The following is a 114,006-nucleotide window of genomic DNA, read 5'->3' on the forward strand; positions in this document are numbered from 1 at the left end:
CGGCGGCGCTGGTGCATGACACCCTGGGCTTCGCCGAGCCCGTTCGCACCGTGCCATGGCTGACACCTGAAAGCGACGTGCGGCAGGTGATCGGCGAGGTCGAACGCCTGGGCCTGGAGCATGTGTTGCTGGTCAGCCACCAGCCACTGGTGGGCTCGCTGGTCGGCATGCTCGAGCATGGCCATGTTCAGCAACCGGCGCCCATGAGCACTGCCAGTCTGGCGGAGCTGGAAGGCGACTGGCCCCTGGCTGGGCTGATGACGTTGCGCGTGCTTAGTTCGCCAGAGTGATCGGGAGCAACTGGCATTTTTGCCAGTTGCCAGCCATTTGGATCAAACGGATGCTTGGCGCCAATTTGATCAGTAGATGACAGGGCAGGGAGCGTTGAATGAGCGGGTTGATGCACGAGCTGTTGCGCTCTCTGGATCTGCAGCCCACTATCGAAGCCGTACAGCGTGACAACCGTCTCGATTTCGCCCGGTACGCCCTGTTGCGCGAGGCCGCCGACGCCAAGTTCCATCACCTGATGGGCAGAGTGCGTAACACAGTCGAGCAGCGCCCCATGGACAACCTGCTGGTCGAGCAGGACCTGCACGAACTGCAGCAGTCCTGCGTACGCATGTCCCACCTGCTGCAGACCAGCTGCCTGGCCCTGCGCCGGCTGCAACTCGATGTCCGGGACCAACGCCTGGCCCGTGAGGCACTGGAAGGGCAGATTGCCTACATGCAAGCCTGCCTGCGCCGCTCGCTGGCCAGTTTCGACCAGTCGGCATGACCTGATTGCCCTTGGCGATGACATTTACAGACGTTGCCGAGTGCCGGCGCGATGCCGACAATGAGCCATCATCCCCGTCCGGACCAGGCGCCATGTCGCAGCAGATCTTCTTCGCTCATGCCAACGGTTTTCCCTCGGCCACCTACGGCAAACTGTTCGCCGCCTTGGCGCCGGATTATCAGGTCAGTCATCTGGCCCAGCACGCCCATGACCCGCGCTTTCCGGTGGACGACAACTGGCAGCAGCTGGTCGACGAACTGCTGCATCACCTGGTGCAGCAGGCGGCGGCGCCGGTGTGGGGCGTCGGCCATTCGCTGGGCGGCGTGCTGCACCTGCACGCCGCCTTGCGCCGGCCCGAGTTGTACCGCGGCGTGGTGATGCTCGACTCACCGGTATTGACCCGCGCAGACCAGTGGCTGCTGCGCACCGCCAAGCGCTTTGGCTTCATCGACCGTATCACACCGGCCGGCCGTACCCTGGGGCGGCGTGAAGCCTTTGCCGACCGTGACAGCGCGCGCGCCTACTTTGCCAGCAAGTCGCTGTTCCGCCACTTTGACCCGGATTGCCTGGAAGCCTACCTCGAACATGGTCTGCAAGCGGATGTAGGAGGCTTGCGCCTGCGCTTCGACCCGGCCACGGAGATCAGCATCTACCGCAATATCCCGCACGCCAGCCCGGCGCCTGCACGCCAGTTGCAGGTGCCCTTGGCGATGGTACGTGGCGAGCGCAGCAACGTCATCCGCCGCCACCACGCACTGGCGGTGCGCGGCATGCCGCGGGGCGAATACCATAGTGTGCCGGGCGGGCACATGTTCCCGCTGGAACGGCCGACCGACACGGCCAGCCTGATCAAGGGCCTGTTCGATCGCTGGAGCCAGGCATGAGCACGCAGGTCGAGGAAGTGCGCCTGAGCCTGGGCCACATCGAGCTGGCCGCGCACCTGTTCGGCCCGGAGGATGGCCTGCCGGTGATCGCCCAGCACGGCTGGCTGGACAACGCCAACAGCTTCTCCCGCCTGGCCCCGCAGTTGAAGGGCCTGCGCATCGTCGCCCTCGATCTGGCCGGGCACGGATACTCCGAGCATCGCCCATTGGGCGCGGGTTATGCCTTGGCCGATTACGCCCACGATGTGCTGCGGGTGGCCGAGCAACTGGGCTGGCAGCGTTTTGCCCTGCTCGGGCATTCGTTGGGCGCGATCATTTCGGTGCAACTGGCCGGCGCCTTGCCAGACCGGGTCAGCCACCTTGCCCTGATCGATGGTGTCATCCCCCCGACCGGCGCCGAGCAGGATGCCGGTGAGCGCCTGGGCATGGCCCTGCAGGCCCAATTGCGCCTCGATGGCAAGCGCAAGTCCGTTTACCCGACCCTGGAAGAGGGCGTGCAGGCGCGCATGAAGGGCATGGTCGCGGTCAGCCGCGAAGCCGCCGAGCGCCTGGCCCAGCGCGGCCTGATGCCGGTGCCCGGTGGTTACAGCTGGCGCAGCGACAGCCGTCTGACCCTTCCATCGCCGGTACGCCTGAGCCAGGGCCAGGCCATGGCCTACGTGCGGCGAGTGAGCTGCCCTGCCAGCCTGGTGGTGGCGGCCGACGGCATGCTGGTGCGCCACACCGAACTGCTGGAGCAGCTACCCTTTGAGCAGACCGTGCTGCCCGGTGGGCATCACCTGCACCTGAACGACGAAGAGGGCGCGGCCCTTGTCGCAGACTGTTTCAATCGCTTCTTTGGCTTTGCTTGACTTGCACCGGACAAGTGTCGAGGCTTGGCGGGTTGAACAGGGAGACAACCATGCAACTGCCAGACATCCTGGAGCTTCAACCCGGCGCGCCGCGCCGCTTGGGTCGCCGATGAGCGCCCCCGTTTCCATGCGTACTGCCATCGCCACCTGCCTCGCACTGGCCAGCCCCTTGCTGTGGGCCGGCAGCCTGCCCGTGCCTGTGGACGCCAAGGTGGTCGACCAGCGCCCGGCCGTGGAGCAGGAACGTGTCTACCCCATGGGCCCGCTGCGCAAGATCAGTGGCCGCCTGCGTGTCGAAGACAAGATCGAAAGCCGTGGCCAGGTCAGTTCGGTCACCTACGAGCTGCCGGTCGAGCGCAGCGCCCGCGAAGCCTTCACCAGCGCCCGCGAGGCGCTGCAGCATGACGGTGGCTATCCGTTGTTCTGGTGCCAGGGCCGCGATTGCGGCGAAGGCAGCCTGTGGGCCAACGACGTGTTTGCCAATGCCCGGCTGAACGGCGGTGACGAGCAGCAGGCGTTCATCCTGCTGCGCCGCTCGGCCGAGGAGGCCGACACCCTGGTTGCACTGTACAGCGTCACCCGTGGCAACCGTCGCGCCTATCTGCATGTGGAAGAGTTCGTCGCCAGCAGCCCGCTGGGTGAGATACTGCCCACCGCCGCCACGGTGCTGCGCGAAATGCGTGACACCGGCAAGCTCGACTACCCTGACCTGGCTGCGCCGCAGGACAGCTGGGTGACCTTGCTGGCGCGCAGCCTGAACCTCGACAGCACCATGCGCGCGAGCCTGAGTGGCGTCCAGGCCGAGGCCTGGCGCGAGCAACTGGTGAAGGCAGGTGTGCGTGATGGCCGCCTCGAAGTCGGCAATGCACCCACCGATGGCCTGCACCTGGAACTGATTCGTTGAGTGAGCGCCGCCATGGCCAATAATGACCGCCTGCTGATCCAGATTCTGCTGCTGGCGCTGCTGGGTGCCGCCCTGTGGGTCATGGCACCGTTCATCTCCGCGCTGCTGTGGGGGGCTATCCTGGCGTTCGCCAGCTGGCCGCTGATGCGCCTGCTGACGCGTGTGCTGGGGGGGCGTGAAACCCTGGCCGCCAGCCTGCTGACCACGGCCTGGATCCTGATCGTTGCCTTGCCGCTGGTGTGGCTGGGCTTCAACCTGGCCGACCACATCCGCGACGCCACCGCCTTTGTGCGTGACGTGCAGGTCGATGGCCTGCCCGATGCACCTGACTGGCTGGGCGGCATTCCCTTCGTGGGCGAGCGCCTGGTCAGTTGGTGGCAATCCCTCGATCAGCAAGGCGCGGCTTTGCTGCAGTCGATAAAGCCGTACCTGGGGCAGGTCGGCAATTGGCTGCTGGCGCGCAGTGCGCAGATCGGCAGCGGAGTGCTGGAGCTGACCCTGAGCCTGGTGTTCGTGTTCTTCTTCTACCGTGACGGGCCGCGGTTGTCGGCTTTCGTGCTGCGGCTGCTGCACCGGTTGGTGGGCGAGCGGGCCGATTACTACCTGGAGCTGGTGGCCGGGACCGTCCAGCGGGTAGTAAACGGTGTGATTGGCACGGCGGCAGCCCAGGCGCTGCTGGCACTGATTGGTTTCCTGATTGCCGGAGTGCCTGGGGCAATCGTGCTGGGCCTGGTGACCTTCATGCTCAGCCTGATCCCGATGGGGCCGCCATTGGCCTGGATCCCGGCGACGGGCTGGCTGGTGTGGAAGGGCGAATACGGCATGGCGGTATTCCTCGGTATCTGGGGCACCTTCGTCATCAGCGGCGTGGACAACGTGCTCAAACCGTACCTGATCAGCCGCGGCGGCAACCTGCCGCTGGTCATCGTGCTGCTGGGTGTGTTTGGTGGTTTGCTTGCCTTTGGCTTTATCGGCCTGTTCATCGGGCCGACCTTGTTGGCAGTCGGTTACAGCCTGCTGCTGGACTGGAGCCGTAACTCGGCGCAAACCCCACAGTAAGGCTGTTTTTACGCATTCTTTATAGCCAGTCCCACCCTCTGGTCTCGTCCCTTTACGCCCATCCCTCAGACAATTCCCCCAAAGCGGCCCTGGCCGCACCACGGGGGAGTTCCACTCATGTACATGCTCGACGGGTTGTCACTGCTGTTGGCAGTGGCCTTGGCGGTTTACCTGCTGGTAGCGCTGCTGCGCGCCGATCGCAGCTAGGGAGCGGCCATGCACAGTTACGATTACCTTTTGCTGCTGGCCTTCTTCGCCATTGTGCTGCTGCCAGCACCCTGGCTTGGGCGCTTTTATTACAAGGTCATGGAAGGGCAGCGCACCTGGCTGACGCCCGTGCTTGGCCCGGTTGAGCAGGGCTGCTACCGCCTGGCTGGCGTGCGCGCCGACCAGGAGCAGAACTGGAAGCAGTACATGCTGGCCCTGCTGGCCTTCAACCTGGCCGGCTTCCTGCTGCTGTTCAGCGTGCTCCTGCTGCAAGGCTACCTTCCACTCAACCCGCAGCACCTGCCTGGCCAAGAGTGGTCGCTGGCCTTCAACACAGCGGTGAGCTTCGTCACCAACACCAACTGGCAGGCCTACAGCGGTGAAGCGTCGGTCAGCTACCTGAGCCAGATGCTCGGACTGACCGTGCAGAACTTCGTCAGCGCTGCCACTGGCCTGGCCGTGCTGGTTGCGCTGTGCCGCGGCATCGCCCGCCGTTCTACCACCAGCTTGGGCAACTTCTGGGTCGACATGACCCGCGCTACCCTCTACGGCCTGCTGCCGCTGTGCTTGCTGCTGGCGCTGCTGCTGGTATGGCAGGGCGTGCCGCAGACCTTCGCCGACTACGCCCATGCCGTGACCCTGCAAGGCGCCGACCAGACCATCCCACTGGGCCCGGCCGCGAGCCAGATCGCCATCAAGCAGCTGGGCACCAACGGTGGCGGCTTCTTCGGCGTCAACTCGGCTCACCCGTTCGAAAACCCCACGGCCTGGAGCAACCTGTTCGAGGTGGCCTCGATCATCCTGATCCCGGTGGCGCTGGTGTTCACCTTCGGGCACTACGTCAAGGACCTGCGCCAGAGCCGCGCCATCATCGCCTGTATGCTCGCGCTGTTCCTGCTGGGTGGCGGTACGGCGCTGTGGTCGGAATACCAGCCGAATACGGCGCTGGAAAGCGCCCAGGTGCAGCAGAGCGCGCCGATGGAAGGCAAGGAGAGCCGCTTCGGCACCACCGGCTCGGTGCTGTGGACCGTGACCACCACAGCGGCCTCCAATGGCTCGGTCAATGCCATGCACGACAGCCTCAACCCGCTGACCGGCATGGTCGCGATGGTCAACATGATGGTGGGTGAAGTGATCTTCGGCGGCGTCGGCGCCGGGCTCTACGGCATGCTGCTGTTCGTGCTGATCGCCGTGTTCCTGGCCGGATTGATGATTGGCCGCACGCCAGAATACCTGGGCAAGAAGCTGCAAGCGCGGGAGGTGCAGCTGCTGGTGGCGACCTTGCTGGTGATGCCGGTGGGCGTGCTGGTGCTTGGCGCCATCGCCGCCAGCCTGCCAGGCCCGGCAGGTGCAGTGAGCAACCCGGGCGCCCACGGCTTCAGTCAGTTGCTGTACGCCTACACCTCAGGCACCGCCAACAATGGCTCGGCGTTCGCCGGGTTTGGCGCCAACACGGTGTATCACAACGTGATGATCGGCCTGGCCATGCTGATCGGCCGCTTCGGCTACATCCTGCCGATCCTGGCCCTGGCCGGCAGCCTGGCGGCGAAGAAGAGCGTGCCCCAGGGCAGCAACAGCTTCCCCACCCATGGCCCGCTGTTCGCTTGCCTGTTGCTGGTGACAATCCTGCTGGTCGGTGGCCTGACCTTCCTGCCGACCCTGGCCCTCGGGCCAATCGCCGAACAACTGAGCCTGGGTTTCTGAGGAATCATCCATGAACATGCCCATTCCTGAAGTGAAAGCCTCACACAGTGCCAAGGACCAGACCCGCTTTGCGGCCCTGTGGCGGCCGGCGCTGGTGCAGGCCTTCGTCAAGCTCGATCCGCGCCAGCTAAAACGGGCGCCGGTGATGCTGGTGGTCGCCCTGACGGCCATCCTCACCACCGCGCTGTGCTTCGCGCCTGGCAATGGCGTCAGCACCGGTGTTGCCGTGCAGATTGCCCTGTGGCTGTGGTTCACCGTGCTGTTCGCCAACTTTGCCGAGGCCCTCGCCGAGGGCCGTGGCAAGGCTCGCGCCGATAGCCTCAAGGCCGGTAGCCAGGGGCTGACGGCACAGCGCCGCAAACGCGATGGGAGTTTCGAGAGCGTCGCGGCCACGGCGCTGCGCAAAGACGATGTGGTGCGTGTGGTGGCTGGCGAGATGATCCCCGGCGACGGTGAGGTGCTCGAAGGTATCGCGGCGGTCAACGAAGCGGCCATCACCGGCGAGTCCGCGCCGGTCATCCGTGAATCCGGCGGTGACCGCTCAGCCGTTACCGGCAACACCCGGCTGGTCTCCGACTGGCTGCTGATCCGCATCACCAGCAACCCCGGCGAGTCGACCCTGGACCGCATGATCGCCCTGGTCGAAGGCGCCAAGCGGCAGAAGACCCCCAACGAAATCGCCCTCGACATCCTGCTGATCGGTCTGACCCTGATCTTCCTGATCGTGGTGGTGACCCTGCAACCATTCGCCCATTTCGCCGGCGGCAGCCTGCCGCTGATCTTCCTCGCCGCGCTGCTGGTGACGCTGATCCCCACCACCATTGGCGGCCTGCTCTCGGCCATCGGCATCGCCGGCATGGACCGCCTGGTGCGCCTGAACGTGATCGCCCGCTCCGGCCGCGCAGTGGAGGCGGCCGGCGACGTGCATACGTTGATGCTCGACAAGACCGGCACCATCACCTTCGGCAACCGCCGCTGCAGCGCCCTGCACGCGGCCCAGGGCGTGACCGCCAAGGAGCTGGGGGAGGGTGCCTTGCTCGCTTCGCTGGCCGACGACACTGCCGAGGGCAAGTCGATCGTCGAGTACCTGCGCCAGTTGCACGACTTCATCGAACCGTCAGCTGGGCAGTACCAGGCCATCGCCTTCAGCGCCGAGACGCGCCTGTCGGGCATCGACTTCCAGCAGCACCGCTATCGCAAGGGCGCCGTCGATGCCGTGCTGGCCTTCGTCGGTATGCAGCGCCTGGACCTGCCCACCGCATTGGCCCGTGAAGTTGAGAGGATCGCACAGAGCGGCGGCACCCCGTTGCTGGTGTGCCTGGATAAACGCCTGCTCGGCGTGATCCACCTCAAGGACGTGGTCAAGCCGGGCATCCGCGAGCGTTTTGCCGAGCTGCGCAAGCTGGGCATCCGCACTGTGATGGTGACCGGTGACAACCCGCTGACCGCCGCAGCCATCGCGGCCGAGGCCGGCGTGGACGATGTGCTCGCCGAAGCCACGCCGGAGAAGAAACTGGCACGCATCCGCCAGGAGCAGAACGACGGCCGCCTGGTGGCGATGTGCGGCGACGGCGCCAACGACGCCCCGGCGCTGGCCCAGGCAGACGTCGGCATGGCCATGAACGATGGAACCCAAGCGGCGCGCGAGGCGGCCAACATGGTCGACCTGGACAGCGACCCGACCAAGCTGCTGGACGTGGTGCAGGTGGGCAAGGAGCTGCTGGTGACCCGCGGAGCGCTGACTACCTTCTCCATCGCCAATGACGTGGCCAAGTACTTCGCCATCCTGCCGGCGCTGTTCGCTGCCATCTACCCGCAACTCGGCGTGCTCAACCTGATGCACCTGGCCAGCCCGCAGAGCGCGATCCTCTCGGCCATCGTGTTCAACGCGTTGATCATCATCGTGCTGATCCCGCTGGCACTGCGCGGTGTGCGTGTGCAGGCGGCGAGCGCGGCGCACCTGCTGCGGCGCAACCTGCTGATCTACGGGCTGGGCGGCATCATCGTGCCGTTTGCCGGGATCAAGCTGATCGACCTGCTGCTCAATGCCTTGCACCTGGTCTGAGGAGGCCACCATGAACAGTTACGTACGCCCGGCGATGAGCCTGATCCTGCTGATGACGGTCGTCACTGGCGCGCTGTACCCGCTGGCGGTGACCGGGGTTGCCCAGCTGGCATTCCCCGAGCAGGCCAATGGCAGCCTGGTGCGCGATGAGCGCGGGCAGGTGCGGGGTTCGGCCTTGATCGCCCAGGATTTCCAGGGCGATGGCTGGTTCCATTCACGGCCTTCGGCGGGTGCTTTTGCCACCGTGGCCAGCAGCGCCAGCAACCTGGCACCGAGCAATCCGGCTCTGGCCGAACGGGTCAAGGGCGATGCTGCAGCGCTATACCAGGCACAGTTGGGGCCGGTGCCGCAGGCCTTGCTGACCACCTCCGGCAGCGGCCTCGACCCGCACTTGCCACCGCAAGCGGTGGCCTACCAGATTCCTCGGGTAGCGGCGGCGCGGCAGATACCGGTGGAGCGCTTGCAAGCCTTGCTGGAAGAGGCCACCCTCCACCCATTGATCGGGCCACCGGTGGTCAATGTGCTGGCCTTGAACCAGGCGCTTGATCGCCTCTAATGGGCTAGGTTGCGGGCCTCATCGCGAGCTTTGCTCGCTCCTACGGGGGAATGCGTTCGCCCGTAGGAGCGAGCAAAGCTCGCGATGAGGTCCGAGACGTAAGTGCAGAACAAAGGATGAAACATGAGTGACTCCACCCGCGCAGACGCGCTGTTGGCCACCCTCCCACGCAGCGGTCGCGGTCGGCTCAAGGTCTTCCTCGGTGCCGCCCCAGGCGTGGGCAAGACCTTTGCCATGCTCCAGGCCGCCCACGCCCAGCAACGCCAAGGCGTGCAAGTGCTGGCCGGGGTAGTCGAAACCCATGGCCGCAGCGAAACCGAAGCGCTGCTTGGCGGCCTGCTCCAGCAGCCCTTGCTGCGCAGCGAATACCGCGGTGTCACCCTCGAGGAAATGGACCTCGACGGCCTGCTCAAGGCCGCGCCGACCTTGGTCCTGGTCGACGAACTGGCCCACACCAACGCCCCCGGCAGCCGTCACGCCAAGCGCTGGCAGGACGTGCAAGAGCTGCTCGCCGCCGGCATCGACGTGTACACCACGGTCAACGTCCAGCACCTGGAAAGCCTCAACGACAAGGTCCGTGGCATTACCGGCGTGCATGTGCGCGAAACGCTGCCGGACTGGGTGCTGCAGGAAGCCTTCGAGCTGGTGTTGATCGACCTGCCGCCGCGCGAACTGCTCGAACGCCTGCGCGAAGGCAAGGTGTATGTGCCGGAACAGGCGCGGGCCGCCATCGATGCGTACTTCTCGCAAACCAACCTTACCGCCCTGCGCGAGCTGGCCATGCAGACCGCCGCCGCCCAGGTCGATGCCGACCTGGCCCACGGTTACCGTTTGCGTGGCGAAGCGGCGCCTACCTTGCGTGGGCGCCTGTTGGTGGGCGTCGATGGCGATGAGCAGGCCGAGCGCCTGGTGCGCCACGCCAGCCGTGTTGCCCAGCGCCGTCATCTGCCGTGGAGCCTGGTGCACGTCGACAACGGCCGCTTGCGTGACGAAGCCGCCCGCCAGCGCCTGCAGGCGGCTCAGCAACTGGCCGAGCGCCTGGGGGGCGAGGTGGTGTTGCTGCGTGCCGGCGAGGTGGCGCGGACCTTGATCCAGCACGCCGCCGAGCGTCGCGCCAGCCTGGTGCTGGTCGGGCAATCCCGTGACCGGCTGCGCCGTCGCCTGTTCGGCGCCGGCGTCGCCACCCGGCTGCTGCGCGAAAGCCATGGCCTGGAGATCAATGTGCTCGACCGCGACAGCCAGGCACGGCCGGCGCGTGCGGCGGTCAGCCGGGTGTGGGTCTGGCGTCATTACTTGCTGGCGCTGGTGGCCACGGTGCTGGCCGCCGGCCTGGCCTGGGGCGTGTCGAGCGTGTTGGCGCTGCCCAACATCTCGCTGGTGTTCCTCGCCGCCGTGCTGCTGGTGGCCGTGCGCAGCAGCCTGGGCCCGGCGCTGGCCTGTGCGGCGCTGTCGTTCCTGACCTACGACTTCCTGTTCATTCCGCCGAACTTCTCGTTCAGCATCCAGCGCGAGGAAGACGTGCTGACGCTGGTGTTCTTCCTGCTCATGGCGGCCCTCACCGGCAACCTCGCGGCCCGCCAGCGCAGCCAGTTGCAGGCCCTGCGCGAAACCCAGGCGCAGACCAACCAGCTGCTCGACCTGTCGCGTCGCCTGACCGTGGCCACTGACCGCCAGGCTGTGTTCAACGCCGCCGGTCGCCACCTCAATGGCTGGAAAGACGTGCAGGTGTGCCTGCTGGAGCGCAACAGCGAAGGGCTGCTGCACCTGGCGAGCGGTGAAACCCAGGTCTTGAGCGATAACGAACGTGCCGCCGCCGAGTGGGCCTGGCAGCATGGCCAGGCTGCAGGCCACGGCAGTGATACCTTGCCCAACGGGCGCTGGTGGTGGTGGCCGCTGGCAGTTGACGATCAGCCCCTGGCCCTGCTCGGGGTGCGCCCACGCTCTGGCGAGCCGTTGACTGCCCAGCGTCGGCGCTTGCTGATGGCCCTTGGCCAACCCCTGGCACAGGCCCTGGCTCGTGCCAGGCTGGCCGAACAGCTCGAAGCCGCCCGCCTGCACGGCGAAACCGAGCAGCTGCGCAGTGCCTTGCTCGCCTCCGTGTCCCACGACCTGCGCACCCCACTGACAGCCATGCGCGGCAGTATCGACAGCCTGCTGGCGCTTGGCGAGGCGATCCCCGTTGAAGATCGCCGCGAGCTGCTCGAAGGCACGCGCAACGAAGCCGAACGCCTGGACCGCTACATCCAGAACCTGCTCGACATGACCCGCCTCGGCCACGGCGGCCTCAAGCTTGCCCGCGACTGGGTGGCCCCGGCTGATATTGTCGGCAGTGCCCTCAACCGGCTGCGCGCGGTGCTGGCGCCGTTGCACGTACACACCGAGGTGCCCGGCGAGCTGCCGTTGCTGTTCGTGCACGCCGCGCTGATCGAGCAGGCGCTGATCAATGTGCTGGAAAACGCCGCACGCTTCTCGCCCGCGCAAGGTCGCCTGGACCTGCAGGTTTCGGTGCACGACGAGCAGCTGCACTTCGCCGTCAGCGACCAGGGCCCCGGTATCCCGGTGGCCGAACGCGAGAAGATCTTCGACATGTTCTACACCGCTGCCCGTGGCGACCGTGGTGGGCAGGGCACCGGCCTGGGCCTGGCGATCTGCCAGGGCATGATCGGTGCCCACGGCGGGCAGATCCTGGTAGGCGAAGGCATCGATGGCCACGGCACCTGCATCACTCTATGCTTGCCGCTGCCCCAGCAACCCGAAGCCGAAAGCGAAACACCATGAGCCAGTCCGCCACCCTGTTGGTCATCGACGACGAACCACAGATCCGCAAGTTCCTGCGCATCAGCCTCAGCTCCCAGGGCTACAAGGTGATCGAAGCCGCCACCGGCAGCGAAGGCTTGGCCCAGGCCGCGCTGGCCAAGCCCGACCTGGTGGTGCTCGACCTCGGCCTGCCCGACATGGACGGCCAGCAGGTGCTGCGCGAGTTGCGCGAGTGGAGCGCGGTGCCGGTGCTGGTGTTGTCGGTGCGGGCCAGCGAGGTGCAGAAGGTCGATGCGCTGGATGGCGGCGCCAATGACTATGTGACCAAGCCTTTCGGCATCCAGGAGTTTCTGGCCCGGGTGCGTGCGCTGCTACGTCAGGTGCCGCAGTCGGGCGGCAGCGAAGTGACGGCGAGCTTCGGGCCGCTGGTGGTGGATTTCGCCTTCCGCAAAGTGACCCTGGAGGGTGTGGAGATCGCGCTGACGCGCAAGGAGTACGCACTGCTGGCGCAGCTGGCGGGGCATCCAGGGCGGGTGATTACCCAGCAGCAATTGCTCAAGGACATCTGGGGACCGACCCATGTCGACGACACCCACTACCTGAGGATCGTGGTGGGGCATTTGCGGCAGAAGCTTGGCGATGACCCGACGGCGCCACGCTTCATCATTACCGAGGCCGGGGTGGGCTACCGCCTGGTGGCCCCGCTTTCATGAATGAAGCAGCACCCTGTAGGAGCGGGCTTGTCCCGCGAACACCGGCGGAGCCGGTGCCATCCCGTGATATGCATGGCACCGGCTCCGCCGGTGTTCGCGGGGCAAGCCCGCTCCTACAGGAGATATGCGTGATATCAAGCCCTGGGGGGTTCTTTCTCGAACAGCTGGCGCATGACTTCCAGATAGCGCCTGGCACCCAGCCCCAACGGCCGCGGCTTCAGCCAGATGATGTCCACCCACAGCCGCAACCGGCTGGCCATGTTGTCAAACCGCACCTCGGCCAGTGCCCCCGAAGCGATCAACGGCTCCACCAGCGGCTGCGGCAAGTAGGCCCAGCCCAGGCCGGACTGCACCAGGTCGAGCGTCGCCAGATAGCTGTCGGTCAACCATATCCGCCGCGACAGCACCATGCGCGGGTCCGAGCCGGTGGCCTTGCCCGAAGCCACGATGATCTGCCGCTGTTCGGCAAACGCTTCTTCAGGCAGCGGCGTGCCACTGTTGCTGCCTGCAGGATGACGCGGTGAAGCGACAGCCACCAGCAACTGGCTGCCCGCTTCGAGAAAGGACTCGCGCTCATCGATCCCCGGGCGTTCGAACACCAGCGCCAGTTGCACGCTGCCCTCATGCAGCAAGCGCACCGCCTCGGTCTGGGTCGCCGAGCGCACTTCGATCTCCAGGCTGGGGAACTCCTTCGCCAGGGTTTCCAGCGGCTGGCTCCAGCGGCCGGTCTGCAGCTCCGGGGCCATGGCGATGGTCAGGCGTTTTTCCAGCCCCTGATGCAGTTGCAGGGCCTGGGCGTCGAGCAGGTTGAGCTGGCAGATCACCTGCCTGGCTTGCGGCTCCAGCGCCAGGGCGGCGCTGGTGGGCAAGGCTTTACGTGTAGCGCGGTCGAACAGAGCCAGGTCCAGCTCTGCCTCCAGTTGTGCGATGGCCATGCTCACGGCCGACGGCACCCGCCCCAGCTTGCGCGCGGCGGCAGAGAATGAGCCCGCTTCCAGCACTGCGAGGAAAATTGCCAGGGAGTCGCTGCTGAAGGCCATGTCCGCAAACCTGAGAAGGAGGCCGGAAAGTATGAACACTCGCCGGCCCGCTTGACAGCCCCCTTACAGGCCTTCGCCAAGCACCCGGTCAATGCTGTCGACGAAGTAGTCGACGCTCGCCCGGGTGGTGCACATCGGCGGCTTGATCTTGAGGATGTTCAGGTAGTCGCCGGTCGGCTGCATGAAGATCCCCAGTTCGCGCAGGCGGTCGCACAGCAGCATGGTTTCCTCGGTCGCCGGCTCCAGGGTTTCACGGTTGCGCACCAGCTCCAGCCCCAGGTAGAAGCCCGAACCATGCGCCGCGCCAGCCAGCGGGTGCTTGTCGACCAGCGCCTGCAGGCGCGCCTTGAAATAGCGCCCGGTGTCGCGGGCGTTGTCCCACAGGCCTTCCTCCTGCATCACGTCCAGTACCGCCATGCCGATGCGGCAGCTCACCGGGCTGCCGCCGGCCGAGGAAAAGAAGTAACCCTCGGCCTCCAGTGCCTCGGCGATCTCGCGGCGGGTGATCACCACACCCAGCGGCTGGCCGTTGCCCATGCCCTTGGCCATGGTGATGATGTCGGGCACCACGCCCTGTTCCTCGAAGCCCCAGAAGTACTCGCCCAGGCGGCCATAACCGACCTGCACTTCGTCGGCGATGCACACGCCACCGCGGGCGCGGACCTTGGCATAGGCTTGGCGCAGGTAACCGGCCGGCAGCGAAATGCCCCCGGCATTGCCGTACACCGGTTCGCAGATGATGCCGGCCAGCTGGCGGCCACGGGCATCGAGGTCGGCCAGCTTGGCGTCGACATCGCGCAGGTAGTCGGTCGCCGTGTCGGCACCGCGGAAGCGGCCGCGGAAGGTGTTCGGTGCCTCCACCGGGTGCACCCAGTCGGGGCGGGTTTCCAGGGCCTGGGGGTTGTCGGCGATGGAGGTGGAAATGGCATCGGTGGCCACCGACCAGCCGTGGTAGGCCTCCAGCACGCTGAGCAGGTCGCGGCCGCCGCTGTAGGCCCAGGCCAGGCGGATCGCCAGGTCGTTGGCCTCGGTGCCGCTGTTGACCATGAACACCCGGTCGAAGCCCTCGGGTGCGAGGTCGAGCAGGCGCTCGGAGAACTCGGTGATGGCGGCGTAATGGAAGCGCGAGTTGGTGTTGAGCAGCGACCACTGGCGTGCCGACTCGGCGACCATGCGTGGGTGGCCATGGCCGAGCACGGCGACGTTGTTGAGCATGTCCAGGTACGAGCGACCTTGCAGGTCGATCAGGTAATTGCGCCAGCCGCGTTCGATCTGCGGCGGCTGCGTGTAGTAGTGCTTCTGCGAGCGGGCGAAGCTGGCATCGCGACGGGCCAGCAGGGCCTGTGGGTCGGGCAATGGTTCGGCGTCGCAATCGAAGCCCAGCAGCGCGCTAGGCGACGGGCACAGGGCCAGCCAGGCGTCAGCTTGCGACGGAGTAGCGAAGAACGGCGGCTGGATGTGGGTGTCAAGGCACAGCTGGACACTGAGAAAGCCGCAACTGCTGCCCAGCGATTGCCCTTTCGTCACGGTCTGGCCATCCGCCGGGGCCTCTTCCAGGCCTTGTAACCACAAGGCCCATTGTGGCGTGCGCAGGCAGCCGCGACCGTCGCCGTGACGTTGCCAGATGCCTGCTTCCGGCGCCTGAACCGGGCTGCCATTGGACACATGCAGTTCCACGCCCAGCGCGCAGGTGGCAGGCTCTTCGGGGCGATCGACACGGGTTTGTGACAGGCGATACTGGCCGTGCAGGCTGCAGGCCGGTGCAGGTTGCGAGCTCAGCAGCTGCTGGTCGAAGCCCGCCTGTTCCCAGTTGCCGGCTTCGCAGTGCGCGCTGAGCACGCCCAGGTCGATTCGCCTGACCGCTTGCCCGGCCAACTCGGGGAGCAGCGGCGCACAGCCCGTCAGGTCGGCGGCATCGGCCTGCAGACCGGCCGCCTGGAGAATGGCCGCCTCCATCAAGGCGAATGGCACGGCGGTGGCGGTATCGAAGATTTCCCACTCATGGGCGACGTTGTCGCGGATGTACTGGTTGTCCGGGTCCACGGCCAGTTGCTGCGCGCTGCTCAGCACCAGCACCGCTGCACGGTTGAGTACCAACGGCCACAAGGCACGCAGTTCAGCCTCGGTCAGTGGGTTGAGGGCCTGGTAGGCGCTGACCGCCGGCAGGATACGCAGCGGGTCGCCTTCGGCATGGTGCAGCAAGGCTGCGCAGGTCACTGACAGGTCGGCGATGCGCCAGGTGCGCGACAGGTCGCCGAAGTCGATCACGCCCTGCAGTTGCCACTGGCGCTGCTCGTCGCGGGCCCACACGGTGTTGTCGTCGGTGATATCCAGGTGCACGGCCTGGGTCGGCAGCCGCTGCGCCAAGGGTGCCAGGCGCTTGCTGGCCAGGCGCGTGGCCTGCTCGATACGGGTGCGTTGGCTGGCATCCTGCAGCACTGGCAGCAGGTGTTCGATCAGCGCCTGGGCATGTTGCGGGTCCCATTGCAGGGTGCGCTCCAGGCCAGGGTGGTCGAAACCGACCAAGGCCTGGTCGAGCCGTGCGCACAGCCTGCCCAGTTCAGCCATCAGGCGTGGCGGCATGTGCTTGAGGCGGGTCAGTGGCTGGCCGTCGATGTAGTCGAGCAGGCGCACCCGCAGGGGTTGCCCGTCGATGTCCATTGCCAGCAAGGTTTCGCCATCCTGCGCAGCTTGCACGGCGGGTACTGGCAAGCCCCGCTCGCGCAGGTAGGTCAGGGCGGCATGCTGCGCCTGCAGATCGACCTCGGCATAGCTGCCATGGCAGGCCTTGAGCACGAAGCGCCCTTGCGCTGTGTCCACGCGGAAGTTCAGGTCCTGCTGGCTGCCCAGAGCTGTCAGGTCGCCATCCAGGCCGTAGTGCGCTTGCAGCAGTGTATGCGCCTGGGCTTCGCTGAGAGTGGGGCTGGGCAGGCCAGAACGCTGGATCAGCGTGTCGAGGGCAGGGGAGGCGGGTTTTTGTTGTGGGCTGGGCATGGGCTCTACCGTTGCTGCTGGGGTTGACGGTGGAGAATCTATTCCCGATCTGGCTGATGATGAAAGACGATCGTGATCAGAATTTCTGATGACTGAAACCGTCTGAGTTCCGGTGTTCGCTTGCCGGTGAGTGGGCCTGCCAAGGGATTGCAGTAGGGCTGACAGGTGCATGCCTTGGTTTTTGCAGAGTAGCTGAGATCGAGCGCCGTCCGCGAGGCGCTCGATCTAATAGAGCTTCATGCATTCTGCAGGCAGGCCCCCGTATCACTCCCCCAAAAATGCCGCTTGCAACAATTGTTTCGTATAAACGTGTTGCGGCGCATGGAAGATCTCCCGCGCATCGCCTTGCTCCACCACATGCCCATGCTTGATCACCATCAACTGGTGGCTTAGCGCCTTCACCACCGCCAGGTCATGGCTGATGAACAGGTATGTCAGGTTGTACTTGGCCTGCAGATTGCGCAGCAATTCCACCACCTGACGCTGCACCGTGCGGTCCAGCGCTGAGGTCGGCTCATCCAGCAGGATCAGCGCCGGCTTCAACACCAACGCGCGGGCAATGGCGATCCGCTGGCGCTGACCACCGGAAAACTCATGGGGGTAGCGATGGCGAGTGCGCGGGTCCAGCCCCACTTCCTCCAGCGCCGCAACGATTGCGGCTTCCTGTTCCTCCGGCGTGCCGATCTTGTGAATCCGCAGCCCTTCGCCGACGATATCCGCCACACACATGCGCGGGCTCAGGCTGCCAAAGGGGTCCTGGAACACCACCTGCATTTCCCGCCGCAGCGGCCGCACTGCCTTCTGGTTCATCCCTTCGAGCTGTTGGCCATGAAAGCGGATACCGCCTTGGCTGGAGATCAACCGCAGAATCGCCAGCCCCAGAGTCGACTTGCCTGACCCGGATTCGCCAACAATCCCCAGCGTCTGCCCCTGGGGCAGGCTGAAGTTGATCCCGTCCACCGCCTTCACGTGGTCAACCGTCTTGCGCAGCAGCCCCTTCTTGATCGGGAACCAGACTTTCAGGTCATTCACCTCCAGCAGCGGCGCCCCTACCGGGTTATGCGCCGGCAACCCGCTGGGCTCGGCATTGATCAGCATCTGCGTGTAGTGATGCTGCGGGGCACTGAACAGCGTGGCGCACTCGGCCTGTTCGACGATCTGCCCGTGTTGCATCACGCACACGCGGTGGGCGATGCGCCGTACCAGGTTGAGGTCGTGGCTGATCAGCAGCAAGGCCATCCCTAACTTTGCCTGCAGCTTTTTCAACAGGTCGAGGATCTTCAACTGCACAGTCACATCCAGCGCCGTGGTCGGCTCGTCGGCAATCAGCAGCTCCGGCTCGTTGGCCAGGGCCATGGCGATCATTACCCGCTGACGCTGGCCGCCGGACAGTTCGTGAGGCAGGGCCTTCAGGCGCTTGCGCGGTTCAGGGATGCCGACCATTTCCAACAGCTCAAGCGTGCGCGCTGTGGCTTCCTTGCCGGTCAGGCCCTTGTGCAGCAGGAGGATTTCGTTGATCTGCTTCTCGATGCAGTGCAGTGGGTTCAGCGAGGTCATCGGTTCCTGGAAGATCATCGCGATGCGATTGCCGCGAATACGTTGCAGGGTCTTCTCGTTCTGCTGCAGCAGGTCCTTGCCTTCATAGCGGATGCTGCCCCTGGGGTGGCGGGCCAGGGGGTAGGGCAGCAGGCGCAGGATCGAGTGCGCGGTGACGGATTTGCCCGAGCCGCTTTCGCCGACCAGGGCCAGGGTCTCGCCCTTGCGGATGTCGAAGCTGATGCCGTCGACCACCCGGTTGACCTGCTCGCCGGTGACAAACTCCACCGCCAGGTCGCGCACTTCGATCAGGTTCTGTTCGCTCATTTCACTTCCTCGGGTCGAAGGCATCGCGGGCGGATTCGCCGATGAACACCAGCAGGCTCAGCATGATCGCCAGCACGGCGAAGGCGCTGATGCCCAGCCACGGGGCTTGCAGGTTGGACTTGCCTTGCGCCACCAACTCGCCCAGCGACGGTGCGCCGGGGGGCAGGCCGAAGCCGAGGAAGTCCAGCGCGGTAAGGGTGCCGATGGCACCGGTGAGGATGAACGGCATGAAGGTCATGGTCGAGATCATGGCATTGGGCAGGATGTGCCGGTACATGATCGCGCCGTTGCGCATGCCCAGGGCTCGGGCCGCGCGCACGTATTCAAGGTTGCGCCCGCGCAGGAACTCCGCGCGTACCACGTCCACCAGGCTCATCCACGAGAACAGCAGCATGATACCCAGCAGCCACCAGAAGTTGGGCTGCACGAAGCTGGCGAGGATGATCAGCAGGTACAGCACCGGCAGGCCGGACCAGATTTCCAGGAAGCGCTGCCCGGCCAGGTCCACCCAGCCGCCGTAGAAACCCTGCAGGGCGCCAGCAATGACGCCGACGATGGAACTGAGCACGGTCAGGGTGAGTGCGAACAGCACCGACACGCGGAAGCCGTAGATCACTCGCGCCAGCACGTCGCGGCCCTGGTCGTCGGTACCCAGCCAGTTGTCCGCCGAGGGCGGCGCCGGAGCCGGTACGCGCAGGTCGTAATTGATGCTCTGGTAGCTGAACGGGATCGGCGCCCAGACCACGAAGCTGTCTTTCTTCTCCAGCAGGTCGCGGATGTACGGGCTCTTGTAGTTGGCTTCCAGCGGGAATTCACCGCCGAAGGTGGTTTCCGGGTAGCGCTTGAATGCCGGGAAGTACCACGAGCCGTCGTAGCGCACGGCAATCGGTTTGTCGTTGGCGATCAGCTCGGCGCCCAGGCTCAGGCCGAACAGGATCAGGAACAGCCACAGTGACCACCAGCCTCGGCGGTTGGCCTTGAAACGCTCGAAGCGCCGGCGGTTGAGGGGGGACAGGGCCATGTCAGTGCTCCCGGCTGGCAAAGTCGATGCGTGGATCGACCAGGGTGTAGGTCAGGTCGCCGATCAGCTTCACCACCAGCCCGAGCAGGGTGAAGATGAACAGGGTGCCGAAGACCACCGGGTAGTCGCGGTTGATGGCCGCTTCGAAACTCATCAGGCCCAGGCCATCGAGGCTGAAGATCACCTCGATCAGCAGGGAGCCGGTGAAGAAGATGCCGATGAACGCCGACGGGAAGCCGGCGATCACCAGCAGCATGGCATTGCGGAACACATGCCCATACAGCACGCGCGGCCGGCTCAGGCCCTTGGCCTTGGCGGTAACCACGTACTGCTTGTTGATCTCGTCGAGGAAGCTGTTCTTGGTCAGCAGGGTCATGGTGGCGAAGTTGCCGATCACCAGGGCGGTGATCGGCAGCACCAGGTGCCAGAAGTAATCGAGCACCTTGCCCGTGGTGGACAGCTCCTCGAAGTTGTTCGAGGTCAGGCCGCGCAGCGGGAACCAGTCGAAGTAACTGCCACCGGCGAACAGCACGATCAGCAGGATGGCGAACAGGAACGCCGGGATGGCGTAGCCGACGATGATCGCCGAGCTGGTCCAGACGTCGAAGTGGCTGCCGTGGCGCACGGCCTTGGCGATGCCCAGCGGGATCGACACCAGGTACATGATCAGCGTGCTCCACAGCCCCAGCGAGATCGACACCGGCATCTTCTCGGCGATCAGGTCGATGACCTTGGCGTCACGGAAGAAGCTGTTGCCGAAGTCCAGGGTGGCGTAGTTCTTGACCATGATCCACAGGCGTTCGGGCGCTGACTTGTCGAAGCCGTACATATGCTCGATCTCGGCGATCAGCGCCGGGTCCAGGCCCTGGGCGCCGCGGTAGTTGGAACCGGCCACCGAAACTTCGGCGCCGCCGCCAGCGATGCGGCTGGTGGCGCCCTCGAAGCCTTCGAGCTTGGCGATCATCTGCTCCACCGGGCCGCCGGGGGCGGCCTGGACGATGATGAAGTTGATGATCAGGATGCCGAACAGGGTCGGGATGATCAGCAGCAGGCGGCGCAGGATATAGGCCAGCATGTCAGTTGGCCTCGTCCGCAGGGGCTTCGGTGACCGCTGGTGTCACGTCTGGTTTGACCCACCAGGTGTCGATGCCGACGTCATACTTGGGCGATACCTTGGGGTGGCCGATGTGGTTCCAGTAGGCCACCCGATTGGTCTTGATATGCCAGTTGGGCACCACGTAGTAACCCCATTGCAGCACGCGGTCGAGGGCGCGGCAGTGGTCGATCAGGCTCTGGCGCGAGTCGGCATTGATCAGTTCCTCCACCAGTTGATCGATGGCCGGGTCGCGCAGGCCGATGAAGTTGCGGCTGCCGGGGTTGTCGGCGGCAGAGCTGGACCAGAACTCGCGCTGTTCGTTGCCGGGCGAATTGGATTGCGCAAAGCCGCCAACGATCATGTCGAAGTCACGCGAGCGCAGGCGGTTGATGTATTGCGAGACGTCCACGCGGCGGATCTCGAAGCCTATCCCTAAGTCGGCGAGGTTGCGCTTGAACGGCAGCAGCACGCGTTCGAACTGGGTCTGTGCCAGCAGGAACTCGATGCTGACCGGTTTGCCATCCTTGTCGACCATCTTGTCGTCGACGATCTTCCAGCCGGCTTCCTGAAGGAGCTTGTAGGCCTGGCGCTGTTGCTCGCGGATCATCCCGCTGCCGTCGCTGGTCGGGTTGGCGAAGGCCTCGGTGAACACCTGCTCGGGGACCTTGCCGCGCAGCGGTTCGAGGATTTTCAGCTCGGCCGGCGAGGGCAGGCCACTGGCGGCCATTTCGGAGTTCTCGAAGTAACTGTCGGTGCGAATGTAGGCGCCGTTGAACAGCTGCTTGTTGGTCCATTCGAAGTCGAACAACAGGCTGAGTGCCTTGCGTACACGCACGTCCTGGAACACCGGCTTGCGCAGGTTGAAGACGAAGCCTTGCATGCCCACCGGGTTGCCGTTGGGTATTTCTTCCTTTATCAGGCGGCCATCGCGTACGGCGGGAACGTCGTACGCGGTCGCCCAGTTCTTCGCGCTCATCTCCAGTTCGTAGTCGAAGGCCCCGGCCTTGAGTGCCTCCAGCGCCACGTTGTTGTCACGGTAGACATCGAAGGTCATGGCGTCGAAGTTGTAGAACCCGCGGTTGATCGGCAGGTCCTTGGCCCAGTAATCCTTGACCCGCTCGTAGCGGATCGAGCGCCCGGCCTTGACCTCGGCGACCTTGTACGGGCCGCTGCCAAGCGGCGGTTCGAGGTTGCCACGGGTGAATTCGCGGGCTTCGTACCAATGCTTGGGCAGCACCGGCAGCTGGCCGAGAATCAGCGGCAGCTCGCGGTTATTGTTGTGCTTGAACTTGAACAGCACCTTAAGTGGGTCTTCTGCGACCACTTCAGCCACATCCCCGTAGTACTGGCGGTACAGCGGGGCGCCGTCCTTGATCAGGGTGTTGAAGGTGAATACCACGTCTTCGGCACGCATCGGGTGGCCATCGTGGAAGCGTGCCTCGGGGCGCAGGTAGAAGCGCACCCAGCTGTTGTCCGGGGCCTTCTCGATCTTGCCGGCGACCAGGCCGTATTCGGTGAACGGCTCATCCTGGCTCTGACGCATCAGGGTGTCGTAGATGATGCTGACGTTGTCAGCCGAGATGCCTTTGTTGATGAACGGGTTGAGGCTGTCGAAGCCACCGAAGCTGGACTGACGGAAGGTGCCGCCCTTGGGCGCGTCGGGGTTGACGTAGTCGAAGTGCTTGAAGTCGGCCGGGTATTTCGGCGGCTCGTCGTACAAAGTCAGCGCGTGTTGCGGCGCAGCCAGCGCGGGCAGGCTCAGGCAGGCGAACAGCAGGCTGCAGGCCAGGCGTAGCGTCGGCTTCATTGGGCTTTCTCCGAAGGCTTTATCCACCAGGTATTCAGCCCGAGGGTGTAGGGCGGCGTGGTGATGAAGGCGAACCGGTTGCGGTAGGCCAGGCGGTGATTGTCGAGGTACCAGTTGGGGATCATGTAGTACTGCCATGAGAGCACGCGGTCCAGGGCGCGGGCGGCGGCGACCTGATCGTCGCGGGTGCGTGCGGCCAGCAAAGTGTTGAGCAGGTGGTCGACCACCGGGTCCTTGACCCCTGCATAGTTCTTGCTGCCTTTGGTCGAGGCCTGGCTGGAATGAAAGTACAGCCACTGTTCGAGGCCCGGGCTCAAGGTCTGGTTCAAGGTCATCAGGATCATGTCGAAGTCGAACTGGTCCAGGCGTTGTTTGTACTGGGCACGGTCCACCGTGCGCAAGCGCGCATCGATACCGATGCTGGCCAGGTTTTCGACATAAGGTTGCAGGATGCGTTCGAGGCTTGGGTTCACCAGCAGCAGCTCCATGCTGAACGGTTGGCCCTTGGCGTTGACCAGGCGCTGGCCGTCGAGCTTCCAGCCAGCCTGATTGAGCAGGCCCAGCGCTTGGCGCAGGGTCTGGCGGCCAATGCCGCGCCCGTCGGTGTGGCTGACCTGGTAGGGCTGGGTGAACAGCTTGTCGGGCAGCTGGTCACGGAACGGTGCCAGCAGCAGCCATTCCTTACCGGTGGGCACGCCGCTGGCGGCGAGCTCGCTGTTGGGGTAGTAGCTGGTGGCACGGCGGTACGCGCTGCTGAACAGCGCCCGGTTGGTCCACTCGAAATCGAGCATCAGGCCCAGCGCCTGGCGCACCCTGGGGTCGCTGAAGGTGGCCCGGCGGCTGTTCATGAACAGGCCCTGGGTCTGGGTGGGGATGCGGTGCGGGATCTGCGCCTTGATCACCTCGCCACGGCGCACGGCCGGGAAGTTGTAGCCATTGGCCCAGTTTTTCGCCTGGTGCTCGATATAGATGTCGAACTCACCGGCCTTGAACGCTTCGAAGGCCACGGTGGCATCGCGGTAGAACTCGTACTCGACGCGGTTGAAATTGTACTTGCCGCGGTTCACCGCCAGGTCCTTGCCCCAGTAGTTCTTCACCCGCTCGAACACCAGGCGTCGGCCAGGTTCCACCTGGGTGATGCGATACGGCCCGCTGCCCAGCGGTGGTTCGAAGGTGGTGGCCTCGAAGTCACGCTTTTGCCAGTAGTGCTTGGGCAATACCGGCATTTCGCCCAGGCGCAGGATCAGCAGTGGGTTGCCGGCGCGCTTGAAGACGAAACGGACGCGCAGCGGGCCGAGGATGTCGACGCGCTGCACCTCCTGCAGATTGGTGCGGTAGATCGGGTGCCCTTGCTTGAGCAGGGTACGGTACGAGAATGCCACGTCGGCGGCGGTGATCGGCGCGCCGTCATGCCAGCGGGCTTCCGGGCGCAGGTTGAACACCACCCAGCTGCGGTCTTCGCTGTACTCCACCGAACGGGCGATCAGGCCATAGCTGGAGGTGGGCTCGTCACCGGACGGGTCGTACTGGCCGGTGCCGACCATCAGCGTTTCGTTCAGCTCGCTGATGCCATACTGCAGGAAGTTCGGCGTGGTGACCGGGCTGGTGCCCTTGAAGGTGTAGGGGTTGAGCGTGTCGAAGGTGCCGAATGCCATGGCCCGCAAGGTACCGCCCTTGGGCGCTTGCGGGTTGACCCAGTCGAAGTGGGTGAATGTGGCTGGGTACTTGAGCGTGCCGAACTGCGCGTATCCGTGGCTTTCGCTCACCATCGCGACGGCGGGGAAGCTCAAGGCCAGGCTGAATGACAGCAGGAGGGGACGTATCAAGTCGGCATCCGATCCAGAGGCGTTGGGCTTTGGTCGGGGTACAGTAACAGCTTGGCGGGGTTGGAAAAAGAGCGCTGCTGAGGCGCTCTGTTTCGAGGTGGGTCTCAGCCGCTGTAGCGTGCGACGCCGATTACATTGCCATTATCAGCGGCGGTGAATTTGACCCTGTATTCGGCGCCGTTCTGATCGAATAGTTTCCAATATGTGTCGCGTGAGGCGCGTGTTGGGGCTTTACGATTACGTCGGCTGATACGCAGTACATTCATTTGCCCAGGAATATCGTTGAACGTCACGGACTGCCCGAACCATTCATGGGTTACTGCCGGCCCGACCGGTAAAGCGTAGTGCAGGTAGCTGTGATTCTCGGGTTCGATATCGTCCAGAACGACACCGCGGGAGTATCGGTTGTGGTAGAAAAACGAATCAGTGACTGGCCCCGTGTAGAGGCCACCATTGGATTCCAGGTGTTCGGTCGACTGTTCGATCCGGAATGCGGGATCATTAAACTTCAGTGCGTACAGATCAAGATCGATCGAAGGGTTGACTCCCACTCTTCCCTGGCTGGCATAGTCTATGCGGTCAAACGTGAAAGCTTGAAAGATGTTTTTGTCGAACAGTTCACGCGGCGTGCTCATCAGGTGATCCTCGCTTGTGATGTGAGGTTGCATGATCACCGCGCGTCACCAAGTCGTGAGGTACATAGATATGACAGCGGGCCCGATTACAGTCTTGGCGACAGATGAGCCTGCGTCTTGGAAGAGGCAACAGGGTGACTTAGCGAGATAGATAAACCGTCAGGGTTTGGCCCGGTTTCAGCGCATGACCGCTGCGTGGGTTCCAGCGTTTGAGGTGCTTCATCTCGACATTGAAACGTTTGGCAACCAGGTACAGCGAATCACCCTTGCGTACCTTGTACTGGGTGGAGCGCTGCCCCGAGGCAGCCACGCGGTTGCCTGCGGCGCTCGGCGCGTTGCCGCCGCGCAGGGCCAGGACCTGACCGGCTTTCAGGCGGTTGCCCGGCAGTTTGTTCCAGCGCTGGATGTCCTTGACCGCAACGCGGTTGGCCTTGGCGATGCTGCTCAGGCTGTCGCCTCGCTTGACCCGGTAGCTGCGCGCGGCAGGCGCCGTGGCTTCGGCCACGGCGGCAGCGAACACGGCCTTGTTCGGCTGCAGGCTGACCAGCTGCTCGGGCTTGAGGTTGGACAGGCTGTCGCTGAGCAGTTGAGCCTTGGCGGTCGGCACCAGCAGCTGCTTGGGGCCATCCACGGTCATGCGTTTCTTGAAGGCCGGGTTGAGCTGGATCAGTTCGTCTTCGTCGATGTTGGCGAAGGCGGCGACCCGCGACAGGTCGAGGCGATCATTGATGGCCACCGCTTCGAAGTAGGGTTCGTTGGCGATGGGGGTAAGGTTCACACCATAGGCTTCAGGCGTGGAGACCACCTGCGACAGTGCCAGCAGCTTGGGTACGTAGTCACGGGTTTCCTGTGGCAGTGGCAGGTTCCAGTAATCGGTGGGCAGGCCGAGCTTTTCGTTGCGCTCGATGGCACGGCTGACGGTGCCTTCCCCTGCATTGTAGGCCGCCAGGGCCAGCAGCCAGTCGCCGTTGAACATGTCGTGCAGGCGGGTCAGGTAGTCCAGTGCGGCGTTGGTCGACGCAGTGATGTCACGACGGCCATCGTAGAAGTTGGTCTGGCGCAGGTTGAAATGGCGACCGGTGGCCGGCATGAACTGCCACATGCCCGCCGCGCTGGCGCGCGAGTAGGCCATTGGGTTGTAGGCGCTCTCGATTGCCGGCAGTAGCGCGAGCTCCAGCGGCATGTCGCGTTCTTCGAGGCGCTCGACAATGTAGTGCAGGTAGAGGCTGCCGCGCTCGCCGGCGCTCTCGAGGAACGTCGGGTTGCTGGCGAACCACAGGCGCTGCTGCTCGATGCGCGGGTTGACGTCGATGTTGTCCTGCAGGGCAAAGCCCTGGCGCATGCGCTCCCACACGTCCTGCGGCGGTTCGGCCGGTTTGACCGCCAGCGGCGAGGGCTTGTGCTTGATCCGTGCCTGGTAGGTGTGCGCGCGAACGCTGTCGGCTTCGTCGAGCTGACGGGTGCTCTGGCAGCCCACCAGGGTGGCGGCCAGCGCCAGCGCACTGATTTGGGCCAGGCGCGTCAGGGCGACTGAATGAGCGTTTCTGCGGCTACGGGAAGACATCGGCTGAGACAGGTTTCCGGGCGAAAAATTTCGGCGATTCTAGAAACCGCACCCTCCTGGGTCAACCGTTGTGAACCCTCTGCGATATATCTTGAGGTTATCAGAAGGTGTCCTTCCAAGACCTCAAAGCAGCAAAAACAGTGACCTGCGAGTCGTTTGAATGTCCCTTCCATTCGTCTGCTTTTTGTTTAACTAATGTTTCAGCGGTACGCAGGAAGGGGTTGGTCAGGCGCTCGAGACCGATCGTTGATGGCAAGGTGATGCGATTTTCGGCGCGCAACCGGGTAACGTTTTCGAACCGCTGCAGAACGTGCGGGTTGGTGGGCTCCACGGCCTTGGCAAAGCGCAGGTTGCTCAAGGTGTATTCGTGGGTGCAATAGACTTCGGTCTGCTCCGGCAGCGCCGCCAGCCGGGCGAGGGCGGGCTGCATCTGTTCCGGCGTGCCTTCGAACATGCGACCGCAGCCGGCGGCGAACAAGGTGTCGCCACAGAACAGCAGCGGTGTTGTCGGCTGGTCGCTGAAGTAGGCGATATGTCCCAGGGTGTGTCCCGGTACGGCCAGTACCTGGAAGACCACGCCCAGCACGTTGACCTGGTCGCCCTCGTCCAGCGCCAGGTCGCGGCCCGGAATCTGTTCTTGGGCCGGGCCGCAGACGCTGGCACCGGTCTGCTGCTTGAGGCGTTCGACACCGCCGACATGGTCATGGTGGTGGTGGGTCACCATGATGGTGTCCAGCACCCAGCCGGGGTGGGCGGCCAGCCAGGCCTCCACCGGGCCGGCTTCACCGGGGTCGACCACCGCGCAACGGCGTTTGGCAGTATCCTGTAACAACCAGATGTAGTTGTCGGAGAAAGCGGGTAGAGCGTCGATCTGTATCATGGTGCGGATCCGTATCGCCTGGCGTGGCACATGAGGGCATCTTAGCCGCGATGGCGCGGTGCGAGAACCTTCGAGGGAGAGCGCAATGACCGACCAAGCCTTTGCTCAGGCCGACCCGGAGTGGGTCGAGCTGATCAGACTGGCCCGTGAGTGGTTCAACGGCCCACTCGGCCAACTGATGTTGAAGGAAGAGGAAAAACTGCTGGAAGAGGAGCTCGGGCGCTTCTTCGGTGGCTACCTCGTGCACTATGGCCCCTGTGCCGAGGCGCCGCCCAGCGCGCCTCAGGTGCAGCGCAACGTGCGCCTTGGCGCACCGCTGCCGGGGGTGGAGATCGTCTGCGAGGAACAGGCCTGGCCCTTGAGCGAGCACGCCGCCGACGTGGTGGTGCTGCAGCATGGCCTGGACTTCAGCCTGTCGCCCCATGGCCTGCTGCGCGAGGCAGCCAGCGCGGTGCGCCCTGGCGGGCACCTGCTGATCGTCGGCATCAACCCCTGGAGCGGCTGGGGCGTGCGCCATTTCTTCAGCCATGGTGCCCTGCGCAAGGCGCGCTGCATCTCGCCGTCACGGGTCGGTGACTGGCTCAATCTGCTGGGCTTCGCGCTGGAGAAACGCCGCTTCGGGTGCTATCGTCCGCCGCTCACTTCGCCGGCCTGGCAGCAACGCCTGGCAGGCTGGGAACGGATGGCGGGGGGCTGGCAGTGTGCTGGCGGCGGGGTCTACCTGCTGGTGGCGCGCAAGATGGTGGTCGGCCTGCGGCCGTTGCGCCAGGTGCGCCGCGAGCCGATGGGCAAGCTGCTGCCGCTGCCGCTGGCCAAGGTCAACCGTACCACCGCCAACCCGGATACCGAAAAGCACTGAACATGAGTGGTACATGAGCGATAGCGTCGAGATGTATACCGATGGCGCCTGCAAGGGCAACCCCGGCCCAGGCGGCTGGGGCGTCCTGCTGGTCTTCAAGGGCGTCGAGAAGGAACTGTGGGGCGGCGAGCGCGAAACCACCAACAACCGCATGGAACTGATGGCCGCGATTCAAGGGCTGATGGCGCTCAAGCGTGAATGCGACGTGGTGCTGACCACCGACTCGCAGTACGTGATGAAGGGCATCAACGAGTGGATGACCAACTGGAAGAAGCGTGGCTGGAAGACTGCGGCCAAGGAGCCAGTGAAGAACGCTGACCTGTGGCAACTGCTCGACGAGCAGGTCAATCGCCACAAGGTCACCTGGAAGTGGGTGCGGGGGCACATCGGCCACCCCGGCAACGAACGCGCCGACCAGCTGGCCAACCGCGGCGTCGAGGAAGTGCGCGCCAAGCGTTGAGCTGCGGTACAATCGCCGCCTTTGTAACTGATGCAAGTTGGAGCGCCCCGCGTGGAGCAGCAGCAAGATAAACGCCTGGTCATTCTCGATACCGAAACCACCGGTATGCCGGTCAGCGAAGGCCACCGGATCATCGAGATCGGCTGTGTCGAGGTCATGGGCCGGCGCCTGACCGGGCGGCACTTCCACGTCTACCTGCAGCCCGACCGCGAAAGTGACGAGGGCGCCATCAACGTGCACGGCATTACTGATGCGTTCCTGGTCGGCAAGCCGCGCTTCGCCGATGTGGCCGAAGAGTTCTTCGAATTCATCCAGGGCGCCACCCTGGTCATCCACAACGCGGCGTTCGACGTCGGCTTCATCAACAACGAATTCGCCTTGCTGGGGCAGGACGACCGCGCCGACATCGCCAACCACTGCACCATCCTCGATACCCTGCTGCTGGCCCGTGCCCGTCACCCGGGGCAGCGCAACAGCCTCGATGCGCTGTGCAAACGCTACGACATCGACAACTCTGGCCGTGAACTGCACGGCGCGTTGCTCGACTCCGAATTGCTGGCGGACGTCTACCTGGCGATGACCGGTGGCCAGACCAGCCTGTCGCTGGCTGGGCACGGGGCCGACGCTGATGGTGACGGGCAGGGCGCTGGTGGTAGCGAAATCCGCCGCATCGTCGGGCGTGCGCCTGGGCGAGTGATCATGGCGTCTGCCGAAGAGCTGGAGGCGCATGCCGAGCGGCTGGCGGCGGTGGCCAAGTCGGCGGGTGGGCCATCAATGTGGCAAGCCCTGACCGAGACGCCTGCTGGCTGATCGATGAGCCTGTTACGGCCCTTTCGCGGGGCAAGCCCGCTCCTAGAGAAATGTCATCTCTCTCAGGTTCACTGATAATTCTGTAGGAGCGGGCTTGCCCCGCGAAGAGGCCGGTACAGGCAGCACAAGGCCAACTACCCTTAACAGGACAACAAGTCCTGCGAGGGTAGTAGCCGGATGTACAAGGACCTCAAGTTCCCCATCCTCATCGTCCACCGTGCGATCAAGGCCGACAGCGTTGCCGGCGAGCGCATCCGCGGCATTGCCGAGGAGTTGAGCCAGGACGGCTTCGCCATCATCAAGGCTGCCGATCACACCGAGGCGCGCCTGGTCGCCACCACCCACCACGGCCTGGCCTGCATGCTGATCGCCGCCGAAGGCGTCGGTGACAACATTCACTTGCTGCAGAATATGGCCGAGCTGATCCGCCTGGCCCGCCTGCGTGCACCGGACCTGCCGATCTTCGCCCTGGGCGAACAGGTCACCCTGGAAAACGCCCCTGCCGAGGCCATGAGCGAGCTCAACCAGCTGCGTGGCATCCTCTACCTGTTCGAAGACACCGTGCCATTCCTCGCCCGCCAGGTGGCGCGCGCCGCGCACAACTACCTCGACGGGTTGCTGCCGCCGTTCTTCAAGGCCCTGGTGCAGCACACCGCCCAGTCCAACTACTCATGGCACACACCCGGACACGGCGGCGGCGTGGCCTACCGCAAGAGCCCGGTGGGCCAGGCATTCCACCAGTTCTTTGGCGAAAACACCCTGCGTTCGGACTTGTCGGTCTCAGTGCCGGAGCTGGGCTCGCTGCTCGATCACACCGGCCCCCTGGCCCAGGCCGAGGCCCGTGCAGCGCGCAACTTCGGCGCTGATCACACCTTTTTCGTGATCAATGGCACCTCCACTGCCAACAAGATCGTCTGGCATGCCATGGTGGGTCGCGATGACCTGGTACTGGTTGACCGCAACTGCCACAAGTCGGTGGTCCACGCCATCATCATGACCGGCGCGATCCCCATCTACCTGTGCCCGGAGCGCAACGAGCTAGGCATCATCGGGCCGATTCCGCTCAGCGAGTTCAGCCCTGAGTCGATCCAAACCAAGATCCGGGCCAACCCGTTGGCCGCAGGGCGGGAGCCGCGCATCAAGCTGGCGGTGGTGACCAATTCAACCTACGACGGGCTGTGTTACAACGCCGGGCTGATCAAGCACGCGCTGGGTGCCAGCGTCGAGGTGCTGCACTTCGACGAGGCCTGGTTCGCCTATGCGGCGTTCCACGAATTCTTCGAGGGCCGCTACGCCATGGGCACCGCGTGCAGCGAGAGCAGCCCGCTGGTGTTCAGTACCCATTCCACTCACAAGCTGCTGGCCGCCTTCAGCCAGGCTTCGATGATCCACGTGCAGAACGGCGCCCAGCGCCAGCTGGATCGCGACCGCTTCAACGAAGCGTTCATGATGCATATTTCCACCTCGCCGCAATACAGCATCCTCGCCTCGCTGGATGTGGCTTCGGCCATGATGGAAGGCCCGGCCGGACGCTCGCTGCTGCAAGAGATGTTCGACGAAGCCCTGAGTTTCCGCCGCGCCCTGGCCAACCTGCGTGAGCACATCGCCGCCGAGGACTGGTGGTTCAGCATCTGGCAGCCGCCAGCGGCGGAGGGCATCCATCGCCTGGCGGCGCAGGACTGGTTGCTACAGCCGGGGGCCGAATGGCATGGCTTTGGCGAAGTGGCGGACGACTACGTCCTGCTCGACCCGCTGAAGGTGACCTTGGTGATGCCTGGGCTCAGCGCCGATGGCGTACTGGGTGAACACGGCATACCGGCGGCGGTGGTCAGCAAGTTTCTCTGGGAGCGCGGGCTGGTGGTGGAGAAGACCGGGCTATACAGCTTCCTGGTGCTGTTCTCGATGGGCATCACCAAGGGTAAGTGGAGCACGCTGCTCACCGAGCTGCTGGAGTTCAAGCGCCATTACGATGGCAACACGGCGCTCAGTGCCTGCCTGCCGAGCGTCGTCGCAGTCGATGCCGCGCGTTACCAAGGCCTGGGCCTGCGCGACCTGTGCGATCAGTTGCATGACTGTTACCGTGCCAATGCCACGGCCAAGCAGCTCAAGCGCTTGTTCACACGACTACCGGAAGTGGCCGTGAGCCCAGCGCGGGCCTATGACCAGATGGTGCGCGCAGAAGTGGAAGCTGTGCCGATCGAAGCATTGCTGGGAAGGATTGCTGCGGTGATGCTGGTGCCGTACCCGCCGGGTATTCCGCTGATTATGCCGGGCGAGCGGTTCACCGAAGCGACCCGCTCTATCCTCGATTACCTGGCGTTCGCGCGGGCCTTCAACCTTGGCTTCCCGGGCTTCGTCGCCGATGTGCATGGCCTGCAGAATGAAAGCGGCCAATATACAGTCGACTGCATCAAGGAATGCGAATGATCTCGACGCCGGACTGCGCCAGTTCGAAGCGGTTTTCGCCCAGGTGGTTGACGCGGTCGCCGATGGCCAGGCGGTAGGTGGTGATCGGGGCACCCAGTGCGCTGCCGTCCGCCTGCAGGGTGGACTCCTGGAATTCGTGGACGGGGTAGATACGGCCTTCGGCGTCACGGGCGTGGAATTGGCCGACCATTACTGCTGCCATTTGGGGAGAAACCTCTGAATTACGTAGGAAATGTCTGCAGACATAGACCGTAAAAGATACCTGGAAGTTTTCGTGTGGTGGAAAAAAATCCAGACCGCCGAGGAACGGTCATCTATAACTACTGACGTCCCTTTTCCCAGCAAAGGATGGATCACGCCATGAGCCAAGTGTATTCGGTAGCGGTTGTCGTCGGCAGCTTGCGCAAGGACTCCTACAACCGCAAGGTGGCCCGCGCACTTTCGGAGCTGGCGCCGTCCAGCCTTGCCCTGAAGATCGTCGAGATCGGTGACCTGCCGCTGTACAACGAGGATGTCGAGGCCGAGGGCGTGCCAGAGGCGTGGAGGCGCTTTCGTGATGAGATCCGCCGCAGCGACGCGGTGCTGTTCGTCACCCCGGAGTACAACCGTTCGGTACCGGGCGGCCTGAAGAACGCCATCGACGTGGGTTCGCGGCCCTACGGGCAGAGTGCCTGGAGTGGCAAGCCGGCGGCGGTGGCGAGCGTGTCCCCGGGCGCCATTGGCGGCTTTGGTGCCAATCATGCGTTGCGCCAGTCGCTGGTGTTCCTCGACATGCCCTGCATGCAGATGCCCGAAGCGTATATCGGTGGGGCGGCCAGTCTGTTCGATGAAGGTGGCAAGCTCAGTGACAAGACCCGGCCGTTCCTGCAGGGGTTCATCGACAAGTTTGCTTCCTGGGTGAAATTGAACAGGGCGGTCTGAGCCATCGTTGTTTCTTGAGCTGACGCATTCGCGGGTAAACCCGCGAATGCCCACGCACCGATCTATCAGAAGGACTGCGGCATCTCGCCCTTGGCCAGGCGGCGATTGATATCGGCAATTACCTCTGGCAAGTCGTTGATGGTGTCGATCAGGTAGTGCGGTCGCGAGCCAGCAAACAGTTGGTGAATGCGCTTGCGCTCGCTTTCCAGTTTCTCCGCACTCAGCGCCTGGTAACCTTCCCAGGTCAGCCCCAGGGCATTGCCCGAGCACACCAGGGCCACGGTCCACATCCCGGCGCGGCGGCCTTCGAGGATGCCCGGAACGGTGTCGTCGACCTTTACGCACGCCGCCACATCATCGATCCCAAGGGCAATCACGTTGGCCAGGGCCTGGGCTGGCCATGGGCGGCCATTCGGGGTTTCGTCGGTGGCCACCACGTGGTCGGCGACGTAGCCGTTTTGTGCTGCCAGCTCCACCACCTTGTCCATCACCACCTTCGGGTAGCCCGAGCACGAGCCGATTTTCAGGCCGTCCTGGCGCAAGCCGGTGAGGGTGTCCAGGGCGCCGGGGATCAGTGCCGAGTGCACGGCGATCTTCTCGATCTGCAGTGGCATGAAGCGATTGTAGATGGCGGTGACGTCATCGTCGCTCGGGGTGCGGCCGAACACCTTGCGGTAGCGCTCGGCGATCTCCGGCACGTCGCACAGGGTTCGGATGTGGTCCCATTTGCCCATGCCCATCGGGCCGCGGGCTTCTTCGATGGACACCTGTACGTCGAACTCGGCGAAGGCTTCGACGAAGATCTGGGTCGGGGCGAAGGAGCCGAAATCGACCACGGTGCCAGCCCAATCGAGGATGGCGGCTTGCAGCTGGGTAGGATTGCTGTAGTTCATGTGCGCTGATTCCTGAAATCGGGTGGGCAAAGGGTTAGATGTCCAGCACTTCCATTTCCCGCAGCACGTCGGCCACGGCATTGACGGCGGCCTGCATGCCATCGGCTCCGACCACGCCGATGCAGCCGACGCGGAAGGTCTCGACCTGGGTCAGCTTGCCCGGGTAAAGGATGAAGCCCTTGGCCTTGACCCGCTCGTAGAAGTCCTTGAACTGGTAGCGGGCATCGTTCGGCGCGTGGAAGGTGACGATGATCGGTGCCTGAATCTCGGCCGGCAGGAAGCTGCGCAGGCCAATGGCGGCCATGCCGTCGAGCAGGGTCTTGCAGTTGTTGGCGTAACGCTGATGGCGTGCTGGCAGGCCGCCTTCCTCGTTGTACTGTTGCAGGGCTTCGTGCAGGGCCGCGACCACGTGGGTCGGTGGGGTAAAGCGCCATTGGCCGGTCTTGGCCATGTAGGCGTGCTGATCGTGCAGGTCCATGGCCAGCGAGTGGGCATTGCCTTCAGCCGCGGCCAGGGCGGTTTTCTCGGCGAAGACGAAGCCCATGCCTGGCACGCCTTCCAGGCATTTGCCGGAAGCGGCGATCAGCGCCTCGAAGGGGATTTGGCGGGCATCGATCGGCAGCGCACCGAACGAGCTCATGGCGTCGATGATCAGGCGCTTGCCGTGGCGTTTGATCACCTGGGCGATCTCCGGCAGCGGGTTGAGGATGCCGGTGCTGGTTTCGCAGTGGATCAGCGCCACGTGGGTGATGGCCGGGTCGGCGGCGAGCAGGCGGTCGACGTCGGCGGCGGTGGTCGGCTGGTCTTCGGCGGTTTCAAAGGTGCTGTAGGTGCGGCCCAGCACTTTGCAGATCTTCGCCAGGCGCTGGCCGTAGGCACCGTTGATCAGGACCAGGACCTTGCCGTCACGTGGCACCAGGGTGCCGATGGCCGCTTCCACGGCGAAGGTGCCGCTGCCTTGCAGGGGCACGCAGTGGTGGCTGGCGATGCCGTCGATGATCGCCAGCAGTTGTTCGCAGACGCTGGCGGTCAGTTGGTTGAAATCGCGGTCCCAGGAGCCCCAGTCCACGAGCATGGCTTGGCGGGTGCGGATTGATGTGGTCAGGGGACCGGGGGTCAGCAGAATCGGGGCGTTGCTCATTCCGTTTTTTCCTCACAAGCAGTGGGCTGAAACTACGGGGTCTAGGTTGCAATTCCCGCTCTCATCAATCAAATTGTTTGTTGTTATCCGAGCTATAAGTCAGGCCGATAGATATGAATCTGTTCCAGCTGCGCGCCTTCGATGCCGTCGCCCGTGAAGGCAGCTTTACCCGCGCCGCCGCGCGCCTGTTCATCAGCCAGCCGGCGGTGACCGGGCACGTCAAGGCACTCGAGGAGCACTACCAGATCACCCTGCTGCGGCGTACTGCGCGGCGGGTCGAGCTGACCGAGGAGGGCACCCGCCTGGCAGCCATCACCCGGGCCATGTTCGGCTTGGCCGAAGAGGCCCAGGCCATGCTTGAAGCCAACCGGCAGCTGCTGACGGGGCGCCTGGAGGTGGCGGCCGATGGCCCGCACCGGGTCATGCCGATGCTGGCGCTGCTGCGTGAGCGCTACCCGGGCATTACCGTCAACCTGCGCCTGGGCAATGCCCAGGAGACCTTGGCGGCATTGCTCAGCGAGCATGCCGACGTCGCGGTGCTGACCGAGATCGAGCCACGCAAGGGCTTGTACCTGCAGAACCTCTGCGAATCGCGCCTGTGCGCCTTGCTGCCGGCCGGCCACGCCTGGGCACAGGTGGACAGCGACCTGCCGTTGGCAGAACTGCACCAGCAGATCATGGTGCTGCGTGAGCCCAGTTCAACGACGCGTCGCACCTTCGACAAGGCCTGCAACGCTGCCGGCGTGCAGCCGCGGGTGCAGCTGGAGCTGGATAGCCGCGAGGCGGTGACCGAGGCGGTGGCGTCGGAGTTGGGCATCGGTGTGGTGTCATCGACCGAGGTGGCCAATGATCCGCGGGTGGTGGCGCGGCCTCTGAACGGCCAGGGCCTGCTCAACCAGCACATGGTTGGCTGCCTGGAGCGGCGCCGCGAACTGCGCCTGATCCAGGCGTTCCTGGGCCTGGCGGCCAACCTTTGAGCCAGCCTAAGATGCCTGCATCAGCAAATGGAATGCCTATGAGCGAAAAAGACACCATTTCCATGCAGCTGGTACGTGAGGCACTGCTGCAGACCTGCCCCGCCGGCGAGCCAGACACCGGCTTGCTGGCGCGGGCAGGCATCGCTGTCGAACACCTGCATCTGCCCGAGGCGCGGGTCAGTGCCGATTCCTATGCCCGGCTCTGGCGCTTGCTTGCGCGGCGCTGCAACGATGAGTTCTTCGCCATGGACCCGCGCGGTCTGCGCAGCGGCAGCCTGGCGTTCATGTGCCGTGCTGGCATGGGGCAGCCGACCTTGGGCGCCGGCCTGGAAACCGTGCTGGCGTTTCTTTCGCTGATGCTCGAAGACTTGCAGCCAAGCCTGGTACGCCAAGCGAGCCTGGCCGAAATCGTCATCAACGAGCCACGCGACCGGCCGCGTCGCGCATTTACCTATTTCACCTTCTGGATGATCGTGCATGGCGTGGCCTGCTGGCTTGCCGGGCGGCGCATCCCGATCCTGGCCATCGATCTACGCTGTGGCGAGCCACCGTTCTGCGACGACTACCGGGTGATGTTTTCGCAGAACCTGCAATTTGAGCGCCCGCGAACGCGCATGATCATCGCCGCCGACTGCCTCGAGCTGCCGCTGCGACGCAGCGAGGAGGAACTGCAGCGCTTTCTGGCGGAGGCGCCGGGCAACATCCTGGTCAAGTACCGAGACCCGGCCAGCCTCGGGCGGCGTATTCGCACCGACCTGCTGCGCCAGGACCCCAGCCACTGGCCCGATGGCGACAGCCTGGCGCGGCAGTTGTGCCTGTCGCCCTCCACCCTGCGCCGGCGTCTGGCTGAAGAGGGGCAGAATTACCAAGGGTTGAAGGACAGTGTGCGGCGTGAGCTGGCGATCGCCTGGCTGAGCCAGCATGACGCGGCGCTGGGCGATATCGCTGTGCGCCTGGGCTTTGCCGACAGTAGTTCGTTCTACAAGGCGTTCCGTAAATGGTTCGGTTGCAATCCAGGGCACTATCGCGCGCTGATCCAGTCACGTGGTCCGGGGGGATGATGGGCGATTAATTCCGTGTTCCTGGCGCCAGCGTATGGAAGCAGGCTGGCAGGTCGAACAACCCTGAGGATTCGACCATGGCCAAAACGAAGGTGCACTCGAAGCTGCAGCACCTCGCGCAGGATTTTATCGCTGAGCAATTGCCCGGCTGGCTGAAGAACGCCACTCAAGCACAGCTCGGATCATTGCGCGCCTGCATGAGTGCGCATTTGAAAAGTCAGAAACACATGGCTGCGGCTTCGCAGCAACTGCTGCCGCTTGACCGGTTTGCTGCGCAAAAGCTTGAGCTGGCCATCAGGCAACAGCTGGCGCTGGACATTGACCTGTTCAAGGTCAACTGGCATGAACAGCGCCGACGCTTCTCGGTTGCGCCGGGCCGCCTGCCTGAGGACGACGACTACTTTGTGACGATGCCTGCCTTGCAGAAGCTGTTGCAGAACTTCCATGAGGGTGAAACGTTCTACGCGCAGACAGCGCTGACCGATGCAACGGCAGCGCCCGGTGAGCCGGAGCGGGTGGTCTCGCGGCGTATCGACGATATCGTCAGGCTTTGTCGCAGCGTTGATGTTGGCAAGTCCTATCAGGAGCACCTGAAGCAGGTCTTGACGAGCGCTTTAGAGCGTCAGTTGGCTACGGACAAACGCCAGGAACTGGCTGTGGCAGTCGAAATCGCCGCCATCAAAGGGCAGTTGACGTATAGCGACCAGAACATGTTGCGCCAGGTCGCTCAGGGACGACCTGCACAGCTGCCTTTGGGCTTCGAATTGTCCATGGGCGACCTGCAGTTGCTGGGACAACGCGTGGACGGGGCAGTGGCGTTCGAATTGGTGGGGACACCAGCAGGTCTGCCAGGGCTGGTCTTCAACCCCAGGAAACTGCTGGGGGTACTGCTGTATTTGCCAGACGACGCAGAGCGGCCATTGCGCCGTTTCGATGACTGGGCCACGGCGAACCTTGCCTTGGTCGCGGCGATGCGCGATGACCGGTTTCGTAAGGCCATTGCCCGTCGTATCGCGCTGGCCGGGCAGCCCGAGTTCTTGATAACCCTGGGCAAGCGTCTGCGGGATCCCAAGCCGGATCTGGAGCCCAGGCGAGTAGCCGAGAACGGTGAGGGTTTTGCAGCGCTGGCGGCAGGGCATGTACAACGCATCAAGGACGACGCTGCATTGCTGGCCGTACCGACGGCGCAGGCCGATGCCAGCGCCGCTGCCGAGCGTTTGCGCCAGCTGAAGGCGGTTGGACTGGTGCTGGTGAATCTGGCGGGTTTGTTCGTTCCGGGTGTCGCTGTACTGCTGTTGGCTGACCTGGCCCGCCAGGTATTGAGCCAAGTGTACGAAGGCGTCAGCGACTGGGCGCAGGATCACCAGCACGAAGCACTGGAGCACCTGCTTCAGGTTGCCTCGACAGTGGCGGCAGGGGCAGCCATTGCAGGTGGTACGCAGGCGTTGCGCAGCGCCTTCGTCGACCGGCTGGAGCCAGTAGTGACCGAGGCAGGCGGGAAACGCCTGTGGCAGCACGATCTGCAGCCCTACGAGGAGCGGGCGTCATTGCCCCCTTTGAAGGAGTTGGACAACGGCCTGCTCAGTGACGGCAAAGCCCATTGGTGGCGCTGTAACGGTGTGCTTTACCGGGTAAGGCGCAATGGCGCAGGTACCTGGCGATTGTTGCATCGTGAAGGGGCGGGCGTGTTTGGCCCTGTCTTGGAAAATAATGGAGAGCGCGCCTGGCGGATGGTCTACGAGCGGCCATTGGAGTGGCAGGGGACGAGCCTGCTGCTCAAGCGCCTGTGGCCGGATGCAACCAAATTGAGCACTGAACGGATCAGCCAGATCTTGGCCGTCGCGGATGTCGATGAAGCTCATCTGCGTGGTCTGTTGGTTGAGCGACGGCCTCTGCCGGTCAGGCTCCGCGATACCCTGGAGCGCTTTGCCGTCGACGCAAGAATCCATGATTTTTTCGCTCAAATCGGGGCAGGAGGCAACGATACCGAGGCCTTGCAATGGTGTATCGACAGGCTGGGTTTGCAAGACCAAAGCCTGGCAGGGCAGATTGAGTCGATCCAGGCATCCAGCGAAGCGCTACGCAGTCCAATGCTGGAACATTTCGCCAAGGCTTACCTGGCCGATGAGCCGCTGCTAGCCACATTGAAAGCGGCCTTCCCAGGGCTTGCGGATGCCTACGCCCTGGATTTGCTGAAGAACGCCAGTGTCGAGGTACGGCAACGACTGACCAGCGAATCCCGTGTGCCGCTGGCGCTGGCGGAACAGGTGCGCGGTATGCTCCAGGAGGCTCGCTTGACCCGGGCGCGCGAAGCACTCTACCTGCGCAGCAGTTACCATGCCGATGTCGTCACCCTGGTGTTCTCCTTGCTGCGGCGCCAGAGCCTGCTGCCCGGAGAGATCAACCTGGTGTTGCGCGAGCGCTCCAGTGGCGGGGCGGTACTGGAGCGGCTGTTCCCTGAAATGGGCGGTGCGCAGCCGCTGACGGTCATGGTCAGGGCCAATGGCGCATTTGCGCTCTTCGACGAGGCGGGACGTGCCAGCGAGATCGAAGTCGCAGAGCCACAGGGATTGTTCGAGGTGCTGGCTGCCTGTCTGCCACCCGCATTCATGCAGCGTCGAGGGTGGGCCGGCGAGGACGCTGCAGAGCGCATCCGTTCAGCCATGCAGCGTGCGTTGCCAGGGGATCGACGGGCGTTGATCAGACTGCTTGGCTGGCTCGAAGCCAGGCCTGTTGGATCTTCCCTGCACCGATTGCGCGATGGCCGCTTGGGTTATCTGCTCAGCGGCCGGGGCGCCCCGGCGGGGACTGAGGGGCGGATTCTGCGGCAACGGATTCGTGGTCTGTACCCGTCGTTCGATGAGGCAGCAGTCGATCGATACCTGCAATTGCTGCTCAATCAGTCAGGGTCGGCCTATGCCATCCTGCTGCGCCAGGAGCAGGAATATCGAGCGCTTGAAGAAAGCCTGCAGCACTGGCGAAACGCAGTCAGCGCTCCTGAACGGGGACGCAGAGGCGCAGTTGCAGATATATTCCTGCGGGCGTGGCGGCTGGAGGGTGAAGAGGCTTTCTACCGCAACGGCCAACCTGCTGGCTTACGGATCAGCGTGCTGGGCATACCGGCACGTAGCCTGCCGCCGATTCCTGTCGGTACGGACTTCGGCCACATCACCGACATGGCCCTCGTGGGGATGCGGCTGGAGGCTCTGCCAGCCGGGTTCCTGAGGCACTTTCCTGAACTGCGACGACTGGATCTGAGCGACAATGCCTTGAGTACGATCCCGGATGATCTTCATTGGTTGACTGCGCTGCGTCATCTGCGCCTGGCCCGCAATCAGATTCGCATGAGCGAGGGACAGGTGAATGCGCTGGCCGCTCTGGGCCGCCTGCGCACGCTGAACCTCAACGAGAATAGACTGGGCTCGATCAGCCTGCGCTTCAACCAGTTATCCCGCTTACGGGAACTCCATTTGTATCGAGCTGGATTGCTGGCAGTGCCGAGCGGCCTTGAGTGGTGTGGTCTGCTGGAGTATGCCGACTTGAGCCACAACCAGATTTCCAGCTTGCCTGAGGTACTGCTCGATGCTCCGTTGGCCCTGCGGCAAGTGGTCCGTGTGGCGCATAACCCGCTGTCGGTGGCGGACCTTGAGCGGTTGTATGCACCCATTCCGGCACCTGCGAATCTGCCCCCGCTCGAGGACAACTTGCAGGTGCAAGCGATCCTCGATGCCAGGAACGCCTGGCTCGACACACTGGCCGCACCCGAGCAAGTGTCCAGGGCTGAGCAGTGGGACGCCTTGCAGGGGGAAGCAGGCAGCACTCAATTCTTCGAGTTGTTGACAGAGTTGACTGACACGTCTGACTTCCGTCTGGCACGCGACGACCTTTCGCAAAGGGCCTGGACCATGATCCAGCTCGCACATGACGATTCGCGCATAAGAACGGAGTTGTTCGAACGAGCGGCTGACCCTCGTACCTGCGTCGACAGTGTGGCGCACTGCTTCAGCCAGCTGGAAGTGCGCATGCGGGTGCTACAGGTGACGTTCGGGCAGGAGCCACTGGCTTCGAGGGATGCCCGCTTGCTATTGGCTCAACGCATGTTCCGTCTTGACCAGGTGGAGATGTTCGCCCGCAGCGATTTTCAGGGCCGGCTTGCCAAGGGGCGTCGTGTGGATGAGGTCGAGGTCAGCCTGGCTTACAGGGCGGGCCTGGCGGAGCGCCTCAATCTTCTGGGACAGCCGCGGACCATGGAGTACCAACGGCTTGCCGAGGTGACGCAGGTTCATCTTGATCGGGCATACCGAGCAGTTCTGGCTGCCGAAACGGGCAGTGAGCGGATTCGCTACATCAGCCAACGCGACTTCTGGACACCCTACCTCCGCGACAGATATCCCGAGGCTTTTGCGCAGATCGCCGAACGTTTCGACACAAAGATGGATGCGCTGGACGATGAGAAAGAAGCGCTTGGCAGTAGTGCATATGTGCAGCGTTGCGAAAAGCTTCGGGATGATCGAGAGCAAGCTTTGGATGCACTTGCCTTGAAGCTCACCCAGGATGAATTGAACATGACCTCGTCAGGCAGTTCCCGCACGTCGGGTGGCAACGAACCGCTTCCTCCTGCATCCTGATCTGAGTATTGGACAACATGATTGGCATTCATCCGAATGCCAAAGAGCCAATCATGTCGAACCCAGTAACCAAAATCGATCAATTCATCGAGGCCAAATTGCCTGACTGGCTCAAGCGAGCATCAAGAGGGCAAATCAAGGCCCTGCGGACCAGCCTTGACGCACATCACGCCAGCCAGGCGCGGTTGCGTGGCCTCACGCTCGAGCTACTACCAATTCCTCAGTTCGCCGAGCAGCACCTGGTGGCGCTGCTCGATAAGCCTTTGCCCGACGGCCAGCCTTTCGGTCAACTTGAGTGGCTCCTGGTGGCGCCACGCTTCGGCAGGTTGCCAGGCTCCTTGCAGCAGACTTACGAATACAGCCAGAAACGTGAGAACGGGTTGTTACGGCTCATGCGCAATTTTGCCGCAGGTACCACTTACTACGATGGTACCGGGCTGGTGTCGCCGGGGCGCGATCAACCTTTGAATGGACCACTTGACGCATTCATCAAGGAATGCCGCGAGCTGGATATCGGCACGCGTTATCAAGAGAAACTGGAGCAGATCTTTAATCCCAGAACGCAGGCAATACTGGTCGAGGATAAACGTGCAGGGCTCAAGCTTGCGATCGAGTTGGCTGCGTTGAAGGGGCAGATCAGTGCCGATGTGCAAATTGCCTTGCGTGAGATCGCAGATGATGGGCAGGCGCATCGGCAGGAGGGGCTGACAGCTGATCCCTGTCTCCTGGCGGCACTGGGGCAGCCGGTGGCCGATGGCTTGTTGATTCCATTGCGCGACAGCGCGAAGGCTGACAGGGGCATCGTGCTCTACCTTCCCAGTGACCCGCAGCAGGCGCTGCGACATTTCGACAATCGTGTGTCCCTTGAAAGTGCCTTGGCGAACCTGCTGCAAAAGGCCGATTACCGTCAGTACTTCACGCAGTTGGTCAGCCTCGAGCACCGTGCAGATTTTGTCACGCTGCTGGACACTCGCCTCAAGGACGCCCAGCCTGACTTGGAGGTCGAGGGTCGCAAACAGCCCGATAACATCTTCTCGCAACTGGCTGCCCTGCAAATTCAGCGGGTCAAGGATGACGCGCGAGTGTTGCTGGTAACCAGCGCCGATGCCGATAGCGCGGCAGTACGAGCCAGGCATGCGAAATGGGAAGCGGCAGGCCTGGACCTGGTGAACTTGGCAGGGTTCTTCATTCCGGTGGTGGGCGGGCTTTTGCTGGGTCAGTTGGTTGCTCAGACGTGCTTGGAAGTATTCGAGGGGGTGAGAGACTGGTCGAGGGGCCGTCAGCATGAAGCGCTGGGGCATCTGCTCGGGGTTGCCGAGACCTTGGCGGCCACTGCAGCCACTGTGGTGGGTGTCAGTTACGTGCGTAGCGCCTTTGTCGCTAGTCTGGAACCTGTAAGCCTGGGGAAGGGGGGCGGGCGGCTGTGGTGTTTTGATGCCGAGAATTATCGGTCATCCCCAAGCGATATCGATTTGCTCGAAGACGGGCGTTATGGCGCCGGTGGACGTGGTTGGATTCAGGTCGATGGACGTTATCAGGAAGTGCATCAGCCTGTTCCTGACGGCCCCTATCGATTACGTCATGTTGCAGGCGATGGCAGTTACGGACCCGTAGTGCTCTACAACGGCGAGCGCGGATGGCGCCTGTTACGCGAGCACCCGCTGGCATGGGAGGAGCCTGTGCGCATGCTCGATGCGCTTTGGCCGCAGCATCCGCCAATTGACCAATTACAGTCAGAGCACATCCTGCAGGTGGCAGGCGTCGATGAGGACGAATTACGCGGTGTTCTGGTGGAAAACCGGCCAGCCCCGGTTAATCTCAGGTACGCCCTACGTGCTTTCCAGGCACATGCGCGCATTGAAACATTCTTCAAGCGAATTCGCCTGAAGGCGCTGATGCCAGCCGACAGTGAACTTCTGGCCTGGAGTGAGGGCCGCGCGGGGGGCGGTAGCGGGTTGGAGCAAGTATTGGCCCATGAAGTTGAATTGCGCCCGCAGTTGTTCGCTCACTTGACGCAACAACCATTTGCACAAGACCCACTCAGCGTGTTGGTCGCTCGGGACTTTCCGGGTCTGCCTTCGTCGTACATGAGCGAAGTGCTACGCCAGGCTACTGACCTTGAGCGTGACATGGCAAAGGTCGAGGGCCGCTTGCCAATTTCGTGTGCTGACAATGCCCATTCGCTGCTGCGCCTGGCACGGCTGAACCGGGCGCTGGCAGGCCTCTACCTGAGTACGGGCTACTGCGATGATACGGGGGAGCTGGTGCTTGCCTTACTGGATGGCCTGGAGCTTGAAGGCGTCAGCATCGACTTGCGCGAAGGGACGGTGGATGGACGCTCGATCAAGCGTGTAGGCAATGGCGGGCAAGGTGAGCAGGACAGGCTGCTGGTGCGCAGTAACGGCCGCTTTCAAATTTACAACGGGCTGGGCGAGGAGCAAGTGTTCAAGCCAGCTGACCCTGGCTGCATCTTCGAGGCAATCTATGCAGCGCTTTCACCCGAGCAGCAGGCCGCCAACGTCTCAACTGGCCAGTTGCGCGAGCAGCTGCTGGCACTTTTACCCGCTTCGCACTGGGGCATCAGCCGCATGCTGCGCAGGCCGGAGCAACGCCCCTGGTTCAACCCGGGTCGTCGCCTGGATGATGGGCGGGTAGGGTACCCGCTCAGTGGCCATCCTTCCGCTGGCCCCAGGAGTGAGCAGGCGATCATTCGCGATCAGCTGCGCGCCCTTTATCCCGGCCTGAATGAGCAAGCGATCGAGGATGAACTGGCACGCCTGCAGCAAGGCGAGCGACCGGTACTCGAGCGTCTGGTGGAGTTGCAGGACGATCATGATCAGCTCGTGCAACACCTTAACCGCTGGGTGAGCGCCGAGCTGCAGGAAGGTCGTCAGAACGCGCGCCGGTTGACAGCGGACAGTATCCTGCGGGCATGGCGGCTGCAGGGTGAAATCGTTCCGGCAAGTGCGGGGCAAGCACAGGGGCAACGCTTGTCGCTCAGGGGTAGTCATCTGCGGACGCTTCCGCAGCTACCGCCGCAGATCGACTTTCATCGCATCACCATGCTGAGCGTGAGCGATACGCAGGTCAGCGATGTTCCGGTTGACTTCCTGCGTCCGTTCACCGCCGTGACCGACTTGAACCTCAGCAGCAACCATTTGCTGCTCATGCCAACGGGCATCGCTCATCTCCCGCAAATCCGGGTGCTGCGCCTGGCACACAATCAGATCCGGCTTAACGCACAGGCAGTCGAGATACTTCACGGCCTGCCCAACCTGGTTCATCTTGACCTGAGTCACAACCGGCTGGAAGGGCTGGACCTGCGACTCCACCACCTTTCCCAGCTGACTACGCTCAACCTTCGCCATTGCCGGCTGGGGGGATGGCCTGAGCGCCTGGAGCTTTGCGGTCTGCTCGAACGTGCCGATCTACGTGACAACAGTATCCGCACAGTGCCGCAGGAGATCCAGCAAATGCCCTACGCATTCCGGCGCGTAATGCTGGTGCAAGGCAATCCGTTGTCGGCCATGCAACTGCGTCAGTTGTATGCGCTTGAGGTCGTTGAAGAGCATGGGCACTTGCCTGAGGCTTCCGGGCCGGTAGATCTGGCCCGGGCCCGCACGCTCTGGGTGGCGCATGTGGATGCAGCCGTTCAGGCAGGGCGCGAGGCGTTGTGGCAGCGGCTGCTGGATCAACCCGGGAGTTCGGGACTGTTCAGGCTTCTGGCCCGCCTGGAGTTTACTGCGGACTACGAGCAGGCGGGGGAAGGGCGAACTGCGCTGGCCGAAGGTGTGTGGACGTTGCTGGAGGCGCTCGATGAAGATCCGGTGCTCTGTCAGCGGGTCCTGGTGCGCGCCAGCCTGCCGTCGTCTTGCCTGGATGCCGTCGCCAGCCGCTTCAGCGCACTTCAGGTCCTGGTAAGGCAGGCCCAAGCCGAAACCGAAGCCCTCAACCCTGAAAACAGGAGCGTGCTGTTGGAACTCGGCCGCCAGCTTTTCCGCCTGGAGCAGCTCGAAGGGGTCGCCTATCGGGATGGTCGGCAGCGCCAGGTCGCCGGTGAGCATTTCGATCAGTTCGCACTGGGATTGGCCTACAGGGTGCAGCTTCGTAGTCGCTTGAATTTGCCCTTCCAGCCTCATGCCATGCGCTATCCCGACACCGCCGAGCTGACTGCGACGCAGGCTGAGGCGGCTTTGCGGCGGGTCGAGCAAGCGCAAACGCTGGAAACCCTCACCGATAACCTGAGCCAGCGAGAGTTCTGGCGCCGCTACTTGCGTCAACAACACGTCCTGATGTTCGAAGCGATCAGTACGGACTACAACCAGCGCTCGATCCAGTTGCAGACCGAGCGGCCCGGCTTGTCTGCAGAACAATACGATGAGCGGCTCAGCCAGCTGCGACGCCAGGAGGTCGACGATGTCGAGCGCCTGGTCAGCAGCCTCACCGAGTCCTACTTGCGCGCTGGCGAACGCGCAGAAGGTTGAACAGAGGCTGCCAAACCGGTCATCCAGATTGACAGCTTTGGCCATTGCCGCGTTTGGCAGGCAGCGCGAACATCGTCGGACCGATGGTTCAACTCCAAAAACAAGAAACCAGGAGTCCGACGATGCGCGATTACGCCGAGGCAGCTCGTGCGTTCGACCATGCCCAAGCCGCTGCAGCGGCGTTGCATGGCGACCTCACTGCCCTCAATGCCTGTGTCGAATGCTGTGACCGCCATGCTGGCGACGGCAAGCTGGCGCTGATCTACGAGGACCGCGATGGCAATGGCGTGCGGTACAGCTTCGATCACCTTCAGGCTCAAGCCGCCCGTTTTGCCAATGTCCTCAAGGCACAGGGCGTAGAGCCCGGAACCCGGGTTGCCGGGCTGATGCCGCGTACGCCCGAGCTGCTGATCACTATCCTTGCCACCTGGCGCCTCGGGGCGGTGTACCAGCCACTGTTTACCGCGTTCGGCCCCAAGGCGATCGAGCATCGACTGGAACAGTCGCACGCCCGTGTCGTGGTCACCGATAGCCACAACCGCGTCAAGTTGGATGATGTGCACGCTTGCCCGGCGATCATCACGGTCAATTCCCGCGACGGCGAACTGGACTTCCAGCAATGCCTGGACAGTGCAGCGGACGTCTGCGAGCCGGTGATGCGGGCGGGCAACGACCCGTTCCTGCTCATGTTCACCTCGGGTACCACTGGCCCGGCCAAACCGCTCGAAGTGCCGCTGCGCGCCATCGTCGCCTTCCAGGGCTACATGCGCGACGCCATCGACCTGCGTCCCGAAGACAACTTCTGGAATCTGGCCGACCCAGGCTGGGCCTATGGCTTGTATTACGCCGTCACTGGCCCGCTGTCGCTTGGCCATGCCACCACCTTCTACGATGGACCGTTCAGTGTCGACAGCTGCGCCCGGGTGATCGCCAAGCTGGGCATCACCAACCTGGCCGGTTCGCCCACGGCGTATCGGTTGCTCATTGCTGCCGGCAATGACTTTTCGGCCCCGATCAAGGGCCGCCTGCGGGTGGTCAGCAGTGCTGGCGAGCCACTGAACCCGGAAGTGATCCGCTGGTTCGCCGACGAGCTGGGCGTGACCATCCACGACCACTATGGCCAGACCGAACTGGGCATGGTCTTGTGCAACCACCATGGCCTGGCGCATCCGGTGCATCTGGGTTCGGCTGGCTTCGCCATCCCGGGCCACCGCATCGTGGTGTTGGACGAGCAGGGCAACGAACTGCCGGCCGGTCAGCCAGGCATTCTTGCCGTGGACCGCGAGCAGTCACCGCTGTGCTGGTTCGCTGGCTACCATGGCCTGTCAACCAAGGCCTTTGTCGGCAACTACTACCTCAGCGGCGATACCGTCGAGCTTAACCAGGATGGCAGCATCAGCTTTGTCGGTCGCAGTGACGACGTCATCACCACCTCCGGCTACCGGGTCGGCCCGTTTGACGTGGAAAGCGCGCTGATCGAGCACCCTGCGGTGATCGAAGCGGCGGTGATCGGCAAGCCGGACCCCGAGCGTACCGAGCTGATCAAGGCTTTCGTGGTGCTGGCCAGCGGTTATCAAGGCACTAACGAGCTGGAGGAAACCCTACGCCAGCACGTGCGTCAGCGGCTTTACGCTCACGCTTACCCCAGGGAAATCGAATTTGTCAGCGAGTTGCCCAAGACCCCAAGCGGCAAGCTGCAACGTTTCATCCTGCGTAACCAGGAAGTCGCCAAACAACAAGCGCAACAGGCCACCCCTGCCAGCGCCTGAAAAGGAAACAGATCATGCAGATAGCCAACAGACACTTCATCGTCAGCGGCGCCGCGTCCGGGCTGGGCGCGGCTACCGCGCAAATGCTGGCAGAGGCCGGCGCCAAGGTCATGCTGGTCGACCTCAATGCCCAGGCAGTCGAGGCCAAGGCCCGCGAGCTGGGTGACAAGGCCCGCTTCGCGGTGGCCGACATCAGCGACGAGCATGCTGCGCAGGCGGCGGTCGAGGCGGCGGTAAGCGCCTTCGGCAGCCTCCACGGGCTGATCAACTGCGCTGGTATCGTTGGTGCCGAAAAGGTGTTGGGCAAGCAAGGCCCACACGGTCTGGCCAGCTTCGCCAAGGTCATCAACGTCAATCTGATTGGCAGCTTTAACCTGCTGCGCCTGGCGGCAGCGGCCATGGCCGAAGGCCAGGCGGACGAAAACGGCGAGCGCGGGGTGATCATCAACACCGCCTCCATCGCCGCCTATGATGGCCAGATCGGCCAGGCCGCCTATGCGGCCTCCAAGGGCGCTATCGCCAGCCTCACCCTGCCGACCGCCCGCGAACTGGCGCGCTTCGGTATCCGCGTGATGACCATCGCCCCGGGCATCTTCGAAACCCCGATGATGGCCGGCATGAGCGATGAAGTACGTGCCTCGCTGGCGGCTGGCGTGCCGTTCCCGCCGCGCTTGGGCCGTCCTCAGGAATACGCCGCGCTGGCCCGCCACATCATCGAGAACAGCATGCTCAACGGCGAGGTGATCCGCCTCGACGGCGCACTGCGCATGGCTGCCAAGTAAGGAGAATGCACATGACACTCGCCACTGACCCGATCGTTATCGTCAGCGCCGTGCGCACGCCCATGGGCGGCCTGCAGGGCGACCTCAAGAGCCTGACCGCGCCGCAACTGGGCAGCGCAGCCATCCGCGGTGCCGTGGAGCGCGCCGGCATCGACGCCACCAGCGTCGAGCAAGTGCTGTTCGGCTGCGTGCTGCCCGCCGGCCAGGGCCAGGCCCCCGCACGACAGGCTGCGCTCGGTGCCGGGCTGGGCAAGCACACCACCTGCACCACCCTGAACAAGATGTGTGGCTCGGGCATGCAGGCGGCGATCATGGCCCATGACCTGCTGCTGGCCGGTACCGCCGATGTGGTGGTGGCCGGCGGCATGGAGAGCATGACCAACGCGCCATACCTGCTGGACAAGGCCCGCGGTGGCTACCGCATGGGCCACGGCAGGATCATCGACCACATGTTCATGGACGGCCTGGAAGATGCCTATGACAAGGGTCGCCTGATGGGCACCTTTGCCGAAGACTGCGCCCAGGCCAATGCCTTCAGCCGCGAAGCCCAGGACCAGTTCGCCATCGCCTCGCTGACCCGCGCCCAGGACGCTATCAAGAATGGCCGCTTTGCCGCCGAGATCGTGCCGGTAGAGGTCACCGAGGGCAAGGAGACGCGCGTCGTCAAGGACGATGAGCAACCGCCCAAGGCGCGCCTGGACAAGATCCCGCAGCTCAAGCCGGCGTTCCGCGAAGGGGGCACGGTAACTGCCGCCAACTCCAGTTCGATCTCCGACGGTGCTGCAGCGCTGGTGCTGATGCGCCGCTCCGAAGCCGACAAGCGTGGCCTCAAGCCGCTGGCGGTGATCCACGGCCATGCCGCCTTCGCCGACACCCCGGCACTGTTCCCGACCGCGCCGATCGGTGCCATCGACAAGCTGATGAAGCGAACCGGCTGGAATCTGGGCGACGTCGACCTGTTCGAGATCAACGAAGCGTTTGCCGTGGTCACCCTGGCGGCCATGAAACACCTCGACCTGCCGCACGACAAGGTCAATATCCACGGTGGCGCCTGCGCCTTGGGCCACCCGATCGGCGCCTCGGGCGCACGTATCCTGGTGACCCTGCTGTCGGCCCTGCGCCAGAACAACCTGCGTCGCGGCGTGGCCGCCATCTGCATCGGCGGTGGCGAGGCCACGGCCATTGCAGTCGAATGCCTGTATTGAGGTGAGCCATGCTGGTTACTGACGAGCAACAACAGATTGCCGATGCGGTGCGCGCCTTTGCCCAGGAGCGCCTCAGACCCTTCGCCGAACAATGGGACAAGGCGCACCAGTTCCCCAAGGAGGCCATCGAGGAAATGGCCGAGCTTGGCCTGTTCGGCATGCTGGTGCCGGAGCAGTGGGGCGGCAGTGACACTGGGTACGTGGCCTACGCCATGGCGCTGGAGGAGATCGCTGCCGGTGACGGTGCCTGTTCGACCATAATGAGCGTGCACAACTCGGTGGGTTGCGTACCGATTCTGCGGTTCGGCAACGAGCAGCAGAAGGCGCAGTTCCTGACCCCGTTGGCCATGGGCGAGATGCTGGGTGCCTTCGCCCTGACCGAGCCGCAGGCCGGTTCCGACGCCAGCAGCCTGAAGGCCCGTGCACGGCTGGAGGGTGACCACTACGTGCTCAACGGCAGCAAGCAGTTCATCACGTCCGGGCAGAATGCCGGCGTGGTGATCGTTTTTGCCGTGACCGATCCGGATGCCGGCAAGCGTGGCATCAGCGCTTTCATCGTGCCCACCGACTCCCCAGGCTACCAGGTGGCGAGGGTCGAGGACAAACTGGGTCAGCATGCTTCAGATACCTGCCAGATTGTCTTCGACAATGTGCGCGTGCCGGTGGCCAACCGCCTGGGCGCGGAAGGCGAGGGCTACAAGATCGCCCTGGCCAACCTCGAAGGCGGTCGCATTGGCATTGCCTCGCAGGCGGTGGGCATGGCCCGCGCGGCCTTCGAAGTGGCCCGCGACTATGCCAAGGAGCGGCAGAGCTTCGGCAAACCGCTGATCGAACACCAGGCCGTGGCCTTTCGCCTGGCCGACATGGCTACGAAGATTGCCGTGGCCCGGCAGATGGTGCTGCACGCGGCCGCGCTGCGCGACGCCGGGCGCCCGGCGCTGGTGGAAGCGTCGATGGCCAAGCTGTTTGCCTCGGAAATGGCCGAAAAGGTCTGTTCGGATGCCTTGCAGACCTTGGGCGGTTATGGCTATCTGAGCGACTTCCCGCTGGAGCGGATCTACCGCGACGTTCGGGTCTGCCAGATCTACGAAGGCACCAGCGACATTCAGCGCATGGTCATTGCGCGCAATCTTTGAAGGAGCAGACTGCATGGCATTCGAAACCATCCTGTTGGATATCCACGGCAAGGTCGGCCTGATCACCCTCAATCGCCCCCAGGCGCTGAACGCGCTGAATGCGCAGATCGTCGGCGAGATCAACCAGGCTCTGGACCAGCTCGAGCGTGACCCGAACATCGGCTGCGTGGTGCTCACCGGCTCTGCCAAGGCGTTTGCCGCCGGTGCCGACATCAAGGAGATGGCCGAGCTGCAATACCCGCAGATCTACGTTGAAGACTTGTTCAGCGATTCCGACCGCATCGCCAACCGACGCAAACCGATCATCGCCGCAGTCTCCGGTTTCGCCTTGGGCGGTGGCTGCGAGCTAGCGATGATGTGCGACTTCATTCTTGCTGCCGACAATGCCAAGTTCGGCCAGCCGGAAATCAACCTCGGCGTGCTGCCGGGCATGGGCGGTACCCAGCGCCTGACCCGTGCGGTTGGCAAGGCCAAGGCCATGGAACTGTGCCTGACCGGCCGCCTGATGGGCGCCGAGGAAGCCGAGCGTGCTGGCCTGGTGGCGCGTATCGTGCCGCAGGCAGAGCTGCTGGAAGAAGCGCTGAAGGTTGCCACCACCATTGCCAGCAAGTCGATCCCGGTCAGCATGATGGTCAAGGAAAGCGTCAACCGTGCGTTCGAGGTAACCCTCAGCGAAGGTGTACGCTTCGAGCGCCGAGTGTTCCACGCCGCGTTCGCCACCGAGGATCAGAAAGAAGGCATGGCGGCTTTCATTGCCAAGCGCGAAGCACAATTCAAGGATCGTTGAAGCGAGCAAGGTACTGTTAAGGCAGTACCATACTCAGTGTTTTGCCTGGGTGGATGAAGCGGGCAGGTCGACGCCACGGTATACCTTGGTATACCGTGGCGCTTTCTTTGCGGAGCCGGCAAGGGTGCCAGCGGGCGGATTCCAGCCCCTTTCGGGCAATTTCTCCCATGATTGCTGTTGCTCAAGGCGACGTGGCGCCTTAGACTGCCGCCCCCTGTAAAAGAGTGCCGGTTGGCGCTTGAAGAATTCCGCTGCCGATGCCAAGGCGTCGGCGGCACCTGAATCGCCCAAATGCACATTTTTTCATAGAGAAATCGATGACCAAGGAACAGTTGCTGGCCATGTCGGCCGATGACTACATGAACGCTGACCAGCTGGCTTTCTTTGCTGGCCTGCTGCAGGCGATGAAAGTCGAAACCCATGAACGCATCGAGCTGAGCCGCGCCACCATCGAAGGCCTGGACACCCCGTCGGATCCTGCCGACGTGGCGTCGGTCGAGGAAGAGCGCAGCTGGCTGGTGAATGCCATCGACCGCGACCAGCGCTTGCTGCCGCAGCTGGAAATGGCCCTGGACCGTATCTCCGACGAGAGCTTCGGTTGGTGCGACGACAGTGGTGAGCCAATCGGCCTGAAGCGTCTGCTGATCAGCCCGACCACGAAGTACTGCATCGAAGCCCAGGAGCGTCACGAGCAGCTCGACCGCCACCAGCGTCAAGTTTGACCGGACGCAGTGCGCCAAGCCCCATGGAGCGATCCCTGGGGCTTTTTGCGTTTCCTGTGGGAAAGGCCTCGCGCTATTTGTTGCTCAAGGCGTAAGACTGCTGTACCAGGATGAGCTGTTACACGGCAGTCGCTGGGCGTATCATGACCTTATCGTTAGGGTGCTATCTAAAGTGCCGGAGGGAATGATGAACAGCCGGGTCGATGTAGCGGTAATGATCGGTTCAGGTGTGCCAGCGAGCTTGCAGGCACTGGGCAAGCGGGTCTGTATGGGTGGTCCTGGTCAATGGCGAGCGCCGTGGTACCGCGTTCGCCACCCGTGGCGAGGCCAAGGAATGTCAGGCGGCCTGGTTGCAGCTTATGCAAGATGGCCACGCCGCCTGAACGGTTTCAGGCTTCCAGGCTGCGGGCCAATGCGCAGGCGTCGCGGTGTAAACGGCGAAAGCCCTTGACTCTACCCGTCGTGCTTTCGGTAACGTGGAAGAACTCGATGCCTGCGGGTATCACGACGTAGCGTGGCTTGTCGTTGGCGCATGCGAGGTAAGAAATGTTCTTTACCTCTCGACGGATTTCAGTGTTTTCGTGCATATTCATTCCCCGGTAATGCGTTGATGGATGCCTGAGCCCGTTCTGCCGAGGGGCCTCTAGTTATCTATCGCATCTTTTCTGGCGGGTTTGTTGTCAGACATTACGCTTCCCTGACAGGGAATATGCCGAAAGCCTGTGCTGAGGCTATATCTGGCAAGCCAGAGTAAAGTTTCTTGCGTGCTGCATCGCCAGCGGGCACAGATTTTTCGTGTATCACTTTATTATTCTTTTCGCCTATCGAAATGAAATGGCCGTGCCTCACCGACTTCGAGTGAGAGCGGATGTCACCGGTTTGAGGATTACTTCATTGGCAGTCAGTACACTGGATACCCACGCCTTGTTTGCCCTGGGCGATTTGCGCGGCAAGTTGGCCAAGCTGTTTCAAAGTCGTTTCATCTATGTCACCGAGCAGAGCACCGAAGGCCTGTACATGGCCGAGATCGACACCGAAAGCGCCTTGGTGGTCGATGACAAACAGCGCCTGGAACTGAAGGTCGGCGATCATTTCCGCGCCGCCGTCTTGCCCAGCCGTGAAGGCGGCAAACTGGAAATGCGCTTTCGCGAGATCAAGCTGAACGTCTACGGTGTGGGCGACTACGCATTTGTCTCGGTGCCGGAAGGCGAGGGCATCGTGTTCCGCGAAGGGCAGGGCGTGATGTTAGTGTTCGCTGCGCAGCAGCAGGTTCAGGAAGGCCTGGGTAAGTTGCTCAAGGCGGTGACCGGCAAGGTCGCCAAGTGGCGCAAGGGTGAGCTGACCACCTTCAAGGCCAGTGAATGAGCGAAGTTGACGAAGCGCCTGGCACGCGTGCCGCGTTTCATCGGCAGCACCAGGCGCAAGCCATGGCCGAGGCCCAGCGCCTGCTGGCGCAACGTGAGGCGATGGGCCCGGGCTGGTTGAGTTGGGTAGCGGCCCAGCTCTATCAGTTGAGCCCTCCACCTTATGCCGCCATGGTGCGGCGTGAGCTGCAGCGCCTTGCCCAGGGCTGAGCCCAGCCGTTTCAGTTGCCGTGATCGCGGCCGCTGCTCACTTCCTCAGGTACGTCTTCTTTCGCCATGCGCTTGCGGAACAGCGCGGCCCTGGCCAGCAGCAAGGTGGTGACCGGCACCGTGATCGACAGCAGGATCGGAATCAGCCAGGCGTGCAGCACCGGGCCATCCTTGAGCCAGGAGAAGTAGATGATCGACGCCAGCGCTACGCACCAGGCGCCGATGGTCGATGCCAATGCCGGTGGGTGCATGCGTTGGAAGTAGTCTTTCAGCCGCAGCAGGCCAATGGCGCCGATCAGCGCGAAGAGGCTACCGATCAGCAGCAGGGCGGCAGTGACCAGCTCCAGCCAGAACGGCAGTTCAAGGGATTCGGTCATTCGATCACCTCACCACGCAACAGGAATTTGGCCAGGGCGAACGAGCCGACAAAGCCGAACAGGGCAATCAGCAATGCCCCCTCGAAGTAAGTGTCACTGGCATAGCGGATCCCCAGTACCAGCATCGTCAGCATGCCCAGGATGTACAGGTAGTCCAGCGCCAGCACTCGGTCCTGAGCGGAGGGGCCGCGAAACAGCCGGATCAATGCCAGGCCCATGGCCAGGGCGAAGATGAACAGGCTGGCGAGGACTGCATTGGCGAGCAGACCTGTCATTCGAAGATCTCCATCAACGGGCGTTCGTAGGTGAGCTTGAAGTGCTCGATAAAGGCCGCTTCGTCATCCAGATCGAATACATGCAGCAGCAGTACGCTGCGGTCCAGGGCCAGTTCCGACCATACGGTGCCGGGCACCACTGTGGTGATCATCGATAGTGCCGCGAGGCCGTGGGCGTCGCGCAGGTCCAGCGGGATGTGCACGAAGGCCGAACGTGGCGGACGTTGCCCGGCGCACAGCACGCCAATGGCTACCGACAGATTGGAACGGATGACATCGATGCCGACCCGGCCAATCAGCCTTGCCACCACCCAAGGTTTGCGCACATGCGCGTATTGTGGGCGCAACGGTGCCATCAGCAGTGGGGCCAGCACGCCAAGTGCTGCGCCCAGCAACAGGTTGCCGGGGCTGACCGACAGGTTCAACAGCAGCCAGAGCACGAACAGTGCAGCGGACAGCAGCGGCGCGGGTAACAGTCGGCTCATGGCTGCACCTGTACGTCGAGAGTGGTCGGGCCGGGGGCAGGGCGGGCGGCCATCACCGCTTCGATGTAGGCGTCCGGAGCCTGCAGGCTGGCCGCCGTGTCCTGGGTGTAGCGCAGCAGCGGTTCAGCCCTGAAACTGAGAATGATGCACAGGCCGAGCAGGATCACGATCGGCAGGCATTCGTAGCGACGCAGCACGGGTGAGGGACGTTCCTCGGGCTTCCAGAAACGCTGGATGCCGACCCGGCCAAAGGCGATCAGCGAGGCCATGCCCGAGAGAATGAGCAAGGCCACCAGCACCCAGCCCGCCGTCGACAGGGGTTGATCGGCTGGCATGCCCAGGCCCTGCGGATTGAACAGTGCGTTGATCAGGTTGACCTTGCTGACGAACCCGGATAGCGGTGGCATGCCGATGATCAGCAGGGCGCAGGCGATGAAGCTCAAACCGAGGAACGCCATGGTCCAGGGAATGATCTGGCCGATGACAGCCTTCTGATCGTCGTCGAGGTTGATGCCCTTGGGTGGGTGCAGGGACTCGAGCGGTGAAGGCATGGCGTCTTCTTCTTCATCCAGCGGCGCTTCGTTGGCCGAGCGCGAGCGCTCGACCAGTTCGGCGAGCAGGAACAGCGCGCACAGCGCAAGGGTCGAGTTGACCAGGTAGAACAGCGCTGCGCCAGTGAGTGCCGACTGGGCGAAACCGACCGCGCCAAGCAGGGTGCCAGCAGAAACCAGGATGCTCAGCGCTGCCATCCGCTCCAGGCGCTGTGCGGCCAGTATCGACACCGCCGCCACTGCCAGGGTGACCAAGCCGCCGTAAACCAGCCATTGACCGCCAAAATGCGCGGAAGCACCGGCTTGTCCGGAGAACAGCAAGGTCCACAGGCGCAGTACGGCATACAGGCCGACCTTGGTCATGATGGCGAACAGCGCGGCGACGGGTGCACTGGCCGAGGCGTAGGCGGGCACCAGCCAGAAATTCAGCGGCCAGATGCCGGCCTTGGCCAGGAACGCGATGGCCAGGATCGCCGCGCCCGCATGCAGCAGGCCACGATCGGCTTCTGGCACCAGTGGGACCTTCAGGGCCAGGTCGGCCATGTTGAGGGTGCCGGTCACGCCATACAGCATCGCCGCGCCAACCAGGAACAGCGATGAGGCGAACAGGTTGATCGCGATGTAATGCAGCCCTGCACGCACCCGCGCACGGCCCGAGCCATGCAGCAGCAAGCCGTAGGAGGCGGCCAGCAACACCTCGAAGAACACGAACAGGTTGAACAGGTCAGCGGTGAGGAAGGCGCCATACAGGCCCATCAGCTGGATCTGGAACAACGCATGGAAGCTGGCGCCGGCACCATCCCAGCGAGCGCGGGCGAACAGCAGGGCGCTGATGCCGATCACGCCGGTCAGGGTCAGCAGCAGGGCTGAAAGGTGATCCACCACCAGCACGATGCCAAAGGGCGCGGGCCAGTTGCCGGGCAGGTAGACGCCGATCGATTCCGCCTGCCCCTGGGTGCGCACCCACAGCAGCAAACAGACCGCGATGGCAAGCCCGGTGAAGGTGGACAGCAGGTTCAGGCGTGCCTTGATCTGGCGATGCTTCTCGCCCAGCAGCAGCATCACCGCCGCCGTTAGCAGCGGCAGCAGGATTGGGGTGACGATCAGTTGACTCATGCCACTCATTCGTCACGCTCCCGGCCGTCCACGTGGTCGGTGCCGGTCAGGCCGCGCGATGCCAGCAATACCACCAGGAACAGCGCTGTCATGGCAAAGCTGATGACAATGGCGGTGAGCACCAGCGCCTGTGGCAGCGGGTCGGTGTAGTGCAGCAGGTCCTGGGTCACGCCGTCCTTGATGATCGGCTCCTTGCCGATAAACAGGCTGCCCATGCTGAAGATGAACAGGTTGACCCCATACGACAGCAGGCACAGGCCCATGATCACCTGGTAGGTGCGCGGGCGCAGGATCAACCACACCCCGGAGGCGGCCAGCACACCGATGGCGACTGCAATGACTTCTTCCATCAGGCGGCTCCTGCTTGGCTGGATTTCGACGGGCTACCCGGGCGGTAGGCACGCACCGACTGGTGCGCCAGGGCGGTGAGGATCAGCAGGGTCGAGCCGACCACCACGGTATACACGCCGATGTCGAAGAACAGCGCGCTGGCCACGTGCACGTCGCCAAGCACCGGCAGGTGCAGGTGGGCGGTATGGGTGGTGAGGAAAGGGTAGCCGAGCAGCATGGCGCCGACCCCGGTCAAGGTCGCGCAAAGCAGCCCTGTGCCCATCCAGCGAAGCGGGCGCAGGCTCATCTGTGCTTCAACCCACTGGGTGCCGGCCACCATGTACTGAAGGATGAACGCCACCGACATCACCAGGCCGGCAACGAAACCGCCGCCCGGTTGGTTGTGGCCACGCATGAACAGGTACATCGACACCAGCAGGGCGATTGGCAGCAGCAGCCGAACCAGTACCGCTGGCACCATCATGAAGCCAAGTGCGGTGTCGGTGGCATGCCGTGGGTTGATCAGGTCGGTGACCACATCGGGGGCCAGCTGGCGCTGCTGGGCCGGCAACTGCATGCTCTCTTTCGGTGGGCGGAAGCGCCGCAGCAGGGCGAACACGGTGAGCGCTACGGCCACCAGCACGGTGATCTCGCCGAGGGTATCGAAGCCACGGAAGTCCACCAGCATCACGTTGACCACGTTGGTGCCGCCGCCTTGCGGCAGGGCACGGCTGAGGTAGAAGGACGAGATGTCGTTGGGCGTTGGCCGGGTCAGCATGGCGTACGACAGCGCCGCCATGCCACCGCCGACCAGCACCGCCAGCAGCAGGTCGCGCAGGCGTCGGGCGCGGGCGCGGTCCAGGCTGCCGGGCAGCGGCGAGACGCCTTCGATACGCCGTGGCAGCCAGCGCAAGCCGAGTAGGATCAGTACCGTGGTGACCACCTCGACCACCAGCTGGGTAAGGGCCAGGTCCGGGGCAGAGAACCAGACGAAGGTGATGCAGGTCATCAGGCCGCAAACGCCGACCATGATCAACGCCGCCAGGCGGTGGTACTTGGCCTGGTAGGCGGCGCCGATGGCGCAGGCGATGGCGATCAGCCACAGCGCGACGAACACGCCAGAGCCCGGAATCTTCGGCCGGTCGCCCCAGCTCAGGCCGCTGTACAGCATCGGCGTGAGGCCGGCGAGGAAGGCTGCCAGCACCAGCATGAACAATTGCGATTGCAGGCGGCGGCTGGTCATCAACCGCTCCATGCGTCGCGCCAGCAGCATCAGCCTGACCTGACCGTGTTCGAACAGGCGCTTGCCATTGAAGCGTTCGATCAGCGGCGGATACGTGAAGCGACCAAGGCGCAACTGGTTGCGCAGCAGCAGGTAGAGGACGATACCGCCGCTCATGGCCACCAGGCTCATGATCAGCGGGGCGTTCCACCCGTGCCAGATGGCCAGGCTGTATTCTGGCAGCGTGCCACCCACCACCGGCAGTGCGGCGGCGGCCAGCAGCGGGCCGACCGACTGGGCCGGGAAGATACCCACTACCAGGCAGGTGAGCACCAGCAGTTCGACCGGTGCACGCATCCAGCGCGGTGGCTCGTGCGGTTTGTGCGGCAGGTCCTTTGCAGTCGGCCCGAAGAACACGTCGACGGTGAAGCGCAGGGCATAGGCGACGCTGAAGGTACCGGCAAGGGTGGCGATCACCGGCAGGGTCGCTTCGACCCAGGCAGTGGAGTTGATGAACACGGTTTCGGCAAAGAACATTTCCTTGGAGAGGAAACCGTTCATCAACGGCACGCCGGCCATCGAGGCGCTGGCCACCATTGCCAGGGTCGCGGTGTAGGGCACCAGGCGGATCAGGCCGCTCAGGCGGCGGATGTCACGGGTGCCGCTTTCATGGTCGATGATGCCGGCGGCCATGAACAGCGAGGCCTTGAAGGTGGCGTGGTTGAGGATGTGGAACACCGCGGCGACTGCGGCCAGCGGGCTGTTGAGGCCCAGCAGCAGGGTGATCAGGCCCAGGTGGCTGATGGTCGAATAGGCCAGCAGCCCCTTGAGGTCGTTCTGGAACATCGCGGCAAAGGCGCCCAGCAAAAGGGTTATGGCACCCGCGCCGCCAACGATCCAGAACCATTCTTCACTGCCTGACAGCACTGGCCAGAGACGCGCCAGCAGGAACACCCCGGCCTTGACCATGGTTGCTGAGTGCAGATAAGCGGAAACTGGAGTGGGTGCTGCCATGGCATGGGGCAGCCAGAACTGGAAGGGGAATTGCGCACTCTTGCTCAGTGCGCCGATCAGGATAAGCGGCAGCAGCACCGGGTACAGTGCGTGCTGGCGGATGGTTTCGCCGGCAGCCAGGACCTTGTCCAGGTCGTAGCTGCCGACCACATGGCCGAGCAGCAGGGCCCCGACCAGCAGGCATAGGCCGCCAGCCCCCGTGACCATCAAGGCCATGTAGGCGCCGCGGCGGGCGTCGGCGCGGTGATGCCAGTAACCGATCAGCAGGAAGGAGAACAGGCTGGTCAGTTCCCAGAAGAACACCAACTGAATCAGGTTGCCGGAGATCACCAGGCCGAGCATGGCGCCCATGAATGCCAGGAAGAAGGAAAAGAAGCGCGGCACCGGGTCTTGCGGCGACATGTAGTAGCGGGCATACAGCGACACCAGAGTGCCGATGCCCAGTACCAGCAATGAGAACAGCCAGGCGAAACCGTCCATGCGCAGGACCAGGTTCATGCCCAGGCTGGGCAGCCACAGCAGTTCTTCGCGGATTACGCCGCCATCGGCAATTTGAGGGTACAGCAGTGCTACCTGGACGGTGCCGGCCAGGGCTACGAGCCCGGCAAGGATGGACTCGGCGTTACGTGCGTTGTGCGGCAGCGCAGCTGCCAGGCAACTGCCCACGAACGGCAGAAGCAGTAGCACTATCAATGACATAGGTTCTATTCTGGAAAGGTTTGCAAGGATCATACGTGCCGGACCGTTGATCACCAACACGCAAGCTGTCGCAGAATCCTACAAAAGCGCTGTGACAAGCTGTTTTTTTATAACAGTTTTTTACAGAGCATAGACGCTGCCGGGCACTTCACAGCCCGGCTTCGGTTTCGCGGGGGGCTGGCGCTTCGAGGGTGTCGCTGGTTTCGCGGTTGCGGCGGATCTTCAGCTCGCTGACCACCACGGCGACGACGATCAGCAACCCGCCGATCAACGCGATGCCTGGCAGGCGCTCGCCGGCAATGCGCCCGACGATGCCGGCCCATACCGGCTCGCCCGCGTAGATCAGCGTGGCACGGGTGGGCGAAACCGACTTCTGTGCCCAGTTCATCGCCACCTGGATCACCGCGCTCATGGCGCCCAGCCCCAGCGCGCTGAGCAACAGCAACCAGGAAAAGTCAGGGAGACGCTCCTGGGTCGGCACGATCATCAGGAACGCCAGCAGCGAAGCGGTCGCCAACTGCACCACGGTGACCCGGCGCACATCGACCTGGCCGGCGAAGCGGCTGATCAGGATGATCTCGGCGGCGATGGCTACCGCGCTCACCAAGGTCACCACTTCACCCTCGCTGAAATGCAGCGCGCCGCCTTCGGGGCCGGCCAGCAGCATCAGGCCGACGAACGCCAGGCAGATGCCGATGCTCGGCATCAGCCCTGGGCGGCGGCCCAGCACCAGCCATTGCAGCAGTGGCACGAACGGGACATAGAGCGCGGTGATGAATGCCGACTGGCTGCTGCTGATGGTCTGCAGGCCCATGGTCTGCAGGCCGTAGCCCAGCATGATGGACACGCCGATCAGCACGCCGGCCTTCAGTTCGGTGAAGGTCAGCCCGGACAACGCGCGCGCCGAGGCCAGGCTGACGAACAGCGCCGCTGCGGCGAAGCGCAGGCCGACGAAGAACATCGGGCCGCTCACGGTCATGACGTTGTGCACCAGCAGGAAGGTTCCGCCCCACAGCATGGTGATGAACACCAGCACCATTTCCGCCTTGCTCAGGCGAAAAGATACCGCGGTCTGTGGGCTGCTGGTCGGTTGGCTCATGGTCTTGCGCACTCGGAGGGGGCGGCGCACAATCGCCGCAAAGTGGGCAGTATACTGCGCAATCCGTAGAAGTGAGCAATATAGTGCACAAAGATCCCGCGCACCGTGCATCGGTGCTGCAGCATGTCAGCCTCAATGTCCGCAGCCTGCGCAACGCGGCCGGGATGAGCCAGAGCGCCCTGGCCGAACGCTCCGGGGTCAGCCGTCGGATGTTGGTGGCGATCGAGGCGGGCGAGAAGAATGTCAGCCTGACCACCCTCGATCTGATTGCCGAAGCCCTCGGGGTGGTGTTCAGCACCCTTATCCAGGCCCCGGACCAGCGCGACCCCAGTCGTATCGACGAGCTTGCCTGGACCGGCGAGCACCCGCAAAGCAAGGCCGTGCTGTTGGCCAGCAGCACGGCCCGGCGCGAAGTGGAAATCTGGGAGTGGACCCTCGCGCCTGGCGAGTGCTACACCAGCGAAGCCGATGCCGAGGGCTGGAGTGAGCAGATCTACGTGGCCCAAGGCCAATTGACGCTGATCATCGAAGGCGCCGAGCACTGCCTGCAGGTCGGGCAGTTCCATGTGTTCCCCAGCAACTGCCGCTATGCCTACCGCAATGATGGAGCAGTGCCCGTGCGCTTCGTGCGTAATGTGGTGATCTGACCGGCTGCGGATCAGCCCTTGAGCAGCTCGTCGGTCTTCACCACCTTGGCATAGGCAAACGCCAGCGCGGCCATGGCCGAGTTGTGCACATGGGCGGCCGGTACCTGCTTGCCATCGAACTCCAGCGGCAAGGTGGCGCAGGCATCGTGTGCCACGGTGACGTCAAAGCCGAAGTCGGCGGCCGCGCGGGAGGCGGCGTCGATGCACATGTGGCTCATGCTGCCGACGATGGTCACGGCCTTGACTTGATGCTGGTCCAACGTCTGCTTCAGGTCAGTGCCGAGAAACGCGTTTACCTTGTGCTTGAGTACCACGGGTTCGCCTGCTGTTGGCGCAACCTTCGAATGAATGGCCGAGCCTTGTGTGCCCGGGGCGAAGAATGGCGCATCGGCGCTGTCGAACTCATGCCGCACGTGAACCACCAGGTCGCCTTTCTCACGTGCCGCGGCGAGCAGGCGTGCGGCGTTGTCAGCCGCCTTGTCGGCACCGTCGAGGGTCCATTTGCCGCCGGGGAAGTAGTCGTTCTGAATATCGATAATGATCAGGGCCTGCTTGCTCATGCTGCCTCCTGTGGCAGTAGTCGTTGGATGACGATAGTTATAGGCTGTGGGCATCGACTTGAGGATTGGCGCGATCGACACAATGACGGCAAAAACTGACAGCCACGGCAGCCTGGAAATCGGCCTGCTGCACTACCCGGGCGCGCAACGCGCGGCGTTGCATGGTCTGAGCGACCTGTTCAGCGTGGCCAATCGCGTGGCCGCCGAGCTGGGCGCTGCCGGGCTGCCGCAGATCAGGGTGAGCCACTGGCAGGTCGATGAGGCGGGTCAGTTGCAGTTCATTGAGGATAGCCTTGGCCCTCCGAGCCAGCCGTTGCGTGTGTTGATCATTCCACCGAGCCTGGAGTCGACCCCGCCGCCAGACTTGCTAGAGCGGCACAAGCTGCCCTTATGCCAGCAGCATGGCCAGGGCACGGTGCTGGCGTCGGTGTGCATCGGCGTATTCTTTATCGCCGCCAGTGGCCTGCTGGATGGCCGGGCAGCCAGCACTCATTGGAATTACGCGCAGAGCCTTGCCGAGCGTTACCCCATGGTCCATGTGGAGGCCAACCAGCCGCTGCTGGATGACGGTGACATCATGACATCCGCCGGGTTAATGGCCTGGACCGAACTGGGGCTGCGCCTGTTGGAGCGCTATCTCGGCGGCTCGGTGGCCTGGGAGACGGCGCGCTACATGTCCGTCGAGCCAGTTGCCAGGCCCTTGCCGGGGGCGTTGTTCAATCCGCGCCTGGATCACGGTGACGAAGCGGTGCTGAAGGTTCAGCACTGGTTGCAGGCGAACGGTGCGCAAGATGCCGACCTCGCCGGCATGGCAGCCTGCGCCGGGCTGGAGGCGCGCACCTTCCTCAGGCGCTTCCGTGCGGCCACCGGCCTGAAACCCACCGAGTACTGCCAGCAGGTAAGGGTGGGGCGTGCCTGCCGGATGTTGGAATTCACCCGGCGCACGGTCGAGCAGATTGCCTGGGGAGTGGGGTATCAGGACCCGGGGGCGTTTCGCAAGGTGTTTCAACGCATCACCGGTCTGACACCCAGCGAGTACCGGCAACGCTTCGCCTTGCCCTGCTCAGGGTAGGTGCGGCCCCGGCCCCTCATTAGCCAGATGATCCTGGTGGTTGCGCAGCGGGCATTCCTTCAGCGACATGCAACCGCAGCCAATGCAGCCATCGAGCTGGTCGCGCAGCCTGACCATTTCGTCGATTCTGTGGTTCAGGTCCTCCCGCCAGCGCGCAGAGAGACGCTGCCAATCTTCGGCCGTGGGGGTGTGGTCGTTGGGCAGGGCGGCCAGGGCAGAGGCAATCTCGGCCAGCGGAATGCCCAGGCGCTGGGCCATCTTGATTACCGCGACCCGACGCAGCATTGCCCTCGGATAGCGCCTCTGGTTCCCCGCATTGCGGGTGCTCTGGATCAGGCCCTTGGTTTCATAGAAATGCAGCGCGGTCACTGCCACGCCGCTGCGAGCAGCCAGCTGGCCGACACTGAGCAGCTTTTCCGTCGTGGCAGGTGCTGTATCGGGCATGGGAAAAACGCTTGACCTTGAGTTAACTGGAGGTTTTACCCTGCAGTCCATTCCGAAGCAAGCGTTCGCAGCAAGGAGACTCGCCATGACGGCCAGCCCGCATTCCCTGTGGTTCACCCAGATGATCGAATATGAAGTACCCGCTTCGCGCCAGGCAGCGCTGGCAGAGGCCTTGGTCACGCGCAGTGAAGAATTGGCTGTGCGTTGCCAAGGTCTGCAGAGTGTCAGCATCCAGGTCAGCGACGATGGCAGCCGGGTCTTGCAGTACCTGCTATGGCAGTCACGCCTGGCCTGGGTGGAGGCGGCGGACTGTTTTGCCGAAGAGCCTTTCTTCGACCTGCTCAGCCGCCATCAGGCGCGTGGTGTCAACTTTGCCGCGTACCAGACGTTGCACAGCCTGGTACGTGGGTCTGATGGTGGTCTGCATTGCCAGGTCGGTGGCCCTCAGGCATACCAGGGGGCGTAGTGCGGGTAACGGTCCAGGCGTGCGCCGACCACCATCTCGCTGATCCAGGCGGCAAGGATCGAGCTGTAGGCCTTCTGGCTTTCCTCGCTGGAGAGCGCGTGATCGGCACCATCGACAATGCGATGGGTCAGCGAATGAGCGCTGACGAATGCCGAGCGGTAACTCATCAGCGTGGCGTGCGGCACATAGTCATCCTGCTCCGATTCGACCAGCAACACATCGCCGGTAAACTCGGCACAGGCGGCCAGTGCACGGTTGTCGGAAGGGCCGAGCAGGCGCAGCCGATAGTCGTTCAGGCGCTGGCGATCAAGGGCTTGCTTGGGCATGTTCCATTCGTCGTCCCAATACATTGCAGGCACGCGCAAGGCCAACCATCTTACCGGCCGCTGCAACGTCAGCAGGGTAGCCAGGTAGCCACCGTAGCTGCTGCCGATGAGGGCGATAGCGCTGCTGTCCACCGCCGGGTGGCTGACCAGTCGGTCGTAGGCGGCCAGCAGGTCCTTGAGGTTCTGTTCGCGGGTAACGGTCAGGCGCTGGCTTTCGGTTTTCTCGTGGCCGCGCAGGTCGAAGGTCATGCACACGCAGCCCAGCCCGGTAATGTGCCGGGCGCGCGCCAGGTCGCGCTGCTGGCTGCCGCCCCAGCCGTGGACGAAGAGAATGCCGGGCATCTTGCTGCCTGGGCTGACCAGGGTGCCGGCGATGCTGTCATCTTCGACCTGCAGCTCCACGGTTTCACTCTGAATGCTCATGCTGGCGAATCCGCGCGTATTTGCTGAGTTGTCCGAGTTCACTGTCGTTTCCTTGATAGAAGAGGGTGGCGTCAGCGGGCAGGTCGGGGGCGCCGAATACTTCATGGGTAGAGGCGCAGACCTGCCGCAGTGCCGGGTCGTCGGCGAATGCCTGCAGTGCCAGGAGCTCTGCGCTACTGGCTCCCCCCAGACGCCAGGATTGTTCGAGCACGCCGCTACGCAGATGGCCTTGGGCTGTAGTGCCGCGGGCGATGTCGTAGTTGCGCCGCGATGCGATGAAGCCCGGGAAGTGCTGCTCGGCGGCTTGTTCGTAGGTCATGGCCTGGTTGATAGCAAGGCGCAGGTGATCCTCCAAGGGCAGCTGTAGCAGGGACTGATAGTCGCCACGAACCACAACGAGCTCGGAGCCGCCGTAGACTTCACAGCCCTGGTGGTCTCGCGTCAGCTGCTGGGTGCCGTGATAGCTGCAGGTCAGGCCGGCGACGCGAACTTGGCCAACGCTGAAGGTCTCTACGTCGCTGAGGTCTTCTTCCAGCACCAGGCCCCAAAGGGCCAGGTCCCGTTCATCGATGTTGGCCAGCAGCGGCTCCAGTTCATCCGCATGGCTGATGACTTGCTGGCCGCGGCCGGCGCAGGCCAGCACGGGCTTCACCCGCAAGGGGCCTTCAAGCAGCAGCAATTGGGCAGCGCGCCGGGCATCGGCCTTGCTGAACACGGTGTAGCCGCAGAGCAGGGCATCACTGGCCTGGAGGGCGAAGGCATCGGTCCAGCCCGGTGGGAACTCGGCATCTGCTGGCAACGGGTGGGAAATGGCCTTGGTGGCCATGTAAGGGTGGCTGACCAGTCCACCGAACAGGTCGTGCTCGCTGTGAATGCCCATGGCGGCATAACGCTCAGGGCCAACCAGGGTTTCGGTCGGCAAGTAATAGAAGTGTGGGTCTTCCATGGCTGGCACATCGGTCAGCACGGCATGGCAGCCGAGTAATCGGGCCAGTCGGTCCGCCAGTTTCAAGTGCACGGCATGTTCATGTTCCGGGGTGTGCTCACGGGTATCGAGCAATACCACGGCGGTTTTCCGGTCGTTGGCACTGGGCATGGGCATCTGCCTGTGTGCAATGAATGTATAGGTTGTGAAGCTCGTGTCAGCGGTAAGTTCAGCTAGAAGTGACTGATGGTCCCGGCACAAGTGTAGGAAGCGTCTTATTTGCAGGTGACGTCATGGGCATAGCATCCCGCGAGTCGGTCGCCATGATTGCGGCACCGTGGCAGCTGTTCCATTATCCTCATCCTGGAATAACCACGATGTGTCCGCAGGAGTGCGCATGAACGTTCAGACCACGATTCAGCAAAGTGTGCCGGAGCGCCTGGCGCGCGTGCGCGAGGTCATGGCCCGAGAAAGGGTCGATGCCCTGCTGGTGCCTTCGGCCGACCCGCATCTTTCCGAGTACCTGCCGGGCTACTGGCAGGGGCGTCGGTGGCTGTCTGGCTTTGATGGTTCTGTAGGCACCCTGGTGGTTACCGCGGACTTTGCCGGTGTCTGGGTCGACAGCCGTTACTGGGAGCAAGCCGAGAAGGAGCTGGCCGGTAGCGGCATCGTCTTGATGAAGCTGCTACCAGGCAAGCCGGGAGCGCTGGAATGGCTGGGTGACAATGTTCCGCTGAAAGGCGCCGTGGCCGTGGATGGCGCGGTCATGGCACTGGCTTCGGCGCGTCAGCTCGAAGAGCGGCTCAAGGCCCGCGAGGCGCGTCTGGTAACCGATCGGGACGTGCTCGCCGAGGTATGGGAGGGCCGCCCGGCACTGCCAGGCAACCCGATCTATCAGCACCTGCCGCCCTACGCCACGGTCAGCCGGGCCGAGAAGCTTGGCCAGCTGCGGGCCACGCTGCAGGACAAGGGGGCCGATTGGCACTTTATCGCGACCCTCGACGACATCGCCTGGCTGTTTAACCTGCGTGGCAGTGATGTGTCTTACAACCCGGTTTTCGTTGCCTTTGCACTGATCGGCAAGGACCAGGCGATCCTGTTCGTCGGTGCCGGGAAACTCGATGAGCACTTGCGCCATGTGCTTGCGGTCGATGGCATCGAAGTGCGCGATTACACCGCGGTTCAGCAGGTGTTGGCGGAGCTGGCCCCGGATACTCGCCTGCTGGTAGACCCGGCTCGCGTGACCTGCGGCTTGCTGAAGCACCTGGATGCTCAGGTGCAACTGGTCGAAGGGCTGAACCCGACCACGCTGAGCAAATCACGCAAGGGTGAAGAGGAACTGGTGCACATACGCCAGGTCATGGAGCAGGATGGCGCGGCCTTGTGCGAATTCTTCGCCTGGTTTGAGGCGCATCAGGGTCTGGAGACCATCACCGAATTGACTGTGGATGAGCAGTTGAGCGCTGCGCGTGCCCGCCGACCGGGCTTCGTCTCGCTGAGTTTTTCGACCATTGCCGCGTTCAACGGCAATGGCGCGATGCCGCATTACCGCGCCACGGAAGAGTCCCATGCAGTCATAGAGGGTGATGGCCTGCTGTTGATCGACTCCGGAGGCCAGTATCTGGGCGGAACCACCGACATCACGCGGATGGTCCCGGTGGGTAATCCGACCCTGGAGCAGAGGCAGGACTGCACCCGCGTTCTCAAGGGCATGATCGCCTTGTCGCGTGCCAGCTTCCCGCGCGGCATCCTGTCACCTTTGCTCGATGCCATTGCACGGGCGCCAATCTGGGCAGACCAGGTCGACTACGGTCATGGCACCGGGCATGGCGTTGGCTACTTCATGAACGTGCACGAAGGTCCCCAGGTGATTGCCTACCAGGCGGGAGCCACGCCACAGACGGCAATGCAGGTGGGCATGATCAGCTCGATCGAGCCAGGTACCTACCGGCCTGGCGCCTGGGGGGTGCGTATAGAGAACCTGGTGGCGAACCGTGAAGCGGGCAAGAGTGCCTTTGGTGAGTTCCTGCGCTTCGAAACCTTGACACTGTGCCCTATCGATACGCGTTGCCTGCTTCCCGAAATGCTGGCCAAGGAAGAGCGGGAATGGCTGAACCAATACCATGCAACGGTACTTGAGCGTCTGGCGCCCTTGTTGCAAGGGGCTTCGCTGGATTGGCTGAAGGCGCGCACAGCGCCGCTTTGACCTGGTTGCGGGCACGTCGGTAGATAAAAGAAGGGCAGCTCGCGGGCTGCCCTTTCTTATTTGCAGATGACGATCATGCTGCGGCTGGTGTAGCCAGCAGGGTTGATGCCGAACAGGTAATCACCGGGCTCTTCGTCGGTGTCTCCGGAGCGGGCGATCACCTTGTATCCGCGAGAGCTGCAGGACGTGGCCGCTTTGCTGTAGCACTTGTCCCACGACGAAGAGAGGCCGGAGCAATTGATATGCAGGCCTTTTTTCCCTCTTTTGACCTCAGTCTTGGCCGTTGCGGCACATCCGGCAATGGCCAAGACGGCCAGGATGAGCAAAATACGTTTCATTCCTGTCCTTAATTGCAGGGCTGATCAGTTGTCTGGCCCGGTCGTTATCGCTTCGGTTCTTCCTGAATCTTCCTCGGCTTCCGTGTCCGCACAAGTAGATAGCGTAAAGATTATGATTTTGTGACAGCTTAATCAGCGAGGCGAGTGGGGACAATGATTAATCTCGTCTCAAATGAAAATATTTCTCAAGTCAGTCTGCGGCGAGTGCAGGGTTTGCCTCGCGGCGCATGGACAGTGTAGCGCCGACCGAGGCTGCGATGATGGCAAGAATGGCCAGCCACTGGGTGGTGTTCAGTACTTCGCCGAGGAACAGCAGGCCTGAGAGTGCGCCAATCGCCGGTTCGATGCTCATCAGCGTACCGAAGGTACGGGCTGGCATGCGGGTCAGGGCGACCATTTCCAGGCTATAGGGCAGGGCGGTCGAAAGCACGGCGACACCCAGTGCCAGCGGGATGACGGCAGGGGTGAGCAATGCACTGCCGGCATGCACGATGCCGATGGGCGCGACAAACAAGGCCGCGACCACCACGCCGAGGGCCGCGCTCTGGATGCCGTGCTCGGCGCCGGCGCGCTGGCCGAACAGAATGTACAGAGCCCAGCAAACGCCTGCGCCAAGCGCATAGGCCGCACCCATCATATCGAGCGGCTGGCCGCCGTGCCCGACCGGTAGCAACAACAACAGGCCGGCAACCGCCAGGGCAATCCACACGAAGTCCAGCGCACGGCGCGAGGCGAACAATGCCACGGCCAGCGGGCCGGTGAACTCCAGGGCGACGGCGATGCCTAGCGGCGTGGTTTGCAGCGACATATAGAAGAGGAAGTTCATGCCGCCCAGGGACATGCCGTAGACGACGACGTTACGCAGGGTATTGGCGGTCATGCGCACGCGCCATGGTCGCAGGATCAGCAGCATGATGATGCTGGCGAAGATCAGGCGCAGGGTGGTGGTGCCTTGAGCGCCAATGATGGGGAACATGCTTTTTGCCAATGAAGCGCCGGACTGGATCGAGGCCATGGCGATGAGCAGCAGGCCGATCGGGAAGAGAGTGGCGGCCAGGCTGCGGGGCTGGGTGTTCATTTATGCGCGGCTATCCTTGGGAGGTGTGCGGGTTGTGCAATATAGTGCGCAATTGGTGGTGCGAGGTGCAAGGCTCCTTTAATAGGCTTTTCATCGAATGTTTCAATTTCATGAAGTTAAGGGTTGACGCGCTTTCGAATCCCCTTATAATGCGCCCCACTTCCAGCGACATCGGAACGACAAACTCCTTGGAATTCAATGAGTTAAGTAGTTGAGGTGATGTTCGCCGATGGTAGTGTGGGGTTTCCCCATGTGAGAGTAGGTCATCGTCAAGATTCATTTCGCAAAACCCCTATCTGCGCATGCAGGTAGGGGTTTTGTCTTTTCGGACGAAGGAAACCTTCAGCCTCGGGCAACTTCGGCGAGGTGCGCCGTTGCTTCTTCGCTCTTGAGTACCAGCACATCGCCTTCCAGCGAATCGAGCACCACTTCCGAGGTATTGCCGATCAGTGCCCCGGAAATCCCGCTGCGCGCAACGGTGCCAATCACCGTGACAACGGCATCGAGCCGCTCCTCGAAATGGGGAATCAGCACATCTGCAGGCCCTTCCGCGACATGCAGGTGCTCTTCACTGATATCGAACTCTGCCTGGAATGCACTGCAGGCTTCCCGATAGCGCTTTTCGATGGTTTCACTCAGCTGATAAACCGGGTCTGATGCCGACAGCATGGGTGAGGGGTGCGCGCTGACGACATGCAGTTGACCCTTGGCCAACCCGGCAATGGCATAGCCATGGTCAATGATACTGGCATGCAGGCGACGATGGTCTTCATCCTGATTGCCGACATCCACCGCTGCCAGGATCACGCCACCGGTCCAGGCGCGTTCGCTCTTGACCATAAGCACCGCACAGGGGCACTGACGCAACAGCTTCCAGTCGGTCGGGGTCAGCAATGCCTTCTTCAGCGGGTTATCCGGCCGATGTTCCTTGATGACCAGGTCACACCCTTCGGCCTGTTGCACGGCGATGATCGACTCATGCAAGGTCTCATGCCAGGTCTGTTCATGGGTGACATTGTCATAGCCATCATCATGCAACTGGCTGCCGAGCAGGCTGAGCAGTGCACTGTGGTCATGCTTCCTGTCACACATCAGCAGATGCAGGCGAGCACCGGTCACGCCGGCAATCAGCTTGGCACGAGTCAGCGCTCGACTATGGGCATGTTCGGGGTCTAGGACGACGAGGATGCTACGGACAGCTTGCATGGGCGTGAACTCCGTCAAAGGTGGCGACCAATGCCTGACTATAGTCGGCGCCTCCCGCGTCGCCGCTTGATGTACATCAAGCATAGTCACTGGTGCTGCCCGTCGCCCTCGGTATAATCGCCGGTCTTGCCTGTCCAGTGTGGTTGTTCGTTTATGTCGCTGATCCCCGAAATCGATGCCTTCCTCGGCTGCCCGACCCCAGATGCCTGGATCGAAGCGGCGCTCGCCGACCAGGAAACCCTGCTGATCGATCACAAGAACTGCGAGTTCAAGGCGGCCAGCACCGCCCTGAGCCTGATCGCCAAGTACAACACCCACCTGGACCTGATCAACATGATGTCGCGCCTGGCCCGTGAAGAGTTGGTGCATCACGAGCAGGTGCTGCGGTTGATGAAGCGTCGCGGCGTGCCGCTGCGGCCGGTTTCTGCGGGGCGTTATGCGTCTGGCCTGCGCCGCCTGGTGCGCGCCCACGAGCCGGTGAAGCTGGTGGATACCCTGGTGGTCGGGGCATTCATCGAGGCCCGTAGTTGCGAGCGTTTTGCGGCCTTGGTGCCACACCTCGATGAGGAGCTCGGCACCTTCTATCACGGCCTGCTCAAAAGCGAAGCCCGCCATTATCAGGGCTACCTGAAGCTGGCCCACCAGTATGGGGAAGAGGCGGACATCGCCCGCCGCGTCGAACTGGTACGCCTAGCAGAAGCGGAGCTGATCCAGTCTCCCGATCAGGAGCTACGCTTCCACAGCGGTATCCCGATGGCGCAAGCTGCCTGACGCCTAGTAGCGGCGCCCCAGCAGCAGGCCGATCACCAGGCCGAAGCCTGCGGACACGGCCACGGTCTGCCATGGATGGCCACCGATATAGTCTTGGGTGGCCTCCACCACAGGTTGCGCCTTGGCCCGCACCTGGCCGGCGGCCTCGCGTGCCTGGCGCAGTTTCAGGCTGACCTGCGCACGCAGGGTCTCGGCTTCTTCGCCAACCAGCGCGGCGCTTTCGTTGAGCAGTTTTTCCGATTCTTCGATCAATGCCTGCAGTTCACTGAACACCTGGTCCTTGATCTGATCACTGTCGGCCAGTGCGGCGGTTTTTCGGGCCATGAACACGTCCTCGTCGATCGGGTGGTTTGAATAATGGATGCCAGCGCGCCGGGAAAGTTGCGACGGCTTTGCTGATGATGCGACGCCAAGGTGTAAGATAGCGGCCATTTTCAACAGGCAGGTACCTTCATGAGTTTCAATCTAGCCAACATGAGCTTCGAGGAACGGGCGCAGATCGAGGCAGAAAAGGCCCGGCTGTTCGAAATGTGGCAGAGCAACCTGGGCAAGGCCAAGGGTGAAGCTGCCCGACTGATCGCCGAAAAACCACGCCGCAAAGGCAAGTGGGCGGAATGGGTGCGTGCCGAACTGGACAGCCTGTCGCCGCCGGAATACGCCAGCATGGTGCGCAGCGAGGTCAACAAGATGATGGCTGCCGCCAGCGCCAATCGCTGATTCATCCTCCTACCAATACAGGCTGCCCTCCTTGGGCAGGTCCAGCTTGCCTTCGTCGGTGAAGCGCACGGTGCCCAACGGCCCGCCGGCGAGCTTGCCACGCAGCTTGTAAGGCATCCCTTGCAGCGAATCGAGCTTGCCCAGGCCATAGGCCTGGCGCAGGAAGGCGAACGCCGTGATGCTCACCGGTACCACGATCACGGCCTCGTCGTAGCGGCCGATGTGCCCTTGCTGGTCGCTTACGCCGGCCGCCAGCGGCTGACCGTTGACCTCCAGGTTCAACGCAATGCCGTTGTAGTCGATGGCCGACTCGTTGGGGTTCTGCACCCTCATCTTCACCGCCATGCGCATTTCCAGCTCCTGCCCCGGCAGAGGCTCGATGCCGATCACGCTGATGTTCAGCGGGTCGCGGTCCTGGAATAGCGCGCAGGCGTTGAGCACAGTGGCCAGCATCAGGACCAGCAGCAGACGAAGGGAGTGGCGTAAACGGGCAGCCATGGGTAAGGACCTTGCCGACAAAGTAGTGCCTGCAGTGTGGCAAATGCACGGCGGCGTTGAAAGTGTTGGGCTTTATGAAAGATACTGTTTCTCATTAACGCCCGACAATTCCTCCTACTGGCAGTGCTTCTACCCCATGCTGACGTCTCCCGTGTCCGGTCTGCTGGCAAGTTTCCAGGAGCACTACGACGACCTGCTGCAGTTTCTAACCCGGCGCATGAGCGACCGGCAGCGTGCCGCCGACGTGGCGCAGGAGACGTACCTGAAGCTGGTGAAGATCGACGAGCAGGCGGTGCCAGTGCTGCATGCGCGCAGCTTCATCTTCCGTGTGGCCGGCAACCTGGCCATTGACGCGCTGCGCCGTGAGCAGCGCATCGCAGCCAGCCATGAGGACAGCGATGGCGCGGGGGAGGTGGCCTGCCCGGCGCCGGCACCAGAGGCGACACTGCTGGCCCATGAGCGCCTGCAGATCCTCGACGAAGCACTGCTGCAATTGTCCAGTAATGCTCGCCAGGCGTTGCTGCTCAATCGGGTCGAGGGCCTGACCCAGGCGCAGATCGCACAACAGCTGGGCGTTTCCGAGAGCATGGTGGCAAAATACATCGGCCAGGCCCTGCGCCATTGCCGTGACTGGCTCAAGCACAAACATGACTGATACCTCGACCATGCACGCTCCGCAGCCGATCAGTGACTTGTCCGACGATGCCCTCGACTGGCAGGTACTGCTGCACTCGGGCCATTCCAGTGCTACCGATCAGGCACGCTACCAGCGCTGGTGTCAGCTGAGCCCGGCACATGCCGAGGCGGCGCATGAGGCCGAAGCACTGTGGCAGGATCTGGGCCACACGCCGACTGCCCAGGTGTTCGAAGCAGCGCCCGCGCGCCGTAGCAAGCGCCACTGGGCAACAGGCATCGCCGCCTCCCTGATGCTTCTGGTGGCAGGTTACGGCGGCTGGCAACAGGTGCCGGTGTGGCTGGCGGACTATCACACGGGTATCGGCGAGCAACAGCGCATAACCCTCGCGGACGGTTCGCGGGTATTGCTCAACAGCGGCAGCGCGCTCAACGTGGCGTTTAGCGCCGACGAGCGCAGGGTGACGCTCGAGGCCGGCGAGGCCCTGTTCGAAACCACCGATGACCCACGTCCCTTCGTGGTAGAAACCGCCGGTGAGGCCGTGCAGGGCAGTGCGGCAACCTTCAGTGTGCGCGGTGACGGCCATGTGGTGCTGGCCAAAGGCGAAGCCCGGCTCGGTGATCACAGCCTGGCCATTGCAGCCGACGCCAGCGCGCAGACAGCCTGGCAGCGGGGCAAGCTGATCTTCAATGGCAAACCGTTGGGGCAGGTGCTGGCCGAGCTCGAACGCTACCAGCACGGCCGCATTCTGCTCTCCGACCACACGCTCTCGGCACTCGAAGTCAGTGGCGTATTCGACTTGAACGAACCACAGGCCCTGCTGCGCACGCTGGAGCAGCGTTACGGCCTCAAAGTCACCTACCTGCCGTGGCTGGCCGTGGTGCATTGAGCCTGTAAAAAATAATCGAAACTTTTTTCATTTGGCGCTGCAAGTTCGTGCAAGCCAGAACGTCGTAGTGGGACTGATCAGCAACCCATTCTCATTTACGACTTGTCTGGAAGCTCATTCGTGCCTCTTTTGCCCATGCCCTCACACCGTCGCGGCGGTCGCCTTCACCATGCCTTGATGTCCTGCAGTGCCCTGGCCATGTTCGCCGGCCCCCTGCAGGCTTGGGCCGCCACAGACGTGCCAGCTCAGGTTCAGGCGCGCCAGGTTCAACTGGACCTGCCGACACAACCTCTGGATCAGGCCCTGACCGCATTCGCCGACCAGGCCGGCCTGCACCTGCTGTACACCACGGGGGATGTGGCAGGCCTGAACAGCCCGGCGCTGCAGGGCAGCTACAGCATCGAACAGGCGCTGCAGCTAATGCTGGCTGGCAGCGACATGGCCTGGCAGTTCAACGACTCACGCACGGTCACCCTGCGCAAGGCTGCGCCTGCGCCGCAGGCGGTCAACCTGAAACCCATCGAAGTCAGTGTTGCCTCGCGCACCAGCACCGCCATCAGCGAAATCCCCGGCACGGTATGGGTAGTGGACCAACAGCAGCTGCGCGAACAGATCGACAGCGGCGTCAGCCTCAAGGAGGCCATCGGCAAACTGGTGCCAGGCCTCGACTTGGCCCCCGAAGGGCGTACCAACTACGGCCAGAACATGCGTGGGCGCAATGTGCTGGTGATGATCGATGGTGTCAGCCAGAACAGCTCGCGCGGCCTGTCGCGCCAGTTCGACAGCATTTCACCGTTCAACGTCGAACGTGTCGAGGTCCTGTCCGGCGCCAGCGCCATCTACGGCGGCGGTGCCACCGGCGGGATCATCAACATCGTCACCAAGAAGGGCGAGCCAGGCCCGGCACGCTTCGAAACCCAGCTGGGTGCCAGCAGTGGCTTCAACAACAGCGACGACCTGGCTACGCGCTTCGCCCAGTCGGTCAGTGGCGGCAACGAGCGAGTCAGCGGGCGCCTGGGGATCTCCGGAGAGCAGAACGAAGCGTTCTACGATGGCGCGGGCGATCAGATCTTCATCGACAACACCCAGACCGACCTGCAGTACAACCGTACCATAGACGTGCTGGGCACCCTCGGCCTGAAACTCAATGATGAGCAAAGCCTCGACCTGCTGGCCCAGTACTACGATTCCGGCAACCACGGCAGTACCGGTATCTATTTCCCCAACCTCAACTACAACGCCCCCTCTGACCTGGAGGACGCCGAACTGCGCAGCGGCTATTCCTCGGACCTGGAGCCACGCACCCGGCGCCTGCTGCTCAATGCCAACTACCACCACACCGACGTGCTGGGCCAGGACTTCTACCTGCAGGCCTCGTACCGCAAGGAAAACGACAACTTCTATCCGTTCCCGTACTACAACCGCGCCACGCCGACCGGTGCGCGCGGCGTGTACTTCGCCGCCTCGCAACAGAACTTCGAGGTCACCAGCCTCAAGGGCCTGTTCGCCAAGCAGTGGGATACCCTCAAGCTGACCTATGGCGTCGACCTGGACCGCGAGCGCTTCAATGCCGACCAGACCACCTTCGATGCTCAGACTTCATCCGAAAGCGGCGGCCTTGACCTGAACAAGCAGAGCAAGGCGGAGCGCTATCCCAGCTATCGGGTCGATGGCGTTTCGGTCTACGCCCAGCTCGACTGGCATGCCACCGACAACCTGACCTTGTCCGGCGGCGCCCGGCGCCAGCAGATGGATGTGGATGTCAGCGACTTCAAGGGCGTGCCCGGTGGCAGTAACGACTATGAGGTCAACCTGTACAACGTCGGCGCCATCTACGACTTCAAGAACGGCCACCAGGTGTGGACCAACTATGGCGAAGGCTTCGACCTGCCGGACCCGGCCAAATACTACGGCAAGCCTGGCTTGAGCGTCGCGGACAACCCGCTGGCCGGCATCAAGAGCCGCCAGGTCGAACTAGGGTGGCGCTATGCCGACCTTGATTGGGACGCGCAGGCAGCGCTTTACTACATCTGGTCGGACAAGATCATCAACGTCGACTCACAAACGCTGACCATCAACGTTGAAGACCAGAAGAGCCGCGACTTCGGTTTCGAAGGCGCGCTGACCCGGCACTTCCAGACGGGCTGGGAGGCGGGCGGTACCGTTCACCTGACCCGTTCCGAGGAAGAAGACACCGAAGGCGGCTGGATCAAACGCGATGCCCGCTATGCCTCGCTGTCCAAGGCCACCGGGTTCGTTGGCTGGAAGGGCGATGGCCGCAGCGCGCGGCTGCAGGCCAACCATGCTTTCAGCCTGAAGGACGATGCCGATCATGAGATCGACGGCTACACCACCTTCGACCTTCTGGGCAGTCAGGACACCGGTTTCGGTACCTTCAGCGCGGGTATCCAGAACCTGCTGGACAAGCAGTACAGCACCGTGTGGGGGCAGCGGGCGACGCTGTTCTACTCGCCGACCTACGGGCCGGCCTATCTGTATGACTACCAGGGGCGCGGCCGTACCTACACCCTGACCTGGAGCATGGCTTACTGATTGTCGCTGCCTGACACGGCCTCTTCGTGGGACAAGCCCGCCCCTACAGAAACATGAGATATCTGTAGGAGCGGGCTTGTCCCGCGAAGAGGCCGTGTCAGGAGAACGCTGTCAGCAAATCCTCTACAAATGCCGCCTGCGCCTCCCCAGGCACCTGTACCCGATGCCGGGCCAAGGTGAAGGGCACCACGAAATCCAGCCCCGGATCCAGCGCCCGCAACTCCCCCTGTGCCTCCCAACTCGCCGCACAGTGATACGGCAGATAGCCAATATGCCGCCCTGACAGAATGAACGTCAGCACGCTCTCGATCTGCTCCGCCACCGCCATGCTACGTCGGCTTTGGAACGGCTCGCCGCCCTTGAGGAAGCGATAGGGATGCCGGACCTGATCCGCCTCCAGCAACTGCTCATGGGTCACCTCGGCCGCATCGAACAGCGCATGCCCCTTGCCGCAGTACAACCGCTGGCGCTCCTCGAACAAAGGCTGGTAGTCAAACGCCGCCTGGTTGCCGGAAAGTAGCTGATGGCGAAGTCCAGCCGTTGCTCCAGCAGCAGCCGCTCCAGCTCCGCCGGTGGTGCGCTGATCAGCTCCAGCTGCACCGCTTCCTCGCGGCCACGAAAGCGTGAAATGGCCGACGCCAGGCGCAGGCTCACGGCAGCATCCTGGTTCTCAGCCATGCCCACCCGCACCGTCCCCAGCAGTCTCCCGGCCACGCCGTTGGCCTGTTGGCGGAACAACTCGATGTTCAGCAACAGGCCTCGGGCCGCCTCCAGCAGCAACTCACCCTTGTCGGTCAGGCGAAAGCCGCCGTTGCCGCGGCTGCACAGGCGGTAGCCGAGGCGCGTTTCCAGCTGCGCCATGCGCTGGCTGATGGTGGGTTGGCTCAGGCCCAGTACACCTTGGGCGGCACTGAAGCCGCCGGCCTCTACTACAGTGACGAACAGCCGCAGCAGGTGCAGGTCGGGGTCGTGCAGTTGTCCGAGCATCACATTGCTCCCGATGAATGTCAGCTTTGCAAACTTGCCATTCTTGCAATGTTACCCGGCTGGCATGCTGGCGGCATCCACCCATTTGCCGAGGTGCCCGTCATGCGTCGATCGCTGTGCCTGTTGTCCCTGATCCTGGCCCTGCCGCTGCAGGCCGAAGAAAAGGTCGTCAATCTCTACAGCTGGGCCGACTATGTCGCCCCGGAAACCCTCCAGCGCTTCGAAAAGGAAACCGGCTACAAGGTGCGCTACGACACCTTCGACACCACCGAAGTCCTCGAAACCAAGCTGCTCACCGGCCGCAGCGGCTACGACGTGGTCGTGCCGTCCGCCACCGTACTGGCCCGGGCACTGAAGGCGAATGCTCTGCAACCGATCGATGCGCAAGGCATGCCCGGCTACTCCAACCTCGACAAGGACCTGCTGGCCAAGCTGGCCGAGGCTGACCCAGGCAACCGTTACGCGGTGCCCTATACCTGGGGCACCCTGGGCCTTGGTGTGAATGTCGAGGCGGTGCGCCAGCGCCTGGGCGATGTGCCGCTGGACAGCCTAGACCTGCTGTTCAAACCCGAGTACGCCAGCCGCCTCAAGGAGTGCGGCATCGCCATGCCAGACTCGCCGCAGGAAGTGATCGGCGTTGCCCTCAACTACCTCGGCAAGGACCCTTACAGCCAGGACAAGGCCGACCTCGCGGCAGCGCAGAACCTGCTGAACCAGCTGCAACCGTCGATCAGCTACGTCGCCAATGGCCGACAGATCAGCGACCTGGCCAACGGCAGCGTGTGCCTGGCGCTGACCTACAACGGTGATGCGGCCATGGCCGCCGATCAGGCGCGCCGCGCCGGCAAGCCGTTCGAGCTGATCTACCGCATCCCCCGTGAAGGCACCCTGGTGTGGCAGGACAACCTGGTCATTCCCAAGGACGCCCCGCACCCGGAAGCTGCCCGTACGTTCATCGCGTTCATGTTGAAACCGGAGTCGGTGGCAGCGCTCACCAATACGCTGTTCTTCGCCAATGCCAACCAGGCGGCCACACCGTTGGTGGATGACGCCGTGCGCAACGACCCGGACATCTACCCCCCTGCCGAGGTGCGTGAGCGCCTGTATGCCGACCGCAGCATGGCGCTGTCCGACCTGCGCCAGCGCAACCGGCTGTGGACGGCCTTCCGCAGCCGCCAGTAACCGATAACCATAAAGGAGCCCAACCGTGGAACAAGCCCAGAACAACGACCAGGCCATGACTCGCGACAGCCTGTACGGTACCGCAGCGGAAAGTACCTACGCCGGTATCACCAGTTTCTCCCGTCGCCGCTATAGCCGCGATTTGCGCGGGGTGGATGTGGTGGTCAGCGGCGTGCCGTTCGACACCGCCACCAGCAACCGCCCCGGCGCGCGTTTCGGGCCGCGTGCGATCCGTGCCGCCTCGGTACAGCAGGCCTGGGCACGCCACTGGCCGTGGGCATTCGATCCGTTCGACCACCTGGCAGTGATCGACTATGGCGACTGCGCCTTCGACAGCGGCACTCCGCAGTCGGTACCCGACAGCATCGAGGCCCACGCCGAGCACATTCTTGAAGCCGGCTGCGCCATGCTCACACTGGGCGGGGACCATTTCATCAGCTACCCGCTGCTCAAGGCCCATGCCCGGCGCCATGGCCCGCTGGCGCTGATCCATTTCGATGCGCACAGCGACACCTGGCCAGACGAAGAGGGCCGTATCGACCATGGCACCATGTTCTGGCATGCCGCCCGCGAGGGCCTGGTCGATCCGTCCTGCTCGGTGCAGGTCGGCCTGCGCACCACCAATGACGACAGCCAGGGCTTCGCCATTCTCGATGCCCGGCAGGTGCACCGCCAGGGCACCGAAGCGATCATCGCCGCGATCCGCCAGCGGGTCGGCGACCGGCCGGTGTACCTGACGTTCGACATCGACTGCCTCGACCCAGCCTATGCACCCGGCACCGGTACCCCGGTATGTGGCGGCTTGAGCACGGTGCAGGCGCTGGAGATCCTCGGTGGCCTGCGCGGCATCAACCTGGTGGGCATGGACCTGGTGGAAGTGGCGCCGGCCTATGACCACGCCGATATCACCGCGCTAGCCGGCGCCACCCTGGCCATGGAGATGTTGTGCCTGTACGCGGCACGGCACAAGGTCGATGCCGCCCGGTGATCAGGCGGGCCTGATGCACTGCGCCATCAGGCCCATACTGAAACATCAGGAATCGCATTCACACTTTTGCCGCGAACCCTTCGCGCCTTAGGCTATCCAAGTGCCCAAGGCGCGCTTTTTCGTACAGGAGGTGAAGCATGAAACTCACATTGCCAACCTTGATCATCGGCTTGACGCTGGGCTTGCCGCTGCAGGCAGCGCCTGCACAGCCCTTGCAGCTCGCCGCCAGTGACAACAACCCCTACAACAGCCCGATCCAGCGTGCCAACCCCAACAGTCGCCAGGGCAGCATGCCGGCCACTGCGCCTGTTCGCGGCCCGTCCACCCAGCCCATCTACCGCACGCCAAGCCTGGACAACCGCGGTATCGGCAATGGCGACAACCTGCGCCGCCAGCAGCAGGCGCCCAACCTGGAGCCGACGCGGCCTTCGCGTGATAGCCAGCGTGTGCCCTGACCCAATAGCCCATAGCGCGACCCCATAGAAAGGAATCCTGCATGACCCGAACCCACTGGCTGACAACTCTGACCGCCGCTGCACTGTTGCCGCTGCTGGCCCATGCCGCCCCCGAGCAGCAATTTCCCAGCGAGGAGGGGCAACTCACGGTCAGCACCGTGGCGGATGGCCTGCGCAACCCTTGGGCGCTGGCTTTCCTGCCGGGTGGCAAGGACATGCTGGTCACCGAGCGCCCCGGCAACCTGCGCGTGGTGAGCGCCGAGGGCAAGGTCGGCCCGCCCATCAGCGGCGTGCCCAAGGTCTGGGCCGAAGGCCAGGGCGGCCTGCTCGATGTGGTGTTGTCCCCTGGGTTCGCCGAGGATCGCACGGTGTACCTGTCGTACGCCGAGGAGGGCAGTGATGGCAAGGCCGGCACAGCGGTGGGCCGTGGCCAGCTGTCCGAGGACCGCGCCCGGCTGGAAAACTTCAATGTGATCTTCCGCCAGCAACCCAAGCTTTCCGAAGGCAATCACTTCGGCTCGCGGCTGGTGTTCGACCGCGACGGTTTCCTGTTCATCGCCCTGGGCGAGAACAACCAGCGCTCAACCGCCCAGGATCTGGACAAGCTGCAGGGCAAGGTCGTACGAATCTTGCCCGACGGTGTAATACCGAAGGACAACCCCTTCGTTGGCAAGCAGGATGTGCGCCCGGAAATCTGGTCGTTCGGCCACCGCAACCAACAGGGCGCGGCGCTCAACCCCTGGACTGGCAAGCTCTGGACCCATGAACACGGCCCGCGCGGCGGCGACGAGATCAACATCCCGGAGCCTGGCAAGAACTATGGCTGGCCAATCGCAACCCACGGTATCAACTATTCGCTGATGCCCATCCCCGAGGCCAAGGGCAAGCATGTCGACGGCATGGTCGACCCGCACCATGTCTGGGAGAAGTCGCCCGGCATCAGCGGCATGGCCTTCTATGACAGCCCGACCTTCAAGGCCTGGGATCACAACCTGTTCGTTGGCGCGCTGGCGACCCAGGAGCTGATCCGTCTGCAACTCGAAGGCGACAAGATCGTCCATGAAGAGCGCTTGCTGGGTGACTTGAAGGCGCGCATCCGTGATGTGCGGGTTGGGCCGGATGGCTACCTGTATGTGCTGACCGATGCCAAGGATGGGGAGTTACTGAAGGTGGGGTTGAGCGAGGGCTGAAAAAGCTTTTTGCCTGCACTTGCCCGCGAAAGGGCCAGTGCAGACAATGGAGCTCTAACAGGCCAAGCCAGCTACCATGCCCCTCGATCCGCAGTCCCTCTATCATCAGGCTCTCACTGAACAAGGCTTCGCCCAGGACCCGGCTCAGGCCCAGGCCGTGATGGCCCTGCAAACCTGTTTCGAAGCCCTGGAGCATGGCCATACCCCTCAGGGCCTGTACCTCTGGGGCCCGGTCGGTCGCGGCAAGACCTGGCTCATGGACCTGTTCCACCGCTGCCTGAACGTCCCGTCCCAGCGCCAGCACTTTCACCATTTCATGGCCTGGGTCCACCAGCGCCTGTTCCAGCTCAACGGCACTGCCGACCCTTTGAAGGCGCTGGCACGGGAACTGGCCGGGCAGATCCGCGTGCTGTGCTTCGACGAACTGTTCGTCAGCGACATTGGCGATGCGATCATCCTCGGTCGCCTGTTCCAGGTGCTGTTCGATCACGGCGTCGTGGTGGTCGCCACCTCCAACCAGCCACCGCAACAGCTGTACCGCGATGGCTTCAATCGCGAGCGTTTTCTGCCGGCCATCAGTGCCATCGAACGGCACATGCAGGTGCTTGCGGTGGCCGGCGAGCAGGATCATCGCCTGCACCCGGGCGTACAGCGCCAGCGTTACTGGGTGGCCGAAGCGGGGAGCAAGAGCGGGGCGCTTGAAGCCGTCTTCCAGCAGCTCAGCCCGGATGACCCCGGCAGCAACGCACCCCTGCTCATCGGTACGCGGCAGATCCAGGTGATCCGCAGCAGCACCCAGGCCGTCTGGTGCCACTTTACCGAGCTCTGCGAACGGCCGTTGGCCGCCATGGAGTTCATGGCCTTGTGCGATCAATTCCCGGCAATCCTGGTCGAGGGTATCCCGGCCCTGGGCGGTGAACAGCGGGCCGGGCGCATCGCCCGTGGCACCGAAGATGGCGCAGCGCGTGTCGCGGCAGGTGATCGCGAACTGCCTATGTTGTCACCCAAGGATGACGCCGTGCGCCGCTTCATCGCCCTGGTGGACGAATGCTACGACCGCCGGGTGGCCCTGTACCTGGAGGCGCAGGTTCCGCTCGATGCGCTCTACACTCAAGGGTATCTGGCGTTCCCGTACCAACGGACCCTGAGCCGGCTACGGGAGATGCAGCTGCAACGCTTCGCCTGAAGGAGCCAAACCATGGAGCCGCTGTCGCATCATCTGCTGACCCAGGCCTACAACAATGGCTGGGCCAACCACCGCTTGTACAAGGCCTGCCTGCAACTGACCCACGACGAGTTCGTCGCCCCCCGTTGCAGCTTCTTCCCCTCGATCAAGGCCACCCTCAATCACCTGCTGACGGTGGACTGGTTCTATCTGGACATGCTCGAGTGCGAACAGCGCGGTGAAGCGCCGAACCCGGATGGCGAGCGCTTCTTCGAGCCGGAGCAACCGTTCGCCACCTGCACCGACCTGCATGCCGAGCAGGCCCAGGCCGACCACCGGCTGATCGCCTATTGCAGCCTGTTGCAGGACGACCAACTGGGGCGCTACGTGAGTATCGTGCGGCCCGAACGGATCCAGCGCGAACAGCGACTGCGCTTGCTGGCGCACCTGTTCGAGCACCAGATCCATCACCGTGGGCAGGTCCATGCGATGCTCAGTGATACGGCGGTAAGGCCGCCGCAACTGGATGAGTTTTTCTGTGAGGAGGAAGCCGACCTGCGGGCGCTGGACTTTGCCGAACTCGGCTGGAGCGAATCGCAGGTCTGGAAGGGTTAGCGGCCGAGCCACTCCACCAGCGTGCGGTTGAAGCGCCGTGGTTCCTCGATCTGCGGCGCATGCCCCATGCCCTCGAAGGTCACCAGTTTGCCCTGTGGAATCAGCTTGGCCACCTGTGGCCCGAGTTCCTTGTACTTGCCCAGTTTGGCCTTCACTTCAGGCGGGGCGATGTCGCTGCCGATCGCCGTTGTGTCCTGATCGCCGATCAGCAGCAGGGTCGGCATCTTCAGGTCCTTGAACTCGTGATACACCGGCTGGGTGAAGATCATGTCGTAGATCAGCGCCGAGTTCCACGCCACCGCCTCATGCCCCGGCCCCTTGTTCAGGCCTACCAGCATCTGCACCCAACGCTCGTAATCAGGCTTCCAGCGCCCCGCGTAGTAGGTCTTGCGTTCATATTCGCGCACGCCTTCGGCATCGAGCTTGAGCTCACGGGCATACCACTGGTCCACCGTGCGGTAGGGCACTCCCAGGGCTTTCCAGTCTTCCAGGCCGATCGGGTTGACCATCGCCAGGCGCTCGACCTGCTGCGGGTACATCAGCGCGTAGCGGGTCGCGAGCATGCCGCCGGTAGAGTGGCCGAGCACGATGGCCTGCTTGACGCCCAGCTGTTCGAGCAGGGCGTGGGTATTCACCGCCAGTTGCTGGAAGCTGTACTGGTACTGGGCCGGCTTGCTCGAGGTGCAGAAGCCGATCTGGTCCGCGGCAATCACCCGGTAGCCCGCCTGGCTCAAAGCGTCGATGGTGGTCTCCCAGGTGGCGGCGCAGAAGTTCTTGCCGTGCATCAGCACCACGCTGCGGCCATTGGCCTGGCCCTGGGCCGGCACATCCATGTAGCCCATCTGCAGGTGCTGGCCCTGGGACTGGAAGTCGAAATGCTTGAGTGGGTGAGGGTAGGTGAAGCCTTCGAGCTGTTTGCCGTAGGTGGGCGACTCGGCAGCGATGGCGGGGGGGCCGACGAGGCAGGCCAGGGCCAGGGCGGTTGCGCGCAGCATGGGGGCACTCCGTGTAGGACCATGTAGGAATTGGCGACTGTAGCAGTCAGTGGACCACCTTAAACGCTAAAGGTGTTACCAAGCATGAAACCAGCCCAGGGTAATCATCGCTACGACGATATAGCGCCCGCCCTTGGCCAGGGTCACCAGCAGCAGAAAGCGCCAGAACGGTTCCCGCATGATGCCGGCAATCAGGGTCAGTGGATCGCCGATCACCGGCATCCAGCTCAGCAGGAGCGACCATTGCCCCCACCGCTGGTAGCGCTGTTGCGCGCGTTCCAGCTGGCTGGCGCTGAAGGGGAACCAGCGCTTGTCGCGCAGGTGCTCGATGGCCCGGCCGAGCAGCCAGTTGACCACCGACCCGAGCACATTGCCCAGGGTGGCCACCAGCAGCAAGGTCAGCCAGGCTTCGGGCTCGCGCAGCAGCAGGCCGACTAGCACCGCTTCCGATTGCAGCGGCAGCAGGGTGGCGGCACCGAAAGCGCTGAAAAACAGCGCCCAGAGGCTCAACATCAGTAGCTGGCGATCACGGTGTCCTGGCCATCCTGGGTCACGCCGACGACCTGATAGGCATCCTTGTGCTCACCCATTTCCATGCCGGGCGACCCCATGGGCATGCCCGGGACGGCCAGGCCCTTGAGGTCGCTGCGCTTGGCTAGCAATCGCACCTGTTCGGCAGGCACATGGCCTTCGACGAACTTGCCGTCGATCATCCCGGTGTGGCACGACGCCAGGCGCGGCGCCACGCCCAGGCGCTGCTTAACGGCGCTCATGTTCGGCTCGACGTGGTCGTTGACGCTGAAACCGTTGTCGCGCAGGTGGCTGATCCAGGCCTTGCAGCAGCCACAGTTGGGGTCGCGATAGACATCGATGGTTTCGCCAGCCTGAGCCAGGCCGGTAATGGCCAGCAGGCCGAAGGTGATCAGGTGTTTACGCAGCATGGTCGAACAACTCCTTAGAAACGCAGGCGTATGCCTGCCACCAGACGGGTCTGACCGAGGTCATCGCCGTCTTCACGGGCCTGGTCGGCGCGGTTGCCGTGCAGGCGCTCGAAGCTTACCCCGACATAGGGCGCGAAGCCCCGGCTGATTTCGTAGCGCAGGCGCAGGCCGACTTCGCTGTCGGCAAGCCCGGTGCCCTGTTCGTGGCCGGCATCGTTGCGGCCGTAGAAGTTGGCTTCCAGGTTCGGCTCGAGGATCCAGCGGTTGGTCAGCAGGATAGCGTAAGCGGCCTCCAGGCGCAGTGCGCTCTGTTGTCGCTCGCCGGCATAGGCGGTGGCTTCCAGTTCCAGTCCATACAGCGGTGTACCCTGGATGCCGAAGGCGGCCCAGACCTGCCCGCTGGCCGGCTTGAAGTCCTGACGCAGGCCGCCTACCAGCTCCCACCATGGGCTGAGCGCGTGGCCCCACAGCGCCTGCAACTCTGCCTTGTGGGTCTTGCCTTGTTGCCGTTCGCCCTCGGTGCGTAGCCACAGGCGATCAATGTCGCCACCGACCCACGCCGTGGCATTCCACTTGAGGGCGCTGCTGCTTTCGAAATCCTGGTATTCCAGTTGGTCGACGATCACCGCCCAGTTGAGTGCGCGATCATGTACCTGATGGCCTGGCAGGGGCGGGAAGGCGGCCTGGCGGTCGGCGTCGGTCAGCACGGGGAGCGGTGTGAGCGGTTGGCCCGGTATGCTGGCATGTTGTATCTGGCCATGGCTCATCTGACCGTGCTCCATCGGCATGGCGCCATGGTCCATGTGCTCCGCGCTGGCGGCCATGGCCCGTTCGCTTGCCAGCAGCGCGGCCAGGGCGACACCCGTGACCAGGCGCCGGTTGCTGTTCTCATTCATCGACCCGTACCTCGCGGAACATGCCGGTCTCCATGTGGTAGAGCAGGTGGCAGTGGTAGGCCCAGCGGCCCAGGGCGTCGACCGTGACCCGGTAACTGCGGCGGCTGCCGGGCGGCATGTCGACCGTGTGCTTGCGCACCTGAAAGCGCCCGTGTTCGTCCTCCAGGTCGCTCCACATGCCGTGCAGGTGGATGGGGTGGGTCATCATGGTGTCGTTGACCAGGGTGATGCGCACCCGCTCGCCGTAGGTCAGGCGCAACGGCGCGGCATCGCTGAACTTGACCCCGTCGAACGACCAGGCGAAGCGCTCCATATGCCCGGTCAGGTGCAGTTCGATATCCCGCGAAGGCTCGCGGCCATCCGGGTCGGGATAGGGGCTGCGCAGGTCGGCATAGGTCAGCACCCGGCGGCCATTGCCGCGCAGGCCGATGCCAGGGTCGTCCAGGTTGGCGCGGGGTACCATGGTCTGCATGTCGACCAGCGGGTTGCCGGTTTCGCTGTCGGGGTGGTCCTGCATGCTGCTCATGCTGCCGTGGTCCATGTCGCCCATGGCGCTGTGGTCCATCGCGGCCATGTTGCCGTGGCCCATGTCGGCCATGCTCAGCACGGGACGCGGGTCAGGCGCTGGCACCACGGCCTGCAGGCCCATGGCACGGGCCAGGGTGCCGCGGGCATAGCCGCTGCGATCCATGCTCTGGGCAAACAGGGTATAGGCGGGCTGGTCGCCAACGGTCACCAGCACGTCGTAAGTTTCGGCCACCGCGATACGCAGTTCATCCACGGTTACCGGCGTCACTGGCAGGCCGTCGGCGGCGATCACGGTCAGCGTGAGGCCCGGAATGCGGAAATCGAAGTAGGTCATGGCCGACGCGTTGATCAGGCGCAGGCGCACGGTTTCGCCGGGTTGGAACAGGCAGGTGAAATTGCCGTCAGGCGGCTGGCCGTTGAGCAGGTAGGTGTAGCTGGCGGCGCTGATGTCGGCGAGGTCGGTCGGGCTCATGCGCATGCGTGCCCAGGCCAGGCGCTCATCGACGGTACTGCCCCAACCCTTGTCGGCGACGTCGGTGACAAAATCGCCGAGCGTGCGCTTGTGGTAGTTGAAGGCGTCAGACTGCTTCTTCAGGGTCGCGAGCAACGCTTCGGGTGCCTGGTCGGACCAGTCGCTGAACAGCAGTACATGGTCGCGCTGGTAGCTATGCGGTTCGGGCTCGCGCGGCTCGATGACGATCGCGCCATATACCCCGGCCTGCTCCTGCAGACCGGAATGGCTGTGGTACCAGTAGGTGCCGCTCTGGCGCAGGGTAAATTGGTAGAGGTAATCGCCGCCCGGCGCGATGCCGGCGAAGCTCAGGCCCGGTACGCCGTCCATGTTGGCCGGCAGGAGGATGCCGTGCCAGTGGATCGAGGTGTCCTGGTCAAGGCGGTTGCGCACGCGCAGGGTCACCGTGTCACCTTCGCGCCAACGCAGTAGCGGGCCGGGCAGGCTGCCATTGATGGTCAGCGCGGTACGTGGCCGGCCAGTGATGTTGACCGGCATCTGGCCAATGAACAGCTCGAAGTGCTGGCCGGCCAGTTCGCGGCCATCGCTGGCCTGGGCCTGCGGTCGCCACAGGCCCAGACCGGCCAGTGTGGTGGCGGCGCCCAGGCCTTTGACGAAGGTGCGGCGGGTAGGGTTGCGCAACATGGCGTGGCCTCATGCGGGGGAGCCACGATCCTCACCTGTTGCACCTGTCAGCTGGCTGAGGCGCAGATTACAGCGGTGTCAGGCAGCCTGTTCAGCGTTGCCCAGGTCACGCATCAGCAGGCCGTACTCCAGCGCAACCTGCTCGGGAATCGGCAGGTACACCACGTGGCCGTCGCCGGGCGCCACCTCGATGGCGTGCTGTTGGCGGTCGAACAGACGGTGCAGGTCGAAGTGGTAGTTGCCACGCGGGGTCATCAATTCCAGGTGGTCACCCAAGGCGAAGCGGTTTTTCACCTTGACCTCGGCCAGACCGTCGACGCGCACCCCTGTCAGTTCGCCGACGAACTGCTGGCGCTCGGACAACGAGTTGCCGCGCAGGTAGTTCTGGTACTCATCGTGTACATGGCGGCGCAGGAAACCTTCGGTGTATCCCCGTTGCGCCAGCGATTCGAGGTTGTCCATCAGGGCCAGGTCGAACGGCCTCCCGGCCGCAGCGTCGTCGATGGCCTTGCGGTATGACTGGACCGCCCGGGCGCAGTAGAAATGCGACTTGGTACGGCCTTCGATCTTCAGCGAGTGCACGCCCATGGCGGCCAGGCGCTCGACGTGCTGGATGGCGCGCAGGTCCTTGGCGTTCATGATGTAGGTGCCATGCTCGTCCTCGAAGGCCGGCATCTCGCTGCCTGGGCGATTGCTTTCCTGCAGCAGGAACACCTGCTCGGTGGGGGCGCCAGGGCCCAGGGTCGGCTCGACCTCGCGAACGATGTCTCCGGTGGCGTCTTCCGTGGCCGGCGTGGCCTCGTATTTCCAGCGGCAGGCATTGGTACAGGTGCCCTGGTTGGCATCGCGTTTGTTGAGGTAGCCGGACAGCAGGCAGCGCCCGGAGTAGGCCATGCACAGTGCGCCGTGGACGAACACTTCCAGCTCCATGTCCGGCACGTGCTGGCGGATTTCCTCGATCTCCTCCAGCGACAGCTCGCGCGACAGAATCACCCGGCTCAGGCCCAGTTGCTGCCAGAACTGCACGCTGGCCCAGTTCACCGTATTGGCCTGCACCGACAAGTGTACCGGCATCTGCGGAAAATGCTGGCGCACCAGCATGATCAATCCAGGGTCGGACATGATCAGCGCATCGGGCGCCATCGCGATCACCGGTGCCAGGTCCTTGAGGAAGGTCTTCAGCTTGGCGTTGTGCGGCGCGATGTTGACCACCACATAGAAGCGCTTGCCCTGGGCATGTGCCTCGCTGATGCCCAGCGCCAGGTTGGCGTGGTCGAACTCATTGTTGCGTACCCGCAGGCTATAGCGCGGCTGGCCGGCATAGACCGCGTCGGCACCGTAGGCGAAGGCATAGCGCATGGTCTTGAGACTGCCGGCGGGGGCAAGCAGTTCGGGCTTGGCAAGTAGGGTCATAGGCGCACCGGGGCAAAGGCGCGGATGCTAAATGCTGACCGAGGCCGAGGTATTGATTTGAATCAACACCAGGGTGGCACTTTTGCGCAGGTGGTGTGCACTAATAACCATGACACCCGAGGAGTCGCCATGAACCACGATGCTCTGCAGAACAAAGCCCTGGCAGTACTCTTGGCACTGGTCACCCTTGCCTTCGTGTGGATCCTGCTGCCGTATTACGGCGCGATCTTCTGGGCGGTAATCCTCGGCATCCTGTTTGCGCCGTTGCAGCGTCACTTGCTGATGCGCTTTGGCCGCCGCCGCAACCTGGCGGCGTTCTGCACCGTGCTGGTATGCCTGCTGGTGGCGGTGCTGCCGGTGATCATCACCAGTGCCTTGCTGGTGCAGGAAGGCGCCGCGCTGTACCAGCGCATCGAGAGCGGGCAGCTGGACATCGCCAGCTACGTCGAGCACGGCAAGGACATGCTCCCGGCCTTTGCCCAGCACGGCCTGGACCGCATGGGCATGGGCAACCTGGATGGGCTGCGCGACAAGATCACCAAGTGGGCTACCCAGGGCAGCCAGGTGCTGGCCAGCCAGGCGTTCAACTTTGGCCAGGGTACCTTCGAGTTCCTGGTGAGCTTCGGCATCATGATGTACCTGCTGTTCTTCTTCCTGCGCGAGGGGGCCGACGTGGCGCGCCGGGTACGCCTTGCCGTGCCGCTGCCGGAACACCAGAAGCGCCGCCTGCAATTGAAGTTCAACCGGGTGGTGCGGGCCACGGTCAAGGGCAATGTGCTGGTGGCCATCACCCAGGGTGCGCTGGGAGGTTTCATCTTCTGGGTGCTGGATATCCCCAGTGCGCTGGTCTGGGCGGTGCTGATGGCGTTCCTGTCGCTGCTGCCGGCGGTGGGGGCGGGGATCGTCTGGGCGCCGGTGGCGGCGTATTTCCTGCTGACTGGGGCGATTCTGCCGGGGGTGATCCTGACGGCATTCGGCATACTGGTGATCGGCTTGGTGGACAACCTGTTGCGACCGATCCTGGTGGGCAAGGACACGCGGATGCCCGATTACCTGATCCTGGTGTCCACCCTGGGCGGGCTGGCGGTATTCGGGCTCAACGGCTTCGTGATCGGGCCGTTGATCGCGGCGTTGTTCGTTTCCAGCTGGGCAATTTTCGCCGCGACCAAACCTCAGGTGCAGTTACCGTCCTGAGGCGTTCGGTCAACGGAAGCTGTACGAAACCCCGGCATAGACGCCAAAGCCTTCGCCCGGTGTCGAGCGGGCAACGTCCTGCCCGGCATCGTTGTACCCCGGGGTCACGGTCGCCGCGTAGCGCTTGTTGGTCAGGTTGCGCAGGTCCAGCCAAGTCTGCCAGTCCTGCTTCGGCGAATCCCAGCCCAGGCGCGCGCCAAGCAGGGCATATTCGTTGGCGTGGTAGCTGTTGGCGTAGTCGACCTGGACCTTCGACGCCATCTGCGTGTTGACCCCGGCGTAGAACCCGCTCGGCCAGTCGTAGCGCAACTCCGCCTGGTAGTAGTGCATGGGGATACCGGGCAGGCGGTTGTCGCCGAATTTATCGTCGTCGCGGTAGTGGAAGTCGCTGAAGGTGTAGGCCTGGCGCAGGCTCAGCTTGCCAGTGCCGGGTTGCGCCCAGAGGATGCTGTCCAGCCCGGCCTCGACGCCTTGGTGCACGGTAGGGCTGGCATTGAACTCCTTGAATGGCAAGCCTTGCACGACTTCCACGTTGAGCAGTTCGTGACGTACCTGCGAGTAGTACCAGGCCAAGTCCCAGTGCCCCAGCGCCGAGTCGCCGCGGGCGCCCAGTTCCAGCGTGGTGGCGGTCTGATTCTGCATCTTCATGGGCTGGTTGTTTACCGGCGCACTCCAGACCAACGACCACGGGTGCGGTGGCTCCACCGAGCGGCTGAGATTGCCGTAGACCTGAAGGTCCGGGCGAATGTCGTAGCGCAGACCCAGACGTGGTGCATAGTCCCAATCATGCTGGCTGACCTTGCCACCACTGGCCGGGTAAGTGACATCGCTTTCCCGACGGGTGTAGATCATTGCCAGACCCGTGGTCAGCCACAGGTTCGGGATCAGTTCCAGGTCATTACCGGCATGCAATACCGTGTCCGAACCCTGGTAACTGAAGTCGCGCGTACGTGCGCCGACCATATCGTTGATCCGCGAGAACTGCGAGGCGCCACTGTTGGGCAGGTGTTTGGTGGTGCGCCAGCCCAGGGTGGTCTTGCTCTCATGGCCGAACAGGGTGTCACGCCGGAAGTAGTTCAGCGTGCCGCTGACATCGGTGTAGGCCACCTTGAGGCGCATCGGGCCTTCGCGCAGGTCCATCGGGTAGTCGTGATAGACCAGCCCGGCCTCCAGCCGCGAATCGTCATCGAGGAAGAAGGTGGTCTTGTTGCCCACCCAGGTGCTGCCGGGTTGCGGGCGGCTGTCATTGCGCGACAGGTAGCTTGGGTTGGCGGCGCGTGGATCGTGCTTGATCTGCTCCTTGGTCAAACGCCCGGCCAGCTCGTTTTCGGTTTCCCGATAACGCAGGTAGAAGCGCGTTTCCAGTTTCGGGTTGAAGCGGTAGCCGACATTGGCGGCAATGCCTTTCGAGCTGCCGCTGCTGTGCTCCTGATAGCCGTCGTACTCCGAGTCGGTAAGGGCCACGTAGTAGTCGAGGTTGCCCAGCACCTGCCCGGAGCTGATCTGCCGGTGCTGGTAGCCGCGGCTGCCGGCCTCATAGCGCACCTGCAGCGGCGCGGCATCGTAGCCGGTGTGGGTCACGTAGTTGATGGCCCCGCCCAGGGCCAGCGAGCCCTGATCGAAACCGTTGGCCCCGCGCAGCACTTCGGCACGGCTCAGCCACAGGGGTTCGAACAGTTCGTAAGGCGTACCACCCGGGCCGGTCAGAGGCAGGCCGTCGAACATCGTGTAGACCCCGGAACCATGGGCACCCGGCGCACGGTTGATGCCCGAGCCGCGAATCGACAGCTTGATGCCATCATTACCCGCCGACTGCGCGAACACGCCGGGCTGGTAGGCCAGCACATCCTGGTTGCTGGCGACCCGGCCTTGCCCGACACGTTGCATGTCCACCAGGTTGGTGGCACCCGGCACTGCTCGCAGGCGTTCGCGGGCGTCGTCCAGTTCGCTTTGCTCCTCGTCGTTGATCAGTACCTGGCCCAGTTCGACGGCGGGCGCTGCCGTGGCTTGCTGGCTGACGGTGAAGAGGGCCAGCAGACCAAGGTAAGACGAGAGGGGTAAAACGGGACGCATCGTACAACTCCAGGCGATAGGCGGACGGGCAACGGCGTTGTGACGCGCGAAAAGCCGATCGAAGCACGGCGATAAGAAATTTTCCTGTGTAGTTCGTGTTGGACGGATGTGTAAGACGGTTCTTTACAAGTTGCATCGCTGGAGCAGGCACGGCTGGCGTCCGTAAGGTGGCTCCATAGGCGGCAGCACTCCGCGCTGCCCAATCTGGCGACTACTTGGGGAACTCAGTGATGGAAACCAACCTGCGACGGACACCTGAAAGCCATACCGATGCGCCGATTCACCTGACACCACGTGAACAGCAAGTGCTGTTGTGGTGCGCCTACGGCAAGACCTCATGGGAAATTGGTCAGATTCTGCAGTGCAAAGAGTCGACGGTGAACTTTCACATTTCCAACCTGCTGCGCAAGTTCGATGTTCCCACCCGCGTCGCAGCCGTCATCAAAGCCATCCGCTACGGCATGCTGGCCGAGTAAAGAGGAGCGACATGCGTGCAGAAATCATAACCCCGCAATCACGGACCGAGTCTTCGTTCAATGCCTCACGGTTTCCTGATTGTCACGACCCCTTCTGGCCGCGCATCGAACTGAGCGTGCTACGTGAACGCCTGCAGCTTGGCGAAGAGGTCAGTGAGGCACGCCTTGCATTGGCCGTGCGCTGCGCCGCCATCGATGCCGCCAGGGAATTCGCAAGCTGGCGTATCGCATTGCGTCGCCGTGGTCACCGGCGGCTTGAAGAGGTGGCCGGGCATGCCAACGGCAGGGCGCTGTCAATCTGTTATCGGTACTTCATCGCGGCTGCGGTAAGGCGAGGCCTGCATGCCGGGCCGGCTGCTGGCGGAGGCACTGCACATGAATGAGCCCTACCTGATGGAGGCAGCCATTGCCGCCTTCTACGAATTGCTCGATACCGAGGGCCGGGCGTTGTTCGGTGCGCTATTGGGGGCGTTGCTGGTAAGCGCCGCCCGGGACCGCTTCATCATCGTTTCGCGCAGGCGCCTGTCTGGCCGCAAGCAGGTGCTGCTGGTGTTCCTGACCCTGGGGGTCGGTTATCTGTTCGAGCCGCTGCTGCACGCGTTGGCGCCAATGCTGTCCCGCGGCATGGCCGCGTTCGCAGCTGCGGTAGTGGTTATCCCGATTACCCTGAAGGTACTGGTCTGGCTGGACTCGGTGGACCTGCGCGAGCTCATCCAGCGCTGGCGCCGCCGGGGGGGCTGATTTTAGTGTGCCGCAGAGGCGTGTTTGGTCAGCTCCTGCAATTGCCGCTCGAGCTGACGGATACGTTGCTTGTCTTCGATGTAGAGCAGCACCGACTGGCGGTCTGAATGGGAAAGCTCGCACAACCGTCCGAGCAGGTCGTTCTGCCAGCTGTCCTGGCTTCCCACCGCACGGCTGTCATTGCGCTCACCTAGTAACAACCAATCCAGCGAACAGCCGTGCTGTCGGGCGAGATCTACGCAAAGTGAGTATGGAATGCTGTCGCGTACCTTCCAGCTGCTCAAGGTCTGCGGGCTGACTTTCAGCGCCCTTGCCAGCTGAACGTCCGTATCTGAGCCGGTCAGTAGCTTGAGGCGTGCCAGCACCGATGCGAACAAGTGGCTACTCATAACAAATATCCATGACTGGTTTAGCAACATTCCCTGGGCTTAAAATACTCTATATGAATATTTGCCATTTGATTTGAGGAGATATCTTGGCATGAGAAGTAATATGATGAAAAACCTTTCTAACACCGTAGCCGAAGCTCAAGCCAGTTGCGGGCTTTTCTTACAGCCTGGTGGGTCAAGCAACACGCGCAGGTGCCTTGCGTGAGTACCTACAAGCTTGTCTGCCCCCACTGCAACAGCCGGATGCGCATTCGCACCAGTGAAGGTCGGCATATATTCCTGCGCGTTGCCTACTTGCAATGTATCAATGAGGCCTGTGGCTGGTCGGTGAGGGCGGAATTTGAAATGACCCACGAACTTTCGCCCAGTGGCATGCCCAACCCGGAAGTGCATTTGCCTTCGGCTAGCAAGGAACTGCGCAAATCTGCTGTGCTGGCGCGCAATGAAGGCTCGCCGGATGGCCCAGGGCTGGGAAAACCCATCGAAGCGGCCACCAAACGCAGATAAAAAAACACCCCGCATGTGCGGGGTGTTTGTTTTTCAGCTGTGATCAGCCAAGCAGTTGCAGGCCAGCGTGCTGGACCATTTCCAGCAGTGGCTGCGGGTACACGCCCAGGACGAAGGCGAGAATGGCGATGGCCAGCAGCATCACGCCGCCGGTGCGCTGTTCCCACTTCAACGGGGCGTCGTGGCGACGCAGGTTTGGCTCGACCAGGTACAGGGTGACCATGACGCGCAGGTAGTAGTAGACACCGATGGCGCTACCGATCACCAGGGCACCGACCAACCACCACAGCTGCGACTCGACGCCGGTGGCGATGATGTAGAACTTGCCGATGAAGCCGGCGGTCAGCGGGATGCCCGCCAACGACAGCATCATCACGGTCAGTACTGCGGTCAGGTACGGGCGGCGCCAGAACAGGCCGCGGTACTCGTACAGCGCGTCGGCGTCACGGCCGCCGTAAGGCGAGGACATCAGGGTGATGACACCGAAGGCGCCAAGGCTGGTGATCACGTAGGTGACCAGGTACACGCCCATGGCTTCCAGGGCCAGGCCCTTGCTGGCGACCAGGGCGATGACAAGATAGCCGAAGTGGGCGATGGACGAGTAACCGAGCAGGCGCTTGAGGTTGCTCTGGGTCAGCGCCAGCAGGTTACCGATCAGGATCGATGCCACGGCGATCACGGCCAGGACAGTGCTCAGCACGCCGCTGCTGGCGGCAGGGGAGAGCATGAACAGGCGCACGACCACGGCGAACACGGCAACCTTGCTGGCGGTGGCCAGGAACGCTGCGACCGGCGCCGGGGCGCCTTCGTACACGTCCGGGGTCCACAGGTGGAACGGTACCAGCGACAGCTTGAAGGCCAGGCCGACCAGCATCATGCCCAGGCCCAGCTGGGCCAGCAGGCTTGGCATGCTGGTGGCGGCCAAGGCCTTGCCCAACTGGTCGAAGGTCAGGCTGCCAGCGTCGGCGTAGAGCAGGGCCATGCCGAACAGCAGGAAGGCGGAACCTGCGGCCGACAGCACCATGTACTTGATGCCGGCTTCCAGCGAACGCTTGTTGAAGAAGGCATATGCCACCAGGCCATAGACCGGTACCGACAGCAGCTCCAGGCCGATGAACAGGCCGGCCAGGTGATTGGCGCTGACCAGCACCAGGCCACCAAGGGCGGACATCAGCAGCAGCAGGTACAGCTCTTCACGGTTGCCCGGGAAGCCCTTGGAGCCTTCGCCGAGGTAGGCGTGGGCGAGGGTGACGCAAGCCAGCGTGGCGACCAGGATGATCGCCATGTAAAGGCAGGCGAACTTGTCGATGGTGACCAGCGAGGTCACCGCCAATGGCGCAACCTTCAGCGCCGGCAGGATCGACAGCAGGGCCAGGTTCAGGCCCACGGTGGACAGCAGGAAGGTCTGCGAGTGGTTGCGCTTCCAGGCGATCGCCAGCATCACCACCACCGTGGTGATGGTAGTGATCAGCATCGGCGCCAATGCGATGAAGTGTTGAGTGGTGAATTCCATAGCGCTCTTACCGGGCCGAAGCGAGTTGAGTGAAAGCGGAACCGAGCCACTGCTGCACACCACTCATGGTGGCGGCAGAGGTGTCGAGGAACGGCTGTGGATACACGCCCAGCAGGATCAGCAGCCCGGCAAGGCCGAGGACCATGATCAGCTCGCGACCGTCCATGCCGGCCAGCACGGTGTCGGCCTTGGCCGGGCCGAAGTAGGCGCGGTGGATCATGATCAGCGAGTACACCGAGCCGAACACCAGGCCGGTGGTGGCGATCACGGTGATCCACGGTACATGCACGAAGCTGCCGATCAGGATCAGGAACTCGCCGACGAAGTTGCCGGTGCCTGGCAGGCCCAGCGACGCCGCGGCGAAGAACAGGCTGATGGCCGGCAGGTAGGCGATGCGGTGCCACAGGCCGCCCATCTGGCGCATGTCACGGGTGTGCAGGCGCTCGTACAGCTGGCCGGACAGGATGAACAGCGCGGCAGCCGACAGGCCGTGGGCCAGCATCTGGATCACCGCGCCTTGCAGGGCTTGCTGGCTGCCGGAGTAGATACCGATCAGCACGAAGCCCATGTGCGAGACGCTGGAGAAGGCGATCAGGCGCTTGATGTCGGTCTGCGCGAAGGCCAGGAAGGCACCGTAGAAGATGCCGATCAGGCCCAGGGTCATGGCGATCGGCGCAAACTCGGCCGAGGCGTTCGGGAACAGCGGCAGGGCGAAGCGCAGCAGGCCGTAGGCCGCGGTCTTCAGCAAGATACCGGCCAGGTCCACGGAGCCTGCGGTCGGTGCCTGGGCGTGAGCGTCAGGCAGCCAGGAGTGGAACGGTACCACCGGCAACTTCACCGCGAAGGCGATGAAGAAGCCCAGCATCAGCAGGTACTCGGTACCGGCTGGCAGCTGTGCCTTGAGCAGGTCGCTGTAGTTGAAGGTGATCACGCCAGTGTTGCTGTAGTTGACCAGCACCAGGCCCAGGATCGCCACCAGCATGATCAGGCCGCTGGCCTGGGTGAAGATGAAGAACTTGGTCGCCGCGTAGATCCGGGTCTTCTTGCCGTCTGCCGAGCTGTGACCCCAGAGCGCGATGAGGAAGTACATCGGCACCAGCATCATTTCCCAGAAGAAGAAGAACAGGAACAGGTCCAGGGCCAGGAACACACCGACCACGCCGCCGAGGATCCACATCAGGTTGAGGTGGAAGAAGCCGACGTGGCGCTGGATCTCTTTCCAGGAGCACAGGACCGACAGCACGCCGAGCAGGCCGGTGAGCAGGATCATCAGCAGCGACAGGCCGTCGAGGGCCAGGTGGATGCTGATGCCGAAGCGCTGGATCCACTGGACTTTGTATTCCACCGCCCAGTGGGGTTCGGCGCCCGGGGCAGGGGCCAGGGTGTAGTCGCCGTGGGCCCACAGCCAGAGGCCGATGCCGAGCAGCAGGGACATGGTCAGCAGCGCGATCCAGCGCGGCAGGGTGGCGCCGAAGCGCTCACCCAGCCAGCACAGCAGGCCGCCGATGAAGGGGATCAGGATCAGCCAAGGCAAAATCATGACGGGTTGGTTTCCTTTCGCAGAGTCGCAAGGTTCGCAAAGTTCATGGTCATACCGCTGCCACTACCACAGCGCCGAGTACCAGCACTGCGCCAACGGCAATCGAAGCGGTGTACCAGCGCAGCTGGCCGGTCTCGGTCTTGCTCATGGCGACGTTGCCGCCGCGAGCCAGGCGAGGAATCAGGCCAATGCTGCGGTCAACCGGATCCTTGCGCAGGACGTGGCTGATCAGCAGGTAAGGTTTGACGAACAGCTTGTCGTAGATCCAGTCGAAGCCCCAGGCGGCGAACCACCAGGCCGACAGCACGCGACCGATGCCGCTGTTGGCCACGGCGCTGACGAAGCGGCGCTTGCCGAGGAACAGCAGGGCCGACAGCAGGATGCCAGCGATGGCGATGGCACCGGAGGTGATCTCCAACGCGTGCTTGGCTTCACCACCGGCATGGCCGGCGCTTTCCGGCAGCACACCGGCCAGTGGCGGGGTGATCCAGGCGCCGACGAAGGTCGACAGCACGATCAGCACGCCCAGCGGCAGCCAGTGGCTGATGCCGTGGCCAGCGTGGGCTTCGGTCTTGGCTTCGCCATGGAAGGCGATGAAGATCAGGCGGAAGGTGTACAGCGAGGTCATGAACGCGCCGACCAGGCCGGCGTACAGCAGGCCGGTGTTGCCGCTGGCGAAGGCTTCCCAGAGGATCTCGTCCTTGGAGTAGAAGCCCACGGTCACGATCGGCAGGGCTGCCAAGGCAGCGCCACCGACCACGAAGCTGGCGTAGGCCAGTGGCAGTTTCTTCCACAGGCCGCCCATCTTGAAGATGTTCTGCTCGTGGTGGCAGGCAACGATCACCGCACCGGAGGCAAGGAACAGCAGGGCCTTGAAGAAGGCGTGGGTCATCAGGTGGAAGATCGCCGCGTCCCAGGCGCCAACGCCCAGGGCCAGGAACATGTAGCCGATCTGGCTCATGGTCGAGTAGGCGAGGATACGCTTGATGTCGGTCTGTACCAGCGCGGCGAAGCCGGCCAGTACCAGGGTCACGCCACCCACCACACCCACCAGGTGCAGGATGTCCGGCGCCAGCAGGAACAGGCCGTTGGTACGGGCGATCAGGTACACGCCCGCGGTCACCATGGTTGCCGCGTGGATCAGTGCCGAAACCGGGGTCGGGCCTGCCATCGCATCGGCCAGCCAGGTCTGCAGCGGCAGCTGAGCCGACTTGCCGACCGCGCCACCGAGCAGCATCAGGGTTGCCAGTACCATCCAGGTGTCGCCAGCCTGGAACTTCTGCGGTGCCAGCACCAGCAGTTCCTGCACGTTCAGGGTACCCAGCTGAGCGAACAGGATGAACAGGCCGATGGCCATGAACACGTCGCCGATGCGGGTGACGATGAATGCCTTGAGTGCCGCGTTACCGTTGTTGCGGTTGCTGTAGTAGAAACCGATCAACAGGTACGAGCACAGGCCCACACCTTCCCAGCCGAAGTAGATGAACAGCAGGTTATCGCCGAGGATCAGGAACAGCATGCTGGCGATGAACAGGTTGGTGTACGAGAAGAAACGCGAGTAACCGGCTTCGCCACGCATGTACCAGGAGGCGAACAGGTGGATCAGGAAGCCGACACCGGTGACCACGCCGAGCATGGTGACCGACAGGCCGTCCAGGTACAGAGTGAAGTTCGGCGCGAAGCCGTCCACCGACATCCACTGCCACAGCAGCTGGCTGTACGCACCGCCCTCAGGCGGGGCGACGTTGAACTGCCAGATGACGTACGCGGCGGTGGCGGCCGACAGGCCCACCGAGCCGACGCCGATCAGGGCGGACAGGTTCTCCGAGAACCGCCCGCGCGAGAACGACAGCAGCAGGAAGCCGACGAGGGGGAAGACGAAAGTCAGGAAGAGAAGGTTCATCCGCGCATCTCACTGGCAGCATCGATGTCGAGAGTGTGGAAGCGGCGATACAGCTGCAGCAGGATCGCCAGGCCAATGCTGGCCTCGGCGGCTGCCAGGCTGATCACCAGAATGAACATCACCTGGCCGTCGGGCTGGACCCAACGGGCACCGGCGACGATGAACGCCAGGGCAGAGGCGTTCATCATGACTTCCAGGCTCATGAGCACGAAGAGGATGTTGCGGCGGACCATCAGGCCAACCAGACCTAAGCAGAACAGGATGCCGGCGACTGCCAGACCATGCTCGAGAGGGATAGCACCCATGATTTACTCCTTCGCCTCGTTGCGGCCCAGGTGGAAGGCGGTGACGGCTGCAGCCAGCAGCAGCATCGACGCCAGTTCGACCACCAGCAGGTACGGGCCGAACAGGCTGATACCCACTTCCTTAGGGCTGACAGTGGTACCGCTGATGGCCGCGCCGCTCGGCGAGACGAACAGCACGTACAGCAGCTCCAGCAGCAGCAGGGCGGCCAGGATCACCGGCCCCGCCCAGATGCCGGGCTTGAGCCAGCCCCGCTCCTGGGCGACCGAGGCCGGCCCGAGGTTGAGCATCATCACCACGAACACGAACAGCACCATGATGGCGCCGGCGTAGGCGATCACTTCCAGGGCGCCGGCGAACGGCGCACCCAGGGCGAAGAAGATCATCGCGACGGAAATCAGCGAGATGATCAAGTACAGCAAGGCGTGCACGGGGTTGGTGCCGGTCACCACCCGAAGGGTGGAGACCACGGCGATCCCGGATGCGAAGTAGAAAGCGAATTCCATCTTTCTGTCCTTATGGGAGCAAGCTCTTCACGTTGATCGGCTCGGCTTCGTTCTGTGCAGAGCCCTTCGGCTTGCCAGCGATCGCCATACCCGCAACACGGTAGAAGTTGTAGTCAGGGTTCTTGCCGGGGCCGGAGATCAGCAGATCTTCTTTCTCGTACACCAGGTCCTGACGCTTGAACTCGGCCATTTCGAAATCCGGAGTCAGCTGGATCGCGGTGGTCGGGCACGCTTCTTCACACAGGCCACAGAAGATGCAGCGCGAGAAGTTGATGCGGAAGAACTCCGGGTACCAGCGGCCGTCCTCGGTCTCGGCCTTCTGCAGCGAGATGCAGCCGACCGGGCAGGCCACCGCGCAGAGGTTGCACGCTACGCAGCGCTCCTCGCCATCGGGGTCGCGGGTGAGGACGATGCGGCCGCGGTAGCGCGGCGGCAGGTACACGGGTTCTTCGGGGTACTGCAGGGTGTCGCGCTTGCGGAACCCGTGGGAGAACACCATTGCCAGGCTGCGCAGCTGGGTGCCGGTGCCCTTAACGATGTCGCCGATATACTTGAACATGGGTCAAATCCTCACTGGGCCGCGACGGCTGGCGTGTTGTAGAGCACGATCGCAGCGGTCACCAGCAAATTGATCAGGGTCAGCGGCAGGCAGAACTTCCAGCTGAAGTCCATCACCTGGTCATAGCGTGGGCGCGGGATCGAGGCGCGCAGCAGGATGAACAGCATGATGAAGAACGCGGTCTTCAGGGCGAACCACAGGAACGACAGTTGCGGCAGGATGCCGAACGGGCCGTGCCAGCCGCCGAAGAACAGGGTCACCAGCAGCGCCGAGATGAGGATGATGCCGATGTACTCACCGACGAAGAACATGCCCCATTTCATGCCGGCATACTCGATGTGGTAGCCGTCGGCCAGTTCCTGTTCCGCTTCCGGCTGGTCGAACGGGTGACGGTGAGTCACGGCGACGCCAGCGATGAAGAAGGTGCAGAAGCCGAAGAACTGCGGAATGATGAACCACAGGTTCTGTGCCTGGTATTCAACGATGTCGCGCATGTTGAACGAACCCACCTGCACCACCACGCCCATCAGCGCCAGGCCCAGGAACACTTCGTACGACACGGTCTGTGCCGAGGCACGCAAGCTGCCCAGCAGGGCGTACTTGTTGTTCGACGACCAGCCGGCGAACAGCACCGCGTAGACCGACAGGCCGGCCATGGCGAAGAAGAACAGCAGGCCGATGTTCAGGTCGGCGACGCCCCACAGCGGGGTGATCGGGATCACGCAGAAGGCGATCAGCAGGGCACTCATGGCCACGACTGGTGCCAAGGTGAAGATCATGCGATCGACGAAGGGCGGGTTCCAGTCTTCCTTGAAGAACATCTTCAGCATGTCGGCAGCGATCTGGAACATGCCGAACGGGCCGACGCGGTTAGGACCGTAACGGTCCTGCCACCAGCCCAGCAGGCGCCGCTCGACGAAGCTGAGCAGCGCGCCGCAGACCACCACCGCGAGCAGGACTACGACGGCCCGGACCACGGTGAGGATCACATCGATCACTTCGGGGGTGAACCAGCTCATTGTGCTGCCTCCTGCAGACCTTCGACGGATGCACCGAAGATGGCAGGCGGGATGCCGGCCAGGCCTTTGGGCAGGGCAACCAGGCCAGCGCCCAGTTCTTCATTGATGCGCAGCGGCAGGCGCAGGGCCACACCGGCAACGTTCAGGCTCAGCAGGGCGCCGTCGTTGACACCCAGGCGGTCGGCTTCGGACTTGGCCAGGGCCACGTAGGCGGCCGGGATGCGCTCCTGCACCGGGGCGGCGCGCGAGGAGCTCTCTTCGCTGCCGAACAGGTGGAAGAACGGTACCGCAGTCCAGGTGCCACGGGCCGGGTTGAAGGCGCCCGGGATGGCGTTGAACCAGTTCAGGCGATCGCCTTGCGGTTCGATCAGGCGCACGCCCGGGTCACCGGCACGCAGGTGGCCACCGACCTCGTCCTGAAACTTGTTCCAGGCCTGCGGCGAGTTCCAGCCCGGCGACCAGGCGAACGGCACCTGCTGGCGCGGTTCGGCCGACCCCGAGTAGCCTTCCATGGAGAAGGCGAACGCGGTGTCCTTGTCCTGCGGGGTACGCGGCTCGTGCACGCTGATGTTGGCGCGCATGGCGGTACGGCCGGAGTAGCGCAGCGGCTCACGGGCCAGCTTCATGCCCTTGATGCGGAACGCGGCGCTTGGTGCGGCATTGACGATGCCGGCCAGTTGCGGGGCGGCTTCGGCGCAGGCGCTGGTGACGTGGTCCAGCTGGGTCCAGTCGACCGGCTTGTTGAGCAGGGTGGCACGCAGGGCGTGCATCCAGCGCCAGCCTTCGTGAACCAGGATGCTGCTGTCCAGGTACTGCGGGTCGAACACCTGGAAGAAGCGCTGGGCGCGGCCTTCCTGGCTGACCAGGGTGCCGTCGCCTTCGGCGAAGGAGGCGGCCGGCAGCACCAGGTGGGCGCGGTCGACAGTGGCGGTCTTGGAGTGGTCGGCGACGATCACCACCTTGGCCGCGGCCAAGGCAGCATCGACCTTGGCGGCCGGTACGCGGGCGTACAGGTCGTTCTCCAGCACGACGATGGCGTCGGCCTTGCCGCTGATGACGGCGTCCAGTGCGGCATCCACCGACTCGCCACCCATCATGGCCATGCCGAGGCTGTTGGCCTCAGGCACCACCAGGCTCAGCGAACCGTTCTTCTCGCGCAGCTTCAGGGCCTTGGCGATGTTGGCGGCGGCTTCGATCAGCGCCGGGTCAGCCAGCGAGGTACCGGCAATCACCAGTGGGCGCTTGGCAGCGACCAGAGCATCGGCGATGCGCTGGGCCAGGGCCTTGGCTTCGTCGTCCAGGCCGGCGACTGCCGGTGCGCTCGGGTCGATGGCGTGGGCCACGGCGAAACCGATGCGGGCGAGGTCCGCCGGGGCGGCGTGCACGCATTCCTCGGCAACGTCGTCCAGCTTGGTTTCAGCCAGCGAGGCGATGAACAGCGGGTACAGCGCGTGCTGGCCGATGTTCTTCACGGCGGCGTCGAGCCACGGCTGAACCTTCATGGCTTCGGCCATGGCCTCGGCCTTGCCCTTGGTGGACTGGCGCACGGCCAGGGCAACGCGGGCAGCGGTCTGGGTCAGGTCTTCACCGAGCACGAACACGGCGTCGTGGTCTTCGATGTCGCGTAGGGTCGGCACTGGCAGCGGGCTGTTGTTCAGCACGTCCAGGGCCAGGCGCACGCGGGCCAGTTCGCCAGCTTCCATACCGGAGTAGAAGTAGTCGGCGCCGACCAGCTCACGCAGGCCGTAGTTGCTTTCGAGGCTGGCGCGTGGCGAGCCGATACCGACGATGGTGCGGCCGCGCAGCAGGTCGGCGGCCTTGTCCAGGGCAGCGTCCAGGCCCAGCTTGGTACCGTCGGCCAGGTGTGGCTGGCGTGGGCGGTCCTTGCGGTTGACGTAGCCGTAGCCGAAGCGGCCGCGGTCGCACAGGAAGTACTGGTTGACCGAACCGTTGAAGCGGTTCTCGATGCGACGCAGCTCGCCGTAGCGCTCGCCCGGGCTGATGTTGCAGCCGCTGGAGCAACCGTGGCAGATGCTCGGGGCGAACTGCATGTCCCACTTGCGGTTGTAGCGCTCGGAGTGGGTCTTGTCGGTGAACACGCCGGTCGGGCAGACCTCGGTCAGGTTGCCGGAGAACTCGCTTTCCAGCACGCCGTCTTCGACGCGGCCGAAGTACACGTTGTCGTGGGCGCCGTACACGCCCAGGTCGGTACCACCGGCATAGTCCTTGTAGTAGCGCACGCAGCGGTAGCAGGCGATGCAGCGGTTCATCTCATGGGCGATGAACGGGCCGAGGTCCTGGTTCTGGTGGGTACGCTTGGTGAAACGGTAGCGGCGCTCGTTGTGGCCGGTCATTACCGTCATGTCCTGCAGGTGGCAGTGACCGCCTTCCTCGCACACAGGGCAGTCGTGCGGGTGGTTGGTCATCAGCCATTCGACGACGCTGGCGCGGAACGCCTTGGACTCGTCATCGTCGATGGAAATCCAGGTGCCGTCGGAGGCAGGGGTCATGCAGGACATGACGATACGACCACGGGTGTCGTTCTCGTCGGTGTACTGCTTGACCGCACACTGCCGGCAGGCGCCGACGCTACCGAGCGCCGGGTGCCAGCAGAAATAAGGGATGTCGAGGCCGAGTGACAGACACGCCTGTAACAGGTTGTCCGCACCGTTGACTTCGAGCGCTTTGCCGTCTACGTGGATAGTGGCCATTGTTCAAAGTTCTTCGTTGGCCCGCGTGAGCGGGCGTGGCTAATGGAAATCGGTGAGCTTGCGACACGCCACGATCGACTCGGGCCTGCCGGCAAGCTGGCGAGTGGCACGGACCACCCGCCTAATCGTCTTGTTATGCGCCGACCACGATCGGCTTGGCCAAATTGGGGCGCAGGGTGTCTCCAGCAGACGCTGGCGCGACACCGGCCTCGAACTCGGACCGGAAGTACTTGATGGCACTGCCCAATGGCTCGACGGCACCCGGTGCGTGAGCACAGAAGGTACGGCCTGGGCCAAGGAAGTTGACCAGCCCCAGCAGCGTCTCGATGTCTTCGGCGCGGCCCTGGCCGTTCTCCAGTGCGCGCAGCATCTTCACGCTCCAAGGCAGGCCGTCACGGCATGGGGTGCACCAGCCGCACGACTCGCGGGCAAAGAACTCTTCCATGTTGCGCAGCAGCGAGACCATGTTGACGCTGTCGTCGACCGCCATGGCCAGGCCGGTACCCATACGTGTGCCGACCTTGGCGATGCCACCGGCGTACATCTGTGCGTCGAGGTGCTCGGGCAGCAGGAAGCCGGTACCGGCGCCGCCTGGCTGCCAGCACTTGAGCTTGAAGCCGTCGCGCATGCCACCGGCGTAGTCTTCGAACAGCTCGCGAGCGGTGACGCCAAACGGCAGTTCCCACAGGCCCGGGTTCTTCACCTTGCCGGAGAAGCCCATCAGCTTGGTGCCGTGGTCTTCGCTGCCTTCACGGGCCAGCGACTTGTACCAGTCGTTGCCGTTGGCGACGATGGCCGGGACGTTGCACAGGGTTTCGACGTTGTTCACGCAAGTCGGCTTGCCCCAGACGCCAACGGCGGCAGGGAAGGGCGGCTTGGAGCGCGGGTTGGCGCGGCGGCCTTCCAGCGAGTTGATCAGTGCGGTTTCTTCACCGCAGATGTAGCGGCCGGCACCGGTGTGCACGAACAGCTCGAAATCAAAACCGCTGCCGAGGATGTTCTTGCCCAGCAGGCCGGCGGCCTTGGCTTCGTCGATGGCGCGGTTGAGGTTCTTCGCCGCGGTGGTGTATTCGCCACGCAGGAAGATGTAGCCACGGTAGGCCTTCAGGGCGCGGGCGCTGATCAGCATGCCCTCGACCAGCAGATGGGGCTGTTGCTCCATCAGCATGCGGTCCTTCCAGGTGTTCGGCTCCATTTCGTCCGCGTTGCACAGCAGGTAGCGGATGTTCATGGATTCGTCTTTGGGCATCAGGCCCCACTTCACGCCAGTGGGGAAGCCCGCGCCGCCACGGCCCTTGAGGCCGGAGTCCTTGACGCTCTGCACGATGTCGTCGGCGGACATCTGCGCCAGTGCCTTGCGGGCAGCGGCGTAGCCGTTCTTCGACTCGTACTCGGCCAGCCAGACCGGCTCGCCGTCATCACGCAGGCGCCAGGTCAGCGGGTGGGTTTCGGCCGTGCGCGCGATGCGGTTGGCCGGGCCGAAGGAAGTAATGGTCATACGTAACCCTCCAGCAGTTTGGAAACGCCAGCCGGCTGCACGTCACCGAAGGTGTCGTCGTCGATCATCAGCGCCGGGGCCTTGTCGCAGTTGCCCAGGCAGCACACCGGCAGCAGAGTGAAGCGGCCGTCGGCAGTGGTTTGACCGAGGCCGATGCCCAGCTCGCTCTGGATCTGGCTGACCACCGATTCGTGGCCGCCGATGTAGCAGACCATGCTGTCGCACACGCGGATGATGTGGCGGCCAACAGGCTGGCGGAAGATCTGGCTGTAGAAGGTGGCGACACCCTCGACGTCGCTGGCCGGGATGCCCAGCACTTCGCCGATGGCGTGGATGGCGCCGTCCGGCACCCAGCCACGTTCTTTCTGGACGATCTTCAGGGCTTCGATGGACGCCGCGCGCGGGTCCTCGTAGTGATGCATTTCGTGCTCGATGGCCGAGCGCTCGGTTTCGCTCAGGGCGAAACGGTCTGTCTGGATAAGCGTGCTGTTCATGCTTAGCGGTCCACGTCAGCCATAACGAAGTCGATACTGCCCAGGTACGCAATGAGGTCGGCGACCATGCTGCCTTTGATCACCGAAGGGATCTGCTGCAGGTGCGGGTAGCTCGGGGTACGGATCCGGGTGCGGTAGCTCATGGTGCCGCCATCGCTCGTCAGGTAGTAACTGTTGATGCCCTTGGTCGCCTCGATCATCTGGAATGACTCGTTGGCCGGCATGACCGGGCCCCACGAGACTTGCAGGAAGTGCGTGATCAGGGTCTCGATGTGCTGCAGGGTGCGCTCTTTCGGCGGCGGCGTGGTCAGCGGGTGGTCCGCCTTGTACGGGCCTTCCGGCATGTTGCGCAGGCACTGGTCGATGATGCGGATACTCTGGCGCATCTCCTCGACACGGACCATGCAGCGATCGTAGGCATCGCCGTTGTGGGCCAGCGGCACTTCGAACTCGAAGTTCTCGTAGCCGGAATAGGGGCGCGCTTTACGCAGGTCGAAGTCGCAACCGGTGGCACGCAGGCCGGCACCGGTGGTACCCCACTCCAGGGCTTCCTTGGTGTTGTACGCGGCAACGCCAATGGTACGGCCCTTGAGGATGCTGTTCTGCAGGGCGGCCTTGGTGTATTCGTCGAGGCGCTTGGGCAGCCATTCGACGAAGTCCTTGACCAGCTTGTCCCAACCGCGCGGCAGGTCGTGGGCGACGCCACCGATGCGGTACCAGGCCGGGTGCAGGCGGAAACCGGTGATCGCTTCAATCACGGTGTAGGCGCGCTGGCGGTCGGTGAAGGTGAAAAATACCGGGGTCATGGCGCCGACGTCCTGGATGTAGGTGCCCAGGAACAGCAGGTGGCTGGTGATACGGAAGAACTCGGCCAGCATGATGCGAATCACGTCGACCTTCTGCGGCACCTGGATGCCAGCCAGCTTCTCGACCGCGAGCACGTACGGCAGGTTGTTCATCACCCCGCCGAGGTAGTCGATACGGTCGGTGTAGGGGATGAAGCTGTGCCAGGACTGGCGCTCGGCCATTTTTTCGGCACCACGGTGGTGGTAGCCGATGTCCGGTACGCAGTCGACGATCTCTTCACCGTCCAGCTGCAGGACGATACGGAAGGCACCGTGGGCCGAAGGGTGGTTCGGGCCGAGGTTGAGGAACATGTAGTCCTCGTTGGCGCCCTGACGCTTCATGCCCCAGGCTTCCGGGTTGAAGCGCGCCGACTCCTCTTCAAGCTGCTGCTTGGCCAGGGTCAGGCTGTAGGGATCGAACTCGGTGGCACGGGCCGGGTAGTCCTTGCGCAGCGGGTGACCTTCCCAGGTCGGCGGCATCATGATGCGGCTCAGGTGCGGGTGGCCGGCAAAGTCGATGCCGAACATGTCCCAGACTTCCCGCTCGTACCAGTTGGCGTTTGGCCAGATGCCGGTCACGGTCGGCAGGTTCAGGTCGCCTTCGCTGAGCGACACCTTGATCATCACATCGCTGTTACGTTCGACCGACAGCAAGTGGTAGAAGACGCTGAAATCGGCAGCTGGCAGGCCGCGGCGCTGGGTGCGCAGGCGCTCGTCGACGCCGTGCAGGTCGTACAGCATGCTGTACGGTTTGGCCACGCCGCGCAGGAAGCTGAGCACTTCCTTGAGCTGGGCGCGCTTGACCCACAGCACGGGCATGCCGGTGCGGGTTTCCTGGGCGACGAATGCGTCGGCGCCAAAACGGTTGTGCAGTTCGACGACCACATCCTGGTCGTCAGCCTTGTAGGGCGGAATGAAAATAGCGTTGTCCGCTGTCATGGTCTCGGTCGCTTTGGGTCAGCGTTAAGAATGAAGCCAGGCCGCCGGCTCCATTGGGAGCTGGCGGCAGGTCGCTGGATCAGACTTCGTCGGGGCTGCGCAGGTTGGTTACCGCAATGCGCTGTTCGCGACGCAGGTCTTTCTGGGCTGGCATCTCGGCACGGTAGATGCCTTGATCACCAACCACCCAGGAAAGCGGGCGTCGTTCTTGGCCGATCGACTCCTGCAGCAGCATCAAGCCTTGCAGGAAAGCCTCAGGGCGTGGCGGGCAGCCAGGCACGTAGACGTCCACGGGGAGGAACTTGTCGACCCCCTGAACGACCGAGTAGATGTCGTACATGCCACCGGAGTTGGCGCACGAACCCATGGAGATGACCCACTTCGGCTCGAGCATCTGCTCGTACAGGCGCTGGATGATCGGCGCCATTTTGACGAAGCAGGTACCGGCGATGACCATGAAGTCGGCCTGACGCGGCGATGCCCGGATGACTTCGGCGCCGAAGCGGGCGATGTCGTGGGGCGCCGTGAAGGCCGTGGTCATTTCCACGTAGCAGCAGGACAGGCCGAAGTTATACGGCCAGAGGGAGTTCTTGCGACCCCAGTTGACCGCGCCACGCAGTACATCTTCGAGTTTCCCCATGTAGATGTTCTTGTGGACCTGGTCCTCGAGCAGCTGGTCGGTGACGGTTTCCCGATCACCTACCGGGTATTGCTCGTTGGGCGCATCCGGATCGATTCTGGTGAGATTGTATTGCATTGCCAAAGCCTCATTGTTTCAGCTTCGCTTGCCGCTTGCGGCGACCTTCGGGTGCCCAGTCAAGAGCTCCGACGCGCCATAGGTAGACAAGACCAGCCAACAGAATTGCTATGAAAACGAGTGCTTCGACGAATCCGGTCCAGCCGCTTTCGCGGACGGACACAGACCATGCATACAGGAAGAGGGCTTCGATATCGAAGATCACGAACAGCATCGCGACCAGATAGAATTTGGCGGACAGGCGCAGGCGGGCGCTGCCGACGGGCAGCATGCCGGATTCGAAGGGTTCGTTCTTGGCGCGGCCCCAGGCCTTGCTACCGAGCAGGCTGGAGAGACCGAGCATGAAGGCACACAGGCCGACGACACCCAAAAGGAAGATGGCAAAGCCCCAGTTGTGGGCGATGAGTCCTGCCGAATCGGACATGCTAGAGATCCTTATACAGAGACCCAGCTCTGCAGTCTGAAATAAGTAGAGCGGCGACGTGGTGTCGCAGGTGCAGTGACCAAATGTCGCAGCTGAATCAATCGGGCTGATTTTATGGGTAAACCCGATGCAAGTAAAATTTCCGTTGCAAATTTATTCGTAGGATTTAGAACAAAACCCGCGCCTAACTGGCTGAAAGCCTTGAGATTCGGGCATTGCATGCGGTTTTGTTAATTATGTTTCTTGCCAGTGGTAACGAATTACAATTTTAGTAATGATAATTAATAGCATTTGACCTGGTCCCATCTAATTGGGCTGTTCTGCACCTTGTAAAGTTCATCTGCAGATCCGCCTACTTGTAAATGCGAAAGACTCGTGTTCTAGCAGCTTCCGATGCCGCGCGCACCGCTCTGGGTCAATACTTTATCGGTTGGGGCATGACGGACTGACGAAGCGATGGCCCACTGGCCAAGCCAGTAGGCGAGGATGATCAGGTACGGCGCGGCAGCGAACGGGCTGACGAAACGGTCGATGCCGATCAGGCTGTCGGAGAAAACGAACAGGCAGGCGCCCAATGCGGCAACACCGCCGCAGGCCAGCGAGCGCCAGAGCATGGCGCTGATGGCCAGTGCGTAAAGCGCGACCGGGGCCAGCAGCGGGCCAAGGCCGTGGTTGGCCAGCACGCTGAACAGGGTGATGCCGGTGATGGCGCTCAATAGCAGTGCGGGCAGGGCGGGGCGGATGGTCTTGCCGCAATAGGCACGCAGGTAGGCCAGGTGGGCGCAAAGGAACGCGGCCAGGCCGAACACGAAGAGGTCGGCTGGGATGGCCAGGAGGATGTCGCCCAGTACCGAGAACGCCAGGCCGATGGTGATCCAGCGGCGATAGGGTGTCACGGGGGCGGTGTATAGCCAGGCAATCAATGTCATGACTGGGATGGGCTTGGCCAACAGGCCGAGCAGCGCGTTGTCGCTGGCCACTGCATATAGATAGAGGGCGGCGGCGGCCAGGGCGAGCATCATCAGGTGGCTTGGACGGGGCATGGGCGGGCCTTGCTGCTGGGCTGCCACAAGCATAGCTCTGATCCTGGGTTTTGCGTCGGCCTGTATTTGCCCTGCGAAGAGGCCGGTACAGATAAAAGAAAGGCCCGGGGCTTTCGCAAGCCCCGGGCCTCTGTCAGCAACCCACTATCAGTGGAACTGCTCTTCCTCGGTCGAACCGGTCAGTGCAGTCACCGACGAAGCGCCACCCTGGATCACGGTGGTCATGTCGTCGAAGTAGCCGGTGCCGACTTCCTGCTGGTGCGCCACGAAGGTGTAGCCCTTGCTGGCGTCGGCGAATTCCTGCTCCTGCAGCTTCACGTAGGCAGTCATGTCGTTGCGGGCGTAGTCGTGCGCCAGGTTGAACATGCCGTGCCACATGTTGTGGATACCTGCCAGGGTGATGAACTGGTGCTTGTAGCCCATGGCCGACAGCTCGCGCTGGAATTTGGCGATGGTCGCGTCGTCCAGGTTCTTCTTCCAGTTGAAGGAAGGCGAGCAGTTGTAGGACAGGATCTGGTCCGGATATTCCTTCTTGATGGCTTCGGCGAAGCGACGGGCTTCGTCCAGGTCCGGCTTGGCGGTCTCGCACCAGATCAGGTCGGCGTATGGGGCGTAGGCCAGGCCACGGGCGATTGCCTGGTCGAGGCCGGCACGCACCTTGTAGAAGCCTTCACGGGTACGCTCGCCGATCACGAATGGCTGGTCGTACGGGTCGCAGTCGCTGGTCAGCAGGTCGGCGGCGTTGGCGTCGGTACGGGCCAGGATGATGGTCGGCACGCCCGATACGTCGGCAGCCAGGCGCGCAGCCACCAGCTTCTGTACGGCTTCCTGGGTCGGTACCAATACCTTGCCACCCATGTGGCCGCATTTTTTCACCGAGGCCAGCTGGTCTTCGAAGTGCACGCCGGCGGCGCCCGCTTCGATCATGTTCTTCATCAGTTCGTAGGCGTTCAGCACGCCGCCGAAACCGGCTTCGGCGTCGGCCACGATCGGCGCGAAGTAGTCGATGTAGCCGTCGTCACCGGGGTTCTTGCCGGCTTTCCACTGGATCTGGTCGGCGCGGCGGAACGCGTTGTTGATGCGCTTGACCACGGTCGGTACCGAGTCGACCGGGTACAGCGACTGGTCAGGGTACATGGACTCGGCCGAGTTGTTGTCGGCGGCAACCTGCCAGCCAGACAGGTAGATGGCCTGGATGCCGGCCTTGACCTGCTGCACTGCCTGGCCGCCGGTCAGGGCGCCCATGCAGTTGACGAAATCTTTTTCTGGGCGGAAGGATGGGTGGGCACCTTCGGTGACCAGCTTCCACAGTTTTTCTGCACCCTGGCGGGCAAAGGTGTGCTCAGGTTGCACGGAGCCACGCAGGCGAACGACATCGGCGGCGGTGTAGGTACGGGTCACGCCTTTCCAGCGCGGGTTCTCGGCCCAGTCTTTCTCGAGGGCTGCAATTTGCTGTTCGCGTGTCAGTGCCATGGAAATAAACCTCGTCGCATCGATCTTGGGTTAATTGTGCTGATGCTCGGGGCTGATCAGGGACCTGGCGGCTGTCCTGTCCGGAGGAGTGCGGCGGCGAACGCGAAGGCTCGAAGGGGAAGGAGGTGCAGGTCAGGCGCAGGTGTGCTCCGGCAGGTCGGCTCGTGGTTGCCTTGCTGCGGTGCTACGCGATTGCCATTACTGCGGTGATTCGCTTCCGTCCCTCGGGACAACTTCTTCGTTGCAGTCGCAATCCCGTCGAACCGCCTTGTGGGCCGTATAGACACGAGGTGCCTCCAGGGGTGGCAGGAGTACGCCTCGAAGGCCCTTGCCAGGGCCCCTGATTAGCGGGAGCGAGGCCATCATGCCTTTGGGAAAAAGACCCTGTCAACGGTTTTGTAGTGCTTTTTTCTACTTACTACATCTTTGGTCTAGTGCGACCTGGCGGTCAGTTTCAAGGCCTTTGGTCGAGGCCTTGAATTGCCTGGGTTCAGTCCAGAAGGTCGACTTTGACGCGCAAAGTCATGTTTTCACCCCGTTGCGTGCTGTAAGTGCGGCTTGACGGGTTGCGATCGGCTTGGCTCTGCTGGTTGTAGCCGGCCAGAGTGATCCACTCGCCGAGCCTCCCGCTGATTGTCGTGTCGGTACTTTGCACTTTCACTACATCGGCACGTTCCTGGCTCATTCGGTCATCATTGGTGCTTATTTGCAGACGAACCGTATCGCCGCTCAGGCTCGGCGTGACGTAGAAACCCTGGGTCACATTACGGTATTCGGTGTTGCTCTGGATGCGCCCGTAGCCGTCGGTGCTGGTGCTGGTGATCGGGATGCTCTGGCCAATCTGGATCAGCGCGGGTTGGCCTTCGCTGGCCTGGATTTGCTGCAAACCGCCGTTGCGGTTGCTGGTGCCGTAGCGGATGACCTGGCCATTGCCGCGGTTGTCCTGATAGTTGCTGTCATTGTTGTCGACGCTGATCAGCAGGCGTTTGGGGGCGGTGTCCAGCTGTTGCAGCAGGGCGCGCAGGTCGTCGATGCGTTCGGGGCTGGCATTGACGATCAGCTTGTTCTCGAAGGCGCTGACCGTGCCGTCGCGGCCGATCAAGGCCTGGGCGGCAGGCAGCAGTTCGGCGCTGCTGCGATGCTGCAGGGGCACCACCTCGGTGGCGGCCTGGGCGGTGAGGCTGGCGGCCAGCAACAGGGCAGTGATGAGGGGGCGTAGCGGCATGTCCATGATCTCCGCAGGTGGAATCAACATGATGGCAAATTTGTCAGGAGTTTGTCGTGCTACGGCCTTTATCCTCAATTATCCGGCGAACTATAAATTATAGTCCGACGGATATTTGAGGATAAAAGCCGGGGCTCGCGGTGGCCGCTGTCAGACAAATTCCGTAACATCGCGCCCCTTGTTTTTCCGTACCGTCCGCCCGGACCGCACCACAGGATGCCCATGAAACCCGCCCGACTACGCGCCGACCTGCTCGCCGGCCTGACCACTTCGTTCGCCCTGGTGCCCGAGTGCATCGCCTTCGCCCTGGTAGCCCACCTCAACCCTTTGATGGGCCTGTATGGCGCCTTCATCATCTGCACCCTGACGGCGTTGTTCGGCGGCCGTCCGGGGATGATCTCCGGTGCCGCAGGCTCCATGGCGGTGGTGATCGTCGCGCTGGTGGTGCAGCACGGTGTGCAATACCTGCTGGCCACGGTGCTGCTGGGCGGGGTGGTGATGATCCTGTTCGGCCTGCTGCGCCTGGGCAAGCTGGTGCGGCTGGTGCCGTACCCGGTGATGCTCGGCTTCGTCAACGGGCTGGCGATCGTCATCGCCATGGCCCA

The 114,006-nt window shown here is 63.4% G+C and carries 103 protein-coding genes and 3 pseudogenes (2 of these 106 cut by a window edge); 51 read left to right on the plus strand and 55 right to left on the minus strand.

From position 1 onward, the window contains the following. The 12 genes from sixA to BGP85_RS07725 form a co-directional block, all read left to right on the plus strand. Nucleotides 1-290: the 3' portion of a phosphohistidine phosphatase SixA gene (gene sixA, locus BGP85_RS07670; RefSeq protein WP_103446624.1), read on the plus strand. The gene continues 169 nt to the left of window position 1, outside the view; only the last 290 of its 459 coding nucleotides appear in the window; the start codon falls outside the window, past its left edge; its stop codon occupies nt 288-290. Nucleotides 291-388: 98 nt separating this feature from the next. Then, a complete protein-coding gene (locus BGP85_RS07675; protein WP_374755297.1) occupies nt 389-775 on the plus strand; it encodes a hypothetical protein in 387 nt (128 codons plus the stop codon). A gap of 92 nt (nt 776-867) precedes the next feature. Further along, entirely contained in the window at nt 868-1,659 is a 792-nt protein-coding gene (locus BGP85_RS07680; RefSeq protein ID WP_103446626.1) for an alpha/beta fold hydrolase, read from the plus strand. Further along, complete coding sequence (locus BGP85_RS07685) at nt 1,656-2,510, plus strand: alpha/beta hydrolase (RefSeq protein ID WP_103446627.1); 855 nt, start codon at nt 1,656-1,658, stop codon at nt 2,508-2,510. Before BGP85_RS07680 ends, BGP85_RS07685 begins: the two co-directional genes overlap by 4 nt. 109 nt (nt 2,511-2,619) lie before the next feature. Further along, the gene (locus BGP85_RS07690; protein WP_103446628.1) at nt 2,620-3,414 is read left to right on the plus strand and encodes a DUF4892 domain-containing protein; all 795 of its coding nucleotides are present in this window, start codon (nt 2,620-2,622) and stop codon (nt 3,412-3,414) included. A gap of 12 nt (nt 3,415-3,426) precedes the next feature. After that, entirely contained in the window at nt 3,427-4,473 is a 1,047-nt protein-coding gene (locus tag BGP85_RS07695) for an AI-2E family transporter (protein WP_103448223.1), read from the plus strand. A 117-nt stretch (nt 4,474-4,590) separates the two neighbouring features. After that, complete coding sequence (gene kdpF, locus BGP85_RS07700; protein ID WP_033696222.1) at nt 4,591-4,680, plus strand: K(+)-transporting ATPase subunit F; 90 nt, start codon at nt 4,591-4,593, stop codon at nt 4,678-4,680. Between the two features lie 9 nt (nt 4,681-4,689). Next, nucleotides 4,690-6,384 (plus strand): potassium-transporting ATPase subunit KdpA, encoded by a 1,695-nt coding sequence (gene kdpA / locus BGP85_RS07705; protein WP_103446629.1) that lies wholly within the window; start codon nt 4,690-4,692, stop codon nt 6,382-6,384. A 10-nt stretch (nt 6,385-6,394) separates the two neighbouring features. Beyond that, on the plus strand, nt 6,395-8,449 hold the full coding sequence (gene kdpB, locus BGP85_RS07710; RefSeq protein WP_103446630.1) for a potassium-transporting ATPase subunit KdpB: 2,055 nt from the start codon (nt 6,395-6,397) through the stop codon (nt 8,447-8,449). 10 nt (nt 8,450-8,459) lie between these two features. After that, a complete protein-coding gene (gene kdpC, locus BGP85_RS07715) occupies nt 8,460-9,005 on the plus strand; it encodes a potassium-transporting ATPase subunit KdpC (RefSeq protein ID WP_103446631.1) in 546 nt (181 codons plus the stop codon). Between the two features lie 123 nt (nt 9,006-9,128). Continuing rightward, on the plus strand, nt 9,129-11,783 hold the full coding sequence (locus BGP85_RS07720; protein WP_103446632.1) for a sensor histidine kinase: 2,655 nt from the start codon (nt 9,129-9,131) through the stop codon (nt 11,781-11,783). After that, nucleotides 11,780-12,475 carry a response regulator gene (locus BGP85_RS07725; RefSeq protein WP_103446633.1) on the plus strand — a complete coding sequence of 232 codons (696 nt, stop codon included), beginning with the start codon at nt 11,780-11,782 and terminating at the stop codon, nt 12,473-12,475. The genes BGP85_RS07720 and BGP85_RS07725 overlap by 4 nt, the downstream gene beginning before the upstream one ends. A gap of 134 nt (nt 12,476-12,609) precedes the next feature. Here BGP85_RS07725 and BGP85_RS07730 read toward each other — a convergent pair whose 3' ends face one another. The 10 genes from BGP85_RS07730 to gloB form a co-directional block, all read right to left on the minus strand. Beyond that, nucleotides 12,610-13,515: a LysR family transcriptional regulator gene (locus BGP85_RS07730; protein ID WP_103446634.1), complete on the minus strand. Its 906-nt coding sequence runs from the start codon at nt 13,513-13,515 to the stop codon at nt 12,610-12,612. A 63-nt stretch (nt 13,516-13,578) separates the two neighbouring features. Further along, complete coding sequence (locus BGP85_RS07735) at nt 13,579-16,509, minus strand: aminotransferase (protein WP_103446635.1); 2,931 nt, start codon at nt 16,507-16,509, stop codon at nt 13,579-13,581. Nucleotides 16,510-16,773: 264 nt separating this feature from the next. Continuing rightward, nucleotides 16,774-18,372: an ABC transporter ATP-binding protein gene (locus tag BGP85_RS07740; RefSeq protein WP_103446636.1), complete on the minus strand. Its 1,599-nt coding sequence runs from the start codon at nt 18,370-18,372 to the stop codon at nt 16,774-16,776. Nucleotide 18,373: 1 nt separating this feature from the next. Continuing rightward, a complete protein-coding gene (locus tag BGP85_RS07745; protein WP_103446637.1) occupies nt 18,374-19,393 on the minus strand; it encodes an ABC transporter permease in 1,020 nt (339 codons plus the stop codon). Nucleotide 19,394: 1 nt separating this feature from the next. Beyond that, nucleotides 19,395-20,468: a microcin C ABC transporter permease YejB gene (locus tag BGP85_RS07750; protein WP_103446638.1), complete on the minus strand. Its 1,074-nt coding sequence runs from the start codon at nt 20,466-20,468 to the stop codon at nt 19,395-19,397. A gap of 1 nt (nt 20,469) precedes the next feature. Continuing rightward, on the minus strand, nt 20,470-22,296 hold the full coding sequence (locus BGP85_RS07755) for an extracellular solute-binding protein (RefSeq protein ID WP_103446639.1): 1,827 nt from the start codon (nt 22,294-22,296) through the stop codon (nt 20,470-20,472). Next, nucleotides 22,293-24,122: an extracellular solute-binding protein gene (locus BGP85_RS07760; RefSeq protein WP_219811522.1), complete on the minus strand. Its 1,830-nt coding sequence runs from the start codon at nt 24,120-24,122 to the stop codon at nt 22,293-22,295. Before BGP85_RS07760 ends, BGP85_RS07755 begins: the two co-directional genes overlap by 4 nt. Before the next feature lie 104 nt (nt 24,123-24,226). Beyond that, nucleotides 24,227-24,757: a hypothetical protein gene (locus tag BGP85_RS07765; RefSeq protein WP_103446640.1), complete on the minus strand. Its 531-nt coding sequence runs from the start codon at nt 24,755-24,757 to the stop codon at nt 24,227-24,229. A gap of 139 nt (nt 24,758-24,896) precedes the next feature. Then, a complete protein-coding gene (locus BGP85_RS07770; protein WP_103446641.1) occupies nt 24,897-26,321 on the minus strand; it encodes a lytic transglycosylase domain-containing protein in 1,425 nt (474 codons plus the stop codon). Between the two features lie 100 nt (nt 26,322-26,421). Further along, nucleotides 26,422-27,201 carry a hydroxyacylglutathione hydrolase gene (gloB, locus tag BGP85_RS07775; RefSeq protein WP_103446642.1) on the minus strand — a complete coding sequence of 260 codons (780 nt, stop codon included), beginning with the start codon at nt 27,199-27,201 and terminating at the stop codon, nt 26,422-26,424. A gap of 85 nt (nt 27,202-27,286) precedes the next feature. On the opposite strand from gloB, the gene BGP85_RS07780 reads away from it, so the two are divergent. From BGP85_RS07780 to BGP85_RS07795, 4 genes are all read left to right on the plus strand, one after another. Then, nucleotides 27,287-28,060, plus strand: coding sequence for a class I SAM-dependent methyltransferase (locus BGP85_RS07780; protein WP_103446643.1), 774 nt, complete (start codon nt 27,287-27,289; stop codon nt 28,058-28,060). A 13-nt stretch (nt 28,061-28,073) separates the two neighbouring features. Next, a complete protein-coding gene (gene rnhA / locus BGP85_RS07785; protein WP_103446644.1) occupies nt 28,074-28,520 on the plus strand; it encodes a ribonuclease HI in 447 nt (148 codons plus the stop codon). 51 nt (nt 28,521-28,571) lie between these two features. Next, entirely contained in the window at nt 28,572-29,330 is a 759-nt protein-coding gene (gene dnaQ / locus BGP85_RS07790; RefSeq protein WP_103446645.1) for a DNA polymerase III subunit epsilon, read from the plus strand. Between the two features lie 177 nt (nt 29,331-29,507). Then, complete coding sequence (locus tag BGP85_RS07795) at nt 29,508-31,757, plus strand: Orn/Lys/Arg family decarboxylase (RefSeq protein WP_103446646.1); 2,250 nt, start codon at nt 29,508-29,510, stop codon at nt 31,755-31,757. Here BGP85_RS07795 and BGP85_RS07800 read toward each other — a convergent pair. Next, nucleotides 31,741-31,959, minus strand: a complete 219-nt coding sequence (locus BGP85_RS07800) for a hypothetical protein (protein WP_103446647.1) — start codon at nt 31,957-31,959, stop codon at nt 31,741-31,743. The two genes, BGP85_RS07795 and BGP85_RS07800, sit on opposite strands and share 17 nt — an antisense overlap. A 158-nt stretch (nt 31,960-32,117) precedes the next feature. Here BGP85_RS07800 and BGP85_RS07805 point away from each other — a divergent pair, with 158 nt between their 5' ends. Next, entirely contained in the window at nt 32,118-32,678 is a 561-nt protein-coding gene (locus tag BGP85_RS07805; RefSeq protein WP_103446648.1) for an NADPH-dependent FMN reductase, read from the plus strand. Nucleotides 32,679-32,743: 65 nt separating this feature from the next. Here BGP85_RS07805 and phnX read toward each other — a convergent pair whose 3' ends face one another. Beyond that, nucleotides 32,744-33,571, minus strand: a complete 828-nt coding sequence (gene phnX, locus BGP85_RS07810) for a phosphonoacetaldehyde hydrolase (RefSeq protein ID WP_103446649.1) — start codon at nt 33,569-33,571, stop codon at nt 32,744-32,746. Between the two features lie 34 nt (nt 33,572-33,605). Next, nucleotides 33,606-34,712, minus strand: a complete 1,107-nt coding sequence (locus BGP85_RS07815) for a 2-aminoethylphosphonate--pyruvate transaminase (RefSeq protein ID WP_103446650.1) — start codon at nt 34,710-34,712, stop codon at nt 33,606-33,608. Between the two features lie 113 nt (nt 34,713-34,825). Between BGP85_RS07815 and BGP85_RS07820 the strand changes: the two genes are divergently transcribed. From BGP85_RS07820 to BGP85_RS07870, 11 genes and pseudogenes are all read left to right on the plus strand, one after another. Further along, on the plus strand, nt 34,826-35,689 hold the full coding sequence (locus tag BGP85_RS07820; RefSeq protein ID WP_103446651.1) for a LysR substrate-binding domain-containing protein: 864 nt from the start codon (nt 34,826-34,828) through the stop codon (nt 35,687-35,689). A 38-nt stretch (nt 35,690-35,727) separates the two neighbouring features. Continuing rightward, nucleotides 35,728-36,750, plus strand: a complete 1,023-nt coding sequence (locus BGP85_RS07825; protein WP_103446652.1) for an AraC family transcriptional regulator — start codon at nt 35,728-35,730, stop codon at nt 36,748-36,750. Nucleotides 36,751-36,827: 77 nt separating this feature from the next. Next, nucleotides 36,828-41,378 (plus strand): NEL-type E3 ubiquitin ligase domain-containing protein, encoded by a 4,551-nt coding sequence (locus tag BGP85_RS07830; protein ID WP_103446653.1) that lies wholly within the window; start codon nt 36,828-36,830, stop codon nt 41,376-41,378. Nucleotides 41,379-41,431: 53 nt separating this feature from the next. Then, on the plus strand, nt 41,432-45,862 hold the full coding sequence (locus tag BGP85_RS07835) for an NEL-type E3 ubiquitin ligase domain-containing protein (RefSeq protein WP_103446654.1): 4,431 nt from the start codon (nt 41,432-41,434) through the stop codon (nt 45,860-45,862). Between the two features lie 122 nt (nt 45,863-45,984). Continuing rightward, nucleotides 45,985-47,631 (plus strand): AMP-binding protein, encoded by a 1,647-nt coding sequence (locus tag BGP85_RS07840; RefSeq protein ID WP_103446655.1) that lies wholly within the window; start codon nt 45,985-45,987, stop codon nt 47,629-47,631. Nucleotides 47,632-47,645: 14 nt separating this feature from the next. Beyond that, nucleotides 47,646-48,413: an SDR family NAD(P)-dependent oxidoreductase gene (locus tag BGP85_RS07845; RefSeq protein ID WP_103446656.1), complete on the plus strand. Its 768-nt coding sequence runs from the start codon at nt 47,646-47,648 to the stop codon at nt 48,411-48,413. 11 nt (nt 48,414-48,424) lie between these two features. After that, nucleotides 48,425-49,618, plus strand: a complete 1,194-nt coding sequence (locus tag BGP85_RS07850; RefSeq protein WP_103446657.1) for an acetyl-CoA C-acyltransferase — start codon at nt 48,425-48,427, stop codon at nt 49,616-49,618. 8 nt (nt 49,619-49,626) lie between these two features. Beyond that, nucleotides 49,627-50,754, plus strand: a complete 1,128-nt coding sequence (locus tag BGP85_RS07855) for an acyl-CoA dehydrogenase (protein ID WP_103446658.1) — start codon at nt 49,627-49,629, stop codon at nt 50,752-50,754. 13 nt (nt 50,755-50,767) lie between these two features. Beyond that, nucleotides 50,768-51,541 carry an enoyl-CoA hydratase gene (locus BGP85_RS07860; protein WP_103446659.1) on the plus strand — a complete coding sequence of 258 codons (774 nt, stop codon included), beginning with the start codon at nt 50,768-50,770 and terminating at the stop codon, nt 51,539-51,541. Nucleotides 51,542-51,858: 317 nt separating this feature from the next. Beyond that, complete coding sequence (locus BGP85_RS07865) at nt 51,859-52,263, plus strand: TraR/DksA family transcriptional regulator (protein ID WP_027919101.1); 405 nt, start codon at nt 51,859-51,861, stop codon at nt 52,261-52,263. A 187-nt stretch (nt 52,264-52,450) separates the two neighbouring features. Continuing rightward, nucleotides 52,451-52,646: pseudogene (locus tag BGP85_RS07870) on the plus strand (hypothetical protein). Nucleotides 52,647-52,652: 6 nt separating this feature from the next. Here BGP85_RS07870 and BGP85_RS07875 read toward each other — a convergent pair. Then, a complete protein-coding gene (locus BGP85_RS07875) occupies nt 52,653-52,850 on the minus strand; it encodes a hypothetical protein (protein WP_103446660.1) in 198 nt (65 codons plus the stop codon). 307 nt (nt 52,851-53,157) lie between these two features. On the opposite strand from BGP85_RS07875, the gene BGP85_RS07880 reads away from it, so the two are divergent. Together BGP85_RS07880 and BGP85_RS07885 are read left to right on the plus strand one after the other, a co-directional pair. Continuing rightward, a complete protein-coding gene (locus tag BGP85_RS07880; protein WP_103446661.1) occupies nt 53,158-53,628 on the plus strand; it encodes a hypothetical protein in 471 nt (156 codons plus the stop codon). After that, nucleotides 53,625-53,837, plus strand: a complete 213-nt coding sequence (locus BGP85_RS07885; protein WP_103446662.1) for a hypothetical protein — start codon at nt 53,625-53,627, stop codon at nt 53,835-53,837. Before BGP85_RS07880 ends, BGP85_RS07885 begins: the two co-directional genes overlap by 4 nt. A gap of 11 nt (nt 53,838-53,848) precedes the next feature. Here the strand turns inward: BGP85_RS07885 and BGP85_RS07890 are convergent, their stop codons facing one another. From BGP85_RS07890 to BGP85_RS07920, 7 genes are all read right to left on the minus strand, one after another. Continuing rightward, nucleotides 53,849-54,214 (minus strand): Na+/H+ antiporter subunit G, encoded by a 366-nt coding sequence (locus tag BGP85_RS07890; RefSeq protein WP_103446663.1) that lies wholly within the window; start codon nt 54,212-54,214, stop codon nt 53,849-53,851. Continuing rightward, nucleotides 54,211-54,489 (minus strand): K+/H+ antiporter subunit F, encoded by a 279-nt coding sequence (locus tag BGP85_RS07895; RefSeq protein WP_103446664.1) that lies wholly within the window; start codon nt 54,487-54,489, stop codon nt 54,211-54,213. Before BGP85_RS07895 ends, BGP85_RS07890 begins: the two co-directional genes overlap by 4 nt. Continuing rightward, on the minus strand, nt 54,486-54,974 hold the full coding sequence (locus BGP85_RS07900) for a Na+/H+ antiporter subunit E (protein WP_103446665.1): 489 nt from the start codon (nt 54,972-54,974) through the stop codon (nt 54,486-54,488). The genes BGP85_RS07895 and BGP85_RS07900 overlap by 4 nt, the downstream gene beginning before the upstream one ends. Beyond that, nucleotides 54,971-56,650: a monovalent cation/H+ antiporter subunit D gene (locus BGP85_RS07905; RefSeq protein WP_103446666.1), complete on the minus strand. Its 1,680-nt coding sequence runs from the start codon at nt 56,648-56,650 to the stop codon at nt 54,971-54,973. Before BGP85_RS07905 ends, BGP85_RS07900 begins: the two co-directional genes overlap by 4 nt. Further along, the gene (locus BGP85_RS07910; protein WP_003250128.1) at nt 56,647-56,991 is read right to left on the minus strand and encodes a Na+/H+ antiporter subunit C; all 345 of its coding nucleotides are present in this window, start codon (nt 56,989-56,991) and stop codon (nt 56,647-56,649) included. Before BGP85_RS07910 ends, BGP85_RS07905 begins: the two co-directional genes overlap by 4 nt. Then, complete coding sequence (locus BGP85_RS07915; RefSeq protein ID WP_103446667.1) at nt 56,991-59,906, minus strand: monovalent cation/H+ antiporter subunit A; 2,916 nt, start codon at nt 59,904-59,906, stop codon at nt 56,991-56,993. The genes BGP85_RS07910 and BGP85_RS07915 overlap by 1 nt, the downstream gene beginning before the upstream one ends. A 148-nt stretch (nt 59,907-60,054) precedes the next feature. Continuing rightward, nucleotides 60,055-61,005, minus strand: coding sequence for a DMT family transporter (locus BGP85_RS07920; RefSeq protein ID WP_103446668.1), 951 nt, complete (start codon nt 61,003-61,005; stop codon nt 60,055-60,057). Nucleotides 61,006-61,088: 83 nt separating this feature from the next. Here BGP85_RS07920 and BGP85_RS07925 point away from each other — a divergent pair, with 83 nt between their 5' ends. Next, complete coding sequence (locus BGP85_RS07925; RefSeq protein WP_103446669.1) at nt 61,089-61,652, plus strand: helix-turn-helix domain-containing protein; 564 nt, start codon at nt 61,089-61,091, stop codon at nt 61,650-61,652. A gap of 11 nt (nt 61,653-61,663) precedes the next feature. Here BGP85_RS07925 and BGP85_RS07930 read toward each other — a convergent pair whose 3' ends face one another. After that, a complete protein-coding gene (locus BGP85_RS07930; RefSeq protein WP_103446670.1) occupies nt 61,664-62,212 on the minus strand; it encodes a cysteine hydrolase family protein in 549 nt (182 codons plus the stop codon). A gap of 82 nt (nt 62,213-62,294) precedes the next feature. On the opposite strand from BGP85_RS07930, the gene BGP85_RS07935 reads away from it, so the two are divergent. After that, nucleotides 62,295-63,284, plus strand: coding sequence for a GlxA family transcriptional regulator (locus tag BGP85_RS07935; RefSeq protein ID WP_103446671.1), 990 nt, complete (start codon nt 62,295-62,297; stop codon nt 63,282-63,284). Here the strand turns inward: BGP85_RS07935 and soxR are convergent. Then, complete coding sequence (gene soxR, locus BGP85_RS07940) at nt 63,276-63,728, minus strand: redox-sensitive transcriptional activator SoxR (RefSeq protein ID WP_103446672.1); 453 nt, start codon at nt 63,726-63,728, stop codon at nt 63,276-63,278. The genes BGP85_RS07935 and soxR overlap by 9 nt on opposite strands. Nucleotides 63,729-63,813: 85 nt before the next feature. On the opposite strand from soxR, the gene BGP85_RS07945 reads away from it, so the two are divergent. Next, entirely contained in the window at nt 63,814-64,194 is a 381-nt protein-coding gene (locus tag BGP85_RS07945) for an antibiotic biosynthesis monooxygenase (RefSeq protein ID WP_103446673.1), read from the plus strand. Here BGP85_RS07945 and BGP85_RS07950 read toward each other — a convergent pair. After that, nucleotides 64,173-64,943: an alpha/beta hydrolase family protein gene (locus BGP85_RS07950; RefSeq protein ID WP_103446674.1), complete on the minus strand. Its 771-nt coding sequence runs from the start codon at nt 64,941-64,943 to the stop codon at nt 64,173-64,175. The two genes, BGP85_RS07945 and BGP85_RS07950, sit on opposite strands and share 22 nt — an antisense overlap. Continuing rightward, entirely contained in the window at nt 64,927-66,045 is a 1,119-nt protein-coding gene (locus BGP85_RS07955; RefSeq protein ID WP_103446675.1) for a DUF3182 family protein, read from the minus strand. Before BGP85_RS07955 ends, BGP85_RS07950 begins: the two co-directional genes overlap by 17 nt. A 220-nt stretch (nt 66,046-66,265) precedes the next feature. Here BGP85_RS07955 and BGP85_RS07960 point away from each other — a divergent pair, with 220 nt between their 5' ends. Then, on the plus strand, nt 66,266-68,074 hold the full coding sequence (locus BGP85_RS07960) for an aminopeptidase P family protein (RefSeq protein ID WP_103446676.1): 1,809 nt from the start codon (nt 66,266-66,268) through the stop codon (nt 68,072-68,074). Between the two features lie 56 nt (nt 68,075-68,130). Here BGP85_RS07960 and BGP85_RS07965 read toward each other — a convergent pair whose 3' ends face one another. The 3 genes from BGP85_RS07965 to BGP85_RS07980 all read right to left on the minus strand — a co-directional run bounded on the left by BGP85_RS07965 (nt 68,131) and on the right by BGP85_RS07980 (nt 70,696). Next, complete coding sequence (locus BGP85_RS07965) at nt 68,131-68,412, minus strand: hypothetical protein (protein WP_103446677.1); 282 nt, start codon at nt 68,410-68,412, stop codon at nt 68,131-68,133. A gap of 190 nt (nt 68,413-68,602) precedes the next feature. Beyond that, nucleotides 68,603-69,490 (minus strand): threonine/homoserine exporter RhtA, encoded by an 888-nt coding sequence (gene rhtA / locus BGP85_RS07970; protein WP_103446678.1) that lies wholly within the window; start codon nt 69,488-69,490, stop codon nt 68,603-68,605. Nucleotides 69,491-69,832: 342 nt separating this feature from the next. Continuing rightward, the gene (locus tag BGP85_RS07980) at nt 69,833-70,696 is read right to left on the minus strand and encodes a universal stress protein (RefSeq protein ID WP_103446680.1); all 864 of its coding nucleotides are present in this window, start codon (nt 70,694-70,696) and stop codon (nt 69,833-69,835) included. Between the two features lie 153 nt (nt 70,697-70,849). Here BGP85_RS07980 and BGP85_RS07985 point away from each other — a divergent pair, with 153 nt between their 5' ends. Continuing rightward, nucleotides 70,850-71,467 (plus strand): tRNA-(ms[2]io[6]A)-hydroxylase, encoded by a 618-nt coding sequence (locus BGP85_RS07985; RefSeq protein ID WP_103446681.1) that lies wholly within the window; start codon nt 70,850-70,852, stop codon nt 71,465-71,467. 3 nt (nt 71,468-71,470) lie between these two features. Here BGP85_RS07985 and BGP85_RS07990 read toward each other — a convergent pair whose 3' ends face one another. Continuing rightward, complete coding sequence (locus BGP85_RS07990; protein WP_103446682.1) at nt 71,471-71,791, minus strand: DUF883 family protein; 321 nt, start codon at nt 71,789-71,791, stop codon at nt 71,471-71,473. Nucleotides 71,792-71,920: 129 nt separating this feature from the next. Between BGP85_RS07990 and BGP85_RS07995 the strand changes: the two genes are divergently transcribed. Next, nucleotides 71,921-72,184, plus strand: a complete 264-nt coding sequence (locus BGP85_RS07995) for a hypothetical protein (protein WP_103446683.1) — start codon at nt 71,921-71,923, stop codon at nt 72,182-72,184. 9 nt (nt 72,185-72,193) lie between these two features. Here BGP85_RS07995 and BGP85_RS08000 read toward each other — a convergent pair whose 3' ends face one another. After that, nucleotides 72,194-72,682: an LEA type 2 family protein gene (locus BGP85_RS08000; RefSeq protein ID WP_103446684.1), complete on the minus strand. Its 489-nt coding sequence runs from the start codon at nt 72,680-72,682 to the stop codon at nt 72,194-72,196. Nucleotides 72,683-72,818: 136 nt separating this feature from the next. Between BGP85_RS08000 and BGP85_RS08005 the strand changes: the two are divergent. From BGP85_RS08005 to BGP85_RS08015, 3 genes and pseudogenes are all read left to right on the plus strand, one after another. Next, a pseudogene (locus BGP85_RS08005) lies at nt 72,819-73,325 on the plus strand (RNA polymerase sigma factor); the annotation flags it as partial. Between the two features lie 4 nt (nt 73,326-73,329). Further along, a complete protein-coding gene (locus tag BGP85_RS08010) occupies nt 73,330-74,205 on the plus strand; it encodes a FecR family protein (protein WP_258035846.1) in 876 nt (291 codons plus the stop codon). Between the two features lie 129 nt (nt 74,206-74,334). Next, entirely contained in the window at nt 74,335-76,758 is a 2,424-nt protein-coding gene (locus tag BGP85_RS08015) for a TonB-dependent receptor (RefSeq protein ID WP_103446686.1), read from the plus strand. 97 nt (nt 76,759-76,855) lie between these two features. On the opposite strand, the pseudogene BGP85_RS08020 reads toward BGP85_RS08015, so the two are convergent. Beyond that, nucleotides 76,856-77,745 (minus strand): annotated as a pseudogene (locus BGP85_RS08020) (LysR family transcriptional regulator). 102 nt (nt 77,746-77,847) lie between these two features. Here BGP85_RS08020 and BGP85_RS08025 point away from each other — a divergent pair. The 6 genes from BGP85_RS08025 to BGP85_RS08050 all read left to right on the plus strand — a co-directional run bounded on the left by BGP85_RS08025 (nt 77,848) and on the right by BGP85_RS08050 (nt 83,340). Continuing rightward, nucleotides 77,848-78,927 carry an extracellular solute-binding protein gene (locus tag BGP85_RS08025; RefSeq protein ID WP_103448226.1) on the plus strand — a complete coding sequence of 360 codons (1,080 nt, stop codon included), beginning with the start codon at nt 77,848-77,850 and terminating at the stop codon, nt 78,925-78,927. Nucleotides 78,928-78,952: 25 nt separating this feature from the next. Beyond that, the gene (gene speB / locus BGP85_RS08030) at nt 78,953-79,915 is read left to right on the plus strand and encodes an agmatinase (protein ID WP_103446687.1); all 963 of its coding nucleotides are present in this window, start codon (nt 78,953-78,955) and stop codon (nt 79,913-79,915) included. A 137-nt stretch (nt 79,916-80,052) separates the two neighbouring features. After that, nucleotides 80,053-80,370 carry a hypothetical protein gene (locus BGP85_RS08035; protein ID WP_103446688.1) on the plus strand — a complete coding sequence of 106 codons (318 nt, stop codon included), beginning with the start codon at nt 80,053-80,055 and terminating at the stop codon, nt 80,368-80,370. Nucleotides 80,371-80,411: 41 nt separating this feature from the next. Beyond that, nucleotides 80,412-81,560: a PQQ-dependent sugar dehydrogenase gene (locus tag BGP85_RS08040; RefSeq protein WP_103446689.1), complete on the plus strand. Its 1,149-nt coding sequence runs from the start codon at nt 80,412-80,414 to the stop codon at nt 81,558-81,560. Between the two features lie 76 nt (nt 81,561-81,636). Beyond that, nucleotides 81,637-82,746: a cell division protein ZapE gene (zapE, locus tag BGP85_RS08045; RefSeq protein WP_103446690.1), complete on the plus strand. Its 1,110-nt coding sequence runs from the start codon at nt 81,637-81,639 to the stop codon at nt 82,744-82,746. 12 nt (nt 82,747-82,758) lie between these two features. Continuing rightward, nucleotides 82,759-83,340, plus strand: a complete 582-nt coding sequence (locus BGP85_RS08050) for a DinB family protein (protein WP_103446691.1) — start codon at nt 82,759-82,761, stop codon at nt 83,338-83,340. On the opposite strand, the gene BGP85_RS08055 is transcribed toward BGP85_RS08050, so the two are convergent. From BGP85_RS08055 to trhP, 6 genes are all read right to left on the minus strand, one after another. Then, on the minus strand, nt 83,337-84,335 hold the full coding sequence (locus BGP85_RS08055; RefSeq protein WP_103446692.1) for an alpha/beta fold hydrolase: 999 nt from the start codon (nt 84,333-84,335) through the stop codon (nt 83,337-83,339). The two genes, BGP85_RS08050 and BGP85_RS08055, sit on opposite strands and share 4 nt — an antisense overlap. Nucleotides 84,336-84,410: 75 nt before the next feature. Then, nucleotides 84,411-84,848 (minus strand): YqaA family protein, encoded by a 438-nt coding sequence (locus tag BGP85_RS08060; RefSeq protein ID WP_103446693.1) that lies wholly within the window; start codon nt 84,846-84,848, stop codon nt 84,411-84,413. Beyond that, complete coding sequence (locus BGP85_RS08065; RefSeq protein WP_103446694.1) at nt 84,848-85,276, minus strand: DUF411 domain-containing protein; 429 nt, start codon at nt 85,274-85,276, stop codon at nt 84,848-84,850. The genes BGP85_RS08060 and BGP85_RS08065 overlap by 1 nt, the downstream gene beginning before the upstream one ends. A 14-nt stretch (nt 85,277-85,290) precedes the next feature. Then, nucleotides 85,291-86,172, minus strand: coding sequence for a copper resistance protein B (locus tag BGP85_RS08070; protein WP_103446695.1), 882 nt, complete (start codon nt 86,170-86,172; stop codon nt 85,291-85,293). After that, nucleotides 86,165-87,856 (minus strand): copper resistance system multicopper oxidase, encoded by a 1,692-nt coding sequence (locus BGP85_RS08075; RefSeq protein ID WP_103446696.1) that lies wholly within the window; start codon nt 87,854-87,856, stop codon nt 86,165-86,167. Before BGP85_RS08075 ends, BGP85_RS08070 begins: the two co-directional genes overlap by 8 nt. A 78-nt stretch (nt 87,857-87,934) precedes the next feature. Further along, nucleotides 87,935-89,269 carry a prephenate-dependent tRNA uridine(34) hydroxylase TrhP gene (gene trhP, locus BGP85_RS08080; protein WP_103446697.1) on the minus strand — a complete coding sequence of 445 codons (1,335 nt, stop codon included), beginning with the start codon at nt 89,267-89,269 and terminating at the stop codon, nt 87,935-87,937. Nucleotides 89,270-89,398: 129 nt separating this feature from the next. On the opposite strand from trhP, the gene BGP85_RS08085 reads away from it, so the two are divergent. Next, nucleotides 89,399-90,463, plus strand: a complete 1,065-nt coding sequence (locus BGP85_RS08085) for an AI-2E family transporter (protein ID WP_103446698.1) — start codon at nt 89,399-89,401, stop codon at nt 90,461-90,463. A 9-nt stretch (nt 90,464-90,472) separates the two neighbouring features. Here the strand turns inward: BGP85_RS08085 and BGP85_RS08090 are convergent, their stop codons facing one another. Beyond that, the gene (locus BGP85_RS08090) at nt 90,473-92,536 is read right to left on the minus strand and encodes a TonB-dependent receptor family protein (RefSeq protein ID WP_103446699.1); all 2,064 of its coding nucleotides are present in this window, start codon (nt 92,534-92,536) and stop codon (nt 90,473-90,475) included. A 230-nt stretch (nt 92,537-92,766) separates the two neighbouring features. Between BGP85_RS08090 and BGP85_RS08095 the strand changes: the two genes are divergently transcribed. Genes BGP85_RS08095 through BGP85_RS08105 form a run of 3 tightly spaced genes read left to right on the plus strand, consistent with a single transcriptional unit; the run spans nt 92,767 to nt 93,753 of the window. After that, nucleotides 92,767-93,012, plus strand: coding sequence for a helix-turn-helix domain-containing protein (locus BGP85_RS08095; protein WP_103446700.1), 246 nt, complete (start codon nt 92,767-92,769; stop codon nt 93,010-93,012). Between the two features lie 11 nt (nt 93,013-93,023). Next, on the plus strand, nt 93,024-93,395 hold the full coding sequence (locus BGP85_RS08100; protein WP_103446701.1) for a head completion/stabilization protein: 372 nt from the start codon (nt 93,024-93,026) through the stop codon (nt 93,393-93,395). Continuing rightward, on the plus strand, nt 93,388-93,753 hold the full coding sequence (locus BGP85_RS08105) for a hypothetical protein (RefSeq protein WP_103448227.1): 366 nt from the start codon (nt 93,388-93,390) through the stop codon (nt 93,751-93,753). Before BGP85_RS08100 ends, BGP85_RS08105 begins: the two co-directional genes overlap by 8 nt. Nucleotides 93,754-93,755: 2 nt before the next feature. Here the strand turns inward: BGP85_RS08105 and BGP85_RS08110 are convergent, their stop codons facing one another. Then, nucleotides 93,756-94,142, minus strand: coding sequence for a helix-turn-helix domain-containing protein (locus BGP85_RS08110; RefSeq protein ID WP_103446702.1), 387 nt, complete (start codon nt 94,140-94,142; stop codon nt 93,756-93,758). A gap of 201 nt (nt 94,143-94,343) precedes the next feature. Here BGP85_RS08110 and BGP85_RS08115 point away from each other — a divergent pair, with 201 nt between their 5' ends. After that, nucleotides 94,344-94,649: an ogr/Delta-like zinc finger family protein gene (locus tag BGP85_RS08115; protein ID WP_103446703.1), complete on the plus strand. Its 306-nt coding sequence runs from the start codon at nt 94,344-94,346 to the stop codon at nt 94,647-94,649. Between the two features lie 43 nt (nt 94,650-94,692). Here the strand turns inward: BGP85_RS08115 and nuoN are convergent, their stop codons facing one another. The 16 genes from nuoN to BGP85_RS08195 form a co-directional block, all read right to left on the minus strand. Further along, nucleotides 94,693-96,162 carry an NADH-quinone oxidoreductase subunit NuoN gene (nuoN, locus tag BGP85_RS08120; protein WP_103446704.1) on the minus strand — a complete coding sequence of 490 codons (1,470 nt, stop codon included), beginning with the start codon at nt 96,160-96,162 and terminating at the stop codon, nt 94,693-94,695. 7 nt (nt 96,163-96,169) lie between these two features. Continuing rightward, the gene (gene nuoM / locus BGP85_RS08125; RefSeq protein WP_103446705.1) at nt 96,170-97,702 is read right to left on the minus strand and encodes an NADH-quinone oxidoreductase subunit M; all 1,533 of its coding nucleotides are present in this window, start codon (nt 97,700-97,702) and stop codon (nt 96,170-96,172) included. 49 nt (nt 97,703-97,751) lie between these two features. After that, nucleotides 97,752-99,605 carry an NADH-quinone oxidoreductase subunit L gene (gene nuoL, locus BGP85_RS08130; RefSeq protein ID WP_103446706.1) on the minus strand — a complete coding sequence of 618 codons (1,854 nt, stop codon included), beginning with the start codon at nt 99,603-99,605 and terminating at the stop codon, nt 97,752-97,754. Continuing rightward, entirely contained in the window at nt 99,602-99,910 is a 309-nt protein-coding gene (gene nuoK, locus BGP85_RS08135) for an NADH-quinone oxidoreductase subunit NuoK (RefSeq protein ID WP_008096201.1), read from the minus strand. The genes nuoL and nuoK overlap by 4 nt, the downstream gene beginning before the upstream one ends. Before the next feature lie 3 nt (nt 99,911-99,913). Continuing rightward, nucleotides 99,914-100,414 (minus strand): NADH-quinone oxidoreductase subunit J, encoded by a 501-nt coding sequence (gene nuoJ, locus BGP85_RS08140; protein ID WP_027920603.1) that lies wholly within the window; start codon nt 100,412-100,414, stop codon nt 99,914-99,916. Nucleotides 100,415-100,424: 10 nt separating this feature from the next. Further along, a complete protein-coding gene (gene nuoI, locus BGP85_RS08145; protein WP_003251442.1) occupies nt 100,425-100,973 on the minus strand; it encodes an NADH-quinone oxidoreductase subunit NuoI in 549 nt (182 codons plus the stop codon). An 11-nt stretch (nt 100,974-100,984) separates the two neighbouring features. Further along, on the minus strand, nt 100,985-101,992 hold the full coding sequence (gene nuoH, locus BGP85_RS08150) for an NADH-quinone oxidoreductase subunit NuoH (RefSeq protein WP_027920602.1): 1,008 nt from the start codon (nt 101,990-101,992) through the stop codon (nt 100,985-100,987). Further along, nucleotides 101,989-104,703 (minus strand): NADH-quinone oxidoreductase subunit NuoG, encoded by a 2,715-nt coding sequence (gene nuoG / locus BGP85_RS08155; RefSeq protein WP_103446707.1) that lies wholly within the window; start codon nt 104,701-104,703, stop codon nt 101,989-101,991. Before nuoG ends, nuoH begins: the two co-directional genes overlap by 4 nt. Before the next feature lie 133 nt (nt 104,704-104,836). After that, nucleotides 104,837-106,201: an NADH-quinone oxidoreductase subunit NuoF gene (nuoF, locus tag BGP85_RS08160; protein ID WP_103446708.1), complete on the minus strand. Its 1,365-nt coding sequence runs from the start codon at nt 106,199-106,201 to the stop codon at nt 104,837-104,839. Continuing rightward, nucleotides 106,198-106,695, minus strand: a complete 498-nt coding sequence (nuoE, locus tag BGP85_RS08165) for an NADH-quinone oxidoreductase subunit NuoE (RefSeq protein WP_003251433.1) — start codon at nt 106,693-106,695, stop codon at nt 106,198-106,200. The genes nuoF and nuoE overlap by 4 nt, the downstream gene beginning before the upstream one ends. Before the next feature lie 2 nt (nt 106,696-106,697). Beyond that, entirely contained in the window at nt 106,698-108,479 is a 1,782-nt protein-coding gene (gene nuoC, locus BGP85_RS08170; RefSeq protein ID WP_027920599.1) for an NADH-quinone oxidoreductase subunit C/D, read from the minus strand. Nucleotides 108,480-108,558: 79 nt separating this feature from the next. Beyond that, nucleotides 108,559-109,236, minus strand: a complete 678-nt coding sequence (locus BGP85_RS08175; protein ID WP_029614113.1) for a NuoB/complex I 20 kDa subunit family protein — start codon at nt 109,234-109,236, stop codon at nt 108,559-108,561. Nucleotides 109,237-109,246: 10 nt separating this feature from the next. After that, complete coding sequence (locus BGP85_RS08180) at nt 109,247-109,660, minus strand: NADH-quinone oxidoreductase subunit A (protein WP_011534614.1); 414 nt, start codon at nt 109,658-109,660, stop codon at nt 109,247-109,249. Between the two features lie 380 nt (nt 109,661-110,040). After that, complete coding sequence (locus tag BGP85_RS08185) at nt 110,041-110,703, minus strand: lysoplasmalogenase (protein WP_181004466.1); 663 nt, start codon at nt 110,701-110,703, stop codon at nt 110,041-110,043. A gap of 147 nt (nt 110,704-110,850) precedes the next feature. Continuing rightward, a complete protein-coding gene (aceA, locus tag BGP85_RS08190) occupies nt 110,851-112,176 on the minus strand; it encodes an isocitrate lyase (RefSeq protein WP_054913919.1) in 1,326 nt (441 codons plus the stop codon). A gap of 490 nt (nt 112,177-112,666) precedes the next feature. Further along, entirely contained in the window at nt 112,667-113,401 is a 735-nt protein-coding gene (locus BGP85_RS08195) for a secretin N-terminal domain-containing protein (RefSeq protein ID WP_103448228.1), read from the minus strand. A 222-nt stretch (nt 113,402-113,623) separates the two neighbouring features. On the opposite strand from BGP85_RS08195, the gene BGP85_RS08200 reads away from it, so the two are divergent. Continuing rightward, nucleotides 113,624-114,006 carry the 5' end (the start) of a SulP family inorganic anion transporter gene (locus tag BGP85_RS08200; protein ID WP_103446710.1) on the plus strand. The gene runs 1,060 nt beyond the window's last position, so 383 of the gene's 1,443 nt are visible here — the first part of the coding sequence; its start codon is at nt 113,624-113,626; the stop codon falls past the right edge of the window.

This window comes from Pseudomonas putida (genome assembly GCF_002906855.1).
GTDB lineage: Bacteria > Pseudomonadota > Gammaproteobacteria > Pseudomonadales > Pseudomonadaceae > Aquipseudomonas > Aquipseudomonas putida_N.

Bases quoted from the DNA above. Each gene is read 5' to 3' on its own strand.
- BGP85_RS07675 (WP_374755297.1), top strand. From the start codon at position 389: ATGAGCGGGTTGATGCACGAGCTGTTGCGCTCTCTGGATCTGCAGCCC.
- BGP85_RS07680 (WP_103446626.1), top strand. From the start codon at position 868: ATGTCGCAGCAGATCTTCTTCGCTCATGCCAACGGTTTTCCCTCGGCC.
- BGP85_RS07685 (WP_103446627.1), top strand. From the start codon at position 1,656: ATGAGCACGCAGGTCGAGGAAGTGCGCCTGAGCCTGGGCCACATCGAG.
- BGP85_RS07690 (WP_103446628.1), top strand. From the start codon at position 2,620: ATGAGCGCCCCCGTTTCCATGCGTACTGCCATCGCCACCTGCCTCGCA.
- BGP85_RS07695 (WP_103448223.1), top strand. From the start codon at position 3,427: ATGGCCAATAATGACCGCCTGCTGATCCAGATTCTGCTGCTGGCGCTG.
- kdpF (WP_033696222.1), top strand. From the start codon at position 4,591: ATGTACATGCTCGACGGGTTGTCACTGCTGTTGGCAGTGGCCTTGGCG.
- kdpA (WP_103446629.1), top strand. From the start codon at position 4,690: ATGCACAGTTACGATTACCTTTTGCTGCTGGCCTTCTTCGCCATTGTG.
- kdpB (WP_103446630.1), top strand. From the start codon at position 6,395: ATGAACATGCCCATTCCTGAAGTGAAAGCCTCACACAGTGCCAAGGAC.
- kdpC (WP_103446631.1), top strand. From the start codon at position 8,460: ATGAACAGTTACGTACGCCCGGCGATGAGCCTGATCCTGCTGATGACG.
- BGP85_RS07720 (WP_103446632.1), top strand. From the start codon at position 9,129: ATGAGTGACTCCACCCGCGCAGACGCGCTGTTGGCCACCCTCCCACGC.
- BGP85_RS07725 (WP_103446633.1), top strand. From the start codon at position 11,780: ATGAGCCAGTCCGCCACCCTGTTGGTCATCGACGACGAACCACAGATC.
- BGP85_RS07730 (WP_103446634.1), bottom strand. From the start codon at position 13,515: ATGGCCTTCAGCAGCGACTCCCTGGCAATTTTCCTCGCAGTGCTGGAA.
- BGP85_RS07735 (WP_103446635.1), bottom strand. From the start codon at position 16,509: ATGCCCAGCCCACAACAAAAACCCGCCTCCCCTGCCCTCGACACGCTG.
- BGP85_RS07740 (WP_103446636.1), bottom strand. From the start codon at position 18,372: ATGAGCGAACAGAACCTGATCGAAGTGCGCGACCTGGCGGTGGAGTTT.
- BGP85_RS07745 (WP_103446637.1), bottom strand. From the start codon at position 19,393: ATGGCCCTGTCCCCCCTCAACCGCCGGCGCTTCGAGCGTTTCAAGGCC.
- BGP85_RS07750 (WP_103446638.1), bottom strand. From the start codon at position 20,468: ATGCTGGCCTATATCCTGCGCCGCCTGCTGCTGATCATCCCGACCCTG.
- BGP85_RS07755 (WP_103446639.1), bottom strand. From the start codon at position 22,296: ATGAAGCCGACGCTACGCCTGGCCTGCAGCCTGCTGTTCGCCTGCCTG.
- BGP85_RS07765 (WP_103446640.1), bottom strand. From the start codon at position 24,757: ATGAGCACGCCGCGTGAACTGTTCGACAAAAACATCTTTCAAGCTTTC.
- BGP85_RS07770 (WP_103446641.1), bottom strand. From the start codon at position 26,321: ATGTCTTCCCGTAGCCGCAGAAACGCTCATTCAGTCGCCCTGACGCGC.
- gloB (WP_103446642.1), bottom strand. From the start codon at position 27,201: ATGATACAGATCGACGCTCTACCCGCTTTCTCCGACAACTACATCTGG.
- BGP85_RS07780 (WP_103446643.1), top strand. From the start codon at position 27,287: ATGACCGACCAAGCCTTTGCTCAGGCCGACCCGGAGTGGGTCGAGCTG.
- rnhA (WP_103446644.1), top strand. From the start codon at position 28,074: ATGAGCGATAGCGTCGAGATGTATACCGATGGCGCCTGCAAGGGCAAC.
- BGP85_RS07795 (WP_103446646.1), top strand. From the start codon at position 29,508: ATGTACAAGGACCTCAAGTTCCCCATCCTCATCGTCCACCGTGCGATC.
- BGP85_RS07800 (WP_103446647.1), bottom strand. From the start codon at position 31,959: ATGGCAGCAGTAATGGTCGGCCAATTCCACGCCCGTGACGCCGAAGGC.
- BGP85_RS07805 (WP_103446648.1), top strand. From the start codon at position 32,118: ATGAGCCAAGTGTATTCGGTAGCGGTTGTCGTCGGCAGCTTGCGCAAG.
- phnX (WP_103446649.1), bottom strand. From the start codon at position 33,571: ATGAACTACAGCAATCCTACCCAGCTGCAAGCCGCCATCCTCGATTGG.
- BGP85_RS07815 (WP_103446650.1), bottom strand. From the start codon at position 34,712: ATGAGCAACGCCCCGATTCTGCTGACCCCCGGTCCCCTGACCACATCA.
- BGP85_RS07820 (WP_103446651.1), top strand. From the start codon at position 34,826: ATGAATCTGTTCCAGCTGCGCGCCTTCGATGCCGTCGCCCGTGAAGGC.
- BGP85_RS07825 (WP_103446652.1), top strand. From the start codon at position 35,728: ATGAGCGAAAAAGACACCATTTCCATGCAGCTGGTACGTGAGGCACTG.
- BGP85_RS07830 (WP_103446653.1), top strand. From the start codon at position 36,828: ATGGCCAAAACGAAGGTGCACTCGAAGCTGCAGCACCTCGCGCAGGAT.
- BGP85_RS07835 (WP_103446654.1), top strand. From the start codon at position 41,432: ATGTCGAACCCAGTAACCAAAATCGATCAATTCATCGAGGCCAAATTG.
- BGP85_RS07840 (WP_103446655.1), top strand. From the start codon at position 45,985: ATGCGCGATTACGCCGAGGCAGCTCGTGCGTTCGACCATGCCCAAGCC.
- BGP85_RS07845 (WP_103446656.1), top strand. From the start codon at position 47,646: ATGCAGATAGCCAACAGACACTTCATCGTCAGCGGCGCCGCGTCCGGG.
- BGP85_RS07850 (WP_103446657.1), top strand. From the start codon at position 48,425: ATGACACTCGCCACTGACCCGATCGTTATCGTCAGCGCCGTGCGCACG.
- BGP85_RS07855 (WP_103446658.1), top strand. From the start codon at position 49,627: ATGCTGGTTACTGACGAGCAACAACAGATTGCCGATGCGGTGCGCGCC.
- BGP85_RS07860 (WP_103446659.1), top strand. From the start codon at position 50,768: ATGGCATTCGAAACCATCCTGTTGGATATCCACGGCAAGGTCGGCCTG.
- BGP85_RS07865 (WP_027919101.1), top strand. From the start codon at position 51,859: ATGACCAAGGAACAGTTGCTGGCCATGTCGGCCGATGACTACATGAAC.
- BGP85_RS07875 (WP_103446660.1), bottom strand. From the start codon at position 52,850: ATGCACGAAAACACTGAAATCCGTCGAGAGGTAAAGAACATTTCTTAC.
- BGP85_RS07885 (WP_103446662.1), top strand. From the start codon at position 53,625: ATGAGCGAAGTTGACGAAGCGCCTGGCACGCGTGCCGCGTTTCATCGG.
- BGP85_RS07890 (WP_103446663.1), bottom strand. From the start codon at position 54,214: ATGACCGAATCCCTTGAACTGCCGTTCTGGCTGGAGCTGGTCACTGCC.
- BGP85_RS07895 (WP_103446664.1), bottom strand. From the start codon at position 54,489: ATGACAGGTCTGCTCGCCAATGCAGTCCTCGCCAGCCTGTTCATCTTC.
- BGP85_RS07900 (WP_103446665.1), bottom strand. From the start codon at position 54,974: ATGAGCCGACTGTTACCCGCGCCGCTGCTGTCCGCTGCACTGTTCGTG.
- BGP85_RS07905 (WP_103446666.1), bottom strand. From the start codon at position 56,650: ATGAGTGGCATGAGTCAACTGATCGTCACCCCAATCCTGCTGCCGCTG.
- BGP85_RS07910 (WP_003250128.1), bottom strand. From the start codon at position 56,991: ATGGAAGAAGTCATTGCAGTCGCCATCGGTGTGCTGGCCGCCTCCGGG.
- BGP85_RS07915 (WP_103446667.1), bottom strand. From the start codon at position 59,906: ATGTCATTGATAGTGCTACTGCTTCTGCCGTTCGTGGGCAGTTGCCTG.
- BGP85_RS07920 (WP_103446668.1), bottom strand. From the start codon at position 61,005: ATGAGCCAACCGACCAGCAGCCCACAGACCGCGGTATCTTTTCGCCTG.
- BGP85_RS07930 (WP_103446670.1), bottom strand. From the start codon at position 62,212: ATGAGCAAGCAGGCCCTGATCATTATCGATATTCAGAACGACTACTTC.
- BGP85_RS07935 (WP_103446671.1), top strand. From the start codon at position 62,295: ATGACGGCAAAAACTGACAGCCACGGCAGCCTGGAAATCGGCCTGCTG.
- soxR (WP_103446672.1), bottom strand. From the start codon at position 63,728: ATGCCCGATACAGCACCTGCCACGACGGAAAAGCTGCTCAGTGTCGGC.
- BGP85_RS07945 (WP_103446673.1), top strand. From the start codon at position 63,814: ATGACGGCCAGCCCGCATTCCCTGTGGTTCACCCAGATGATCGAATAT.
- BGP85_RS07950 (WP_103446674.1), bottom strand. From the start codon at position 64,943: ATGAGCATTCAGAGTGAAACCGTGGAGCTGCAGGTCGAAGATGACAGC.
- BGP85_RS07955 (WP_103446675.1), bottom strand. From the start codon at position 66,045: ATGCCCATGCCCAGTGCCAACGACCGGAAAACCGCCGTGGTATTGCTC.
- BGP85_RS07960 (WP_103446676.1), top strand. From the start codon at position 66,266: ATGAACGTTCAGACCACGATTCAGCAAAGTGTGCCGGAGCGCCTGGCG.
- BGP85_RS07965 (WP_103446677.1), bottom strand. From the start codon at position 68,412: ATGAAACGTATTTTGCTCATCCTGGCCGTCTTGGCCATTGCCGGATGT.
- rhtA (WP_103446678.1), bottom strand. From the start codon at position 69,490: ATGAACACCCAGCCCCGCAGCCTGGCCGCCACTCTCTTCCCGATCGGC.
- BGP85_RS07980 (WP_103446680.1), bottom strand. From the start codon at position 70,696: ATGCAAGCTGTCCGTAGCATCCTCGTCGTCCTAGACCCCGAACATGCC.
- BGP85_RS07985 (WP_103446681.1), top strand. From the start codon at position 70,850: ATGTCGCTGATCCCCGAAATCGATGCCTTCCTCGGCTGCCCGACCCCA.
- BGP85_RS07990 (WP_103446682.1), bottom strand. From the start codon at position 71,791: ATGGCCCGAAAAACCGCCGCACTGGCCGACAGTGATCAGATCAAGGAC.
- BGP85_RS07995 (WP_103446683.1), top strand. From the start codon at position 71,921: ATGAGTTTCAATCTAGCCAACATGAGCTTCGAGGAACGGGCGCAGATC.
- BGP85_RS08000 (WP_103446684.1), bottom strand. From the start codon at position 72,682: ATGGCTGCCCGTTTACGCCACTCCCTTCGTCTGCTGCTGGTCCTGATG.
- BGP85_RS08010 (WP_258035846.1), top strand. From the start codon at position 73,330: ATGACTGATACCTCGACCATGCACGCTCCGCAGCCGATCAGTGACTTG.
- BGP85_RS08025 (WP_103448226.1), top strand. From the start codon at position 77,848: ATGCGTCGATCGCTGTGCCTGTTGTCCCTGATCCTGGCCCTGCCGCTG.
- BGP85_RS08035 (WP_103446688.1), top strand. From the start codon at position 80,053: ATGAAACTCACATTGCCAACCTTGATCATCGGCTTGACGCTGGGCTTG.
- BGP85_RS08040 (WP_103446689.1), top strand. From the start codon at position 80,412: ATGACCCGAACCCACTGGCTGACAACTCTGACCGCCGCTGCACTGTTG.
- zapE (WP_103446690.1), top strand. From the start codon at position 81,637: ATGCCCCTCGATCCGCAGTCCCTCTATCATCAGGCTCTCACTGAACAA.
- BGP85_RS08050 (WP_103446691.1), top strand. From the start codon at position 82,759: ATGGAGCCGCTGTCGCATCATCTGCTGACCCAGGCCTACAACAATGGC.
- BGP85_RS08055 (WP_103446692.1), bottom strand. From the start codon at position 84,335: ATGCTGCGCGCAACCGCCCTGGCCCTGGCCTGCCTCGTCGGCCCCCCC.
- BGP85_RS08060 (WP_103446693.1), bottom strand. From the start codon at position 84,848: ATGTTGAGCCTCTGGGCGCTGTTTTTCAGCGCTTTCGGTGCCGCCACC.
- BGP85_RS08065 (WP_103446694.1), bottom strand. From the start codon at position 85,276: ATGCTGCGTAAACACCTGATCACCTTCGGCCTGCTGGCCATTACCGGC.
- BGP85_RS08070 (WP_103446695.1), bottom strand. From the start codon at position 86,172: ATGAATGAGAACAGCAACCGGCGCCTGGTCACGGGTGTCGCCCTGGCC.
- BGP85_RS08075 (WP_103446696.1), bottom strand. From the start codon at position 87,856: ATGTTGCGCAACCCTACCCGCCGCACCTTCGTCAAAGGCCTGGGCGCC.
- trhP (WP_103446697.1), bottom strand. From the start codon at position 89,269: ATGACCCTACTTGCCAAGCCCGAACTGCTTGCCCCCGCCGGCAGTCTC.
- BGP85_RS08085 (WP_103446698.1), top strand. From the start codon at position 89,399: ATGAACCACGATGCTCTGCAGAACAAAGCCCTGGCAGTACTCTTGGCA.
- BGP85_RS08090 (WP_103446699.1), bottom strand. From the start codon at position 92,536: ATGCGTCCCGTTTTACCCCTCTCGTCTTACCTTGGTCTGCTGGCCCTC.
- BGP85_RS08095 (WP_103446700.1), top strand. From the start codon at position 92,767: ATGGAAACCAACCTGCGACGGACACCTGAAAGCCATACCGATGCGCCG.
- BGP85_RS08100 (WP_103446701.1), top strand. From the start codon at position 93,024: ATGCGTGCAGAAATCATAACCCCGCAATCACGGACCGAGTCTTCGTTC.
- BGP85_RS08105 (WP_103448227.1), top strand. From the start codon at position 93,388: ATGAATGAGCCCTACCTGATGGAGGCAGCCATTGCCGCCTTCTACGAA.
- BGP85_RS08110 (WP_103446702.1), bottom strand. From the start codon at position 94,142: ATGAGTAGCCACTTGTTCGCATCGGTGCTGGCACGCCTCAAGCTACTG.
- nuoN (WP_103446704.1), bottom strand. From the start codon at position 96,162: ATGGAATTCACCACTCAACACTTCATCGCATTGGCGCCGATGCTGATC.
- nuoM (WP_103446705.1), bottom strand. From the start codon at position 97,702: ATGATTTTGCCTTGGCTGATCCTGATCCCCTTCATCGGCGGCCTGCTG.
- nuoL (WP_103446706.1), bottom strand. From the start codon at position 99,605: ATGAACCTTCTCTTCCTGACTTTCGTCTTCCCCCTCGTCGGCTTCCTG.
- nuoK (WP_008096201.1), bottom strand. From the start codon at position 99,910: ATGGGTGCTATCCCTCTCGAGCATGGTCTGGCAGTCGCCGGCATCCTG.
- nuoJ (WP_027920603.1), bottom strand. From the start codon at position 100,414: ATGGAATTCGCTTTCTACTTCGCATCCGGGATCGCCGTGGTCTCCACC.
- nuoI (WP_003251442.1), bottom strand. From the start codon at position 100,973: ATGTTCAAGTATATCGGCGACATCGTTAAGGGCACCGGCACCCAGCTG.
- nuoH (WP_027920602.1), bottom strand. From the start codon at position 101,992: ATGAGCTGGTTCACCCCCGAAGTGATCGATGTGATCCTCACCGTGGTC.
- nuoG (WP_103446707.1), bottom strand. From the start codon at position 104,703: ATGGCCACTATCCACGTAGACGGCAAAGCGCTCGAAGTCAACGGTGCG.
- nuoF (WP_103446708.1), bottom strand. From the start codon at position 106,201: ATGACCATTACTTCCTTCGGCCCGGCCAACCGCATCGCGCGCACGGCC.
- nuoE (WP_003251433.1), bottom strand. From the start codon at position 106,695: ATGAACAGCACGCTTATCCAGACAGACCGTTTCGCCCTGAGCGAAACC.
- nuoC (WP_027920599.1), bottom strand. From the start codon at position 108,479: ATGACAGCGGACAACGCTATTTTCATTCCGCCCTACAAGGCTGACGAC.
- BGP85_RS08175 (WP_029614113.1), bottom strand. From the start codon at position 109,236: ATGCAATACAATCTCACCAGAATCGATCCGGATGCGCCCAACGAGCAA.
- BGP85_RS08180 (WP_011534614.1), bottom strand. From the start codon at position 109,660: ATGTCCGATTCGGCAGGACTCATCGCCCACAACTGGGGCTTTGCCATC.
- BGP85_RS08185 (WP_181004466.1), bottom strand. From the start codon at position 110,703: ATGCCCCGTCCAAGCCACCTGATGATGCTCGCCCTGGCCGCCGCCGCC.
- aceA (WP_054913919.1), bottom strand. From the start codon at position 112,176: ATGGCACTGACACGCGAACAGCAAATTGCAGCCCTCGAGAAAGACTGG.
- BGP85_RS08195 (WP_103448228.1), bottom strand. From the start codon at position 113,401: ATGCCGCTACGCCCCCTCATCACTGCCCTGTTGCTGGCCGCCAGCCTC.